75 protein-coding genes and 7 tRNA genes (2 of these 82 only partly in view) are annotated in these 115343 nt (G+C 44.9%); 55 read left to right on the forward strand and 27 right to left on the reverse strand.

Features of this window, described 5'->3' with window-relative positions; genetic code table 11:
* On the forward strand, positions 1 to 607 hold the 3' portion of the coding sequence (locus tag ACZ5QV_RS01040; RefSeq protein ID WP_464602136.1) for an RNA-guided endonuclease InsQ/TnpB family protein. Its footprint begins 260 nt before the window's first position; 607 of the gene's 867 nt are visible here — the last part of the coding sequence; its start codon lies off the left edge, out of view; the stop codon is at positions 605 to 607.
* A 49-nt stretch (positions 608 to 656) separates the two neighbouring features.
* On the opposite strand, the gene ACZ5QV_RS01045 is transcribed toward ACZ5QV_RS01040, so the two are convergent.
* Entirely contained in the window at positions 657 to 1631 is a 975-nt protein-coding gene (locus tag ACZ5QV_RS01045) for a hypothetical protein (RefSeq protein ID WP_464600829.1), read from the reverse strand.
* A 535-nt stretch (positions 1632 to 2166) separates the two neighbouring features.
* Positions 2167 to 2460 (reverse strand): hypothetical protein, encoded by a 294-nt coding sequence (locus ACZ5QV_RS01050; protein WP_464600830.1) that lies wholly within the window; start codon positions 2458 to 2460, stop codon positions 2167 to 2169.
* Between the two features lie 1364 nt (positions 2461 to 3824).
* Between ACZ5QV_RS01050 and ACZ5QV_RS01055 the strand changes: the two genes are divergently transcribed.
* The 10 genes from ACZ5QV_RS01055 (at position 3825) to ACZ5QV_RS01100 (ending at position 18057) form a co-directional block, all read left to right on the forward strand.
* Positions 3825 to 4220 carry an ArsR/SmtB family transcription factor gene (locus ACZ5QV_RS01055; RefSeq protein ID WP_464600831.1) on the forward strand — a complete coding sequence of 132 codons (396 nt, stop codon included), beginning with the start codon at positions 3825 to 3827 and terminating at the stop codon, positions 4218 to 4220.
* Positions 4221 to 4783: 563 nt separating this feature from the next.
* The gene (locus ACZ5QV_RS01060; protein ID WP_464600832.1) at positions 4784 to 5923 is read left to right on the forward strand and encodes a hypothetical protein; all 1140 of its coding nucleotides are present in this window, start codon (positions 4784 to 4786) and stop codon (positions 5921 to 5923) included.
* A gap of 15 nt (positions 5924 to 5938) precedes the next feature.
* On the forward strand, positions 5939 to 6940 hold the full coding sequence (locus ACZ5QV_RS01065) for a helix-turn-helix transcriptional regulator (protein ID WP_464600833.1): 1002 nt from the start codon (positions 5939 to 5941) through the stop codon (positions 6938 to 6940).
* 1161 nt (positions 6941 to 8101) lie between these two features.
* Positions 8102 to 8818: an ABC transporter ATP-binding protein gene (locus ACZ5QV_RS01070; protein WP_464600834.1), complete on the forward strand. Its 717-nt coding sequence runs from the start codon at positions 8102 to 8104 to the stop codon at positions 8816 to 8818.
* Between the two features lie 720 nt (positions 8819 to 9538).
* Positions 9539 to 11029, forward strand: a complete 1491-nt coding sequence (locus ACZ5QV_RS01075; RefSeq protein ID WP_464600835.1) for a COG1361 S-layer family protein — start codon at positions 9539 to 9541, stop codon at positions 11027 to 11029.
* A gap of 26 nt (positions 11030 to 11055) precedes the next feature.
* Entirely contained in the window at positions 11056 to 12318 is a 1263-nt protein-coding gene (locus tag ACZ5QV_RS01080) for an ABC transporter permease (protein ID WP_464600836.1), read from the forward strand.
* Between the two features lie 905 nt (positions 12319 to 13223).
* Complete coding sequence (locus tag ACZ5QV_RS01085) at positions 13224 to 14168, forward strand: ABC transporter ATP-binding protein (RefSeq protein WP_464600837.1); 945 nt, start codon at positions 13224 to 13226, stop codon at positions 14166 to 14168.
* A gap of 87 nt (positions 14169 to 14255) precedes the next feature.
* Positions 14256 to 15608, forward strand: a complete 1353-nt coding sequence (locus ACZ5QV_RS01090; RefSeq protein WP_464600838.1) for a COG1361 S-layer family protein — start codon at positions 14256 to 14258, stop codon at positions 15606 to 15608.
* 114 nt (positions 15609 to 15722) lie between these two features.
* Positions 15723 to 16970: an ABC transporter permease gene (locus ACZ5QV_RS01095; RefSeq protein ID WP_464600839.1), complete on the forward strand. Its 1248-nt coding sequence runs from the start codon at positions 15723 to 15725 to the stop codon at positions 16968 to 16970.
* A 25-nt stretch (positions 16971 to 16995) separates the two neighbouring features.
* Complete coding sequence (locus ACZ5QV_RS01100) at positions 16996 to 18057, forward strand: transglutaminase-like domain-containing protein (protein WP_464600840.1); 1062 nt, start codon at positions 16996 to 16998, stop codon at positions 18055 to 18057.
* A gap of 229 nt (positions 18058 to 18286) precedes the next feature.
* On the opposite strand, the gene ACZ5QV_RS01105 is transcribed toward ACZ5QV_RS01100, so the two are convergent.
* Positions 18287 to 19951 carry an IS1634 family transposase gene (locus ACZ5QV_RS01105; RefSeq protein WP_464599431.1) on the reverse strand — a complete coding sequence of 555 codons (1665 nt, stop codon included), beginning with the start codon at positions 19949 to 19951 and terminating at the stop codon, positions 18287 to 18289.
* A gap of 375 nt (positions 19952 to 20326) precedes the next feature.
* Positions 20327 to 20536 carry a hypothetical protein gene (locus tag ACZ5QV_RS01110; protein WP_464600841.1) on the reverse strand — a complete coding sequence of 70 codons (210 nt, stop codon included), beginning with the start codon at positions 20534 to 20536 and terminating at the stop codon, positions 20327 to 20329.
* 26 nt (positions 20537 to 20562) lie between these two features.
* On the opposite strand from ACZ5QV_RS01110, the gene ACZ5QV_RS01115 reads away from it, so the two are divergent.
* From ACZ5QV_RS01115 to pspAA, 7 genes are all read left to right on the forward strand, one after another.
* Positions 20563 to 22524: a sensor histidine kinase gene (locus ACZ5QV_RS01115; protein ID WP_464600842.1), complete on the forward strand. Its 1962-nt coding sequence runs from the start codon at positions 20563 to 20565 to the stop codon at positions 22522 to 22524.
* A gap of 1609 nt (positions 22525 to 24133) precedes the next feature.
* The gene (locus ACZ5QV_RS01120; RefSeq protein ID WP_464600843.1) at positions 24134 to 24361 is read left to right on the forward strand and encodes a hypothetical protein; all 228 of its coding nucleotides are present in this window, start codon (positions 24134 to 24136) and stop codon (positions 24359 to 24361) included.
* Positions 24362 to 24545: 184 nt separating this feature from the next.
* Positions 24546 to 24722, forward strand: a complete 177-nt coding sequence (locus ACZ5QV_RS01125; protein WP_464600844.1) for a hypothetical protein — start codon at positions 24546 to 24548, stop codon at positions 24720 to 24722.
* Positions 24723 to 24908: 186 nt separating this feature from the next.
* Entirely contained in the window at positions 24909 to 26777 is a 1869-nt protein-coding gene (locus tag ACZ5QV_RS01130) for a DNA topoisomerase VI subunit B (RefSeq protein WP_464600845.1), read from the forward strand.
* A gap of 44 nt (positions 26778 to 26821) precedes the next feature.
* Positions 26822 to 27937: a DNA topoisomerase IV subunit A gene (locus tag ACZ5QV_RS01135; protein WP_464602137.1), complete on the forward strand. Its 1116-nt coding sequence runs from the start codon at positions 26822 to 26824 to the stop codon at positions 27935 to 27937.
* A gap of 740 nt (positions 27938 to 28677) precedes the next feature.
* Positions 28678 to 29391: a PspA/IM30 family protein gene (locus ACZ5QV_RS01140; RefSeq protein ID WP_464600846.1), complete on the forward strand. Its 714-nt coding sequence runs from the start codon at positions 28678 to 28680 to the stop codon at positions 29389 to 29391.
* Positions 29388 to 29666, forward strand: a complete 279-nt coding sequence (gene pspAA / locus ACZ5QV_RS01145; RefSeq protein WP_464600847.1) for a PspA-associated protein PspAA — start codon at positions 29388 to 29390, stop codon at positions 29664 to 29666. Before ACZ5QV_RS01140 ends, pspAA begins: the two co-directional genes overlap by 4 nt.
* 34 nt (positions 29667 to 29700) lie before the next feature.
* Here the strand turns inward: pspAA and ACZ5QV_RS01150 are convergent, their stop codons facing one another.
* Entirely contained in the window at positions 29701 to 29871 is a 171-nt protein-coding gene (locus ACZ5QV_RS01150) for a hypothetical protein (RefSeq protein WP_464600848.1), read from the reverse strand.
* Between the two features lie 132 nt (positions 29872 to 30003).
* Here ACZ5QV_RS01150 and ACZ5QV_RS01155 point away from each other — a divergent pair, with 132 nt between their 5' ends.
* Positions 30004 to 31668: an IS1634 family transposase gene (locus ACZ5QV_RS01155; protein WP_464599431.1), complete on the forward strand. Its 1665-nt coding sequence runs from the start codon at positions 30004 to 30006 to the stop codon at positions 31666 to 31668.
* Between the two features lie 335 nt (positions 31669 to 32003).
* Here the strand turns inward: ACZ5QV_RS01155 and ACZ5QV_RS01160 are convergent, their stop codons facing one another.
* Both ACZ5QV_RS01160 and ACZ5QV_RS01165 read right to left on the reverse strand, forming a co-directional pair.
* Positions 32004 to 33461 carry a cobyric acid synthase gene (locus ACZ5QV_RS01160; protein ID WP_464600849.1) on the reverse strand — a complete coding sequence of 486 codons (1458 nt, stop codon included), beginning with the start codon at positions 33459 to 33461 and terminating at the stop codon, positions 32004 to 32006.
* A gap of 798 nt (positions 33462 to 34259) precedes the next feature.
* Positions 34260 to 36620: a DNA topoisomerase I gene (locus ACZ5QV_RS01165; protein WP_464600850.1), complete on the reverse strand. Its 2361-nt coding sequence runs from the start codon at positions 36618 to 36620 to the stop codon at positions 34260 to 34262.
* A 334-nt stretch (positions 36621 to 36954) separates the two neighbouring features.
* On the opposite strand from ACZ5QV_RS01165, the gene thiC reads away from it, so the two are divergent.
* Positions 36955 to 38238, forward strand: coding sequence for a phosphomethylpyrimidine synthase (thiC, locus tag ACZ5QV_RS01170; RefSeq protein WP_464600851.1), 1284 nt, complete (start codon positions 36955 to 36957; stop codon positions 38236 to 38238).
* A gap of 22 nt (positions 38239 to 38260) precedes the next feature.
* On the opposite strand, the gene ACZ5QV_RS01175 is transcribed toward thiC, so the two are convergent.
* Positions 38261 to 38470, reverse strand: coding sequence for a hypothetical protein (locus ACZ5QV_RS01175; RefSeq protein ID WP_464600852.1), 210 nt, complete (start codon positions 38468 to 38470; stop codon positions 38261 to 38263).
* A 179-nt stretch (positions 38471 to 38649) separates the two neighbouring features.
* On the opposite strand from ACZ5QV_RS01175, the gene ACZ5QV_RS01180 reads away from it, so the two are divergent.
* Positions 38650 to 43293, forward strand: coding sequence for an S-layer protein domain-containing protein (locus tag ACZ5QV_RS01180; RefSeq protein WP_464600853.1), 4644 nt, complete (start codon positions 38650 to 38652; stop codon positions 43291 to 43293).
* 121 nt (positions 43294 to 43414) lie between these two features.
* Here ACZ5QV_RS01180 and pyrG read toward each other — a convergent pair whose 3' ends face one another.
* From pyrG to ACZ5QV_RS01195, 3 genes are all read right to left on the reverse strand, one after another.
* Entirely contained in the window at positions 43415 to 45031 is a 1617-nt protein-coding gene (gene pyrG, locus ACZ5QV_RS01185; RefSeq protein WP_464600854.1) for a glutamine hydrolyzing CTP synthase, read from the reverse strand.
* Between the two features lie 347 nt (positions 45032 to 45378).
* Complete coding sequence (locus ACZ5QV_RS01190) at positions 45379 to 46212, reverse strand: DUF7524 family protein (RefSeq protein ID WP_464600855.1); 834 nt, start codon at positions 46210 to 46212, stop codon at positions 45379 to 45381.
* Between the two features lie 18 nt (positions 46213 to 46230).
* A complete protein-coding gene (locus tag ACZ5QV_RS01195; RefSeq protein ID WP_464600856.1) occupies positions 46231 to 46413 on the reverse strand; it encodes a methytransferase partner Trm112 in 183 nt (60 codons plus the stop codon).
* A 349-nt stretch (positions 46414 to 46762) separates the two neighbouring features.
* Between ACZ5QV_RS01195 and cooS the strand changes: the two genes are divergently transcribed.
* The 12 genes from cooS to ACZ5QV_RS01255 all read left to right on the forward strand — a co-directional run bounded on the left by cooS (position 46763) and on the right by ACZ5QV_RS01255 (position 63426).
* Positions 46763 to 48637: an anaerobic carbon-monoxide dehydrogenase catalytic subunit gene (gene cooS / locus ACZ5QV_RS01200; RefSeq protein WP_464600857.1), complete on the forward strand. Its 1875-nt coding sequence runs from the start codon at positions 46763 to 46765 to the stop codon at positions 48635 to 48637.
* An 18-nt stretch (positions 48638 to 48655) separates the two neighbouring features.
* The gene (locus tag ACZ5QV_RS01205) at positions 48656 to 49177 is read left to right on the forward strand and encodes a 4Fe-4S dicluster domain-containing protein (protein WP_464600858.1); all 522 of its coding nucleotides are present in this window, start codon (positions 48656 to 48658) and stop codon (positions 49175 to 49177) included.
* A gap of 234 nt (positions 49178 to 49411) precedes the next feature.
* Positions 49412 to 51478 carry a formate dehydrogenase subunit alpha gene (gene fdhF, locus ACZ5QV_RS01210; protein ID WP_464600859.1) on the forward strand — a complete coding sequence of 689 codons (2067 nt, stop codon included), beginning with the start codon at positions 49412 to 49414 and terminating at the stop codon, positions 51476 to 51478.
* Between the two features lie 2 nt (positions 51479 to 51480).
* Complete coding sequence (locus tag ACZ5QV_RS01215; RefSeq protein WP_464600860.1) at positions 51481 to 52026, forward strand: 4Fe-4S dicluster domain-containing protein; 546 nt, start codon at positions 51481 to 51483, stop codon at positions 52024 to 52026.
* Positions 52023 to 52502: a 4Fe-4S dicluster domain-containing protein gene (locus ACZ5QV_RS01220; protein ID WP_464600861.1), complete on the forward strand. Its 480-nt coding sequence runs from the start codon at positions 52023 to 52025 to the stop codon at positions 52500 to 52502. Before ACZ5QV_RS01215 ends, ACZ5QV_RS01220 begins: the two co-directional genes overlap by 4 nt.
* 975 nt (positions 52503 to 53477) lie before the next feature.
* Positions 53478 to 58253, forward strand: coding sequence for a cobaltochelatase subunit CobN (locus ACZ5QV_RS01225; protein ID WP_464600862.1), 4776 nt, complete (start codon positions 53478 to 53480; stop codon positions 58251 to 58253).
* 151 nt (positions 58254 to 58404) lie between these two features.
* Positions 58405 to 59082 (forward strand): DUF2162 domain-containing protein, encoded by a 678-nt coding sequence (locus tag ACZ5QV_RS01230; RefSeq protein ID WP_464600863.1) that lies wholly within the window; start codon positions 58405 to 58407, stop codon positions 59080 to 59082.
* Positions 59079 to 59723: a MotA/TolQ/ExbB proton channel family protein gene (locus tag ACZ5QV_RS01235; protein ID WP_464600864.1), complete on the forward strand. Its 645-nt coding sequence runs from the start codon at positions 59079 to 59081 to the stop codon at positions 59721 to 59723. Before ACZ5QV_RS01230 ends, ACZ5QV_RS01235 begins: the two co-directional genes overlap by 4 nt.
* A gap of 70 nt (positions 59724 to 59793) precedes the next feature.
* The gene (locus tag ACZ5QV_RS01240; protein ID WP_464602138.1) at positions 59794 to 60174 is read left to right on the forward strand and encodes a DUF2149 domain-containing protein; all 381 of its coding nucleotides are present in this window, start codon (positions 59794 to 59796) and stop codon (positions 60172 to 60174) included.
* A 400-nt stretch (positions 60175 to 60574) separates the two neighbouring features.
* Positions 60575 to 61051 carry a universal stress protein gene (locus ACZ5QV_RS01245; RefSeq protein WP_464600865.1) on the forward strand — a complete coding sequence of 159 codons (477 nt, stop codon included), beginning with the start codon at positions 60575 to 60577 and terminating at the stop codon, positions 61049 to 61051.
* A 184-nt stretch (positions 61052 to 61235) separates the two neighbouring features.
* Positions 61236 to 62177 carry a nucleoside recognition domain-containing protein gene (locus tag ACZ5QV_RS01250; protein ID WP_464600866.1) on the forward strand — a complete coding sequence of 314 codons (942 nt, stop codon included), beginning with the start codon at positions 61236 to 61238 and terminating at the stop codon, positions 62175 to 62177.
* Positions 62178 to 62976: 799 nt separating this feature from the next.
* The gene (locus ACZ5QV_RS01255) at positions 62977 to 63426 is read left to right on the forward strand and encodes a universal stress protein (RefSeq protein ID WP_464600867.1); all 450 of its coding nucleotides are present in this window, start codon (positions 62977 to 62979) and stop codon (positions 63424 to 63426) included.
* Between the two features lie 319 nt (positions 63427 to 63745).
* On the opposite strand, the gene ACZ5QV_RS01260 is transcribed toward ACZ5QV_RS01255, so the two are convergent.
* From ACZ5QV_RS01260 to lonB, 3 genes are all read right to left on the reverse strand, one after another.
* Entirely contained in the window at positions 63746 to 65056 is a 1311-nt protein-coding gene (locus ACZ5QV_RS01260) for a TldD/PmbA family protein (protein WP_464600868.1), read from the reverse strand.
* Between the two features lie 2 nt (positions 65057 to 65058).
* Positions 65059 to 66399 (reverse strand): TldD/PmbA family protein, encoded by a 1341-nt coding sequence (locus ACZ5QV_RS01265; RefSeq protein ID WP_464600869.1) that lies wholly within the window; start codon positions 66397 to 66399, stop codon positions 65059 to 65061.
* 391 nt (positions 66400 to 66790) lie between these two features.
* Complete coding sequence (lonB, locus tag ACZ5QV_RS01270) at positions 66791 to 68743, reverse strand: ATP-dependent protease LonB (RefSeq protein WP_464600870.1); 1953 nt, start codon at positions 68741 to 68743, stop codon at positions 66791 to 66793.
* Positions 68744 to 69288: 545 nt separating this feature from the next.
* Here lonB and ACZ5QV_RS01275 point away from each other — a divergent pair.
* Positions 69289 to 70053, forward strand: a complete 765-nt coding sequence (locus ACZ5QV_RS01275) for a tetratricopeptide repeat protein (protein ID WP_464600871.1) — start codon at positions 69289 to 69291, stop codon at positions 70051 to 70053.
* A gap of 742 nt (positions 70054 to 70795) precedes the next feature.
* Here the strand turns inward: ACZ5QV_RS01275 and ACZ5QV_RS01280 are convergent.
* Entirely contained in the window at positions 70796 to 71245 is a 450-nt protein-coding gene (locus ACZ5QV_RS01280; protein ID WP_464600872.1) for a hypothetical protein, read from the reverse strand.
* A gap of 248 nt (positions 71246 to 71493) precedes the next feature.
* Between ACZ5QV_RS01280 and ACZ5QV_RS01285 the strand changes: the two genes are divergently transcribed.
* The 3 genes from ACZ5QV_RS01285 (at position 71494) to ACZ5QV_RS01295 (ending at position 78954) form a co-directional block, all read left to right on the forward strand.
* Complete coding sequence (locus ACZ5QV_RS01285) at positions 71494 to 75078, forward strand: tetratricopeptide repeat protein (RefSeq protein WP_464600873.1); 3585 nt, start codon at positions 71494 to 71496, stop codon at positions 75076 to 75078.
* Between the two features lie 298 nt (positions 75079 to 75376).
* Positions 75377 to 77632, forward strand: coding sequence for a tetratricopeptide repeat protein (locus tag ACZ5QV_RS01290; RefSeq protein ID WP_464600874.1), 2256 nt, complete (start codon positions 75377 to 75379; stop codon positions 77630 to 77632).
* A complete protein-coding gene (locus ACZ5QV_RS01295; RefSeq protein WP_464600875.1) occupies positions 77629 to 78954 on the forward strand; it encodes a nitrilase-related carbon-nitrogen hydrolase in 1326 nt (441 codons plus the stop codon). Before ACZ5QV_RS01290 ends, ACZ5QV_RS01295 begins: the two co-directional genes overlap by 4 nt.
* An 89-nt stretch (positions 78955 to 79043) precedes the next feature.
* Here the strand turns inward: ACZ5QV_RS01295 and ACZ5QV_RS01300 are convergent, their stop codons facing one another.
* Positions 79044 to 79250 carry a zinc ribbon domain-containing protein gene (locus tag ACZ5QV_RS01300; protein WP_464600876.1) on the reverse strand — a complete coding sequence of 69 codons (207 nt, stop codon included), beginning with the start codon at positions 79248 to 79250 and terminating at the stop codon, positions 79044 to 79046.
* Between the two features lie 159 nt (positions 79251 to 79409).
* On the opposite strand from ACZ5QV_RS01300, the gene ACZ5QV_RS01305 reads away from it, so the two are divergent.
* The 4 genes from ACZ5QV_RS01305 (at position 79410) to comE (ending at position 85116) form a co-directional block, all read left to right on the forward strand.
* A complete protein-coding gene (locus ACZ5QV_RS01305; protein WP_464600877.1) occupies positions 79410 to 80219 on the forward strand; it encodes a tetratricopeptide repeat protein in 810 nt (269 codons plus the stop codon).
* A 1661-nt stretch (positions 80220 to 81880) separates the two neighbouring features.
* A complete protein-coding gene (locus ACZ5QV_RS01310) occupies positions 81881 to 82345 on the forward strand; it encodes a hypothetical protein (protein WP_464600878.1) in 465 nt (154 codons plus the stop codon).
* Positions 82346 to 82542: 197 nt separating this feature from the next.
* Positions 82543 to 83796, forward strand: coding sequence for a cysteate synthase (locus tag ACZ5QV_RS01315; protein WP_464600879.1), 1254 nt, complete (start codon positions 82543 to 82545; stop codon positions 83794 to 83796).
* A 177-nt stretch (positions 83797 to 83973) separates the two neighbouring features.
* On the forward strand, positions 83974 to 85116 hold the full coding sequence (comE, locus tag ACZ5QV_RS01320; protein WP_464600880.1) for a sulfopyruvate decarboxylase subunit beta: 1143 nt from the start codon (positions 83974 to 83976) through the stop codon (positions 85114 to 85116).
* A 759-nt stretch (positions 85117 to 85875) separates the two neighbouring features.
* On the opposite strand, the gene ACZ5QV_RS01325 is transcribed toward comE, so the two are convergent.
* A complete protein-coding gene (locus tag ACZ5QV_RS01325; protein WP_464600881.1) occupies positions 85876 to 87204 on the reverse strand; it encodes a methanogenesis marker 16 metalloprotein in 1329 nt (442 codons plus the stop codon).
* A gap of 227 nt (positions 87205 to 87431) precedes the next feature.
* On the opposite strand from ACZ5QV_RS01325, the gene ACZ5QV_RS01330 reads away from it, so the two are divergent.
* The 8 genes from ACZ5QV_RS01330 (at position 87432) to ACZ5QV_RS01365 (ending at position 92242) form a co-directional block, all read left to right on the forward strand.
* A tRNA-Val gene (locus tag ACZ5QV_RS01330) sits at positions 87432 to 87505 on the forward strand.
* 142 nt (positions 87506 to 87647) lie between these two features.
* A tRNA-Phe gene (locus ACZ5QV_RS01335) sits at positions 87648 to 87722 on the forward strand.
* Between the two features lie 37 nt (positions 87723 to 87759).
* Positions 87760 to 87831 (forward strand) — tRNA-Gly (locus ACZ5QV_RS01340).
* A gap of 43 nt (positions 87832 to 87874) precedes the next feature.
* A tRNA-Val gene (locus ACZ5QV_RS01345) sits at positions 87875 to 87951 on the forward strand.
* A gap of 52 nt (positions 87952 to 88003) precedes the next feature.
* Positions 88004 to 88078: transfer RNA gene (locus tag ACZ5QV_RS01350), tRNA-Phe, on the forward strand.
* A 38-nt stretch (positions 88079 to 88116) separates the two neighbouring features.
* Positions 88117 to 88188 (forward strand) — tRNA-Gly (locus tag ACZ5QV_RS01355).
* Between the two features lie 49 nt (positions 88189 to 88237).
* Positions 88238 to 88311: transfer RNA gene (locus ACZ5QV_RS01360), tRNA-Val, on the forward strand.
* A 307-nt stretch (positions 88312 to 88618) separates the two neighbouring features.
* Positions 88619 to 92242, forward strand: a complete 3624-nt coding sequence (locus ACZ5QV_RS01365) for a PAS domain S-box protein (RefSeq protein ID WP_464600882.1) — start codon at positions 88619 to 88621, stop codon at positions 92240 to 92242.
* 381 nt (positions 92243 to 92623) lie between these two features.
* Here the strand turns inward: ACZ5QV_RS01365 and ACZ5QV_RS01370 are convergent, their stop codons facing one another.
* From ACZ5QV_RS01370 to ACZ5QV_RS01380, 3 genes are all read right to left on the reverse strand, one after another.
* Complete coding sequence (locus ACZ5QV_RS01370) at positions 92624 to 94288, reverse strand: IS1634 family transposase (RefSeq protein ID WP_464599431.1); 1665 nt, start codon at positions 94286 to 94288, stop codon at positions 92624 to 92626.
* Positions 94289 to 94539: 251 nt separating this feature from the next.
* A complete protein-coding gene (locus ACZ5QV_RS01375) occupies positions 94540 to 94698 on the reverse strand; it encodes a hypothetical protein (protein ID WP_464600883.1) in 159 nt (52 codons plus the stop codon).
* A gap of 278 nt (positions 94699 to 94976) precedes the next feature.
* Positions 94977 to 99209 carry a PKD domain-containing protein gene (locus tag ACZ5QV_RS01380; protein ID WP_464600884.1) on the reverse strand — a complete coding sequence of 1411 codons (4233 nt, stop codon included), beginning with the start codon at positions 99207 to 99209 and terminating at the stop codon, positions 94977 to 94979.
* A gap of 481 nt (positions 99210 to 99690) precedes the next feature.
* Here ACZ5QV_RS01380 and ACZ5QV_RS01385 point away from each other — a divergent pair, with 481 nt between their 5' ends.
* Positions 99691 to 101379: an NB-ARC domain-containing protein gene (locus tag ACZ5QV_RS01385; protein ID WP_464600885.1), complete on the forward strand. Its 1689-nt coding sequence runs from the start codon at positions 99691 to 99693 to the stop codon at positions 101377 to 101379.
* Entirely contained in the window at positions 101340 to 102761 is a 1422-nt protein-coding gene (locus tag ACZ5QV_RS01390) for a tetratricopeptide repeat protein (RefSeq protein ID WP_464600886.1), read from the forward strand. Before ACZ5QV_RS01385 ends, ACZ5QV_RS01390 begins: the two co-directional genes overlap by 40 nt.
* Positions 102762 to 103027: 266 nt before the next feature.
* On the opposite strand, the gene tcmP is transcribed toward ACZ5QV_RS01390, so the two are convergent.
* From tcmP to glmU (ACZ5QV_RS01420), 6 genes are all read right to left on the reverse strand, one after another.
* On the reverse strand, positions 103028 to 103954 hold the full coding sequence (gene tcmP / locus ACZ5QV_RS01395; protein ID WP_464600887.1) for a three-Cys-motif partner protein TcmP: 927 nt from the start codon (positions 103952 to 103954) through the stop codon (positions 103028 to 103030).
* A gap of 68 nt (positions 103955 to 104022) precedes the next feature.
* Positions 104023 to 104763: an SPL family radical SAM protein gene (locus ACZ5QV_RS01400; protein ID WP_464600888.1), complete on the reverse strand. Its 741-nt coding sequence runs from the start codon at positions 104761 to 104763 to the stop codon at positions 104023 to 104025.
* Positions 104764 to 105384: 621 nt separating this feature from the next.
* The gene (glmU, locus tag ACZ5QV_RS01405) at positions 105385 to 106578 is read right to left on the reverse strand and encodes a bifunctional sugar-1-phosphate nucleotidylyltransferase/acetyltransferase (RefSeq protein ID WP_464600889.1); all 1194 of its coding nucleotides are present in this window, start codon (positions 106576 to 106578) and stop codon (positions 105385 to 105387) included.
* Positions 106575 to 107885, reverse strand: a complete 1311-nt coding sequence (glmM, locus tag ACZ5QV_RS01410) for a phosphoglucosamine mutase (protein ID WP_464600890.1) — start codon at positions 107883 to 107885, stop codon at positions 106575 to 106577. The genes glmU (ACZ5QV_RS01405) and glmM overlap by 4 nt, the downstream gene beginning before the upstream one ends.
* Positions 107886 to 108530: 645 nt before the next feature.
* The gene (gene glmS / locus ACZ5QV_RS01415) at positions 108531 to 110387 is read right to left on the reverse strand and encodes a glutamine--fructose-6-phosphate transaminase (isomerizing) (protein WP_464600891.1); all 1857 of its coding nucleotides are present in this window, start codon (positions 110385 to 110387) and stop codon (positions 108531 to 108533) included.
* A gap of 34 nt (positions 110388 to 110421) precedes the next feature.
* A complete protein-coding gene (glmU, locus tag ACZ5QV_RS01420) occupies positions 110422 to 111639 on the reverse strand; it encodes a bifunctional sugar-1-phosphate nucleotidylyltransferase/acetyltransferase (RefSeq protein WP_464600892.1) in 1218 nt (405 codons plus the stop codon).
* Between the two features lie 288 nt (positions 111640 to 111927).
* Here glmU (ACZ5QV_RS01420) and ACZ5QV_RS01425 point away from each other — a divergent pair, with 288 nt between their 5' ends.
* From ACZ5QV_RS01425 to ACZ5QV_RS01440, 4 genes are all read left to right on the forward strand, one after another.
* Entirely contained in the window at positions 111928 to 112089 is a 162-nt protein-coding gene (locus ACZ5QV_RS01425; protein WP_464600893.1) for a hypothetical protein, read from the forward strand.
* Between the two features lie 9 nt (positions 112090 to 112098).
* The gene (locus tag ACZ5QV_RS01430) at positions 112099 to 112515 is read left to right on the forward strand and encodes a hypothetical protein (RefSeq protein ID WP_464600894.1); all 417 of its coding nucleotides are present in this window, start codon (positions 112099 to 112101) and stop codon (positions 112513 to 112515) included.
* A gap of 63 nt (positions 112516 to 112578) precedes the next feature.
* Positions 112579 to 114162: an IS66 family transposase gene (gene tnpC / locus ACZ5QV_RS01435; RefSeq protein ID WP_464600643.1), complete on the forward strand. Its 1584-nt coding sequence runs from the start codon at positions 112579 to 112581 to the stop codon at positions 114160 to 114162.
* 63 nt (positions 114163 to 114225) lie between these two features.
* Positions 114226 to 115110, forward strand: a complete 885-nt coding sequence (locus ACZ5QV_RS01440; RefSeq protein ID WP_464602139.1) for an RNA-guided endonuclease InsQ/TnpB family protein — start codon at positions 114226 to 114228, stop codon at positions 115108 to 115110.
* Between the two features lie 83 nt (positions 115111 to 115193).
* Here ACZ5QV_RS01440 and ACZ5QV_RS01445 read toward each other — a convergent pair whose 3' ends face one another.
* Positions 115194 to 115343, reverse strand: partial view of a calcium/sodium antiporter gene (locus tag ACZ5QV_RS01445; RefSeq protein WP_464600895.1) — the 3' portion only. 756 nt of this gene lie beyond the right edge of the window; only the last 150 of its 906 coding nucleotides appear in the window; the start codon falls outside the window, past its right edge; its stop codon occupies positions 115194 to 115196.

A 115343-nucleotide genomic window follows, 5' to 3' on the forward strand; every position in this document is an offset into this window, starting at 1 on the left:
TGCCAAGTCCGTAAACCAGTTTTACAACAAAGAAAGAGCAAAGCTCCAGAGCATTTATGAGTCCCACGGGCTCAAAACCGGTAAGAAAATAGAAGTCCTTACCCACAAACGAAACTCAAGGATTAAAGACACACTTCACAAACTTAGCAGGGCAATAATAGACTATGCTCAGGAGATGAAAGTGGAGAAAATTGTCATAGGAAGTAACCCGTTCTGGAAACAAAAATCCAACATGGGCAAAAAAAATAACCAGAAGTTTGCTCAGATTCCCCACAGTACTCTTATTTCAATGGTCGAGTACAAGGCCGAGGAAGTTGGAATTTCAGTTGAAAGGATCGAAGAGTCCTATACAAGCAAATGCTCTTTCCTTGATAATGAACCAATGGAGCACCGGGACAAATATATTGGAAAACGGGTAAAAAGAGGACTTTTCCGGAGTGCTGCCGGAGTTCTCCTTAATGCTGATGTAAATGCAGCATACAACATGATTAGAAAAGCAGTCCCTAATGCCTTTGCAGAGGGGATAGAGGGTGTTGTGCTTCACCCTGTTAGTGTTAACCCCCTATACAAAGAACAGTTTATATCACAAATTCATGATTGTTTGTGATACTAATTAGAACTTTTCATAGCATTAATGCTGGTTAACGGGTTTGCGGTTATTCATCCTCTACAGGAATGTCCTTCTGTCCTCTGCATTCCATCTGGTCTCTGCCTTCCTGTCCTCTGCCTTCCATTGAGCCTCTACCTTCCATCTGGCTGTTCCCGCCAAGGGAAAAGGTTTCCCTGATTTCCCTGAGGTCTTCCTGGCTTTCGGCACTGTTTACTGTTTCCTTCAGTTCTTCGAGTTCAGTGATCCTTGCCTCAATTTTCTCTTCACTGAGGAAGCAGTTATCGTCTTCATCGAAGTTTTCCAGCTTTTCCTCAAGCCTGGAAATCTGCCCGTTAAGCTTGTTGAGCGTTTCTTCCTTTGCGAAAGAGAATTTTACTTCATTGAGGGCATCCAGGTCTTCAGCTCCGTTAATAGCTTCATACCGGACCTGAAGTTCGGAAGTCTGTTCTCCGAGTTTTGCGATTTTGTTTGCGTCCCCGGACTCTTCGAGTTCAGCTGTTATTTCCCCGAGTTTTTCAATCTGTCCTTCAAGGGACCAAAGGCTGTTTTCTTTTACGTGGTCAAAGATAATTACCTTAAGATCTTCAGCGTTGCTGGCTCCATCGACCTCTGCCTGGAAGGCCACAATTTCGACGACCCTGGCTTCAAATTCTTCAGATTTCTCCTCGTTCTCGTTTTCGAGACAGCGGGCTTTCATTTCAGTGAGCCTTTCAGTCTGGTTTACGAGCCTTTCAAGGATGCTTGCCTGGACTTCGGCGAAATTTTCATCGTTAAGATCCTCAAGCAGAGCGAGGCCCTGTCCTTCTGACATCTGTGAGTTTCCGGGCATCTTCTGCATTTTGTCCATTCCATCAATGTCTTTTGCAGCTCCCATATTACCCATCATTTTTCCGTTCCTTACTGTGTCAGTATCTTCTGCCACAGTTGTATCTTCTGTCGCAAAAGCTCCGGAAGGGACAATGCCCAATACCATCAGCACCAGAGCGAAACCGGCAAATGCCTTCAATGTGTTTGTTTTCATAATATATCTCCGTCAATTATATTCAGTCGATTGTTGCTCCGGCCGGGCTGCCATTCTCTGAACTTCTTTTAAATTTACTCTGAATCCTTTCCCGGCAGCCTGCCAGTTCACAACCCCAAGAGGGACAGGGAATAATATAAGCTTACTTTCAGGATTAAAGCAAAAAAAGAGATTAGAATCAAAAAAGAAGCTTTATTACGGCTTTAATTACTTGATTGATCTTTACAAATTATTCTAATACTTCATTAATCCATATAATTCCTTTTCCGAGTTCTGCTTCCTGAGTTCTGCTTCCTGAGTTCCGCATCGGGATCACAGGAAATCATCCTGCCAATATCCAAAAGAAAAAAATGAGACAGAGGTACAATTTTTTCGTGTCTTGCCTTTTATGCAAAATTGTTCATTCAGGTTCACAATTTTCCTCTACAGGAATGTCCCTTAGCCCTCTGCCTTCCATCCGGGCTCCAAAATGTCCCTTTGAGCCTTCCGAACTTATTTCCTGCGGTTTCTCCGAAAGGAGAAGGTTTCCCTCATTTCATTGAGGTTCTTCCTGGTTTTCGGCACTGTTTACTGTTTCCTTCAGTTCTCCAGGTTCGGTGATCCCGGACTCAAGGTTTTCTTCGCTGAGGAAACTGAATTCATTTTTATTGACGTTTTCCAGCTTTTCCTCAAATCTGGAGATCTGCCCGTCAAACATTTCGAGCGTTTCTTCCTTTGAGAAAGAGAATTTGGCTTCGTTGAGGACTTCCAGGTCTTCAGCTCCGTCGATAGTTAATACCATCAGCACCAGAACGAAACCGGCAAATGCCTTCAAGGTGTTTGTTTTCATAATATCCCCCATCAACTATTTTCAGTCTATTGTTTCACCCGACCGGACTGCCATTCTCTGAAGGTTACTCAAAATCCTTTCCCGGCAGCCTGTCGGTTCACAACCCCAAAAGGGACAGGGGATAATATAAGATTACTTTCAGCATTCAGGGAGTAAAAAGGTTTATAATTGAAAAATAAACTATATTAAGGCTTTAAATACTTGATAAATCGTTAAAAAATCTAACAATTATTAATAATATTAGAAATCAGGTTTTTCAGGAGAGCAGATACTTTTTGCTGAATCGATTTTCGATACAGGCACTCTCAACGGCCGACGAAGGAGGCCGGGCTTTTCAAATAAAGATGAAGACAAATTACAGGCTAAAAACCGTGGGTCTAAAAGAACAAAAAATCATCATCAAACTGCATTTTTTAACCTGCCATCACTCAATTAAAAAACCGGTTTGTGCTTTTGATCTATTTTTTCCATTTCAGTCACGAAAAGCCCGGGTTATCAGATTCGAAACCCGGCCTGAATTCCTGAAACCAGACTTAGAAAGAAGCGGCCATTTTTGTTGAATCGAGTATAGATACCGGCTCTCTCAACGGCCGACGCAGGAGGCCGGGCTTCCCAAGATGAAACTGAAAATTGAATACAGGCTAAAAACCGCGGGTTCGAAAGAACAAAAACGAATCATTGGACCACATTCCCTTTTGCCAGGACTGATCTTACATTTTTCAAAAGCCTGTTTGTGTCTTTGATTTCAAACTGTTTCCATTTCAATCAAGAAAAGACCGGCCTGTGGCCGGTGAGTACGCCGGGCCTTTATGTAATCGACTTTTTTGTTGACCTGGGCCTGAAAAAAACATAGAAAACCCTCGTTCAAAAAACGAATTTCAGGACAAGGACAGATACTGGGAGCTTAAAAACAACTTATTAAAAAGAAAGAAGTCTTTAAAATATTATTTAGGAATTAAAATTATTAAAATCCAGTAATAAGTAGAAATAACTAATATTTAAGGACTATATTTAATTTAAATCTAAAAAAACACTTAAAAACAGAATATTAAGCTTAATAAAGGATTAAATAAGCATAAAATACATTTTAAAGCTTTAATTATCTACATAATTACCCCGGTTAATCGGAAAAAGTAAGTATACTTTTATCATTAAACCCGAATACCATCCATGACACAGGAATGCCTGAAAAGATCATTTTTCAGACCAGTATAATAACACTGTCACCTCGCATAACACCAACCATTAGACCTGCAACACACCAAGGGGCATTCCTGAGTCATTTTAAAATAAACAGAACAGACACAGATCAAGACCAAATCAAGATCAGATACAGCAATCAAATGTCAATAAAGAGGATGAGGATGACCGAACGCCAGAAAAAACAACTGCTGATTTTGCCTTTAGCCGAAGAGGCCAGAAAAATCAACCGAATTCTCTCAAACGAGACATCTTTAAGAATTCTGGAATCCCTCGGAAAAAATAGTATGTCTGCGGGAGATCTTGCAGTTGAACTCGACGTTCGCCTTAACACCCTTAAATACAATCTGGACAGCTTGCTTGAAACCGACCTGATAAGGGTCAAGCACCTAAAGTGGAGCCGGAAGGGAAGGGAAATTAAGGTCTACGAAGGTGTGGAAAAAATAATCGTCCTCCTCCCCGGAAAAAAGAATGCTGACCTGACATCTATTTTTAACCTGCTCCGGAATTCCGGGGCCGAAAGTCCTGGCTTCTTGGAAATCTCCGGGAAGTGTATATAAGGGATTAAAGGGTATCATAGAAGAAGCAGAAGGAAAAAACTGCTTCTCGGCAACTGTACCTTCCAAAAAGCTAAAATATATTCTGAATAATAAATTAATCAGGATATTCAGGTTGATCCAGAGCAAATTGTCAACTACCCCTCCCTAAAATCTTAGCCCTCAGACTAAGATTTTAGAGTAAGGGGCTTGCTTCGGTAAGCCCTAGTTGAATAGCCTTTCGTTATACTGGTCATGATATTCGAGGATACTCCACACGTTCTCGGAGATTTCGATTTGGATTAAACATCCCTGAGAGGTAGGGGAAGTGTTCAGGTCATTAACAAGCCAGTATAACAGTGGCGATGTGGACCCACTCCTGCAAAGGAGGACAGAACATAAGGTCACTGTCAAACAACATTAAGGTCCCCTGTTAAACAAAAAATGGGGGCCTTAGTCTCGACGCATTCATCTCCCACCTGCCAGTTCCTCCAAAGTCGGAACTGTCGAGGAAGGAGTCTTCTGCTGTCTGAGAATAAATATGATATCCTGGCTGCCGGAATTTTTCCTTAAAGGATGTAAATGATATGAAACTTAAATACATAGCCCTGATGCTCATCCTATCTACAATCATCATAAGCACAGGCTCCGCGGAGATGTCACCTGCCGTCCACAGGATACCCGGAAACCTGCATGAGATGATCTATTTACAGTACCGGGATGCTCCTTACTACGAGGAACTTCATGAAGGGAGCACTGACCCACAAAACCCATTCCAGGGAAATCCCAATCCACATAATCCCTATTTTGATGACCCTGAACGTTCACCTTATACCGGTATGCCGGAGATGGACCTGGAAAGAGCAACCCTCATGCTTGATGAGAATATCAAAAAAGCAGAGATGATCTCCACCCGCCTTGAAGGGGGAATCCGGCAACTGCGTGAAGATGGGAAAGACGTAAGCAAACTTGAAGCCCTGCTTGAGGAATACAACGGCCTCATGGGAGAGGCGAAGCAGTACAGAAAACTCGCGGATGAAGCTTACGATAGTGTGGACAACGGCACAGCTCTCTCTGAAAACCTCCAGAACCCCGTCAATGCGGAAAAAACCGGAAGAGACTACCTGATCGGCTCACAGAAAAAAATGATGGCTGCCAACAGGGTTCTGGAAAATATGTTCCGGGAATTCCACCATGTGACCCCCGGGACTGAAGAACTCGACGAGACAGAGAAGCTCACAGCCCAGGGAAGTGGGGTTGCTGTCCTTTCTGGCAGTTTCAGGCTTGAAATGCACCTTGAAAACACAGGGCTCATCATCAAAGAAATGACCCCGGATTCTGCAATTTACATAAAAGGCGATTATGAAATAGAAGAAATTTCTGAAATGGGACGCAAAGTTCCAGCTTACATAATAAGTTCCGCAGATGTGGAAATCACCGGGACTCACAAAACGGTCATGCTCAAATCTGAAAATATTTCTCTTACGGTAAGGGAAGGTTGGGGCTACACATCCCTTTTCGGAAACGGGACATACAGCATAGAAAATGAAGAAGGTCTTAAACAGGAAAAGAACTGGGGTGGTTTCTTCCCTGAAGCCCCACCGGACATCGGCCAGGGGCCGGAGATGATCAAACCGGGGACTATGGGACATATTGGGCTCAGACCGGATACCTCGGAGCCTGAAAAGAATCCGGAAAAAAAACCCGAGAATAATCCAAAACAGTAATCCAGGTTTTAGAACATGAATGCGAGGTCTTACATAATATCTATTGCCGTGTTACTCTTGCTTGCAGGCCCTGCAGTAGCAAACGGCACTTCTACTATTCACGGTGTGGTTTACGGCTGGGATACCTTCGAGCCTCTTGACAATACCGTAATAGAGGTGAATTCCACTCCATCCCAGTCCATAGTGGCAAAATACGGTTTATATTCCTTTGAACTGGCCCCGGGCACCTACTCAATCACGGCCAGGTATTACGAGAACAACAGTCTTGTCTACTCAACGGAAGAACCGATTACTATCGATAGTGAAGGAAGCTATGTACTGGATCTGCTTTTGCTTCCCGTCTATTCCGAAGAACTCATGGACATTTATGAGCTGGAAGAACCTGCCGAAAACCAGGGAACTTCCGGGGAAAGCTCCGAAAATACGAACGGTAGCGAAAAAAGCGAAAAGAGCTCCCCGACTGGCCAGCAAATATTCACTGTCCTGCTTGTTTTCCTTCTGCTTGCCGGGACTTACCAATACACTCAAAGAAGTAAAAAAGGAACGGAAAAACCCAGGCCCGGAATAAATGCTGTTAATACAGTTAAAAGAAAGGAACCTGAAAAGCCCCTGAAACCTGAACCTGAGATTCCTGAAAGCGGAACAAAAACCGTAGAAGAAAGTCCTGTATCGGTTTCTGAAAAAATAGAACCTGTTGAAGAAACTGAAAGGCCTGAAAAAACTGAAAGGGCCGAAGAAACTGAAGAATCTAAGAAATCTGAAGAATCTAAGAAATCTGAAGAATCTGAAGAATTCAAAAAGAAACAGAGGAAATATCTCCCTCCCGACCTCCAGGAAATAATGGACATTATAAGGGGACAGGGCGGCCGGATAACCCAGAAAGATCTCCGGGGCCGGATTAAATATTCCGAAGGAAAGGTCAGCCTGATGCTTGCGGACCTTGAAAGGAGAGGGCTGATCGAGAAGTTTAAACGGGGCCGGGGAAACGTCATCATCCTGAAGGACGAAGAAGCCTGAGAGGTTCGGCATGTGGCGATTTTGTATAAAATACCACACTTTTTCAAAAAATTAAGCTTTAAAATCATTTTAATTTAAATATAAAGTACTAATAAAGGATTATTGGGGGAAAATACCCCTAATAAAGCTTAATTTAATAATTAAAATCCCTTTTTTACGGTTTGGAGTTAAGTATAGTTATATTTTAAAACGATAATTAGGGAAGTGACTGCCTTGATGTATCCCCAGAGGCAGTCGCGCCACCCATTCCACATGAGGCACCCCTTACCTCGGCAGGTGTCTCATCTAAGATAAATTTAAAAAAGGTGAATAAAACATCACCCTCAAAAAACCCAAACCCAAAAAACAATGAGGCACCAAAGTACATTCTCTATGGTGTCTCATCTTACTATCATAATCTAAATTAAAAACATTTCGAATTTTTCATATACTGGATGGTCGAATTTTTCATTGATGGGACCTTTTACTCATTGATAAACTTTATTTTTATTTGATTCTGCGGCCTTTGAGAGAAAATGCCGATCAAAATACAATCCGGATGCTACAGAACAGAATATAGTGCGGGGGAAAAACAGCAGACCGGCATAGGAATGATTCAAATATAATATCAAGAATTTTTGTAACAGGAATAATTATTTAGGAAAATGGAACCATACTCATTCAACTTTATCGTTTGAAGTTCTCTATCAAAAATCACTATCATGAGGACTTTCAACCACGGAACACACGGAAGGACACGGAAACCGGCCTTCGGCCGGTGAGTAAGTTGGATCTATACATAATCGGATTCAAAAACACTCCTGGACTCTTGAAAGAGGACGACAAAAATGCCAGCACAACCGTAATTATGTCTTCCCCGAGTTTCGCTTCGGGATCACAGGAAATCATAGATTTCCTGGGAGTTGCGATGAAATCGCAACAGCAAGAGGTCCTTTTCGGGAGCTACGCTCCCTCAAGAGGACTAAAAAACGCCAGAACAACCTTAAATATCGTCTTCCTGCATTCTTTTTCCGTGTGTTCCGTGTGTTCCGTGGTTTGAGTGCATACACCAAACGTCTCTACCAACAAAAACACAACCTGTATGAGTATAGAACAATTCCTAAACTGAAAATTAGGAATTATATTTTACCATTCCATAGTACAGAGCAGAGGGGAAAAATCATGGAAGCGGAACCCGGGGATAATGCCCTGATTAAACTCGTCGATGTCTGGAAAATCTACATGATGGGGGAGATTGAGTTTGCGGCCCTGAAGGGGATTGACCTTGAAATTTACGAAGGGGAATTCGTTGTAATCCTGGGGCCCAGCGGGAGCGGGAAAAGTACGCTTATGAACCTCATTGGCTGCCTGGACATACCTTCAAAAGGCACGGTTTTTTTGAATTCAGAAGACATTTCCGAAATGGACGAGTCCGAACTTGCCCGGATTCGGGGCCAGATGATAGGCTTTATTTTTCAAAGTTTTAACCTCATCCCCACCCTGGACACTCTGGACAACGTCCTCCTGCCCCTCGAATTTCAGGAAGAAGAGCCCTCAAAGGCCCGGGAAAGGGGAGAATACCTGCTCGATATAATGGGGCTCTCGGAAAAAACCCGGAACCTCCCCTCCCAGCTCTCAGGCGGGCAAAGGCAGAGAGTGGCAATAGCCCGGTCCTTGGCCGTAAACCCTCCCATCCTCCTGGCGGACGAGCCCACAGGGAACCTGGACAGCAAAACCGGGGAATACATCCTGAAATTCCTGGCAGAACTGCACGAGAAAGAGGGCAAAACGGTCATCATTGTAACTCATGACCTTACCCCGGTCAGGTACGCAACAAGGGTAGTGTACATCAGGGACGGGGAAATTGAGAAAATTGAATCTTTTGATAAAAAGAAATGAGCGTTAACAATCATAAATACTTAGGAATGAGTCAAATATAATATCAAGTATTTTTGATTACCTTTCCTTATCGGCACCCGAGTTCCACTACCCGAGTTTCGCTTCGGGAGCACGAGGTCCGTTTCGCTCGCTATGCTCGCTCAAGCAGACTGAAAAACGCCAGAGTAACCGTACTTGTTGTCTTCCCCGAGTTTCGCTTCGGGAACACGAGGTCCGTTTCGCTCGCTATGCTCGCTCAAGCAGACTGAAAAACGCCAGAGTAACCGTACTTGTTGTCTTCCCCGAGTTTCGCTTCGGGAACACGAGGTCCGTTTCGCTCGCTATGCTCGCTCAAGCAGACTGAAAAACGCCAGAGTAACCGTACTTGTTGTCTTCCCCGAGTTTCGCTTCGGGAACACGAGGTCCGTTTCGCTCGCTATGCTCGCTCAAGCAGACTGAAAAACGCCAGAGTAACCGTACTTGTTGTCTTCCTGCCGTCCTTTTCCGTGTGTTCCGTGTGTTCCGTGGTTTGAATGCACACACACCAAACACCCCCTCACACAAAAACACAACATGTATGAGTATGAAGCAACTCCATAAATAAAACCTGAAGTTTTATTTTCATCATTCTTTAACAATTATTATAATTAATAATAATTATAATTAATCAGTAATAATTATAAATACTTGCTGGTGTTAATAAATAGAGGTTAATAAATATAAATTAGGTTGGGGAAATTTATGAGAAAAGTCTTTTTGCTTCCGGTTTTATTGCTTTTATTGCTTTCATTGCTTTTACCTCTGAATGTGGGAACGGGCCTGGCCGCCGGAAAAACAGGCACCTATATCGCTTCTGACAGTGCGGATGTCGAAATCAATCTTATTAACCAGAACCCTGACCCGGCCAGGCCGGGGGAGACTATGGAGCTCACGCTCAGCGTGCAGAATACCGGAAACGAGGACCTGAAAAATATTGTTGTTGAGATTGTGCCTGAGGGGACGGGGGCAAGCCTTTATCCTTTTAGAGAGGTTGCCGGAGAAGACCTTTCAAAAAATATAGCTTACCTGAACTCCCGACAGGACGAGGACGACTCAGCCATTCTTAAGTTCAAACTCAAAACTGACCCTGACGCCCCCGAAGGGACCTACAAAGTGGACATAAAGACCACGGTCGAATACGTGGACAGGTCCTCTACAAAAAGCCACTCCACCACGCAGACAATTGAACTCGATGTCCGGGGCATGGAATACGCCCAGATCCTGACCATAAACAGAGCAAGCATCGACATTGCAAAGGAAGAGCCCCTGGAGTTCATTATCACGAACACCGGAAATTCCCCTCTTAAAAACCTGGTCCTTTCCTGGGAAGACCCAAAAAGGGTAATCCTGCCTGTCCGTTCGGATAATACCAAGTACGTAAAGTACCTTGGTGTCGGGGACTCCGTAACCGTGACCTATTCGATCATGGCCGACGTAAACGCAGTACCGGGGCTCTACACCCTTCAGATTAACCTGAGCTTTGAAGACTATGAATCCGAAACCACTTCAATGGAGACTACCGCAGGACTTTTCGTGGGTGGGGAAACCGATTTTGATGTATCTTTTTCAGAAAGTGACGCGGGCGAAATATCTCTTTCCGTTGCGAACGTGGGCAATAACGAGGCCTACTCCGTAAAAGTGGCCCTGCCCGAACAGGAAGGGTACAGGGTAAGCGGGAGTTCCTCCGAAATCGTGGGCAACCTTGAGAAGGGAGACTACACAATCACGTCTTTTAAGGTGACGAGCACACGGACCACAGGGACCACCGGAACTGGTTCTGAAGATACAGGGTCCGTCGGAGCTGCCAGGGCCTCAGCCGAAACCGGAGCCAAAGCCGGAGGGAGCGCGGCCGGAGGCAGACAGCCCCTGATAGTGCAGATCGAATATACGGACGCAAGGGGGGAACGGATATCTGTTGAAAAATCCGTATCAGTCCAGTTTACCTCCTCCACCGGGACTGAGGGGACAACAGGCAGACCTGGAGCAAACAATGGCTACGGCAGCAGTTCTCCCTCTTACCTGACCTACGCCGGAGTCCTTGTGCTCGCGGGGGCCGGGGTCCTGCTTTACCGCAGGAAAAAACAGGGGAAGAAAATCCCTGGAATGACAACGATTTCCGGGATGACGAAAATCCCCGGAATAAAAAATAATGAAAAAAAGGATAATAAGGATAATAAGGATAAGAAAAATTAAAACGAAGTAAAGTCCGGGAATCCCTCATGAGAACCTCAAGTTGCCTGAAAATGGCCCTGAACATCCTTTTGCACAGCAAACTCCGGAGCTGGCTTACCATCATCGGAATCGTTATCGGGGTCGGTGCGGTGGTCAGTATACTCTCCCTCGGCAATGCCATGGAAGCCCAGGTCGAAAGCCGGCTTGCCGATCTGGACCTGACGCTTATAACCATAAGCCCGGGATACACAAGAGCATCTTCCGGTATGCACGGGCCGCCCGGAGGATCCGGTGGGCCTGGAGGAGGAGGCAGCTCGGGTACCGATACCGAACTGGAAGATGATGACATTGACGCCCTGCAGGGGGTAGATGGCATAATGTACATCGCGGGCCAGATCTCGGGCAGTGAAGAGGTGGATTACACCGGGGAGACTGCAACCCTTTCAATCACGGGCGTTGATCCCCAGGTCTGGCAGTACATGACCGGCCTTGAAGTGGAGTCCGGAAGGTTGCTCGAGCCTGCGGACAAGTACGTCGCGGTTATAGGAAGCAAAGTTGCAACAGAAATTTATGACCGGGAAATCGGGGTTAACCAGGTGATAACGGTTAACGGGAAATCCGTCCGGGTTGTCGGGATCCTGGAGGAAGAAGAAGGAGGAGACGACCGGAAAGTCTTCATACCCATTGACGCTGCGGTGGACCTGATTGAGGACGCAGAAGATGATGTCTTCGACTCCATCATTGTAAAAGCCGAAAGTGAAGATGTCGTGGAAGCCCTTGCCGGGGAAATCGAAGATAAACTCATGATCTCCCGCCAGATACACCGGGAAGACGACCGGGACTTTTCCGTTAGCGCCTCAATAACCATGGCCGAATCCGTTACCGCGATGGTGGCTTCCATGACCCTCTTCCTCGGAGCGATTGCGGCTGTTTCCCTGCTTGTGGGAGCCGTGGGCATCGCAAACACGATGTTTACCTCGGTCCTGGAAAAGACAAAGGAAATCGGGACCATGAAAGCCATCGGAGCGAAAAACCGGGACATCCTGATGATTTTTATATTCAATTCCGCAATGGTGGGCTTCGTGGGAGGCATCCTCGGAGTGATACTCGGGGGCCTCAGTTCGGCCCTTTTCCCCTACCTGGGCGTGGCCATTATGAGAGGGGGAGGAGGGACGGCCAGCATTTATCTTTCCCCCAACCTGATGTTTTTCGGGCTCGGGCTCGCCGTCTTTATAGGGGTGGTCTCGGGTGCTATTCCAGCTTACAGGGCTTCGAAACTGAAACCTGTGGATGCACTGAGATATGAATGAAGCTCTCTGTATCCAATTCTCTCTTTTTTTTGGACGGGGCCGGGGGGCCCCTCCCCCGGACCTCTTTTAAGGAATGGCCCTGAAAAAAGCTGAACAGGCGGGAAAACTCCAGGCCGCATCACATTACGAGCAAGGACAACGGGACGTGGAATTGGGTACAAAAACCATCAAACCCGGCAGTTTAAATATTCTATATGAGATCGGGATATGAGGGCTAATGATCTCGAATCGTGTAATTTTTGCAAAACAAAATACTTTAGATGAGATTTAATTGAGTATTAAAGATCTTTTAAAGGCTTATTAAGCTATATTAAGCTTAAAAAAGCTTTAATTTGAAATTAAAATCGATATTTACGTTTTTTCACCTAAGTATGTTTATATTTATATGTTGACTATTTGGTTTTAGCTGCCTTTGGAACAGCAGGGAAACAGCTCTCCGGAAGTAACTCGCCGGGAAGTAAATAATATTCCTCTAAAACCTGAAGGCAGTCTTACACAAAAGGGTCCAAAACAGAAAACTCCCGGACACCACACGGGAAAAATTCTGAAGGACAAAAGACCGGAACTGTAGCACATTCCCCTCGGATGTGTCTCATTTCCGGCAAAGTAAGGCAGAAGACACCAGCAAACACCAGCAAAATACATCAACAAACACCATCAGAAGACACCAAAGATACAGGAAATTACCCACACATCCCGGAATGAGGCATCTTCCACCTCGCAGGTGCCTCATTTACGGGGGAACTGGATAAGGTATCAAAGATATCAAGGATTTCAAAATTGATTGGATTCAGATTTCAGAATTACACAAAAACTATCACAATTATCATGTTTTTAACCGGGTTCCTGCGGCACACCCGCCTGGATTGAAACCTGATCACGGGCCCTGTTTGAGGTTGAATAAAATGCAGACAAATTTTGTAAACAAGTTAAAAATGATGCTGAACCCGGCAAGCGGGGCCGAAATATCCTCTGTCGGTACACCTGGTTCATTTCCAGGCTCTGATGCAGTTTACGGGCCCGCTTTTCCTTCAGGGCGCAGTGAACCCGATGGTCCGGAAGATGAGACCGAAAACGAAGCCGAAAACAGGGAACTGCCCAAAACAGGAGTTACCGGGGCCGGGAACAATGCCCTGATCAAACTGACAGACGTCTGGAAAATCTACCGGATGGGAGAGCTCGAGTTTTCGGCCCTTAAGGGAATTGACCTTGAAATCTATGAAGGAGAATTCATGGTCATCCTCGGGCCCAGTGGGAGCGGGAAAAGTACACTCATGAACCTGCTCGGTTGCCTGGACATACCTTCTAAAGGCACGGTTTTCCTGAATTCGGAAGACATTTCCGAACTGGAAGAATCCGAACTTTCCCGAATCCGAGGACAGACGATAGGCTTCATTTTCCAGAGCTTTAACCTCATTCCTACCCTGAACACCCTCGAAAACGTCCTTTTACCTCTGGAGTTTCAGGAAGAAACTCCCTCAAAAGCCCGGGAAAGAGGAGAGTACCTGCTTGATATTGTGGGACTCTCGGACAAAGCCCGGAACCTCCCCTCCCAGCTTTCCGGCGGACAGCGGCAAAGGGTGGCAATAGCCAGATCTCTGGCCGTAAATCCTCCTATCCTCCTTGCGGACGAGCCCACCGGTAACCTGGACAGCAAGACCGGGGATTATATCCTGGGATTTTTAGATGAACTGAACCGCAAGGAAGGAAAGACGATCATCATTGTAACCCATGACCTTACCCCGATCAAGTACGCGACAAGGGTCGTGTACATACGGGACGGGGAAATCGAGAAAATCGAACACAGAGAAAAAAACAGTGAGACTGGTGAGACTTTTAAGACCAGATAATTTGAATAGAATACTTTAAAAAGATATCATCAATAAAATAATTTGAATAAAATATTTTAAAAATACTTAAAAAAATGGAGGATGTTCATGAAGAAACTTTGCATATTGATGCTTCTACTGATTTTGCCTTTGAATTCATTTACCGCTCTTGCAGCCACCACCGGGCCTGATGTATCCATCAGCCTGATCAATCAGAACCCCGACCCTGCCAGACCCGGAGAGACCATGGAGCTTACGGTCAGCGTGCAGAATACCGGAAACGAGGACCTGAAAAATATTGTTGTTGAGATTGTGCCTGAAGGGACGAGCTCAAGCCTTTATCCCTTCAGTGAAGTTTCAGGAGAGAGCCTTGAAAAAGATGTATCTTACCTGAATTCCAGAAACGATGACGACGACTCGGCCATCCTGAAATTCAAACTCAAAACCGATGCTGACGTGCCTGAAGGGACCTATAAGGTGGACATAAAGACAAGCGCTGAATACGAAGACGGCTCCAGCACAAAAACCTTCAGCAGCACCGAAACCATTGAACTCGATGTCCGGGGAATGGAATACGCCCAGATCCTGACCATCAACACAGCAAACATTGATATTGCAAAGGAAGAACCTCTGGAATTCATCATCACAAACACCGGAAACTCCCCCCTGAAAAACCTGGTCCTCTCCTGGAGTGACCATGATGGAGTAATCCTTCCGGTCCGCTCGGACAATACAAAGTACATCAAGTACCTCGAAGTCGATGAATCCGTTACCGTGGCCTACTCAATCATGGCCGACGTAAACGCGGTGCCTGGGCTTTACACTCTTGACATAAACCTGACCTTTGAGGACTACGATTCCGAATCCACCTCAATGGAGACCACCGCGGGACTTTTCGTGGGTGGAGAAACCGACTTTGACGTATCTTTCTCAGAAAGTGACATGGGCGAAATCTCCCTTTCCATAGCAAACGTGGGCAACAACGAGGCCTACTCCGTGAAAGTGTCCATCCCGGAACAGGACGGGTACAGGACAACCGGGAGTTCCTCGGAAATTGTGGGAAACCTTGAGAAAGGAGACTACACAATCACATCTTTTGATGTAATGAGCACAGGAAACACCGGAGAAGATTCAGGAGCAGACTCCGACGAAGCTTCCGAAGGAACTGCCAGAGCCGCAAGCTCCGAAAGCAGCCAGGCCCTGAAGGTCCAGATTGAATACACGGATGCTAAAGGAGAAAGGCTCTCGGTTGAAAAGGAAGTGCCGGTCCAGATGACGGCCTCAACCGGAACGGATGGAAGCACAGGCAGGTCGGGAGCAAACAATTCCGGCAGCAGTGGTACTTCATACATCAGCTACGCTCTGATAGTTGTAGTCGCGGGAGCAGGCGTGTTCCTTTACCGCAGGCAGAAACAGGGAAAAAACTCCGAAAAGAAAAACTCCGGAAACAAGGGCATCTGAAGTCCCAATCGGCTGCTCTGGAGTGCAAAAAATGAAGATAAAAAGCAGTAAATGCGGAAAAAATATCTGCGGAAAAAAGAGCGGAAAAAAGGCTGAAAACTGGAGGGACGCGCAATGAGGAGCGCAACTTACCTGAAAATGGGTCTGAACATCCTCCTGCACAGCAAACTCCGGAGCTGGCTGACCATTATAGGAATTGTTATCGGGGTGGGTTCGGTGGTCAGTATCATCGCCCTCGGTAACGCCATGGAAGATGAGGTCCAGAACCAGCTTGCCGATATGGATCTGACAAGCATATCCATTTCCCCGGGAGCGTCAAAAGCCTCTTCCGGAATGGGTGGGGGAGGACCCGGAGGAGGAGGTGGTAGCAGCTCGAGCACGGATTCCAACCTGACCGATGATGATATTGATGCAATCCAGGGCATAGATGGCATAATGTACATAGACGGCCAGATCTCGGGTAGTGAGGAAGTGGACTACACTGGAGAAACAGCAACCCTCTCAATTACAGGCGTGGATCCTCAGGTCTGGCAGTACATGACCAGCCTCGAAGCCGAGTCCGGAAGGCTGCTTGAACCTTCGGATAATTATGTCGCGGTTATAGGGAGCAAGGTCGCAACAGAAATTTACGACCAGGATATCGGGGTCAACCAGGTGATAACCGTTAACGGCAAGTCCGTCAGGGTCGTTGGAATCCTTGAGGAAGAAGGCGGAGGAGACGACAAAAAAATAATCATGCCTATTGACGCCGCGGTGAACCTGATTGAAGACGCGGAAGAAGACGTCTTTGATTCAGTTGAGGTGAAGGCCGAAAGTGAGGACATTGTAGAAACCGTTGCTGATGAAATCGAAGAAAAACTCATGGTCTCCCGTCAGATACACCAGGAAGAGGACCAGGACTTTTCCGTTACCGCCTCGATAACCATGGCCGAATCGATGACCGAGATGACGGATTCCATAACCCTTTTCCTGGGGGCAATCGCGGGCGTATCCCTTCTGGTAGGAGCCGTGGGAATCGCAAATACGATGTTTACGTCGGTCCTGGAAAAGACAAAAGAAATCGGAACCATGAAAGCCATAGGTGCAAAAAACCGGGACATCCTGATGATCTTCATCTGCAACTCCGCCATGGTTGGCCTGGTGGGGGGCATCCTTGGAGTAGCGCTTGGAGCGTGCGGTTCAACTTTGCTTCCTTTGCTGGGAGTAAGCATGACAAGAGGGGAGGCAACGAGTACAGGCCTTTCGTTTGAACTGATGGCTTCCGGGCTTGCACTCGCCGTTTTGATAGGAGTGCTTTCAGGAGCTATTCCGGCTTACAGGGCCTCGAAACTGAAGCCTGTGGATGCACTCAGGTATGAGTGAGGAAAAAACGAGTGCGGGATAAAGTATGAAAAAAATGGCAATTTTTCTCCTGGCCGTCCTCGTCCTCACAGCCTCCGGGCCTGTCTGTGGCCTGGCTGAAACTGCGGATTCTCTTACAGGACAGGCCTCCTCGGAAATCGAAGGATCTCAGAACAGCCCGGAATACTGGATAAATCCGGTTCTGTTTGGCCAGTTCTCTATCGAAGGCCGGCAGCCGGAAATGCAACGGTTCAAACTGGCGAATGTTACCGCCAACGGAAGGGAAACGGGTCAATTCCAGAACAGTGGCCAGTCCCAGAGCAACCGCTTCAACATGCCGGGGCCGGGAAGAAACGGAAACGTCGTCCGGAATACCCGACCTGCTTCGGGAAGTGAAAGAAACGAGCACGTAAACCCCTTTACACAGAGCGAAAATCCTTCCGGAAGAGAAGTTATGGACAGGGAAGATTTGAGAGAGTTCCTGGAAGAACAGACCCTCTGGACGGATGGAGAATCTCTCCAACAGTATGTCACCCCTGATGCTGAAGCTGTAGAGTCCTATCTGGAAGAAAATGGGCTTGATGATAAGTACGAGATCTATGAAGCTGCCCTTTCCTGGGTCTGGGTCTCGGACGAGACCCTCCACGACACGGATGAAAAATGGCTCACTCCGACCGAATTTCTGGAAGATACTCCGGCTTATGACACAAATCCTGCCTCCGGCCGGATAGCAGGCGATTGTGAGGAACAGGCAAACGCTCTTGCGTCCCTCCTGATCGCCTCCGGGGAATACGATGAGAGCACGGTCCGGGTGGCCGTAGGAGATGTCAATTTTGGAAGCGGAACAGGTGGGCACGCCTGGGTCGAGGTTTATGAAGCCGGGGAATGGATTTCCTTAGACGCTACAGGTGGGCCTTATTACGACGACGAAAGTTCCGAACTGTTGGCAGTGGACGCTTCCGGGGAAGAATACGGTTATTACAGTTCCGGGGAGTATCCGGCTCTTGAGGTCTGGTACTATTATAACAACCTCTACTTCACAGAGGTCGGAGAAGGGACCGGGGATGTGCCTGACTTCTGGGCTGAAAGTCCGGAAAGTTACCTCTAAAGCTCTTCTGAAAACTTCCAGAAGAATTGGATGAGGCCGCAATTCTAAGAAAGCCTTCTCTATCTCTTCCCTTTTTTCGGGCCGGGACAGGATAACGGACCTTACTCCCCCTCATATTTCTTTTTTGTATGAAACTTTAGACTTTACTTTCAAAGATGCATGTTTTTCCGTTATCAAGCGGCTTTGTTTGTGTGGGCCTAAGGAATGAATAATCCTACTGATGACGTTTTTATTGGGGTGGCAGGTAATTACCCAAGTTCAAGAAAGAAAATAATGATGCTTGCTTTGTACTCATCTCTTCCAGAATAATATTACACTTATTTGATTCTTTATCCTGGATAACTGCCAGCCTAATTTCGGACAAATTTTCAATTAGTCTTCTCATAGAAAGACCATATCTCTTTGTCTCCCAGGCTAAATATCTGTAGAAAAGTAAGCCAATTATAGACAGAAATACGTGAACTTTGATATTTTCATCTTTGTGGTGGTACACCGGTCCCACAGGGACAAGCAGGTGATCATTCAATAGCTTAAAATCATCCTCTATAGCGCCTTTATTGTTGTATGTTTGCACAATTTTTTTAGTGTGCCAACGGTGCTTATCTGTAAATAGTATATTTTTTCCTAATGAATTTTCGCGCTTATTTTTATTCTCTTCGTCAATCCAGAACTTTAACTGAGGTTTTTTCTTACCTTCAGGAGCATCAGTAATTTCATATTTCACCATACTTCTGTATTTTTTGATAATAATGTCTGCAACCTCTTTTTCTACACTGCTCCTGTTTCTTGCTTTTCCTCTGTTGCTTTCCAGTCTCCTCTGTAGGTCTTCCAGATTCTCAGTTATTTTTGACATATTTGACTCACAAGTTCTTTTTTGAAGTTTGTGAGTTCCTTCATTGAAAGTAATTACTGTTGTAAATTCTGTCCCGTAAAACTGATGCTTTGTCCGATAGCCATAAATTTTGTGGCCTTCTGAGCTTTCATATAAAAATTGATATTTAGATAATGGCACTTCAAGAAGATCATCTGCCTGATTTGCTTTTACAGCCCCTACAAAATTCATCTTTGAAGTTGCTTTTTCAATGTTGTCCTTTGAATTGTTTCCCTTATCAAAAACAAGAACAAGGTCTTCCGAACAAATATTCAATTCGGTTAGACGGTTTACTATTTTGTCAACCAGACCTGAAAATTCCTCTGAATCATGCACATTTCCTGGATATGTCTCGTGAATAAAAGGTAAGTTGTAATCATTAGCAGCCAGCGCTACAGATACCTGATTTTTGTCTTTACGATGCTTTTTGTTATACCCTTTATGAAGCAATTCACTTTTTTCATCATAATTGGTAGCATAAGTGAACCAGTTTGATTCATCCACAAACAGTACTGAAGGGGTTAGTCCTTTTTCGATGAGAACTCGGCACAAATCGTCTTCAATATTTTTCATTGTGTCGGAATCAATGTAATTCATATGATTCAAAAAATTCTGACAATTTAATTTATGAGGGAATTTCCACTTAAAAGATAAGGCCGATTTTTTGAACCATTCCCCAATACCGTTTTCACTTAAAACTCCATGAGATTTCCCCACTATATCAAGTAAAAGATACTCTCCGACACTTAAACCATCGATTGATTTTTTCATAGTGTGCTTGTTCACTATGTCAACGAATCCAAGCTCTTCATTCACATGAAGAAGTGCGGCAAGTTTGCCGTACTCAAAAGATTTCAGTTTCATGTAGGGCAATGATTCACTCTGTTTTTTCATTTCAAATATTTTTTCGGCATTGCCTAAATATATCTGAAATATAGTTTTCACTTTTCCATCAATTCTGCCAGTTTTAATAATATACCAGTATTTTTTACCGTTGATTATTTTCTGTTTTAAAAAAACCATGATATAAATTTAGGTTCTACGTATATAAAGATATTTCTTCAAAAAACAGATACAATAGGCTTTTTAAATGTAATTTAGAACTTAGGCCTTACAAATATTTTTTTTAACGGATCTTCCTTGCCACTGATTTTTGTGGCAAATCAAGGCAAAAATAGCTCTTCTTTGAAAGCTGAGTTAGAATGAAGATAGGTTTCCTTTTTTGAATAAAAACAGGGATTACGATGGATATTGGCAAAAAAGTACAGATTATCATTATTTCTATGTTCAGCCTTCTGGTCCTGGTCCTGGCAGTCGGGTCCCATGGCATCCTACTCTCGAGTTTTTCCGAATTTGAAGAGGAAAAAACAGTACAGGATACGCAGGCAATCCGGAATGTTATTGCACAGGAAAGTTTTTTCCTTGATTCAATAGCTCAGGAATGGGCCTCTCAAGAACAGTATATTCAGGAATTATCATCTCAGGAACAATATATTCAGGATTTAGCACCTCAGGAATTAGTATCTCAGGATTTAGCACCTCAGGAATTAGAACCTCAGGAACGTTTTCCTCAAGGATTTGCGTCCGGTTCTGCTGATCAGCTTTCACCTGGCGATTTTCAGCCACGGCCCGGAATGAATAAACTGGAACAATTTGGCATAAATATGATACTCTTCGTTAATAATTCCGGGGAAACTGTCTATTCAAAAACCGTGGGCCTTAACAGTGGAGAAACGGGACCTGTTCCAGAGGAAATCCTTGAAAAAATAGCCTGGGAAAAACTCCCTGTCCTGGATCCCGAGGCCAGTATGGAAGGAGTCGTGCTCCTTGAAGAAGGCCCCATGCTTATATCGGCCCAACCTGTACTGAGCAGTTCGGACAGTTCGGACAGCCTGGACAGCTCGGAAAACATTACGGTAGAAGGAACACTAATCCTTGGAAAATACCTGGACAGCATTTTTCTCGAAACTGCTGGAAACAAAACCGATCTGCCGACATACTCGTCTCTTTCTATTTGCAGGCTTGACGGGGAGATACCTCCCGATTTTGCGGAAGGGGTATCGGAAGTTCTGAGCGGAGACGGGAACGAGAACGGGAACGAGAACGGAAATGTGAATGGAAACGAGACCGACAACGAGATTGTAGTTCTTCCTCTTGGAGAAGAGAGGATAGCAGGTTACTTCGTACTGGAAGACCCTGAAGGAAACCCTGCGGTGGTGCTCAGGACAGATTATCCGAGGGATTTCTATGCTCTGGGAAATAAAGTCTTTGCTTTCATACTTGTCTTGCTCTTGTTAACAGTAACCGTTACGGGGATTGCGATTAGACATGGGCTCAATAAATTCATAGTTTCAAGGCTGGTCACCATTGACAATTTCTTAGAGGGTACACAGGGGGAAAGTGACTCCTCGAAGAAACTTGAAATTGAAGGGGAAGATGAGCTTTCCAGATTATCTTCAGGAGTTAACGAAATGCTGAAAAACGTCAACCTTTCAAAGCAGGAATTGAAAGAAAAGGAGCATGAGAAAAGGGTCATTCTCGACTCGCTTAAAGAAATAGTTGTATATCTGGACCCCGAGCTCCGGGTGGCCTGGGCCAACAGGGCCGCGCTTGAATACCTGAAAACGGAACTTGAAGACATTGTAGGAAAGGGACATGAAGATTTTTCCTGGCTTCAAAGCTATGAGGTATTGAAGGCCTGTCTCACGGAAGCCGGAGAGACAGGAGAAAACGGGGTTTCTGAGTGTATGGGTCTGGAGGAAAGTACCTGGGCAATTGAAGCAGCTCCTGTGCGGGACGAAGCAGGAGTACTTGCGGGAATGCTGCTTACAGGCATCGAGATCACGGAGGTAAGGAAACGGGAGAGGGAACTTATCAAGGCAAAACTGGAGGCTGAGCAGGCTTCCCGGGCCAAGAGCGAGTTTCTGGCCAATATGAGCCATGAACTCCGGACCCCTCTTAATTCGGTCATCGGTTTTTCAGAGGTCCTTTCCGAACAGATTTTCGGGGAGCTGAACGAAAAACAGCTCAGGTACATGGGAAACGTTTCCAGGAGTGGGAAACACCTCCTGGGCCTGATTAACGAAATCCTGGACATCTCAAAGGTCGAGACCGGAAAGCTGAAACTGGAGTGTGAGGATTTCCCTCTTCCGGCTGTATTTGAAGAAATAAAAGCCCAGATGGCCCCTCTGGTTTCAGAAAAAAATATTATTATTGAGTTCAGGATTTCCGGGGAAATTTCCCGGCTCCATGTCGATAGAAGGCGTTTTTTGCAGGTCCTCTATAACCTCCTGAGTAACGCCGTCAAATTCTCTCCCGAAAACGGGCTTATCGAGGTCGAGGTGGGCCGGAGGGGAAAGATGCTCAGGGTCGAGGTAAAGGACAGGGGAATCGGCATTTCGAAGGAAAATATGGAGAAGCTTTTCAAACCGTTCTGCCAGCTTGATTCTTTTTACTCCAAAAAGTACTCGGGAACGGGGCTTGGCCTGGCTCTGGTAAAAAAGATCGTACAGCTTCATGGAGGCTACGTCTGGGTAAAAAGTGAGGACGGGAAGGGAAGCACATTCGGTTTTTCCCTTCCCTTTTCTGAATTTTAAACATTTTCATTTTTTAAACTTTTTTAAGGGCCCTGCGGGCCATATGCAGGTAGACGGGACCTCAGAACAGCCCGGAATACTGGTTAGAAAAGTAATTCCCTTATGCTTTTGCAGATGGGACAGAGGGTGCAGTGCTACACCCTGTTAGTGTTAATCCATCAAGCAAAGAACAGTTTATATAACAAATTTACAATAGTTTGTGATTGTAATCAGGACTTTTTATCTTTCGTAGCAGAAGACCCCTTACTCTAAAACCGAAGGTTTCAGGCGGGGTAATTGACAGCATTCACGCTGGAACCAGCGTGGGTACTATAAATACATAGACAAAGTAGAAGATTGCTATAAACATCACATGCATGAAGACAAGGTCTACAAACCATGATTCGATCTTTATCCTGAATCCCTTCAAAATCCCCCTCCTTTTAATACTTTTTATATCTATCAGCAGAATACCCCTTACTCTAAAACCGAAGGTTTCAGGCAGGGGTAGTTGACCTGCCCTTCAGGTTATTGTCGGCACGATAAACACGCAGAGGAAGTACAGGAGCAACAAAAGTACAACCTGTATAAAAATCACGTCCAAATAATATGACTTGGATTTTACCTTTTGCAAATAATCCCCGTCTGTTGATTCGGATTTTATCTTTTGCAAATAATTCCCCCCATTTAAAACATTTAGTTCTTTTGAATTTCAAACATCTGAATTTCAGGTTTAGTGTTGGCAGGATAAACACGCAGAGAAAGTACAGGGATAATAAAAGAATCACCTGTCTAAAATTACATCCAAATAATAAGGTTTGGATTTTATTTTTTCAACACTTAATCCTCTTTAATGTTGAATTCTGTTTTCTCTTCAGTTTTTAATTTTATAGTTTATATCACATCAACACTTTAATTTATTTATAAAATATAGAAACCGTCTTTTTAAAATAATTTACCCCACATTATAATTTAATTTAATCTTATATCAATTTACCTATATAGTTTAGTGTCGTATTAATATAAACTTATTTTAAATGATTATATAGTTCACATGTATATGTTATTTTTTTTATATGTTATTTGCAATTTTTTTTAATAAGATATTTGCATAGTAGCAGCAAGCAAAAAACATGTGTTTACGACTTTGAAGAAGTAAATATATTCCGTCTTTAAACTGAAAAAAAGGGTAGTGTATACTGTTTTAGTGTGATGCTTATAATTCGTGATCTATCAACACTTTTAAAGATTAATGATTATAAATTTGTTTAATGTGTAGAGGGGTTTACTTCCCCAAAAGTTATAAATAATTGACTGTATCATCTAATATTAAAGAATTTTTCAAACCAGATGCATTTTCTGAAATTGCAAAATGCAGTAATTAAAGTAGTTACACAATTGAAATATAAAACCAGGTGTATGGGGCCATATCAACAAAATGGTGCTTTATACAATCCCATACTACTGTTTTTTTGTTCAACGGCGTAATTTTGACTTGTTTCAAAAACAGACTGGAGATATTCAAACGTGGAACGGAATGCCTGAAAGTTGACGGCATTCCTCCCATGACTAAAGTCACAGGCATTCTGCCTGAAAGATTGGGAAACCTGATCGAGTGGGGTCGATATATATGGGTAAAGATATGGGTACTGAGACTGAAAAGGTGTATGGGGGGGGAGCAATTTTTTTGCTGGCTGTCGGAATACTGCTAAGCACTCTCCTGTTTTATTTTATGTTTAAATATGCCGACGAAGGGAATTTATTGATGGTTATTTTACTTCCACTCCTGGCTTCAATCATTGCAATCATAATCGGCAAATCTCTTGTTGCCGGAAGCAGCGACCCGTCTAATGAATAAATGGCTAACCGAAAGATATTTTCAAAACGTTTCTTCTTTTTTTAATTCTTTAAATCCAGACTTTTTTTGAATTAATAGTGTTACAGCACTCTGTTTCTGGAGTAACGCTTATATAGATTCATGGAATGTACATCTAAAAATCCTGTATTTTTAAAGTCGAACTCATAACTATTTTTCAGGAATTGTGAATTCAGATATTTTTGGAAAGGACAGGACGAACAGGCTTCGAAAAACAGGGAAAGGAAGACACAACATCCGGAAAAGACCTTATCCTGTTCAAGCTATGGATCCTATAGAATACGAAGGAAGTTTGTATTATGTAGTGGGAACTACAAGCTACGAAAAATATGTGAGTCTTTGATATCCTGAAAAAAATCAGGCAAATCGGCAAACAGTAAGAAAGTCAAAACTGTAAAGTACGGCAAAGGGTTCTGTTGGGTCAACTCCAAAGTGCCCTGTTAAACAAAACAAAGAAAACCGGGAACCCCCCGCAGTGTTGACGCATTCCTTCTTCCACTAAAGTTAGGGGGACCCTGCTGAGGTTATCATGGAAATTCCCATTGCAGAAGAACTTGCCAAAAAACAGAAATCAATAAGTGTAGCGGAATTCTTTGAAAAGAACAGGCATATCCTGGGCTTTGATTCGGCCCCTCGCAGCCTTATAACTACAGTCAAGGAGGCCGTGGACAACGCCCTTGACGCCTGTGAGGAAGCCGGCATCCTGCCCGACCTCCTGGTCCAGATCGAAAGGACGGGCCCGGAATACCTCACGATTATAGTGGAGGACAACGGCCCCGGAGTCGTGAAAGAGCAGATCCCGAAGGTTTTTGCAAAACTTCTCTACGGCTCTCGTTTCCACGCCCTGAAACAGAGCCGGGGGCAGCAGGGGATTGGGATTTCGGCGGCCGTCCTCTACGCCCAGATGACCGCAGGCAGGCACACGAAGATCCTTTCCAGAACCGGCCCTGAGAACCCGGCCCACTACTATGAACTCATGATCAACACCGGGACCAACGAACCCGATATCCTCAAAGACGAAATAGCGGAATGGTTCAGGCCTCACGGGACCCAGATAGAACTTGAGATGAAAGCCTCTTACGTTAAGGGCAGACGCCAGTCCGTTTACGAGTACCTGAAGGCAACAGCCATCGTAAACCCCCACGCGAGGATCACCCTGATCGAACCTGACGGAAACGAGGAAATCTTTGAACGGGCGACGGATAAAATGCCCAAGCCTGCCGAGGAAATCCTGCCCCATCCTGAGGGGATCGAACTGGGCACCCTTCTGAAAATGCTGCACAATACCGAACGGCAGAGACTTGCCCCTTTTTTACGCTACTCCTTTTGCAAAATCGGGCTCTACACGGCCGATGAGCTCTGCAAGGCCGCAGGTCTTGACCCCGAAACCGACCCTCATGCCCTCTCCCGGCACGATGCCAGAAAACTCATCGAGGCCTTCCACAAGGTAAAGATCATGGCTCCTCCGACCGATTGCCTTTCCCCCATAGGAGAAGAGCTGATTCTTCGGGGACTTGAAAAGGAGGTCAGCGTTGATTTTATCGCAACGACCACCCGGAAACCGGCTGTTTATTCGGGAAGCCCTTTTGTCGTGGAGGTGGGGCTCGCCTATGGCGGAAAGCTTGCCAGGGATGATAAAATCAGCATCATGCGTTTTGCCAACCGGGTCCCTCTCCTCTACCAGCAGGGGGCCTGCGTGACAACGCATGCGGTTGAAAACATCAAATGGAAACAGTATGACCTGAACCAGCCGGGAGGGGGGCTTCCGACCGGGCCCGGAATTCTCCTGATACATGTGGCATCCACCAATGTGCCCTTTACCTCGGAGTCAAAGGACGCAATTGCGGATATCCCGATAATAAAGGACGAGGTTGAACTTGCCGTAAAAGAGGTCGCAAGGAAACTCAAGCATTACCTGAGCAAGCAGAAAAACCTCAAGAAGAGAAAGGAAAAGGAGATTATCATAAACAAAGTACTCCCGAAGATGGCCTTAAAGGTGGCCAGAATCCTTGAACGGGAAGTTCCGGACATAAACCCGGTTGTCGCAAAAATCATGGGCAACGTGCTGGTGAGCCGGAATGTGAAACTTATGGAAGACGGGAGCGGCGAGGTCGCGGTGAAGGTGAAGAATTTCGGAACTTCGGCTCAAACTTTCAAGGTCCACGACATGCACCCTTACAGGATACTGGATGCAAAGCCGGAGCCGAAGGTTGTCAGTATGGGAAAAGACTACGATTATATCTGGGAGCTTACAGCTGCCGTGGGTTCTTCAAAAGTACTTTCCTACCGGCTGGAAGCCATTTCCGCGGAGGAAATCGCAACGTTTCCGGAACTGATTGTGGAAGGCCTTGAGGAAGAAATGGTAACCGGAGCAAAGGCAATAAAGAGGGTCTTTTAATGACGGGAGATAAAAATACGGGGACAGGAGACAGAATTACGAGAATGGGAGACAGAAATACGAGAGATGAAAAAAAGGAAGCGGGAGACAGGCTTGCGAGGGAGCGTCTGCTGGAGCTTGCGGAAAAGATTTATTCCCAGTTCGAAAACGAGACCGTGCCAAACGTCAGCCTCCCGAGCCGGACTAAGGCCAACATCGAGTACTGTGACAAAAGCGATGTCTGGGTCTACGGGAACCGGGAAAGCGAACGGAGTGCAAAGACCGTAAAGGGAGCCTTTCAGCTCCTCAAAACCACCTATGCCACGGATTTCATCATAAACGAGCACCTGGCCCAGAACCGGGGCTCGACCCTCCGAGAACTTTACTATATTTCGGAAGGCTGGGACGTTGCCAAATTCAAGGAACAGGCCGAAAGCGACCGGCTTATCGAGGACCTGGAACTCCTGACCAGCCTCCAGAGGGAGTTTTTCCACATGCGGCCCGAGGAAGACGGGGCCACCATGTTCGGGCCCATTGAGATCTGCGAGCAGACCAAGCGCGGGGAGAGGACAATCCACTGCCAGAAGGACATCGGGGAAGGGGGCTACCAGATCCCCTTCAATGTGGAAAACATCGAGTTCAAAGAGCACGATGCGAGCATGATCCTGGCCATAGAAACCGGTGGGATGTACGCAAGGTTGATAGAAAACGGCTTTGATGAGGCCCATAACGCAATCCTGGTCCACCTCAAGGGCCAGCCTGCCCGGTCAACCAGAAGGATCATGAAACGCATGAACGAGGAACTCGGAATCCCGGTCGCGGTCTTTACGGACGGAGATCCCTGGTCCTACAGGATCTTTGCATCAGTTGCCTACGGGGCCATAAAAAGCGCCCACCTCTCAGAGTACATGGCAACCCCGAAGGCAAAGTTCCTGGGGCTCCAGCCCTCGGATATCGTGGAATACGAACTTTCCACGGACAAACTGACCGAACAGGACATAAGCGCTCTCAGGAGCGAACTTTCCGATCCCCGGTTCAAGTCCGCGTACTGGAAAGAGCAGATCGAACTCCAGCTCAGTATAGGGAAAAAGGCCGAACAGCAGGCCTTTGCAGGCAAAGGCCTTGATTTTGTGACCGAGGTGTATCTGCCTGATAGGCTGAGGGATGTGGGACTGATTTAATTCCCGGATTTTGTGAATCGAGTTCAGCATTCCGGATCCCGGACTCTGGAAAATCGAGTTCAATTACCGGGTACGGAATTATGGAATGTCGAAAAACGTTGCGGACTCCAGACTGGCAGGCCCCCCTTCCTTTTTCCTCTTTACAAAAATCGGCCGGGTTTGAAGTTCTGAATTTTTGTTTTCTCAGGCTCGGAGTGGAAAGTTTGGTCGTCCGGGACTACATGGTTGATGTTTTGATGTTTCAATTTACAATATGCCTTTTGCCCGTGTTTTTATGGTAGAGACGTTTGGTGTGTGTATTCAAACCACGGAAAAGCACGGAGAACGAAAAGTACGGTTGTTCTGGCGTTTTGTCCCCAATGGGTTTTGAATCGATTATATAAAGTCCCGGAATACTCACCTGTCGTCAGGCCGGTTTCCGTGTCCTTCCGTGTTTCCCGGGGTTGAAAGTCCTCTTGATAGTGATTTTGGATGAAAAACTTCAAAATTCCAAATTTTAAAGCTGAATGAGTATATTTGACTCGTTCCTAAAAATAATATAAACCGAATACAAATGAACCACCAAAATACTCTATTTTGAAGTATTTAGTAACAACTATTTTAAAATTTGCATGTTGCAAAAAATATCCACATTAAAAGTCCTGGATTTTCTCGGAATGAAACTTCTCCAATATTAATACAAAGAAGTGTATAAATTGGATGCCATCTATTGATTATTATAATATGGAGAGGAGGAGATCATGGGGTTACTGAAGCGAATGGAGACGGTTTTTAAGTCAAAGATGAACAAAATGCTCACAGGGATGGAAGACCCGCGAGAGACTCTGGATTATTCTTACGAAAAGCAACTCGAACTGCTCCAGAACGTGAAAAGAGGGGTTGTCGAGGTTACAAGTTCCAAAAGGCGCCTCCAGCTCCAGCGGGCAAAGCTTATGAAGAACATTGATAAGCTTGAAAAACAGGCAAAAGAAGCAATAGGGGCTAACCGGGAAGACCTTGCGAGGCTTGCCCTTGAGCGAAAGGCCGCCTACCAGCAGCAGGTCGAGGGAATTGACGCGGAAATCCTTGAACTTGAAAAGCAGGAAGAAAAACTCATTATTTCCGAAAAGCGCCTTTCGACCAAGGTAGAGGTATTCAGGACCCGGAAAGAGTCCATCAAGGCCCAGTACTCCGCAGCCGAGGCCCAGGTCCGGATCAATGAGTCCTTTTCCGGAATAAGTGAAGAAATGGCCGACGTGGGCCTGGCCCTTGAGAGGGCAGAGAATAAAACGGATGATATGAAAGCCCGCTCGCAGGCTCTCGACGAATTAATGGAGGCAGGCACCCTCGAGGACATCACAAGCCGGGGCCAGGACAAAGTCGAGAGGGAGTTATCCAAAATCAGCATGGAGAGCAATATCGAATCCGAACTCGCAAAACTCAGAGCTAAAGCAGGAAAGGGGGAAGGAGAATGATCATCAGGATAATGGGAGAAGGGCAGTTCCGTATACCCGGAAAGCTTTACGACGAACTGAACGGGATGGACAACCGGATCGTTAACTTTGTGGCAGAGGGTCGGGATGATGAGTTCAGGCAGGAACTTTCAAAATTGACTGCCACGATCAGGGCAAAAGGAAAACCCCTCATGCCGGAAGAACTCCTGGAGTCCGACATCATTGTCCCCCCCGAGGACCTGAGCTTTGAGGAAGCAAAGGACGTATTTACAGGGTCTGGAATTTTTGAAGATTGATGTAATAGACTGTACGTGTACTCTGTTATGGATTTTACATAATATTCTTTTTTAATTTATTTTTTAAAAGCCCTGCCTCCTCCGTTGGCCTTTGAGAGCCCGTTTTTTCTGAGAGCTTAAACTCAAAAACCCCACATCTGATGTAATTTTTATTGATTTTTAACTCAGCTTTCAAAGAAGAGCTATTTTTGCCTTGATTTGCCACAAAAATCAGTGGCAAGGAAGATCCGTTAAAAAAAATATTTGTAAGGCCTAAGTTCTAAATTACATTTAAAAAGCCTATTGTATCTGTTTTTTGAAGAAATATCTTTATATACGTAGAACCTAAATTTATATCATGGTTTTTTTAAAACAGAAAATAATCAACGGTAAAAAATACTGGTATATTATTAAAACTGGCAGAATTGATGGAAAAGTGAAAACTATATTTCAGATATATTTAGGCAATGCCGAAAAAATATTTGAAATGAAAAAACAGAGTGAATCATTGCCCTACATGAAACTGAAATCTTTTGAGTACGGCAAACTTGCCGCACTTCTTCATGTGAATGAAGAGCTTGGATTCGTTGACATAGTGAACAAGCACACTATGAAAAAATCAATCGATGGTTTAAGTGTCGGAGAGTATCTTTTACTTGATATAGTGGGGAAATCTCATGGAGTTTTAAGTGAAAACGGTATTGGGGAATGGTTCAAAAAATCGGCCTTATCTTTTAAGTGGAAATTCCCTCATAAATTAAATTGTCAGAATTTTTTGAATCATATGAATTACATTGATTCCGACACAATGAAAAATATTGAAGACGATTTGTGCCGAGTTCTCATCGAAAAAGGACTAACCCCTTCAGTACTGTTTGTGGATGAATCAAACTGGTTCACTTATGCTACCAATTATGATGAAAAAAGTGAATTGCTTCATAAAGGGTATAACAAAAAGCATCGTAAAGACAAAAATCAGGTATCTGTAGCGCTGGCTGCTAATGATTACAACTTACCTTTTATTCACGAGACATATCCAGGAAATGTGCATGATTCAGAGGAATTTTCAGGTCTGGTTGACAAAATAGTAAACCGTCTAACCGAATTGAATATTTGTTCGGAAGACCTTGTTCTTGTTTTTGATAAGGGAAACAATTCAAAGGACAACATTGAAAAAGCAACTTCAAAGATGAATTTTGTAGGGGCTGTAAAAGCAAATCAGGCAGATGATCTTCTTGAAGTGCCATTATCTAAATATCAATTTTTATATGAAAGCTCAGAAGGCCACAAAATTTATGGCTATCGGACAAAGCATCAGTTTTACGGGACAGAATTTACAACAGTAATTACTTTCAATGAAGGAACTCACAAACTTCAAAAAAGAACTTGTGAGTCAAATATGTCAAAAATAACTGAGAATCTGGAAGACCTACAGAGGAGACTGGAAAGCAACAGAGGAAAAGCAAGAAACAGGAGCAGTGTAGAAAAAGAGGTTGCAGACATTATTATCAAAAAATACAGAAGTATGGTGAAATATGAAATTACTGATGCTCCTGAAGGTAAGAAAAAACCTCAGTTAAAGTTCTGGATTGACGAAGAGAATAAAAATAAGCGCGAAAATTCATTAGGAAAAAATATACTATTTACAGATAAGCACCGTTGGCACACTAAAAAAATTGTGCAAACATACAACAATAAAGGCGCTATAGAGGATGATTTTAAGCTATTGAATGATCACCTGCTTGTCCCTGTGGGACCGGTGTACCACCACAAAGATGAAAATATCAAAGTTCACGTATTTCTGTCTATAATTGGCTTACTTTTCTACAGATATTTAGCCTGGGAGACAAAGAGATATGGTCTTTCTATGAGAAGACTAATTGAAAATTTGTCCGAAATTAGGCTGGCAGTTATCCAGGATAAAGAATCAAATAAGTGTAATATTATTCTGGAAGAGATGAGTACAAAGCAAGCATCATTATTTTCTTTCTTGAACTTGGGTAATTACCTGCCACCCCAATAAAAACGTCATCAGTAGGATTATTCATTCCTTAGGCCCACACAAACAAAGCCGCTTGATAACGGAAAAACATGCATCTTTGAAAGTAAAGTTTAAGCCAGGTCCGGAATACTCAGAGCAAATCAAATCAAATCATAAAAGTTTAAAAAAAAGATTAAATCAGAAACAATAATTCATAATGCATATATACTGAAGAATAAAAAGTAAAAGTGTTGAGCGGATAAAGGGAGTCACCCACCAATCCCCTCTTAAATAATTATATGTCCCCCGGAACCGGTTAATACTCGTTCCAGAATAACTCCCCGGAAAACCACTCAACACCTCTTCTTTTTTTTCGTTCAAAGGTCCATTATACGATAAATTTTTTCCATGTCAAGATGTTGCTTTACAATTTCCGCCAGTTCCTCATAGGCCTCGTCCTCAGATACACTTTCTTCAGCTTCGTATTCGAGGCCCTTTTTCTCATAGAGGTATTTCATCAGAGCGTTTCTTATATTCGCGTTTTCGAAAAGCCCGTGCAGGTAGGTCCCGATAACGAGCCCTTCTTCGTCAATGGCCCCGTCGTCTCCGAAGACCGGAAGCTTCGAGTCCGTTTCTCCCATGTGGATTTCATAGCCTTTGATCTCTTCGCCGTCGATTGGGGCAAGGATCGGGCCGTGGGCGTTGACGGTCTTTGTGACCTGCACCGTTTTCTTTTCGTACTCCCCGAACCTGGTCCTGATGTCCAGGAGCCCGAGACCCTCAAACTCGGCTTCCACTCCGCCTTCTATGCCGGAATCGTAGATGGTTTTTCCGAGCATCTGGTACCCGCCACAGATCCCGAAGATAGGGATTTTGTGCTTGAAAGAGGCGATTTTTTCAGCCATGCCGCTGGCTTTCAGGTCATTCAGGTCATCGATTGTGTTTTTCGTGCCCGGAATTATGATAACGTCCGGGTTTCCAAGCTCCTCGTCAAGGTCCACGTAGCGTACATAGGCCAGGTTTTCCAGGGGCTCGAAGTCCGTAAAGTTCGAAATCCTGGGGACTTTGATAACCACAATCTCGATTTCTTTACCTTCCCGGCTTGTGGGCTTGTCCCCAAGAGAGACCGAATCTTCGGAGGGGATATTTATTTTGAAGTAAGGGACCACCCCGAGCACGGGAATTCCGGTCCTTTCCTCAAGTTCCCTGAGCCCTGGCTCCAGGATTTTCTCATCTCCCCTGAACTTGTTGATGATAAAACCTTTCACATTTTTACGGACATCTGCGGGCAGGAGCTCAACGGTCCCGTAAAGGCTTGCAAAGACCCCTCCTCTCTCAATGTCCCCGACAATGATGATGGGGGCCCCGGTAAGCCTCGCGGTCCCTATATTAACGATATCCCTCTCATAGAGGTTGATCTCGGCAGCTCCCCCGGCTCCCTCCATGACAACGACTTCATATTCTTCTTCTAATTTCTGGAAAGCTTTCAGAACAATCCCGTGCATCTCCTCAATGGAGTCGTAGTACTGCCCTGCACTTTTGTCCGCATAAGGCTCTCCAAGTACGATTACCTGGGAAACACGGTCTCCTTTGGGTTTAAGGAGAACGGGGTTCATCTCAACCGTAGGCTCAACCCCCGCGGCCTTTGCCTGGATTGCCTGAGCAATTCCGATTTCCTTCCCGTCTTTTGTAATCCAGGAATTCAGGCTCATGTTCTGAGCCTTGAAAGGAGCGACCCGGTACTTTTTAGAGAGAAGTCGGCAAAGGGCGGTTACTATTGAACTCTTTCCGGCATGTGACGATGTTCCCAGAATCAAGATACGTTTTGTGTCCATTTTATCACGATTCCTCAGGCAGGATGCCTGCGACTTTAGTCGTGGGAGGAATACCGTATACTTTCAGGCATTCCGTTCCACGTTTGGATTTCTCCACTCTGCTCTGGAAAAGAATTTCCGTAGCAGGTAACGCAATTTTTGAAACTGTCTCCCTTCACCAATGTTGGTTATGCTTGTCATGTGTAGCACACCGCCCCTACCTCTCAGGACTTTTAATACTACACGATAAAGCTACAAACTGAGGAATCATTTGTAGGTATCATGACAGATCCAACGTAGTCAATTAAGACTCAGGCTGGTCAACCAGGGCACATTACATGCCCGTCACTTTAGTGGCGGGTAGTTGACCCTTTGATGAAAGTTAACCTGAATTTGATTGTAACTTATTGATCAAAACTGAATTGAAAGTACAGCTCAAATAATCGGAATCATATATGAGTTAAATCAATAAAACTTGTTTTAATTTAATAATTACAACCTTATAGTTCAACTAAGGGATAAATACTTTATCTCAGACAGCAGGTTTCTTTGCTTTTTCCCTTCCCGAGTTTCGCTTCCCGAGTTTCGCTTCGGGATCACAGGAAATCGAAGATTTCCTGGGAGTTGCGATGCAATCGCAACAGCACGAGGTCCTTTTCGGGAGCTACGCTCCCTCAAGAGGACTAAACAACACCAGAGTAACCTTAAATATCGTCTTCCTGCATTCATTTTCCGTGTTCTTCTGTGTTTTTCCGTGGTTAAAAAGAGTCCTGACAGAAAATCCGGCAGGTCAACGAAACCACCGGAAACCCGACCAGATCATTTTTTCAGGTTCATCCTGTACTCCTTCCAGAACTTTCTCCCCTCTTCACAGCGCCGGTTCACACAGGACTCCACAGCGTCCATTTCCTGCTCCTTCACTCTGAACAGTTTCCAGCCGCAGCTCTTGCAGGTCCGGTCGAGAAGGGTCAGCCTCCCGGTCTTCGGGACGGAATGTGTGTACCCGCAACGCTTCGTGCAGCCCAGGAAACGTTTGTCTTTGAGGTTGATCAGAAACATGCTTCCTTCACAGCGTGGACAGGGGCCCACGATTTCCGGGGGGTAGCATTCCTTTTCAAGCTCGCAGGCAAAACAGGGCCCAACCCCAACCGCCCAGTGGTACTTATTTCCCACCTTCAAAACCGCGACCCCGGCTTTCTTGCAGGTCTTCGAACGCAGGACGGAAAGGGCCCCGGTTTTGGGGAGGGGATAGGAATTTGTGCAGTCCGGGTACCAGGTGCAGCCCACGAATCTGCCTTTTTCGGTCTGGAAGATCCTGAGCACATGTCCGCATTCGGGACAAGTCCCGATGTAGTTTTTCTTATCTTCCATTGCGGCCTCGTCCCGAATCGTGCCTGCAATGCTTGAGACAAGCTCTTTTTTACCCGCTTCAAGCTGGGCATACATCTCCCGGATGAGGGTCGTTCCCTCTTCAATGGCTGCCTCAAACTCCTTTTTACCGTCCTCCACCTGCTGGACCAGGGCTTCGACCTTTGCCCGGATATCGGGCCTGACCAGGATGGGAACGGACCGGGAAAGCCCGTCCATCAGGGTAAAGCCCGTATCAAGGATGGAAACGGACTTGCCCTTTGTCTCGAAATAGCCGCGTTTTTTGTTCGTCTCGATGTGAGCGGGAGCAGTTGCTTTGGTCCCTATCCCGTGTTTGTCCATGAGGGTCAAAAGCTCGGCTTCGGTAAGCTTCTTCGGGGGGCTTGTCTTTGATTTCGTGTTCTTGATTTTCTTCACGTCAATTTCCTGCCCCTCTTCCACATAGGGCAGGAGTTTTTCCTTTTTGTTTTCGAAGGGGTATACCTCAAGCCAGCCCTCTTCTTTTTGGACCGAACCCGCACTGTTGAAAGGCTCTTCCTTTATGAGGAGTAACAGGTGGGTTTTTTCAAAAATAGCATCAGGCATCAGGTTTGCCAAAAAGTGCCGGGCGATCAGGTCGTAGACCTCAGAGGCGTGCTGGATTCCTACGGCGGAGCTTATCTCGGCCCTTGACGCGGCCCGGATAGGATGAATCGGGGGGTGGTCATGCCCATCTTTGGTCCCGTTTTTCGGTTTGATCGGTTTTGCAAGGATCTTTTCGGCAAAGGGTCTGTACTCCTTTTGCCCGAAAAACCCCTTCAAAATTGTTTTGAAATCAAAATCGTCCTCGTATTTGTTCGTCTCGGTCCTGGGATAGCTCGTAAACCCCGCAAGGTAAAGCTGTTCCGCAACTTCCAGGGCCGCCTCCGGACTGACCCCCAGGAATTTAGAGGCCCGCTTCAGAAACTCGGTTGTGTTTAAGGGGTTTGAGGGGCTGGTTTTTGCGGCCTTTACCGACTTTTTGGAAACGAGGGCCTTCTTTGCCCCTTTCACCTTCTTGAAGATTTCCTCGGCTTTTTCCTTTTCCCGGATGTTTCCTGCCCGGTGCGTGCCCTCAAAATTCGCGGCTTCGGCGGTTCCGGGAGCAAAGAGGGCTGTAATCTTCCAGAAGTCCTTTTCCTGGAAGTTCCGGATAATCTTTTCCCGCTCGTAAACGAAACCGCAGGTGGGGGTCTGGCAGGGCCCGATGGAAAGCACCCCCTTCGTCTGGGCCCGTTCCTGAACGGCCAGGGTCACAAAACGGGTAAAAGAAGCCCCCATCTTCAGGTCCAGAATCTGCCGGGCTTCCGCGGCCATGGCCATATTATAGTCAGGGTCCAGCAGGTTTTCAAAGGCCTTTTTGACTTCCGAGGGAGATAGAGAGGAAAAACGGGCTCTGTAGACCGGGACATTCACAACCTCTTCGGCCAGGGTCTTTGCCTCAAAACCGATGTTTTCCCCTTCCCGGTCGTAGTCGCAGGCAAGGATAATGCGGTCCGCTCGCTTTGCAAGCGCCTTTATAGCGCTTGCGTATTCCTCTCTTGTCACCAGTTTTTCGGGGTAGACCTCAAGGAGTGCGCCGGGGTTGACTTCCCGCCATTTGTTGTACTCGGCAGGAAAATCGTAGTTCATAATGTGCCCGGAAAGCCCCATAATGACCCACTCGTCCCCTTTCCACCGAAACTCGTACGCAGGCAACCCGTGGATTGAAAGCTTTTCGACCTGTCCCTCCCCCAGGATCTTCGAGATCTGGGCTGCTGCCTTGTTTTTTTCTGCGAATGCGACAGTTGTCATAATGAATACCCCGAAATTTTCGATTGTAGATAAAGACCTGCACTGTTTATAAAAGAGTTCCCTGATTCGGCTGACTCCGGATTGGGAAAAACGTTCTAATATTCCTGCTCATTAATACACCAGCCGATTTAGAGCAGGACGTTATTTATATATTAATATATTTATAATTATGAAATGAGGGACGGAATCAACATAAAAACCTATATATCTAGATACTGTTCTACTTTGCAAGCCAGAGATAGCATAACTAATAATTAATTCTTAATCATTAAGTTCATCCCTTATCATTATCTCAATTTAATAACCTTTATCAACCTACTTTTATGGAGTTACAATGACACTGATGGAAGACGCAAAAAAGGGAATTATCACTCCTGTAATCCAGGCCGTAGCAGAAGCTGAGGGAATCGCCCCCAATACTCTCCGTTCCTGTGTGGCAAAGGGCTTGGTTGCCATCCCCAAAAATATCAGGCGAGAGACCAGGCCTGTCGGGATCGGGAAGTACATGAGTACCAAGATCAACACCAACATAGGGACCTCCAGGGATTACATTAACATCGAGGAAGAGGTTGAAAAGGCGGTTATTGCCCAGAAATACGGGGCCAGTGCGGTCATGGACCTCTCGACCGGGGGGGACCTGGACACCATCCGCAAAAAGATACTTGAAGCCATCGAAATCCCGGTCGGCACGGTTCCCATCTATCAGGCCGCAGCCTCCCAGAAGGCTGTTGTGGAAATGACCTCGGATGACATGTTCAACGCTGTTCGGAAACACGCCGAGCAGGGCGTGGACTTCGTAACCATCCACGCGGGAGTGAACTGGAACAGTATCGAACGCCTCAGGCAGAGTGACCGCATCATGCATGTGGTAAGCCGGGGCGGGTCCTTTACCCTGGCCTGGATGCTCCACAACGGAGAAGAGAATCCCTTCTATGCCGAGTTCGATTATCTCCTGGAAATCGCAAAGGAATACGATATGACCATCAGCCTCGGGGACAGTATGCGTCCGGGTTGTCTGCACGACGCCTCGGACCGCCCAAAGTTCATGGAATTCATCACCCTGGGCGAACTCGTAAAACGCTGTCGAGCAGCCAATATCCAGAGCTTCGTGGAAGGCCCCGGCCATGTCCCCTTAGACGAGATCGAACTGAGCGTCCGGGGCATGAAAGAGCTCTGCGATGGAGCCCCCCTCTACCTCCTCGGCCCGCTTGTCACGGACATCGCCCCCGGCTTTGACCACATAACAGGAGCCATAGGAGGTGCGGTTGCCGGGATGTACGGGACGGACTTCCTCTGCATGGTGACCCCCTCGGAACACCTGGCTCTTCCCACGAAGGAAGACATAAAGGAAGGACTTCTGGTTACGAAAATCGCGGCTCACACAATAGACCTGGTAAAAGAAGGCCAGCGCGAAAAGGCCCGGGGACAGGACAGGGAAATGGCCTATGCCCGCAGGGATCTGGACTGGGAAAAACAGTTCGACCTCGCCATCGACGGGGACCGGGCCCGGAAAATCCGGGACGCCCGAAAGACCGAAAGTGAGGCCTGTTCCATGTGCGGAGAACTCTGCGCCGTGAAGATCGTGAAAGAAGCTTTTGCGAAAGAGAATGAAGATTGAAGTGGGTCTTTCATTTTATTCCTTATGAGAGGCCCCTTCCCCCTCCAATCTCTTCCTTTTTTGTTCCTTGCTGTTTTTGTTCCTTGCTGTTTTTGTTCCTTGCTGTTTTTGTTCCTTGCTGTTTTTGTTCTTTGCTGTTTTTGTTCTTTGCTGTTTTTTCTTCTTTAGCTTTTTTTTTGTAGCTTTTCCGAATTATGTTTAAATTTTTTCCACAAGCATTGATATAGATCATTGGAAATTATTTATGTAGACTTGTATCCGGAAGGCTGAAATCCCTCTAATTTTTCATATAAAGTATATCTGATTTTTCTGACCTCCCTGACATCGATATTCAGGAGTTTTTGGTGGGTTTTGAAGGTGATAAAAATGAGTGTAAATAAACTATGTTGGGTCGTTCTGTTATTCTTGCTTATGACTACAGTACCTGTAATTGCAACCTCTGTGGGCCCTGAACCTTTGATTGAGGAAAACACATATGTAGAATTCCCGGATCTGGCAGGTTCATATCTGGAATTTTCACCCTTAAAAAACTCAATCGATCTTTGCTATCCCGGCGAGGAGGAAACAATATCTAAAAATGATGCAAATGAATTGTACAAAGTTAAGCAGGTGGTGCAGTCCGAAGTTGAGGAAGAAACCTCTCTTAATGAAAATTTTGAAAAGCAAACCCTCCAATCAGGACAGACCTTACAATTTGAAAATGGTTGTAAACTCACGGTTTCCGATTTCAACAAAAATGGGGATAAAGCCCTTGTTAAACTCAGCAAAGCCGGAACTTTGCTCGGGGAGCAAATACTGGTAGCCGGGGAAAAATACTCATGTGAATCTTCCTTTTATGAACAGAGTTCTTTAAGCACTAAATACACAATACGTGGTGGGGAGACATGGCAATTAAATGATAGCTATAACCTGACACTTGTAGATGTTGACTTAATGGGAGAAAAAGCCCTTATCAACCTTAGCAGAAACGGAATTCCTGTGGACGAACGAATTGTATTCATGGGAGATCACTACTATTATAACAGGTCTGAGACTGGAAATGAAAAGGTCATCATAGACCTCCTTCTTGACCAGACATTCAGGGGGTATATTGATTCAATTGCCCAGTTCAAATATATAGGGCAGTATTCTGATGAAGGCACGGTGGATACGAATCCAAACATAATTTTGAGAGAAGGGGAGGAATGGAAACTTGAAAATGCTTATTCTCTCCTTCTGGGCGACTTTGGGCTCGATTGCTCAAACTGTCTTTTAATTCTTAAAAAAGACAGTGTTCCCGTATGCAGGAGCATTGCCGAAGAGGGGGCAGATTACGAGTACCTGAGAAAAGAGATGGATGGAAATGGCGTAAGAAGCATCCTAAATATTCATTTATCCGCTGTTTTTTATTCGAGATCTATAGCATGTGTGGAATTTCCCAGGGACTATTCCATAAATTCTGATTCGGGCACTGTTGCTTTCAATCGAAGCGTGTTAATCCGTGCAGGAGAGGCATGGGCTCTCGGAAAAGGATATGCTCTGCAGGTAGATGAAATTTCCTTCAATAAACATGTCCTGTTCTCGCTTTTGAAAAACGGGGTACTGATGGACCGGGCCTTTGTCGAGGCAGGTGAACCCTACCGCTACAACAGGGTTTTACTGAGTGACGGAAGTCTCCGTAGGGTCCTGGAAGTAAATGTAAGTAAAGTCTTTTCAGGTGCAGTCAACAACTGCGTTGAGTTTTATCCTGATTATTCCCTGAATTCGGATTCCGACACCAGGGCTCTGGATGATAAAATAATACTGGAGGCATCGAAACCTTTAAAATTAAACGAGAGCTATGAGCTGGTCCTCCAGGGAGTCGGCTGCGAGGAAAAAAAGGCTTTTTTCCGTCTGAAAAAAAATGATTCCGTTCTGGACGAAAGGATTGTTACTTCCAACAGTCGTTACTATTTCAACCTTTCTTTCGAGGGTTCAAACCGGGAAATTCTCAGTTTTTATCTTGAGGATGTGTACAAGGGACCAGTAACTCAACTTGTTATCATAAAAGCCCTGGAACAGAATTCCGATTCAGGAACTTTCGATGAATCCGCTGTTTTACCTCTAGGGGAAAGTTCCGTGGAAATCAGGAGTCCTGTTTACAGAGGAGCAGACCTCCTGGAAATTCTCAATAAAAGCGGGGGCTCCCTTATAATTGATGCCGAGGATTTTTCCGGTTTTTACTATGATCTGGATGAAGAAGTCTCAGTCGAAGCGATAGAGCTTTGGAAAGCCAGGGACGAGAGAACCATCGAGGAAAATGGGCTTGTTTACACAACTGTCGTCCGGAAAGCTGACTATGCATACAAAAGGCACGGCTGGGACAGTAAACAGTATCCCGTCCTGGGCTTCCTCGGAGGAATGTATGTGCCCGTAAGCTCTTTTCCCACGTCATTTTCTGATAATCCCCTGAAACTTGCCAGGCTGGTCCTTGATACTGATAAGAGATATGTGCTCAGGACAGGGGAAATGCTTGAGCTTGGAGGGGACTATGCCCTTGAAGCCAAACAGGTAGATGTTGACGGGGAAAAAGTCTGGCTTGAGTTTACAAAGGACGGAGAATTTATTGATGACGAAATTCTTGACATTTCAAATGGGGAAGAGGGAAGGACCTGGGAAGTTGATGTTGATATTGATGGGGAAGATGACATCGTTGTTTTCAGGGTATGTGTGGACCAGCTTTTCCAGGGTGCAGTTGACAGCATTGCACAGCTCGAAGGCATCTGGCTGCTTGATTATGAAAATCCTTTATCAATAGGCTTATATGATAGCTTTGGGAGCCTTGAGGTCAAAGAAATCGGCCCCGATGACCTGAATCTCAGTAATTTTGAATGCATCTCACTTAATAAAAGTTCAATTCCTCTTGCAGGGAATCTGAATTTCAGAGTCGCTGAAGACAACGATTCCTTCCGTTTCTATCTGATAGACGAAGGACTTTCCGGCTTGAAAGAAGTTAGGGGAGAGGCATGTAACGGGACTGCGCCTTTTGAGTGGGCGGCTCAAAATTTCGGGGCTTTCCTCTATGACCTTGAAAAGGACGGGGGCTCTGAAAAACTGCAAGTTGAAGCCCTCAGTGGGAGGGAAATCCCGGCCAGCCAGTTGAAGTACTCCACGGCTGTATGCACTGTTCCCTCTGGTCGAGATACGTGGGGTTCCTATCAGGCCCTCTGGCTAATGGGGGAAAAATACTTTGCAGGCTGCCCTGCAGGAAATTCCATGTTCGGGGAAAATGCAACTGACCTGCTTTCGGAAGGGAAGCTCTTTAAGGTCCTCCAGGACGAAAAAATGAATGAAATACTGTATCCCGGTTTTTGCCTGCCCCTTGAGGATGGTTATTCCCTTGAAATCCTGGAGCTTAACACCAATGAGAATCAGCTTGACGTTCAGCTCGAAAAAGACGGGCTTGTAAAAGACAGGCAGGTCCTTGAAATAGAGGGGGATTACATCTATAAAGGTATTTATGCCATGGGTTCCGAACCGGCTCAGTTTCCCATAATAGCAGTCCATTTTGGCGAAGGATTTGAAGGATTCGAAGGATTTGATGAAGGGAAAGAAGACGGGATAGTTGTTGAAGGGGTATTCCAGCTTTCGGATAAATGCCTTGAAGTTGAAAAGGGAAACTCATTCGGAAAACTTGAAATTACTCTCTGTACCGCAACAGGGCTCGAAATGGAAAACCCCGAACCTGTACCTTTGCCGGAAGGCTCGGAAATTTTTATTACGGGTAATTTGAGGTTCAGAACTGCTGATTCCGAGACCCTCCGCTTTTACCCCTTCCTTGAGTTCTTTGCCGGAAACACTTTTGGGGGTATCATAGAGGAGGAGGTCGATTACTGGACAATTTCCCCCCGTGATCCGGTTGTAGGGGATACGGTCATACTCGAAGGTGCCACTTCTCCTGACAAAACTGTGAGAGTAAAGACTTCCCTGAATATGGAAGTGCCGGTAGATAAAGGGATCTATAATTACGAGATTGCGGACCTGGAGATTCCGGAAGGGACTGAGCTTTTCGGTGTGAGGGCAAAAAGCGTAAAGGACCTGAACCTCAGGGTAAAAAAAGAATCATGGATCACCTTTAGCTCGGAAGCTTCAACCGGGGCTGCCGACATATCCGTATTCTCAGTTCCTCCCGGAATATATGATACCATAATTTACGGGCAGGCTGAAAGTTATACGGGAACTGTCACCCTTGAGTTGAATACGGTCAAATCTTTGAAGGCCGATTCAGAAGGAAACTTCACTTTCAATTACAATACCAGCTCTCTTCCCGCTGGGGACTACCTGATAAAACTTGGAGACTCCGAAAAAACAGTCACGTTAAAGGAAAATGATGGCAACAGTGAAAGCCCGGTAAATTACTGGACAATTTCCCCTACAAATCCGGTTGTCGGAGATACGGTTGTTCTCAGAGGTTCATGTGCCCTCCCAGGTACGGTAAAAGCCTGTGTTTCACTAGCAAAGATAGTACCTGTAGAAGCCGAAAGATACGAATATGAATTCGCAGAATTAAAAATTCCAGACACTCCCAATAGCTTTAGTGTACGGGCTGAAGGTGTGAATGACCTCTATGTCAGGGTAAAAAAATTAATATGTTTTACCCTCAGTGCTGAGAGTTCAGGAGGGGTTGCAACCATTTCCCAGAGTCATGTGCCTTCCTGGACATATAGGATCAATATAGATGGATCGGCTGAGAGAGGTAAGGATAATGTAACCCTCATTTTTAACGCAGAACAGGCCCAGGAGACCAATTCGGAAGGAAACTTCAACTTCAGCTACAATACTGCCTCTCTTCCCGCAGGGGACTACCGGATAAAACTAGGAGATTCCGTAAAAACAGTCACGTTAAAGGAAAAAAGCAGTCCATCGGAGTGGAATCCCTGGAGTACCCAGGAATCCGATGCCGGAATAAAAATTACGACACCAGAACTTCAGGAAGCAACTTACTGCTGCTTAAATAATGTGCCTGCACCGAAAACAGGGGCCGAGGTCACGACAGAAAGGCTTCAGGGCCTGATTTCTGAGTGGCTCAAAGCTTAATTGGTAAAAATGGAAAAAAGAAAGTAAGTAAGAAAGAAAGAGTGTAGAAGTAAAAAAGTACGAAAAAAGAAAGAGAAAAGGCCAACCGGCCCTTTACTTTTTTTTACTTTTACTGTAATTTTTACTTTTTTATGCACTGTTCTTCTTTTGCTTTTTTGTACTCGCACATGGCCGCTACAAGAGCCCTGAAAGGAGGAGACGGCCTGCCGGGTCTTGACCTGAACTCAGGGTGGAACTGGGACGAGAAGAAGTAGCGCTTGTCCGGGATTTCGGCTATTTCCATCCGGTTTTTGTTCTTGCCGGAAAAGACTATTCCGAAGGATTCAAGCTTTTCCACGAACTCGGGGTTGACCTCGTACCTGTGCCTGTGGCGCTCCACTATATTGTTGCTACCGTAGACTTTTTCGGCAACGGAGCCTTCCTTGAGGATGGCTTCATAGTCTCCGAGACGCATGGTCCCGCCCAGGTCGTCAACTCCGGCCTGTTCGGGGAGGATGTCGATTACCGGGTAAGGGGTGTCCTCGTCAAACTCGGTGGAGTTTGCGCCTTCCAGACCGGCGACGTTTCTTGCAAACTCGATTACCGCAAGCTGCATACCCATGCAGACCCCAAGGAAGGGGATGTTCTTTTCCCGGGCGCACCTGATGGCGAGCATCTTGCCTTCGGTTCCGCGTTCTCCGAAACCCCCGGGGATCAGTATGCCATCGTATTTGCAGAGCTTATCGAGTTCTTCCGGGTCGTTTTCCAGGGCTTCGGCTTCGACCATTTTGATGTTTGCCTTACAGCCGCATTCAATAGCCCCGTGCTTGACTGCTTCAAAGATGCTCAGGTAAGAGTCTTCAAGGTGGGTATATTTCCCGACGATTGCCAGGTTGACCTCGTTCTTCATACCGTTCATCTTTTCAACCATCTGCCTCCAGCCCCCGTCCTCGACATCGGACTCGAGCTGTAGCCTCTTCATAAGTCTGGCTGTAAGGCCCTGCTTTTCAAGTTCAAGGGGGACCTCGTAGATATCATTGGCGTCATGGGCGCTGATGACCAGTTCCGGAGGCACGTCACAGAAAAGTGAGATCTTTTCCTTTGCCTCCTCATGCAGAGGAGTGTGGGACCTGGTAACGATCACGTCCGGCCTCAGGCCAAGAGTCCTCAGGTCTTTTACCGAATGCTGGGAGGGCTTTGTTTTCTGCTCGCCCTGCAGGTCTTCCACAACCAGGGTCACATGGATGAAAACGATGTTCTCAGGCAGCTCTTCCCTGTGCATCTGGCGGACAGCTTCCAGGAAGGGCATACTCTCGATGTCTCCCACAGTCCCTCCGATTTCCACCAGACAGATGTCGGCCCCGCTCCGGGCTGAGACCTTGCGGATCCTGTTCTTAATCTCGTCTGTGATGTGGGGGATGATCTGGACGGTCTTTCCCAGGTAATCGCCTTTTCTCTCCTTGTTGATTACAGCCTGGTAGACCTTGCCCGTGGTCAGGTTGTGGTCCCCGGTAAGTTCCGTGTCCAGGAAACGCTCGTAGTTCCCCAGGTCCAGGTCTGCCTCTCCCCCGTCCTTGAGCACGAAGACCTCCCCATGCTGGAAGGGGCTCATGGTGCCTGCATCAATGTTGATGTAAGGGTCGATCTTGATGGCCGTAACCTTATAGCCTCTGTTTTTAAAGTTCCTGCCAATAGAAGCGATGGTGATGCCTTTCCCAAGCCCGCTCATCACTCCCCCGGTTACTATAATATATTTCATGGGTCAGCTTCCTCAATTGTCTTTTTGTAAATAGCGATTTTCGGATGAATAGCGATTTTCAAATAAATAGGGTTTTTTAATATCTGGCGCGTAATGAGTGATAGTAAGGATATTAATATTACTGAATTTCCGGATTAATGTAACTGAATCTCCAGATTAATATCACTGAATCTCTGGAAGTTAAGTTCTCTATTTTTTTAACGTAAGAACGCAATACCAACTACATGATACTATAAAAAAATAATACCCCGGCCGGTAGAAAATAAATACAGATTGATCTATTTATGACCAGCCTCACGTACCTGCTTTACATTCGGGAACCGGCATCTTCCAGCTCCTTTGGGAGCTCAGTCCCCCTCTTCCAGAATTGCTATCAGAAGATAGGCCGTGCAGGTAACAAACAGGATTGAAAAGGCAAGGGCCAGAGGAAAGCTTACCGTATATTGAAAACGTGGCGGCAGGTAAAAGTAAAGGGCAAACAGGAAAATAAGACCAATGAAGCCTCCTGAGGTCAGAAGTATCCCTTTTTCCCCAGCTATTTCCTGAGAATTCTTCCAGGAATTCTGGATGTTTTTGGGGGTGTTAGGAGGATTTTTCCGGGAGTTCGGGATGTTTTTGGAAGTATTCTGAGAACTTTCCCGGGAGTTCTGACCTGAAATCCCAAAAGATAACTTTTTTAGAAACGAAGCTGAAAGTCCGGAAAAGCCCCCGGTTCCGGAACTGCCTGATTTGTCGTATGAGCCCTGAACCGGAGGGTCGTAAGGCCTGACAGCCTCCAGCTCTTCCGGGTCCGGAGACTGCTTTTTTTCAGAGAATAATTCCTTTTTCTTCTTTTCGGCTTTACCGAGGTAGAGGGGGAAGTCCTTTTTGCTTGACCCGTAGCCTGCGGTAATATAGACCTTTCCTTCGGTAAACACCCGGCCTCCGGGAGAAATGTGAGCGACAGCCGAGATGTATTCCTCCTGCAGGACATAGGGGTTGTCTCGCAAAAAGGTAACACTACCCTTAAGCTCCTTGCTCACGGAAAGATGAATATGGCTGGGGGAACCGTAGTTTGTGATCAGGACCTCAAAAGAGAGATCTTCTCCCGGAGCTATTGGAAGTTCAACCTGCCCCTCTTCAAATTCTATTGAATTGATTCCCTGCCGGTTGATAAACACATTTTGTAATGTCTGCTGCAAGGTTGAAACTCCTTGAACTCATTTCATGAAGTCAGGGGGGAGCAGGTTCGGAATCCCCTCGTCTATCGGGTAGCTTTCCTTGCAGGCAGAGCAATAGAGGGTCCCGGATATGACCTCTTCTTCATTTTCTTCAACCACGTTCAGCACCAGTTCCCCTTTGCAGATCGGGCAGGCCAGAATTTCCATCAGGTCTTTTTTCACTTTTGAATCACCGTCTTATAATTATTAGGTAGATGTTTGCCGGAAGCAGGGCCTCTTCCCTTTAATTGGAAAAGGACATTTCTCTTCTACCTTAATTGTCAGCATATTTTAAACCATCTATTCTTCAGATTTTCGGGCCAGTATTCATGAAAAAACATGTTATTCTGTGCAGGCCGTGTTAACAGAGAATATATATTAACAACCGTTTTTTTTTCAAAAAGTTTATCTGTAATAAAGGGCTCCATTATTATAAGTTATTATAGATACTTTAAAAATTTCGTCTTGTCGGACTTTTTTTTGTCTAACCTTAAAATTAAATCGAAAATTAAAACTCAAGGAAATATCGGAAATGAACCAGGATCCATTAGACAGAAGTATTGACAGAGCTTCCCAAACCATGCTCCGGGAAGCCAAAAGCGCAGGCATTGAAACTGCCTGGGACCGCTATGAGAAACAGCTCCCCCAGTGTAGTTTCGGACAGCTCGGGATCTGTTGTCGTAACTGTAACATGGGCCCATGCAGAATAGACCCCTTCGGAGAAGGAGCCCAAAAAGGAGTCTGCGGGGCCACGGCCGACATTATCGTTGCCCGGAACCTCCTCAGGATGATCGCTGCGGGAGCTGCCGCCCACTCCGACCATGCCAGGGACGCTGTCCTGACTTTCAAGCGCATGTGCGAAGGAAAAACCGGGAGCTACAGCATAAAAGACGAAGTTAAAATGAACGCTCTTGCCGCAGAATACGGCATCCCTACGGAAGGCCGGGAAAAAGGAGAAGTGGCCTCCGAACTTGCGGATGCCCTTATAGCTGAATTCGGAAAGCAGGACGGACCGATCTGCTTTACCCGAAGGGCCCCCGAAGCCCGGGTGAAACTCTGGCAGAAAGTCGGGATTGATCCCAGAGGCGTTGACCGGGAAATCGTGGAATGCATGCACAGGACCCACATAGGGGTTGACAACGACGCTACCCACATCCTCCTTCACGGGCTCCGTACAAGCCTTTCGGACGGCTGGGGCGGGTCCATGATCGCAACGGACGTCCAGGACGTGCTTTTCGGAACTCCTAAACCGATTACAGCCAGCGTGAACCTCGGTGTCCTTTCGGAAGATAAGGTAAACCTCGTTATCCACGGGCACGAATCAATCCTTTCGGAAATGATTGTCGAGGCTGCTGAGGACCCAGAAATTCTGAAACTCACGAAAGAAGTGGGAGCAAAGGGCATCAATATCGCAGGCATGTGCTGTACCGGAAACGAAACTCTCATGCGCCACGGAATTCCCACCGCAGGAAACTTCCTCCAGCAGGAACTTGTCGTAATCACGGGGGCAGTCGAGGCCATGGTTGTTGACGTGCAGTGCATCATGCCGGCCCTTGGCCAGCTTACGAGCTGCTTCCACACGAAATTCATATCCACCTCCCCGAAGGCAGAGTTCCCCGGAACCATCAGAATGGAGTTCCATGAAGAAGAAGCCTACGAGATCGCAAAGAAAATTGTGCGGACAGCCGTTGAAAACTATCCGAACCGGAACCCCGCAAAAGTAATCATCCCAGCCGAGAAACAGAAATGTATGGTGGGTTTCAGTGCGGAAGCCATCCTTGGAGCCCTTGGCGGGACCCCGGAACCTCTGCTTGACGCCATCAAAAGCGGAGCTGTCAAAGGTATAGGGGCTGTTGTGGGCTGTAACAACGTCAAGGTCAAGCACAACTACGGCCACGTCAGGCTTGTTGAAGAACTTATTAAAAACGATGTGCTTGTGGTCACCACAGGCTGCAACGCCATAGCCTGCGCGGAAGCCGGGCTCCTTACCCGGGAAGCTGCCGAACTTGCGGGCCCCGGACTTAAAGGAGTTTGCGAAGCCCTGGGAATTCCCCCGGTCCTGCACATGGGCTCCTGCGTGGACATCAGTCGTATCCTGGTGCTTGCGGCGGCCCTTGCAAAGGCGCTTGGTGTGGACATCAGTGATCTGCCAGCAGCGGGAGCCGCTCCGGAATGGATGAGTGAAAAAGCGGTAAGTATCGGGACTTACGTGGTCTCCTCAGGGGTTTACACCGTACTGGGCACAGTTCCTCCCGTCCTCGGAAGTGCGGCTGTGACCAGTCTGTTGACAGCAGGCCTGGAAGGGGTTGTGGGAGCTACTTTCGCAGTTGAGCCCGATCCCTTTAAAGCCGCGGAGCTCATGCTTTCGCATATCGAAGCCAAAAGGAAAGCCCTGGGGCTTGAGTGATCCGGGAGTTGAGTCTTTATGAAAGAAGTAATGATCCGGTCGGAACTTTGCATGGGCTGCCGTTCCTGTGAAATTGCCTGCGCGGTTGAGCATTCGAAAAGCAAAGAACTTTTTTCGGCAATCGGGGAAAAACCGGTTCCCAGAAAGAGGATCTACGTCGAGTACATCCCCGAATTTGGGGTTCCGGTCCCTATTACCTGCCGCCACTGCGAAGATGCGCCCTGTACGACCGTCTGCCCGACAGGCGCAATCAGCCGGGACGAACTTACCCGGAAGGTTACCCATAACCCTGATATCTGCATAGGCTGCTGGGCCTGTTCCATGGTCTGCAACTACGGGGTTATAGGAAAAGAAAAGGAAGCAAGAGTGGCTATAAAATGCGACCTCTGCCCTGACCGGGAAGTCCCTGCCTGTGTGGAGGCCTGCCCGACAAAGGCCCTGGTCTTTGCCGAGGTGGAAGAGTTCTCAGGAATCAAGCGGGCCGAAGTTGCCCTGAAAATGGCGAGAGGGATGCAGACGGGGGCCGGAAAAGCCCGCTAAATTGCGGTAATTTCGGTACTCAGGTACAGTGCATAGATTTCAAAGTCTAAGAATAAACCACGGATGGACACAGATAAACACGGATGACATGAATCCGTGTCCATTCATGTCCATTTATGATCATTGGTGTCCATCTGTGCTTCTTTGCGTTTACCTTTATGTCGATTTCAAAGTCCGGATTTATTTCAATAATTTGGAATCGCAGTACTGGAAATAGTACCCCGGAGGAAAGATATGGAAGAAAGATCCCTGCACCCGAGCATCTGCCCCTACTGCAGCGTTGGCTGTGGGTTTTACATTGAGCTTGAAAAAGGAAAACCCGTGGGTATTCGCTATATGCCCGAACATCCGGTAAACGAGGGAGCCCTTTGCTCGAAAGGAAACTCGGCCCTTGAAGTCCTGACGCACCCGGACCGGCTAACCCATCCCCTCAGGAAAAGCGAAAACGGCTGGGAAAAACTGAGCTGGGACGAGGCCCTCGACCTTCTGGCCGATAAAATCAGAGAGGTATGGAGCCAGGCCGGGCCTGAGGCCCTGGCTTTTCTCGGCTCTGCCAAATGCAGCAACGAGGAAAACTACCTCCTCCAGAAAATCGCCCGTATGCTGGGGACCAATAACGTGGACAACTGCGCAAGGTTCTGCCACGCCTCGACCATTACGGGCCTTGGAAAAACCCTGGGTGCGGGGGCCATGACAAACCCGCTTTCGGACCTGGCCCATTCGGAATGTATCTTTGTTATTGGGTCTAATTTTGCGGAAAACCATCCTCCTGTCACCCGTAGGGTCCTCCAGGCCAAAGACCGGGGGGGTTCGCTAATCGTGGCCGACCCCCGCCTGACGCCTTCGGCCTGGCTTTCGGACCTGACTCTTCGGCTCAGACCGGGGACTGACGTTACCCTCTTAAACGGGCTTATGCAGGTAATCCTGGCTGAGGGGCTTGAGGACAGAAAGTTTATCCGGGAACGGACGACCGGAATCGAGGCCCTTGAAAAATCCCTGAAAAAATACACCCCGGAAACCGTTTCCCGGATAACGGGAGTGCCGGCAGGAGACATTATAAAAGCCGCCAGGGTCTTTGCAAAGGCCAAAACGGCCACCGTCGTCTATTCCATGGGAATTACCCAGCACGTTTCAGGTACGGACAACGTGGTCGCCTGTGCCGACCTGGCTCTCCTCTGCGGGCACATGGGGAAAAAGGGCTGCGGAATCCTTCCCCTGCGGGGCCAGAACAACGTGCAGGGGGCCTGCGACATGGGGGCCCTTTCCGAATTTTTCCCCGGGTACGTGCAAACTCACGGGGCCGGAGCCACGGAATGGCTGAAAAAGGCCTGGGGGCTGGAAAAGCTGCCTGAAAAAAAAGGCCTTGCTGCAAGCGAAATGGTGGACGCGAGTTTTGCAGGCTCTCTGAAATTTGCCTATATTATAGGAAGGGACCCTGTCAACTCCACTCCTAACTCCTCAAGGTTGAAGGAGGCCTTTGGGACCCTGGACTTTCTGGTGGTGCAGGATATATTCCTGACAGATTCCGCAAAACACGCGGACCTTGTCCTCCCTGCCGCGGCCTGGGCTGAAAAGGCCGGAAGTTTCACCTCGACAGAACGGCGGGTCCAGTGGATTGACAGGGTACTTGCTCCGCCAGGGGAAGCAAAGCCTGACCTTGAGATTCTCATTGAGCTTGCAAACCGGCTCGGGCTGGACTTTGTCTATGGAGGGGCAGAGGACGTGCTTGCCGAAATAGCTTGCACGGTCCCGGCTTACGGGGGCCTGAGTAAAGAGAGGTTAAAAGAGGGACACGGGCTTACCTGGCCCTGTCCTGACGTCCTGCACCCCGGGACTCTGGTCCTCCACACGGAAACTTTCCCGACCCCGGACGGGCTTGCAGCTTTCGTTCCTGTGGAATTCAGGGAGTCTGCCGGAGGGGGCCCGCTGGGGTCTCCGAACCCGGCTCCGGATCCGGACTATCCCCTCCTCCTGAGTACAGGCAGGACAGGGCTCCACTACAATGCGGGTTCCATGAGCAGGCGGAGCAAGGCGCTGCTTGAGAGGGAGCCTGAACTCTACGTGGAACTTAACCCTGAAGATGCGGAGGAGCTTGATATCGTGGACGGGACTAATGTTGTGGTTGAGACCCCGAGGGGCCGGACGGAAGCAAAGGCCAGGCTGACCCGGAGGGTAAACCGGGGCATGATTTTCATGCCTTTCCATTTCCCGGGCACGAACCTGCTGACTGCGGATACTCTGGACAGGGAATCGAAGATTCCCGGCTTCAAGGTCTCAGCCTGCCGGATAAGGAGGGGATGAAAATGACAAAAGCCGTATATGTAGACCTTTTCCGCTGTATTGCCTGTAAGGCCTGTGAGCTGGCCTGTGAGCGGGAGTATGGAGCCGCCCGGGTCAGGGTGGAGACTGTTTTGGACAGGACAGGGGCCGGGGTAGGAGTTCCCGTTTCCTGCCGCCAGTGCGAGACTCCCTTATGTGCGCTGGTCTGTCCTGAAAAAGCCCTGTTAAGCGTTGACGGGGAGCTGGACTTTGATTCCGGACTCTGTACCGGCTGCGGGCTGTGTACGCTGGCCTGTCCCTTCGGGGCAATCGAGCTGAAGAAAACGGGAGGAGGGCCGGAGATAACCCCCACTATAACCAATAGCTCCCCCTTCTTCTCAGGGCCTGTGGTGCGTTGTGAGCTCTGTCCCGGAAAAGAAACGCCGGTCTGTGTGGCGACCTGTCCTTCCGGGGCCCTGGTTTATACCGACTGTGAGAGCTTCGGAGAGAATATCAGGCAGGAGAAAGGGAAAAAACTGCTTGAGGCCCTCTTAAGTCCTTTCCTTACAGGGCAGGGGGCCAGAAGATGAACGAAAAAATGGTTGAAAACCCCTGGTACCTGAAAATCGATTCCGAAAAGTGTATTGGTTGTAGGGCCTGTGCTTCAAGCTGTCCGGACGGGTTTATTCGCCTTTCGGACGACGGAGGACAGAGGACCATCGTTTTTCCGGTAAGTTGTTGCATGGATTGTGAGTTCTGCGTTTCAGTCTGTCCTGAGGACGCAATCAGGCTTATCCGGGCTCAGGAAGATTCAGATAAACAGGTAGATGGGACCATATCCGGGAGTATCGAATTAAGTTTTGAACTTGCTGCCTGTGGAAAATGCGGGAGGCCTTTTGCGACTGAAAAAGAATTGGCAAGGGTCCTGAGAGCAATAGAAACTGAAATTTCCACCCAGGAATATGCCTGCTCGGAATCTGCCTGGAAAGAGCTCTGTCCTTCTTGCAGGCGGGCCCTTTTGCGGGAACGGGAAGCAAGTACGGTTTTTCGGACCCGTAAATTTTGATATTTTGAAAAACAATAAACGGGGTGAGCAGCCTGCCCCCCACTTTTTTACAGGCGAGGTGTGAACTCCCTGAAACTTCAGATTATAGCATACATTTCGACCCCCCTTCAAAATAAAACATAATTTATTTTTTTATAATGTTGTTCATGTCATCAAACATATCTTTTTTGTCAAAGTTCTTCTTTAAATAACATCTTTCTAACAATATACTATATTTTGCATTTCGCCCCCCTCCCCAAAAAAATGACTTATTCTTTTTATTTTCACAGTTAAGTCCTCATTTTGCCCTATCTTCTGAATTAATTATTCGACCTTCCATGAGATCTCGCTGAAAAATATGCCAACTTAGCGGAATTTTTTATGGATCTCACCCGGAGTTTTTGGAGAATTGTAGGATTCTGCCAAAAATCATTGATTTTTTTGAGCTTGTGTCCACTACAGATTAAATAAGTGTGTCCAGTTATTGCAAAAATTACCTTATTTTTGAAAGGGGGTCGAAATGTAAACCGTAACTAACATTGCAAATAAAAAAATCATGTTCTATTTTGAAGAGAGGGTCGAAATGTATGTTAAAACCAGGTTTTAAATAATAAGATACTTTTTTTATAATTGTTCTTATTATATATTACTTTTATATTAAATAATATAACAAAATCATACTTTTTTAGAAATATTTAATACTAATTAGAATATACGTCTGTTAATGTGTGATATAATAATTTTAAATAGGGGTTTTTTATTATGAACCATGAAAATTATATAAAAAAGATATTACCACAAAAAAACAATAAAGGACTCCCTAGACTCCTCCAAAAACCAGAACCTTCTGAAGGACTGTCACAGAAAAGTTCAAAAATACTGAGTAAGATTCATCAAAGTGACCGAACCCTTTCAGCACTCCTGATTTTCCTGCTTATTATCAATACTGCTGCTACGGCATTTGCAGCAGATAACGGAGCAGATGACCTAAAAAGCATGGGCAGCGAAAACCCTGACACCAGCCATTTTGCCTACCTTACAGACTCGGAAACCCCTTATTCTCTGGTAAATAACTCAACTCACCTGATAAATGTCAGCACATATCGCTTTCCTCTGGAAGTAAAGTCAATTGATGCGGAAATCCTTTTGATCGACATCCATGGTGACGAAAACCTGACATATCTTAAAAATGCAATTGACAGTGACAATATCACAGGCCAGCGAATCACCCTGACCAATGAATCCTCCGGGCTCTCAAATGTGCCAGAACCCGTACAGGAAAACACAAGCCTGTACTGGACCCGGACGGCTAAAAACCTCAAAAACCTTTTGGTCTATGCCGCAGTGGAACTTGACGGCAGGACAGACCTTATCCCGATGGTACGGGAACCTGAAAGGACTTCTATTTTACTGGTTGTACTCCCGAACTCAAATACTATTGAAAACGTCAGGGAGGAACTTACGGAATACGGGATAGACTGCCGGTTTGCAAACCTTACAGCAATAGGAAAGGTTGCAAGAGATCCTTCCCAAGCAAAGTTTGTGAATGCGGAAATCGAGGCCTGGGATGGAGATATTATCTTTGAATATGTGGCTGATGCCCAGTACGAATTGTACCGGGAGCAGATTGAAACTGCCGGAGACAGAGACATAAAGCTCCTGGGAGTAGGAGGTTTTTCTTCTCAAAACTGGTACTCCCAGAATATCGATGACGGGGGAAACGTAACTGCAAAACTCTTCAGCAAAAGTTCAAAAACTCCCGGGTACTGGAGAACAGTACTTCCGGAAAACCTGGTCCGGATGTTTATTTATATTGCACATGAAACCGGTTCCCGGGAAGACCTCGAGCCGTTCGTAAAATTCACAATGACAGTCCCTCCGGCCGCCATATATCACCCGGACGCCCCGGCCTACACCTACAACAACGACAGTTTCGAGCACATTTTCTTAAGCCGGGAGGAATACAACGAATGGTACAGAGCAAGCGGACACAATTCCTCCTCGAATAAGTGGATCGGGATTGCCATGTACTATCGGGACTACCAAGAAGGAAAACTTCATACAGAAGACGCCATGATTCGGCAGCTTGAAGCCGACGGTTACAACGTTGTGGCAAGTTACGTGCCTTGGGACGACCCTATCAACCGTTTCTACGATAACTCCAACGAGAGCAGACAGGTTGACTCAATTATCAGTTTCCTTTTCTTTGGGGCCACGGATAAGCAGAAGGTGCTGAACCAGAGTGACGTTCCGGTCCTCAAAGCAGTGAGCCTTTCCTACCAGACCTATGAGGTATGGGAGAAAAACCCCTATGGAATAAACGGGGCTGCAATCACCTGGAAACTTGACCAGCCCGAAATTGATGGGGTGATCTGTCCGATTCCGGTTGAAGCCCAGTTTACCGAAGAAGATTACTTCCGCTATCCCATCCCGGACAGGGTGGACCGTCTGCTCGGACAGGCAAAAGCCTATGCGGACCTGCGACACACTCCGGAAGATGACAAAAAAATAGCCATCATTTACTTTAACCACCCTCCAGGAAAACAGGATGTGGGAGCAAGCTACCTGAACCTTTTTGATTCCTTGGAGCTCATGCTGGACTCGCTCAAGGATGCAGGATACAGTGTGCAGAACATGACTTCTAAGGAACTACAGGAAGTGATCCTAAAGGAAGGCAGAAACATCGGGGGTTGGGCTCCTGGAGAACTGGACGCTCTTGTGGAAGCAGGACTTGAAGACGACTCTATAGTCCTGCTGGATGCTGACGTGTACGAAGCCTGGTTCAATGAACTTCCTGAAAGTATCCGGACCGAGGTTATGAACACCTGGGGCCCCTCTCCTGGAGACCTGATGGTTATAAACCGGGAAGGAAAAGACTGGATAGTCATCCCCATAATTAAAAACGGCAACATAATCCTGACCCCTGAACCTGCAAGGGGCTGGGAAGAAGATACCGAGAGGCTTTACCACGACCTGAACATTGCCCCTCCTCACCAGTACATGGCCTTTTATCTCTGGCTCCAGCACCCGCCGGAAGCCGGAGGGTTCGGGGCTGACGCCGTTGTGCATGTAGGCAGGCATGGGACTCAGGAATGGCTACCCGGTAAAATGGTCTGCCTGAACGCCACGAACTATCCGGACCTGCTGCTTGGAGACATCCCCAATATTTATCCATATATCGTGGATGGGGGTGGAGAAGGCATCCAGGCAAAACGCCGGGGCTACGCGACTTTGATCAGCCACCTGACCCCCCCGATTGCAAAGAGCGGGGTTTACGGGGATCTGACCGAGCTGAAAAATCACCTTATGAATTATCAGGAATACAAACAGAGCGGGTATATAGCCGGCATGAACGAGACAAAAGACGCGGTCATCGAGCATCTCAATAACAGTACCGTTGATGAGGACCTCGGGCTTACGGTAAATGATGAAAACTTCGAAGAGACCCTTGACGAGATTGTCGAATACCTGGAAGAAATAAGTGCCGAGACGATTCCTTACGGGACCCATACCTTCGGCCAGAGTCCTGAGGGGGAAAAAGCCTCGATGTTCCTTGAGACCATGCATGGAGATCTGCTCCTGAACACTTCCTGCACTCTGCTGGAGTATGATAGGGATACCGTGCTTGCAGGGGGAATTGAGTCCCTTGAAATTCATTCCGATGCCGAAAACCTAAGCCATTGGCTTGCTCTCTCCATTGAAAACTGCAGCTCCGAAAACCGGCCTTTTGCAGATGCTGTCGAAGCACACTTAAACCGCAGCATGAGTTCGGAAGAACTCGATGCCCTTAACGAAACTTTTGAGACTGCAAACCGGACTCTTTTCCTGCTAAACGCCTCCGGAGAACTTACGTCCTTAGTACACGCCCTTGACGGTGGGTATATCCTCCCGAGTGAACAGGGAGATCCTGTAAATAATCCGAACGTGCTGCCCACAGGCAGGAACTATTACGGAATTGAGTCAAAGAAAGTTCCGAACCCTGAAACCTGGGAAATTGGAAAAGAAATGGCAGACGAGATGCTGCTGCAGCACTATTCCGAGTACGGGAAATTTCCGGAAAAAGTCGCTGTGAGCCTGTGGTCAGTTGAGACGCTTCGTCATAATGGGGTAATGGAAGCAATGGTCCTGCGGCTGATGGGTGCGGAGCCTGAGTTTTACTATTCCTATGGGGCTTTTAGCAAGGTGTACAATGACAGGATAGGTGTAACCTCCCTGGAAAACCTGACCTTAACCCTTCCTAACGGCACGGTAATTTCCCGCCCCCGAGTGGATGTCGTAATCACCACTTCAGGGCTTTACAGGGATACCCTTCAATACCAGCTAAGGCTGCTTGATACTGCCACGCATACAATTTCCGGGCTTGAAGAGAACCCTGCGGATAATTACGTTCAAAAACACACCCTGGCTATCAGAGATGCTCTCCTTACCCTGACCCCTGAAGAACAACAGGAAATTCTCGATACCTACATGGCAGCAAATCCCAAATTTGAAGGAAGTTTCGACGAGCTTGCGGAAGAACTCGCCTCACTCAGGATCTTTGCCCCACCTCCTGGAGGCTACGGGGTGGGCATAGAGAAAGAAATCGGGGCTGGAGGAACCGAATGGGATTCTGAAAACGCTACCGGGGCTATAGGGGGCCTTTACATTTTCAGGATGGCAAACCTGTACACAACCGACAGTGAAGGCTCTGTGCAGTACCTTGGAAACTACGAGTCCCTTTTCAGGGAAAACCTCGACGGCACGGAAATCGTTTTTAACAGCCGCTCTTCCAGCCTCTACGGAGTGCTTGATAATGATGACTTCTTCCAGTACGTTGGGGGACTTTCGGCCGCAGTTCAGACAGTTTCAGGAGACATTCCAGATATCAAGGTAATAAACCTGCGGGGAGAGCCAAAGGTGGAAGGCCTGGATGTCTTCCTAGCCAGGGAACTGAAAAGCAGGGCTGAAAACTCCCTTTATCTGCAGGGGATGATAGACTCCGGGTACTCAGGCATGAAAGAGATCGCTGAGATTGCGGAGAACCTCTGCGGCTGGCAGGTCACTAACCAGGAGCTTGTAAGCGATTATATGTGGAACGACCTGTACGAAACCCTTGTCCTCGATAAACAGAAGGTGGGCATAAAGGATGCCTTTAACGCAAACAACCCGTACGCCTACCAGGCAACTACTGCCCGTATGCTTGAATGCATCAGAAAAGGCTATTGGGATGCCTCGGATGAGGTTGTTCAGAACCTTGTCAGGGAATACGCCGAATCCGTGGAAGAATATGGGGTAACCTGTTGCCACCACACCTGCGGAAATCCTGGGCTTGATGGATATGTGAAGGGCATGATGTCAATTCCTGGGGTTGTAAGCAAGAAAACTGAAACCAAGTATGGAGAGTTGATGAATAAGGCTACCGGAAAGAAATCTGAAACAAATCCTGATACGGACAGTCCATCGAAAAGCCAGAGCAGTCACAGCACAGGCAGCGTTCGGGTTGTGCCCGTAGAGGAGATACAAAACCCAGTAAACAGCAAGTCCAACCAGAGTACATTTGCAGAAGGGGGCTACGGCACGGATCTCGAAAAGGACCCTCAGCCAGAGATGCAGCCAGAGTCTGTTCCCGAGGCAAACTATGTGGAAGGTTATGAGCTTTCAAAGGAGGCAAGTGATAAATCCGAGGATGAAGCTGGAAGCGTTTCATTTTCTTCCTCTGACGTTACAGGACTGGCCTTCATACTATTGCTTGTAGGAGCAATTTTTGTAGGCTATAAAAAGAAAAAGATTTGAATGATTTGAAAGAAATGTAAAAATGATCTAAAAAAAGCGTGATGGAGAAGAAACTTTGCCGGTTCATGTGAATAATTCACACCCACTCCTTCACACCCACCATTAAATATAAATTTCAGAATTATAAATTATTATAAATAGTTGGTATATTATGAATCAAACTTCACTAACCGTAATAGGAATCCTAATGGCAATTTTGGTCTTTGGGATTAAAACAGGAGTCGGATGCGGCTTTTCCAATGTGAAAAAGTGGGAAATTCTTGCAATTGCAAGCAGTTATTTTATCCTTTCCGTGCTGATCGGAAGCTTTGTAGGCCGCTTCAGCATGGAGAGTTTTGAACAAATTTCCGGCATGGGGATGAGCATCCATGTGCTTTTATCTCTGTTTTTAATTGGGGCTGGAATTTATACTCAAAAGAAATGGCACAGCGGGCATGATGTTTCCAGAAAAACCTTTCTGGTGATATCCATGCCCTGTCCGGTCTGTTTGGCAGCCCTTACTTTTTGCTGCATGTTGCTTGCAACAAGCCTTGAGTGGAGTGGTCTGAAGATCGGGCTGCTGGTCGGAACCGTATTTTTCATCTCTGTTCTGGGCTCTTCCTTTGCTTTCAGGAAACTTGGCAAGACCCCCGAAACCCTAGGAAGCGCCATGCTGCTTCTTGGGATTTACTATTTGCTTGGAGCTCTACTCATCCCTGCGTATATGAAAACAAAGCAGTTGAACCTGGTACCTCTCACGGGAGGCGGAACAGAGATTATTCCTCTTTTACTCACTGCGATGATAATCCTCGGTGGGTTTTTGATAGGACAAGTGAGGTTTAAACAATGAGTCTGGCAGGCCCCCTTTTTGAGATTATGTATACCTTTTCTTCCGCTTTGCTTTATCCGGTGATAATAGCCCTCCTCCTGCTGGTGCTTCTCTCTTTAATTCATATCGGGGAATTCCTCTCCGAATACTCAAAACGGCATAGAGATAAAAACAACCTGGAAGAAAACTGTAAAAAAATTGAGCATTCTCTCAAAAATTCCGATTTTTCGGAAGCTTCCGGAGCTCTCAGGGGAATAAAGCAAAACTACCTGGTCACCTCCTTTGCCGAGGAAGCCGCAAAGCAGCTCAAGGACCGGCGTTTCCCTGCAATCAAAAAACTTGCCGAGGAATACGAGATCAGAATGGCCAAGCGCCTTGAGCAGACAAAGATCGTCTCTACCATTTCCCCCATGCTCGGGCTCATGGGAACGCTTATTCCTCTTGGGCCTGCCCTGATCGGACTTTCTCAGGGAGACATTGCAACCCTTGCAAACAACCTGATGATCGCCTTTGCCACAACGGTTGTAGGGCTCTTTGCGGGTACTATTAGTTACGTCCTGACCCAGGTCCGGAGGAGATGGTACTGGGAAGATATGTCGGATATCGATTATATCATGGACTCCCTCGATGACAAAAACCTGGCTGCAGGCGGAGCTGAATAAAATGAGTGAGGTGAGTAAAGGAAATGAAGTAAGTAAAGGAAATGAAGTAAGTGAACAAGGGGTGAAAAAAATGAAACGAACCCGACACTACCACCGAACCGGCCTTCTAGCCGACCAGGATGACCAGAGTCCCCTTACTGGGGTTGCCAACCTTTTCGATGTGGCGATGGTCTTTTCTGTGGCTTTGATGGTTGCCCTCGTCATGTCCTACAACCTTCCCGAACTCCTGAACCCGAACGAAGACATCACCATTGTGAAAAATCCGGGACAGCCGAACATGAAGATTATTATCAAGGAAGAAGGAAGGCCAATCGAGGTTCTGAATATGACTGATAACATCGGAGGGGGGACGGGAGAAGCCCTTGGGACCGCATATAAACTGGCCAACGGCCAAGTTATCTACGTGCCTGAAGAGGATAAAACTACAGAATCTAATGAAAACTCCACGTAATTTTTTTATTCTCTTATCTCCACTTTCATCCATTTTTAGCCTGTATTCCGTATTTTTAGGCGCATAAATGTCTCTTGATGCCGAATTATGCGCTTAAAATTTGGGAACTAAAAACAGGATAGAGGGGATATGCGGAAAAGGTTTTGCAACTTCCATGGATCTATCCGCTTTGGGATTATATAACATCTTTTAAAATTTCTTGTACAGTTATGTATAAAAGTTTAAGAAATATATATTATATAAACTAATAATGATATTCTAATAATGATGTTCTTTCGTTTTCCGGATTGCACGAGGTGTACTGGCAAAAAAGGGGTTCGGAATTTCAGGCCAAGTGCCGGAAACAAAAAGTCTGCACCGGAAGATTGGTGCAGGGGCGTAAGAAAAGGGGGAATCAGGTATGGATAACACAAATTATAAGAAAATAATGATTGCAACCGACGGATCGGTACTCGGTAAAAAAGCAATAGAATATGGGGTTGAAATTGCCAGACTGAGCGGCGCGAAACTCTATGCCGTTTATGTGATTTCCGCAGGAGGGTATCACATCATCCCGCCACGGGACGCAGGCTGGGAAAAGGCGATGAAGGAGCACCTCAAAACCGAGGGTGGTGAGGCAGCGAACTATGTTGAAAGGGCCGGAATGAACGCAGGAGTGGAAACGGAGTCCATAATTCTTGAAGGACACCCTGCAGAGGAAATCGTGAAGTTTGCTGAGGAAAACGATATCGATGTGGTGGTTATGGGGACGCTTGGAAAGACCGGGATACAAAAGTTTCTCCTGGGAAGCGTTGCGGAAAAGGTCGTCAGAAATTCTAAAAGGGCCGTACTTGTTGTAAAAGGGGAGAAAGAAGAAGAAGAAGAAGAAGAAGCCTGAGCTTCGGACATTTATTCCGGGAAAAGGAAAAGGAAAAAATCCGGCCTACAGAAAATAGGCCGGGATATTTCCAGCAGGAGTTCCCAGGAATTCCTTTTCAATTCTCCTTCAAATTAATTTAAATTATTCAAGACCTTTCAACAGCCACAGCTTTCAAATACCACGCCAGTAGAGTTAAGATTTGATGATTGACCTTTTCAGCAGAGTTCTGGATTTCGCCCTCCCTGTCCTATTTATGATCTTTCTGGGGCTTGTTGGTACAGGCATACTTGTGGAACTCGGGCTTATGCAGAAGTTTTCCAGGTTTGCGAGTCCGATCTTTGCCCACACGAACCTGCCGGAGACCTGCGCCTCGGCTTTTGTGGTCTCGATAGGTTCCACTGTGGCTGCAAACAGTATGCTGGTCAAATCCCAGAAGGAGGGCTGCCTGAACGATAGGGAGATCCTGCTCTGTGCCATCCTAAACAGCACCCCCGTCTATGTGAGAGAACTTCTTACATACCAGTTTCCCATAGTCTTTCCGGCTCTCGGGCCGGTTGTTGGGGGCTTTTACGCCCTGGTCTTCATAGCTACGGCCGTCTTCAAGGTCTCTGCCGTGGTGCTTGCAAGCAAAATTTTCCTGAAAGGAGAATCCTGCAAGGAGGCTCCTAAAAGTCAGCCTAAAAAAAAAGTTTCTTTCCGGAAAGCGGTTGAAAAGGCTCTCAGAAAAGAGTTCCGGATCTTTTTAAAAATTGCGGGAATCTATCTGATCGCAACTACCATTGTTTTTTTCCTCAGGGATCAGGGAGCTTTTGAAATCTTCGGCGTGCTCCCCCTGGTCAGAATCTTTAAAATTCCCCCAGAGTCCATCGTCCCCCTGACAAGTTACGTCGCAAGTCCTATCCTCGGAATTTCCCTCCTTGGCCCCATGATCCACACCGGGGAAATCTCTTACCTGCAAGCAATGATAGTTCTCATGCTCGGCAGCATGTTCATGCTCCCCATTTTTGCTCTCAGAAGCCAGCTCCCCAGAAAAGTGGCCCTTTTCGGACCCCGTATGGGCTTCCGGATTGTTGCCTGCTCTACCGGGATGAGCATCTTCATAAGGTTCATTATCCTGCTTTTGCTGATGGGCATCTCGGGGTGAAAATATGAGGTCGATATTGAAAAAAAAGGGAAGATATGAAAACTGTAAAGAGAAATTCGGACTGATTTGGTAATTATTGAATGTTGGTCAGTAACAAAAAAACTTGCATTAACCGGGGGCTGAAATTAGAATACAGAAAAAAAGTATACTGATGAATGGGTATTTGGAGGAGGTTTAAATATGTTGGATTGTGGCGTTGGAAAGTATGCTTGATCAGGATGTACCCATTCACCGGATTCTCAAATTGAAAAACATATATATATATTTTGTGGGTGCTCTGAATAAATCTCCTTTTTGTATCAGGATGCCTGAAAGCCGGGCCCAAAAATTAGAAAATTTTGTCCGCTTATGTCTATTGTAAAAATAATAATAATAATAATAATAATAATAATAATAATATGCTGTAATGCCGGTAAGAGGATACGAAAATCAAAAAACCCTTTCTTGCTAAGGTTTCTGATCTATGTTAACCATGAATACAGATGTTATTTTTAAAACGAGTTTTGAAATACGTTATCCTGAAAATAATTATTAAATTTTAATGTTAAGCTTGCGAAAACAGGCTTAAATCTTTACAGCCCCTCAATTTCAGTACCACCTCCTCTTTAAATACCTTATAGTTATCTGTTTGTATTTTATTAATAAATCATATATATAATAATTAATATAGTACTATATGGGGAAGGCATGTACCATATGCGAAAATATACACTTGTTTACATGTCCGCACCCATAAGAAAGGGTTGGCTTATGCCAGAAAACGTTTCAGAAAATAAAAAAATAGAATTGAGGGATCAATATGAGAGAGACAACTTTTAAAAAAATAATGGTGGCAACCGACGGTTCGGAACTCTGCAAGAAAGCGGTTGAAAAAGGAATCGAACTTTCCATAATGAGTGGGGCAAAAATCTATGCCGTATATGTAATCGTCCCCACGACCCGTTCCGCAAGGGACTTTGGCTGGGAAAAGGCTTCCATGGAGCACTTCCAATCCGAAGCTGAGAACGCCACGGGTTTCGTGGAAGATGCTGCTAAAGCTGCCGGGGTTGAGGTGGAAGCCGTAATCCTTAAAGGAAACCCCACGGAAAAAATAGTAGAATTTGCAGAAAAGGATGGTGTTGATATGATCGTGATGGGGTCACTCGGGAAAACCGGACTCGATAGGTTCCTGCTCGGAAGCGTTGCTGAAAACGTGGTCAGGCATTCGAAAACCCCGGTGCTTGTGGTTAGGGGAGAAATCCCCGAATAAAGCTATAGTCAGGAACGAAACATCTGAAAACATTCTGAAAATAAAAAAGAAAAGCTGGAATGAGTCAAAAAATCATCACAGTAATGGCTCTATAAAAATCATCTAAAAAATGGCAACTTTATATTGAATCGGAACCTGGATACCTGAACACAGACATCCTGCCCAGCCCAAATAAAGTTTGAATTCGCAGAATTTTTATCCCTGAGATAAAACTCAGGGGCTTTCTGCTACTTTTTTACACTGATTTATTTTTGTTAAACTTTGCTGGGCCTGAACAGAATCAAAATTCCGATTTTCAATTCAGCCTCAGCCTTCAGCCTCAGCCTATTACACTCATGTCCGAGACCCGGATTGAAGGCGTTATGAATCCTCCGACTTTCCGGACGTCCCGGCCTGCTCCTGTTATATTATTCAGAAGCTCAAAGACGTTGCCCGAGATCATGAGAGACTTGATGGGTCTGTCAAGGGCCCCGTCCTTAATGGTAAAGGCGTTTCTGGCTTCCACCGAAAAGTCCCCGGAAATCGAGTTTGCGGTATGGGCCCCTATAACGGTGTTTACGAAGAAGCCGGATACGGTTTCTTCGAGGAGGTCTGACTGCGGGAAATCAATTATAAAGTTCCGGAGCCCGACTGCCGGAGGAGCTGTATAGGACCCTCTTGAAGCGTTTCCTGTGCTTTTAACCCCGGCTTTTCCGGCGGTGTAGCTGTCGTAGAGGTAGGTCTTCAAAACCCCGTTTTCAAGTACGGTGTTTCTCTGAGAGGGAACACCCTCGTCATCCGAGGCCGAGGTCTCGATTCCGCCTTCAATCAGGCCGTCGTCGTAAATCGAAAGTTCGGGGACCGCGAGTTCTTCCCCGATTTTCCCTATCAGGCCGGACCGGCCTTTCTGGACGTTATCGGCGTCAAGGGAAGGAGCAAAGGCGGACTCTATGATGTCCGAAAAAGCAAAGGGGTGCAGGATAACGTCAGCTTTTCCGGGTTCCACACTGATACCATTTCGGGATTTAAGGGCCAGTTCCGAGGCGTTTTTCCCGATGGTCCTGAAATCGATGTCGAGCTTCCTGGAAACGTCATAATCGTAGGCTGTGGAAGTCTCCCCTTCTACCGTGATCACGTCCACGAATCCGGAAATTGTGGTTGACTCTTCCTCGACTTCTATTCCGTTCGTGTTCAGTATAAGGTGCCTGCCTTTTGCGCGGGAAAAGCCGCCTGAGGTCGGGAGGACACCGGTGTATTCTTTTGTGCCTTCGACAAGTTCGAGGGCATAGCCGATGCATTCCTCAAGTTCCATGGCCTCGATTCTTTTATCGAAAACTCCTGAGACCTCGGGGTATTTCCCGTTTGAGGGAAGGCCCACCCAGTCGGGGTCGCTTTCCCGGATTTTTGCGGAGGAGATCGCAATTTTTATAGTGTTTTCAAGGTCTTTGCCTGAGTTCGTGCTGGCAAAACCCACGGCCCCGTTTACGATGGCCCGGATGCCGATTCCTTCCGATCTGCGGTCCTTTGCGCTTTCCAGAGCGTCCTTTTTGAAATCTACACTTGTTGAATGGTTTGAAACGTAATAGACTTCGGCTTCTTCAGCCCCGGCTTTTTCGGCAAGTTCCAGGGCTTTTTTTGCAAGTTCGTACATCTTCAGGCACCTCCCACAAGGGCTTTTGAAATTGCGATGTGCGGTGATCCATCCGAGACCGGGACACCCTGCCCGCCTTTTCCGCAAGTTCCAGCAGTCATTTTCAGGTCGTTTCCTACAAGGCAGACATGGTTCAGGATCTCAAGGGTCTTTCCGGAAAGCGAAACGTCCCTGATAAGCTCAGTCAGTTCCCCGTTTTCAATGAGGTAGCCCTTTTCGGCGTTGAACTGGAATATTCCTTCCCCGGTGTTTACCTGTCCGCCTCTGGAACCTATAAGATACATTCCGTTTTTGACTTCTGCGAGCATTTCTTCAAAAACAGCGTCTCCGTTATCGATGAAGGTGTTGCTCATCCGGACAATGGGCATGGAATAACCCTGGGCTCTTGCGTTTCCAGGGGTCCCTCCGAGCTTTGCTGCGGTTTCCCGGGAATGGAGATAGGACTCAAATACCCCGTCTCTGATAATCTCGGTCCTGCTAGACTCGACCCCTTCGGCATCGAAAGGATAGTAGCCGAACTCGTGCAGGGTCGGGTCGTCAATGATTGTGACAAGGGGAGAGGCAATCTGTTCTCCTATCCTGTTTGCGAGGATTGAGTCTCCTTCAAGCACCAGGTCCCCTTCCGAGGCATGTCCGACCGCTTCGTGGGCAAAGACCCCGGCCAGTTCCTGGTCAAGCACTATAGGCATTGTACCCCCTTTTGGGCTTTTTGCCTTCAGGAGTTCGATTGCGGTATTTCCTGCGTGTTTTGCAAGTTCCAGGACATTTTCCTTTTCAAAAAGCTCGTAGCCGTAACCAAAACGGCTTTCTCGGCCTGCCTGGTATACGCCTCCTTCCGAGGCCACGGCGGAGACCGCAAACCCGCAGTTCAAAAGTTCGTACGCGCATTCCACGCCTTCGGAACTACTGTACTCGATTTTGAACTCGGACTCCGTGTACATTACTTTCGTGCTGTGTACTCCGTCTATTTTCGCGTGAACTTCAAGGTCTTTCAGGAGCAGGACTTTTTCCTCAATGGGAACGTCCCTCGGGTCAAGCTTAACCTCCGGCAGGTTTTTCATTGAGGGAGGGACCACGGCCACAAGTTCTACATTTTCTTTGGGAGTGTTCGCATTCATGGAAGAAGCAAGTTTTGAAGCGGCCTGCACCCCTTTTTCAAGGTCAATTTCCCCTTCCACGGTCGTGTAACCCCAGGAACCCCCGCAAAGGGCCCTTATGCCTGCGCCTCTACCGTAGTTTCTGGAAATCTCTTCTATCTTTCCGTTATCGAGGATTATCGAAGTGGAACTCCCCTCGATTACCCTGCTGTCATAAAAATCGATATTTTCTTTAATTCCTTTCATATATACCTCAGTGGGAAATCCTTGAAACTTAAAACCTTGAATCTTTGAAACTTAAAACCTTGAATCTTTGAAACTTAAAACCTTGAAACCTTGAAACTTAAAACCTTGAAACCTTGAAACTTAAAACCTTGAAACTTAAAACCATTATTTCACGAGAAAAAAGTGTTGATTTCCCGGAATCCCTTTTTTTAAATTATGATTTTATAAGTTTTATTTTAAGGAGGGGTCCCCAACCCCTTTTGCAGATAGGGGGCCTTCCGGCTCTTTTGCAGAAACCGATGATTCTCCAATCCTGTTGAAATTAATCTAAATACCCCCGGCATGTAATAATAAAAAAAAACCCTGAGCACTTGCTCAGGGGTAGCTGACAGTCAGTCAGCAGTCAGTCATATCAGTTCCCAAGCCCGAGGAGATTCCTGGCCTGGACGGATGCCGATGTCGAAGATACGTCCGGGATTTCGATATTCACCCTGGTTAGGCTTTTGAGCTTTTCTACGATTCCGTTTTTCCTGGGCCCGACAAGGCTGTGTTCCAGAACTTCAGCAATCGTAGAGACGGGGATGATCTGGATTTTCGTCCTGTATGCCTCTTCGATCAGGACATCAGCCTCGTTGGCTTTGGGGATGATGACCTTTTTTATGCCGGCCCGGGCCGCAGCCTCGATCTTGTAAGTAACCCCGCCAACAGGCAGCACGTCGCCTCTGACCGAGAGGGACCCGGTCATTGCCACGGTCTGGTCAATGGGGATATTCTCAATGGCCGAGATTACGCAGGTCGCAATGGAAACCGATGCACTGTCTCCTTCCACACCTTCGTAGGTCCCTACGAACTGGATATGGACATCGTGGTTTACGATGTCCGCGCCGGTCATCTTCTTGATTACGGCAGAGACGTTCAGGACCGCTTCCCTTGCGATGGACTTGAGCTTTCCGGTTGCGATTATGCGTCCTTCGGACCCTGAGATTGCGGGGGTCACTTCCGCGACAATGGGCAACACGATCCCGGAATCTCCACCCATGACAGCAAGCCCGTTGACCCGGCCTACTGCGGACCCTTCTCTGATGAAGGACTGGTAGTCCTTGCGCCTTTCCAGATAGTTGTCAGCAAGCTGCTGTTCTATGGACCTTGCTATCAGCTTTGCGTCAAGCACATGCTTGGCCGTGACCACGGTGGCTCCTTCGGCGTGGGCAATGTCTCCCGCAACCCGGACGAGTCCGCCCAGATCACGTAGTTTGAGGGTGAGGTGGCCTTTTCTGCCTGCTCTTCTCCTGGCTTCCCGGATAATTTCCTTGACAGCACCCTCCTTAAAGTGAGGGATGTGCCCGTCTCTGGCAACTTCCTGGGCCACGAAACGGATCAGTTTCTGACGGTTTTCAACGGAATCTTCCATGGAGTCCCGCATGTAAACCTCGTATCCGTACCCTTTTATTCTGGAACGGAGGGCGGGGTGCATCTTCTGGACCGCGTCGAGGTTTCCGGCCGAGATCATAATAAAGTCACAGGGAACAGGCTCGGTTTTCACGAGAGCCCCGGAACTTCTTTCAGACTGGCCTGTAATCGGATATTCTTTTTCCTGAAGAGCGGTCAGGAGGCTCTGCTGAGATTCCAGCCTGAGGGTGTTGATTTCATCAATGAAAAGCACACCTTTGTGGCCTTTGTGGATGTCTCCGGCTTCCACCCGGTCGTGGGCCGGGGTTTCGAGCCCTCCGGACTGGAAGGGGTCGTGTCTTACATCCCCGAGCAGGGCTCCGGCGTGGGCTCCGGTTGCGTCGATGTAAGGGGCTTGCTCCTTTTCAAAGTTGGAGACTGCCAGTTTGGGAATTATCATTTCCTCTTTTGGCATAAACTGACGGGTGAGCATCAGGATCATGATGGCCGCAATAATTCCCCAGAGGAGCTGGGCTACAAAGTAAGAATAGATAATGATACCCACGACAAAGAGCATCATAAGCATGTTCCGGGCCTGGGCTTTCTTCCTTGCTTCCATTTTGTGAGCCATTACGATTTCTCTGCCCTTCCCGGCCGGAACCTCTCTGATCTTGGGGTTGTTCAGATCCTCTAAATTGGGATATACCAGAATATCTTTAAGTTCCTCCTTAGGAAGAAGTTCTGCCATTGCTTTTGCCAGCAGGGACTTACCCGTTCCCGGGGTCCCAATCATCATAATATGCCGCCTCTGGCTTGCTGCCTTTCTAACGACTTCCACCGCATGCTCCTGCCCCAGCACCAGGTCGATCAGAAGCTTCGGAACCTCTATACTTGAGGTATCCTCAAATTGGAAGTCGAGGTCAACATCCTCTTCCAGAACTGCGGTATCGTCTATAGGTTTTATATTACTCTCCATGGCTAGCTCACATATTATTACGTTATTAAATTAAAATTTAAGTGAATTAGAAATAATTCAGATAATTTTGAGATTTGTTAAATCAGAGTTATTGAATCAGAGTTACTAAATTAGAGACTTATTAAATTAGAGATTGATATATACCTGACGCTTTCTGAAAAATGTGAATGCAATAATAAAACGTCTCAAAAACACGGATATACTGTAATCTTCAACGAATGTAGTATATACAGTAACCCCAAACAGGACTCCTGTCAATTATATAAATTGGTTCTATATATAATTAACCAGTCTTTGTATATATACTATATATTGTGTATTGTGATATAAGTACTATTTGATTTTTAATTTTTTAATAAGAAAGCCTGCTCGTTTCCACTAACCCGGAGACTGCTCGAAGATCACCCGGAGATTGCCCGGAGATTAGATCTTAAGTTTTACACTCTAAAAAATCCCCTCTCAATCTTATATTTTTCGCTCCCCTCCTCCCTCATTTTCCGACAAACATCGACAGTTATTTAAAAAAATAGAGAGGACTCATCATTATGTCCAGAAGCAAGGTAAAAAATTTCCTCCTGCTAAAGCAGATCCACAAAGCCGTGGCCCAGATTAAAAATGGAAAGCTTGAAAAAGCCCTGCAAACCCTTGAAAAAGCCGAAAAGGCCGCAAAAGAAGCAGAATCAACAGAAGCCCTCTACTACACCCTCTTTACAAAAGGAGGCATCTACTACTCCGTCGCCCGCTACGACGAAGCCCTCAAGGTTTACGAAAGCGCCCTGGAAGTCGGGAACGACCTTATTGCAAAAAACCCCGAAAACGTTGACTACCAGCACTACGCAGGAACAACCCTGAGCAACCTCGGAAACCTGCTCCGGAAAAAGGAAAACTTCGAAGCCGCAGCCGAAAAGTACACCCTCTCAAAGGATATTTACGCCAACCTCCTTTCCAAAGACCCCGAAAATCCCGTCTTCCGCACCTACGCCGGGGACAACCTGAACAACTACGGAGCCCTCCTGCTGGAGACAAATTCCTTCGAGGAAGCAAAAACCATCCTCAGCCAGGCCGCCGAAATCTACGAGGCCCTCCTGAAAAACAAACCTGACAACCTCAGCTACCAGTCCGAACTCGCCAGCACCCTGAGCAAACTCGGGAGCACTTTGAAAAAGATGGACAGCGAAAACCCGGATGAGGCAAAAGAGATGCTTGAAAGGGCCCTGGAAATGCAGGAAAGCCTGCTTAAAAAGCAGTCCGAAAACAAACAGGTGCAGGAAGAACTGGCTCTCACAAAGGAGCGGCTGGAATCTCGCTGATTATCACTTTTCAGTATCCCCCTACTTTTTTTTCAGATTTTTTCCAGAAACCGACACAACCTTATTAGTCGTATTTGGTTCGCTCTTCCACGCTCGTCGAAGCGAGCGGCCTTTTCTTGAAACCCACCAAGAAATGGTAAAAATAGAACTCCAGATTTTACTTTGGGAACTGCTCTATTACGCATACAGGTTGTGTTTTTGTTGGTAGAGACGTTTGGTGTGTGCACTCAAACCACGGAAGGTCACGGAAAAGCACGGAAAAAGAATGCAGGAAGACGGCAAGTAAGGTTGTTATGGCGTTTTTTCGTCCTTTTTCAAGAATCCAGGAGTGTTTTTTGTTGGTAGAGACATTTGGTGTGTGTACTCAAACCACGGAACACACGGAACACACGGAAAAAATAATGCAGGAAGACGATATTTAAGGTTGATCTGGCGTTTTTTAGACTCATTCCTAAGCAAAATGCGCTTTTTCGCAACTCCATCCCAGTAATTAAGTGAGAGCTTTCCTTCGAACTCCGGCCCCGGCAGAAATGGACCTTCGAACCCTGCCTGCGACAAGCCTGCATCCACGCCCTTTTTACGCAGCAACCAATTTAAAAACGAATTCTGCAAACCGGCCAGCCGAGGTATATCTTAATTATTATATTTACACCCGCCCCCGGAATTCCAAAAAGAAAGCTAATCAATTGCAGCTTCCGCACCTTTTACCGCAAAAACGAACCCAAAACCCCGCCCCCCGGTTTCAAAAACGCTCCCCTGAGAAAAGCAGCATGTGCAGGTAGAGCAGTATCATAAGCCCCGCAATGATGCCCCAGCGGAACTGAAATGTAAAATACGAAAACAGGACCACCGCAAGCGCGAAAAAGGTTATTACGATGTTTGCCAGGCGCCTCTTCCGTTTGAGCCCCGGATCGAGAGAAGTTCCGGCCTTTACCTCGTCTTTCTCTCTCTCCTGAAAATAAAATGATTCCTGCTTCGTAAGATAAAGCAGCCTCAGGATAAAAACCGCCGCCACAATTCCCCAGAGGAGCTGGCCCATGTAGAAGGAATAAAGGAGAACTGCGGCAATGAAGAGAGCTACAAGTATCCTGTACGCTTTTTCGTGTTTGCTTTTTGCGGGGGGTTTTATTTTTCCTTTTTCAGGAATCCCTCTTTCCTTTGCTCCTTTTTCTTCTTCTGCTTCCCTGTCCACGTTTTCTCCCCTTCGTTTGAGTATCGATTTTTCCGGCGGCCTGCTGAAGTTGCGAGAGCCAGAAAAAAGCTTGTTAAAGAACGATATGGGCCTTTGAGCATCTATAATTAATCTTTAATTAATATATATAGAAGTTGAGCTGGGAGCAAAAAAATACACAAACCTATAAAGCATTACAATCCTATTTTTTTAGTATGTCCAGACGTTTGAGAGATTCGGCTGAAAGATATTTTCAAAAAACTTTACACTTGATACAAAAGGGACAGTACAAAGAAGCCCACGAAACTCTACAAAAAGCCGAAGAAGCCGCACAGCAGGCTGAAGCAGATGATATTCTCCGCTCCATTATGAGCATAAAGGGAGGGTTGATGCTGAATCTTGGCTTCCTCGATGAAGCCGTAAGTATCTGCAGCCAAGCCTCAAACATTTTTGCAGAGCTTTTAACAAAAGACCCCGAAGACGACTTTTTCCGACAATGCCTTCAGATGAACCTTGATAACATAGGAAACGCTGGAAATCTGTTCTCAAACATGGGGCGCTTCCTCCAGGCCAAAAATGCCTATGAAACAGGGCTGGCAATCTCTCAAAAATATCTAGAATCCCATAGTGAAGAGGTATTTTATCAATCATACCTAGGATGGATACTCAGTAGTCTTGGGGAATTATTAAGAATCATGGGACGTTTCGAAGAGGCAAACGAAAAACATGAAACAGCATTCGAATTTTATGAAAAACTGCTCAAAGCAGATCCAGAAAACTTGAGATATCAGTCAGATTTTGGAATGACACTCAACAATCTTGGAACTTTACTTGCTGACATGGGAAAAATTGAAGAATCAAAGAAAAAATACGAAAAAGCGCTCAATATCTATGGAAAACTTCATGAAATGGACCCAGAATACGAAGAATACCAATTAGATCTTGGAGCTACATTCAATAACTTAGGAATTTTGTTTTATGAAATGGGGGAAGTTGAAGAGGCAAAAGAGAAGTACAAAAAAGCAATTGAAATACGTGAAAAACTGTTCAAAGCAGATCCAGAAAACTTGAGATACCAGTTAGATATTGGAACCACGTTCAACAATCTCGGAAATTTACTCAGACGTACGGGAAATATCAAAGAGGCAAAGGAAAAGTACGAAAAAGCACTTGAAATTCGTGAAAAATTGCTCAAAGCAGATCCAGAAAACTTGAGGTATTGGTCAGATTTTGGAATGACACTCAACAATCTTGGAACTTTACTTGTTGACATGGGAAGAGTCGAAGAAGGTAAGAAAAGGTATGAAAAGGCACTTGAAATTCGCGAAAAATTGCTCAAAGCAGATCCAGAAAATGTGAGATATCAATCAGATTTTGGAATGACACTCAACAATCTTGGAACTGTGTTTTTTGATGATGGACACATAGAAACGGCGAGGGAGGAATACGAACAAGCAATTGAAATACGTGAAAAACTACTCAACGTAAATCCAGAAAACTTGAGATATCAGTCAGGTCTTGGAATGACACTCAACAATCTTGGAATCTTACTTAAAAATATGGGCCGCATAGAAGAAGCAAAACAAAGCTACGAAAAATCACTCGAAATCTACACAGAACCCATGCAGTACCTGACCATAGGCAGGAAGTCAGAATCAATAATCAGGCTTATTGAAATTAACTCAGAGCAGGCGAAAAAGGAAACTAACCCCTTTAATCAGATGGGGTGCCTGAAAGAAGCATTTCAACTATGTACAGAACATCGGGAATTTTTTATTAAATATGAGCAAAGGCACGAAAGAAAGCTGGTTACGGAAGCCGGGCTGAGTGCATATATCGATTTTTTGATGAAGAATGTGAGCCTTGAAGATAATTTTGTGAAGAGGACAAAAGAATATGAAAAAGCCCTTCAGGCGGTTGAAAAGCTGGGGGAAATGGAAGATGAAGAAACGGTTTCAAAATTGTGTTCTTCTGCCGCCTGCTATCTTCGGGGGAGAAATCTTGTAAACGAGGCGCTTGCTTCCAGACAGCCTGAACTGGATCTTCTCAGGCAGGCTGTGGACCAGTTTAAAATTGCGAAGGAGACGTATGATAAAGCAAATGTGTGCTTCTGCGTATATATCGGGCTGCTAAAGATTCTGGAAGGTGTCAAGGAATTAGAAGAAGTGGATGTTCCGAAACTGAAAGAATTGGTTCAGAAGGTTGTTGAATCTCTCCCTGAGGATGTTAACCCCAGCATAAGGGTTTCTTTTGAGAATATCCCGCAGATTTTTGAAGAAAAAGACAAAATGACTCGCAAAGAGCTCCTGAAGGAACTTGATGATAGGGTCAGCGCAATCGAGTATAAGGCGCTGGAAAATTTCTTCGGACACGTACATCAAAAAATTAAGGATTATTTTGAGGAGCCTTTCAGCCCAAACGTATTTTATGAAAACTGGAAACTGAATGTCAAATTTGACGACCCTGAGAAAGTGAAAAGGAAACTTACTATCAAAGCCGGAAATAAAACTCTCCTGAATAGAACTTTGACCCCTGAAGAAGTGAAAAACAACTTGCTCGAAATCGACTATCTCAAGATTGGATACTTCCCGCAGGGTGAGGATGAAATCACATTCACAACTCCGGGCCAGAAAAAGCCGGTCATAAGGCAAATTGACTATTTTGAAAGTGTCGGAAGAGACAACAAAACCAGAATCTTCCGGTGTGACTGCTGCAATGGGGTTTGCGTTAATCGGGATTTGAAAATTGCGGCTGTCCAGTTGAAGTATCATGTTTACGATGAAAATTCGGTTGTGAAACTCACGGTTGATGATGCCTATCATCGGAAAGTTATGGCAGTTCTGGATGCTGTGAAGGATGAAGCGGATATTGTGGTTTTCCCGGAGTTTTCCATTCCTTTTGATTACCTGGAAGAAATTCAGGAATATGTGGATGAAAACGGGATTATTGTGGTTGCAGGCAGCCATTATGTGACGGACGGAAAGCTTGGAGAGTACGGGAAACTGTTCTGCCGGGAGTTTGAGGAGAGAGATTTAAGGAAGAATATCTCTCCAGTTGTTATTCCTTCTTCAAGGATTGTGCATAATGAGAAACTGCTGGGAGCCAGGGAAGAAAGGGAACTCTTTTTCAATGAAGGCATGAAAGCCGGTAAGGTGAACCACATTTTCAAGCTTCGGGACAACCTCAATGTCGGGGTTGTGATCTGCTACGAGTATCTGAATTCCGATCTGAGGCAGCGCCTGATTCCGGCCTGCGATATAATACTTGTACCGCAGACAAACCCGAAGCCGGAAAGGTTCTATGACACGGCAAAAAGCGACCTCAACAACCCTCTGTGTGCCGGAAACAGGGCGTTTGTTATGGCAAATGGGGTCTTTACCGTGGGAGAGAACAGTAAAATACTCGGGGGTTTCACGGGGATTGTTTCAACCCTTGACAAACACATGCTTACAGAACAGAATAAAGGCATAATAAGTCCGGTTGGCGAAGTAATTGAACAATTCGTCCTGATTGCTTCAATCAATAAGGACTTCAATGCTGCAATGGATACCCAGGCGGGACAGGGTCCGATTAAGACAAAGCTCATTCACATATTTGAGGAAATGGAAATTCTCAACGGTTCAGAGGATGAGATGAAAAAATTCATTCCGGGGGATAAATTCATTCAACTTCTTGGTGAAATAGACCGATTTGAGGAGAGGGATGAACTGAAAGAAGCCCTCCTGAAAAAAGAAAACAGTGATTTGATAAAGGCGTTTTCACCACTCATGCACGAACATATTCAGGATTTGAAAGAACGCGACTTTGATGAAATAAGAAAAAAGTGCTGTTCAATCCTGATCCCGGCTGAATAAATCGATTTCATCACCCAGGATAAGCGAATCAAAAACCAATTTTCATGCCCCCTTTTTTATTCATTCCAGCCGCAAACAATCCCAAGCCCCTTTTTTTTCACAATTTCCAGCGATAAAAGCGAAGAATTAGAATTCACACGATTCACGACATCCAGCTCAAATCAAAGAGAGTTGAAATGAGAGCAAAAACTGCAAATAAAAACACAAACCTATAAAAACTTACAAGTCTACTTTTTTAACCATGTCCAGACGTTTGAGAGATTCGGCCGAAAGATCTTTTAAAAAAACTTTACACTTAATGCAAAAGGGACAATCCAAAAAAGCCCATGAAACTCTACAAAAAGCCGAAGAAGCCTCACATCAGGCTGAAGCAGATGATATTCTCCTCTCCATTATGAGCATAAAGGGAGGGTTGATGCTGGATCTCGGCGCCCTCGATGAAGCCGTGAAGATCTGTGGTCAGGCCTCAAACCTTTTTGCAGATCTCTCAACAAAAGACCCCGAAAACGATTTTTTCCAACAATGCCTTCAAACGAACCTTAATAACGTAGGAACTGCCGGAAACCACTTTAAAAGTATGGGGCGTTACCCCCAGGCCAAAAATGCCTATGAAACAGGGCTGTCAATCTCTCAAAAACTGCTGGATTTACTTCCTCAAGATGATTTTTGTATCAATTATACTGCAACCATCCTCAATAATTTAGGGAACTTGCTTAGTAATCTTGGTCGCCTCGAAGATGCGAAGGGCCGATTCGAAAAGGCCCTCGAAATTTATGAAGCCCTTCTGAAAAACGACCCGGAAAATGTGGGCTACCAATCAGATGTAGCAATGACACTCAACAATTTAGGGAACTTGCTTTCTAATATTGGTCGGCTCGAAGATGCGAAGGCCCGATACGAAAAGGCCCTCGAAATTTATGAAGCCCTTCTGAAAAACGACCCGGAAAATGTGGGCTACCAATCATACGTTGGAACCACACTCAACAATTTAGGTGCCTTGTTTTCTTCTCTTGGTCGCCTCGAAGATACGAAGGACCGATTCGAAAAGGCCCTCGAAATGAGACAAACCCTTCTGAAAAACGACCCGGAAAATGTGGGCTACCAATCATACGTTGGAACCACACTCAACAATTTAGGGAACTTGCTTAGAAATATTGGTTGCCTCGAAGAGGCTAAGGGCCGATACGAAAAGGCCCTCGAAATGAGACAAGCCCTTCTGAAAAACGACCAGGAAAATGTGGGCTACCAATCAGATGTAGCAATGACACTCAACAATTTAGGGAACTTGCTTTCTGATATTGGTCGCCTCGAAGAGGCTAAGGGCCGATACGAAAAGGCCCTCGAAATTTATGAAGCCCTTCTGAAAAACGACCCGGAAAATGTGGGCTACCAATCATACGTTGGAACCACACTCAACAATTTAGGGAACTTGCTTTCTGATATTGGTCGGCTCGAAGATGCGAAGGGACGATACGAAAAGGCCCTCGAAATGAGACAAGCCCTTCTGAAAAACGACCAGGAAAATGTAGGCTACCAATCAGATGTAGCAATGACACTCAACAATTTAGGAAACTTGTTTTCTGATATTGGTCGGCTCGAAGAGGCGAAGATATGTTACAAAAAAACTCTTGGGATATTTACAGAACCGATGCAGTACCTGACTATTGGTAAAAAATCAGAGGCAATAATCAGGCTTATCGGGCTGCATATGGAACTTGCGGAAAAAGAAACTCAGCCTTTTAACCAAGGGAACTACCTGAGAGAGGCATTTCAGTTATGTAAGGAGCATCAGGAATTTTTCATAAAACACGGGCTAATGCATGAAAGAAAACTGGTTACTGGGGTAGGGTTGAATGCTTATGTTGATTTTTTGATGAAGAGTGTCAGGCTTGAAAAGAATTCGGGGAAACGTGCGGAGGAATATGAGAAGGCTCTTCGGGCGGTTGAAAAACTTGGAGTTGTGGGGGAGGATGAAACCGTTTCAAAGTTATGTGCTTCTGCTTCCTGCTACCTGAGGGGGAGAAAACTTGTAAACGAGGCGCTTGCTTCCAGACAGCCTGAACTGGAACTTCTCAGGCAGGCCGTGGACCAGTTCAAGATTGCGAAGGAGACTTACGATAAGGCAAATGTTTGTTATTGCGTTTACACAGGTTTGCTTAAAGTACTGGAGGATGTTGAGGAATTTGAGGAAATAGATGTTCCGAAAATGAAGGAACTGGTTTATAAAATCGTTGAAACCCTTCCGGAAGACGTTAACCCGGAAATCAGAGCTTCATTTGAGAGTATTCCGCTGATATTTGAAGAGAAAGGGAAACCTGGACATAAGGAACTTTTAGTGGAATTTGATGAAAAAATTAGTGAAATTGAATACAAAGCACTTGAAAAACTCTTCGGGCACGTAAATCAGAAAATTAAGGATTATTTTGAGGAGCCTTTCAGCCCAAACTTAACTTATGAAAACTGGAGACTGAAGGTCATATTTAATGACCCTGAGAAAGTGAAGGGGAAATTGACGATTAAAGCGGGAAAAGGGTTCTTTTTAAGGGGGGTTTGAGTAAGGAGGAAATTGAATCCAACCTGCTCGAAATAGATTTCCTTGAGAAAAGGTATTTCCCACAGGGTATAGACGAACTCAACTTCAGCATTCCGGGGCAGAAAAAGCCTGTGGTGAGGAAAATTGATTACTCGGAAAACATAGACGGGAATAAAAAATCTCGACTTGTACAGTTTGATTGCAGTGAGGGGTCTTTCTGCGGGAAAAAGCTTCGGATAGCTGCTGTGCAGTTGAAGTATAACGGGTACGGGGAAAATTCGGTTGTAAAAATCACGGCTGATGAGGCCTATCACAGAAAGGTTATGGCGGTGCTTGAAGCTGTAAAAAAGGAAGATGCGGACATTTTGGTCTTCCCTGAGTTTTCCATACCTTTTGACTACCTGGAAGAAATCCGGAAATACGCTGATGAAAACGGGGTTGTTGTCGTTGCTGGCAGCCATTATGTGATAGAGGAAAACCTCGGGAAGTATGGAAAATTGTTCAGCAGGGAGTTTGGTGAGAGCGACCTGCGGAAGAATATATCTCCGGTTATGATTCCTGATTCAAAGATAGTTCATAATGAAAAGATGTTCGGGGCCAGGGAAGAACGCAAACTCTTTTCCACAGAAGGCATGAAGGCCGGAAAAATGAACCACATTTTCAAATTCCATGACAAACTCAATGTCGGGGTCATGATCTGCTACGAGTTTATGAACTCCGAATTAAGACAGCGTCTTGTAAGGGCCTGTGATGTTATTATTGTACCTCAAACCAACCCGAAGCCGGAGAAGTTTTACAAGATTGCGAATTACGAAATCGACATACCTATTTCCGGAGGCAACAGGGCATTTATCATGGCAAACGGAATTTTCACAATTGAAGATGGAAAGAAAATTCTTGGTGGACATACGGGGATAGTTTTGACTCTCGACAAGCACTCGAATGAAATGCAAAATGAGGGAATCATGGCCCCGGTTGATGATAATAAGACTATGGAACAGTTTGTCCTGCTAATGTCAATAAACACTGACTATTTTGTAAGCTGGGATACCCAAAACGCCCAGGAACCGATAACAACGGAATGTATTCACATATTTGAGGAAAATGAAATCCTTAACAACCCGAAAGGTGACGGTAAAGAGTTCTTAAAGCTCCTTGATGAAATAGAGAGGGCTGAGGAACGGGATGAACTGAAAGAAGCCCTCCGGAAAGAAGAAAATGGTGAACTGATAAAGGCATTCTCACCACTCATGCACAAACACACGCAGGACTTGAATGAGCTTACCGTTGAGGAAATGAAGAAAAAGTGCTGCTCAATCCTGATCCCGGCACAGCAAAACTGATTTTAGAAAAATTTCCTTCACTCAAAAAAACAGGCCGGGTATCTCCCCTTCCCCCTCAAGAAAATCCCGGCCTGTAAATAAAAAACACATCAAGTAAACAAATCGAAAATGTTTCCCAACATACTGCTGCTGGCCTTGTAAAACTCGGTGTACTTGCAGCGGGTGCAGGTTACGTGGGTAAATTTCTTGTTCTGGACATCGAGGAGTTTGCTCAGGCCTCCGCTTGTGGCGTGGATTTCTCCGGTTTCGCATTCTGTGTTTCCGCACTTGGGACAGACGAAGTTTATTTTTGACATTTTTTTACCTCATGAAGATTGACTTATGGAAAAGTGGGACTTGCTCTATTTAGTTTTTTTGCGGACAGGCCCCCGGCCTGGCTCCTTCTGGAATGCTGTCCGGGAAAAAAGGGATTAAAAGCAAAACATATATAAAAATATACAACGGATTGGTATCTCATGTCCAGACAGAAAATTGACCGGGCCGCCCGGTTACTTGAGAAAGCTTCGGGCCTGATTAACACGTTCAAATATAACGAGGCACTGAAGGTCTATTCCGAAGCCGAAAAGGTTGCGGATAAATCGGGAGACCCCCGGACGGTGTACAATGTTTACTACACAAAAGGGAGTTTTACACAGGCCCTGAGGCTACATGCGGAAGCCTTCAAGCTTTATGGAAGAGCTTCGGAAGTCGCGGACGAAATGATTGCGGCGGAACCTGAAAGCCTGGGGGCCCTGACCTGTGTTGCGGCCGTAAACAATAACCTGGGGCTCCTTCAACAGGGAGAGAACAGGCTTGAAAAGGCCGGGGAGCACTTCGAAAAAGCAGTTAAAGCAACCAGGAAAATTCTTTCTAAGGAGCCGGAAGACATCCCTTACCTGGCCCACTTCGGCATGATCTCGAATAACCTGGGGAACCTCTGCTCAAAACTCGGGGAGTATGAAAAGGGAGAGGGGTATTTCAAAGAGGCCCTTGGAGTTTATGGGAAGGTCCTTAGGAAAGAGGGTAAAAACAACGCCTATGAGTCCTGCCTCGGGACGGCCTACGTTAACCTCGGGCTCCTGGAAGGGAAGGCCGGGAAAAAGGACGAAGCCGAAAGTCACCTGGAAAAGGGCCTTAAAATCCGCGCGAAGCTGCTTACCGAAAACCCTGAGAACAGGGAGTACAAAACTGACTATGAGATGACCCTCAAAAAGCTGGGAGAACTTCGGGAAAGAGGGACGCTGGAAGAGGAAAGTTGCAAAAAGGAAACCGGGGCTGAAAGCTAAGGAATGAATCAAATATAATATCAAGTATAAATCATTAGCAAGAGAACTTTCAACCACGGAAGACACGGAAGGACACGGAAACCGGCCTGCGACACCCGAGTTGCGCTACCCGAGTTCCGCTTCGGCACCCGAGTTTCGCTTCGGGAGCACGAGGTCCGTTTCGCTCGCTTCGCGAGCTCAAGCGGACTAAAAAACGCCAGATCAATCTTAAATATCGTCTTAAGGCATTCTTTTTCCGTGCTTTTCCGTGGTTTGAATACACCCACACCAAACACCCCCTCACACAAAAACACAATATGTATGAGTGTTAAGCAACTCCCGAAATAAAACCTGAAGTTATATTTTCACCATTCCTAAACAACGTCAGAGCAACCTTAAATATCGTCTTCCTGCATTCTTTTTTCCGTGTATTCCGTGTGTTCCGTGGTTTGAATGCACACACACCAAACACCCCCTCACACAAAAACACAACATGTATGAGTATGAAGCAACTCCCAATATAAAACCTGAAGTTATATTTCACCATTCCTAAAAAACGCCAGAGCAACCTTAAATATCGTCTTCCCCGAGTTTCGCTTCGGGAGCACGAGGTCCGTTTCGCTCGCTTCGCTCACTCAAGCAGACTAAAAAACGCCAGAGCAACCTTCAATGGCGTCTTCCTGCATTCTTTTTTCCGTGCTTTTCCGTGGTTTGAATACACACACCAAACACCCCCTCACACAAAAACACAACATGTATGAGTATTAAGCAACTCCCGAAATAAAACCTGAAGTTATATTTTCACCATTCCTAAACAACGTCAGAGCAACCTTAAATATCGTCTTCCTGCATTCTTTTTTCCGTGTATTCCGTGTGTTCCGTGGTTTGAATGCACACACACCAAACACCCCCTCACACAAAAACACAATATGTATGATTATGAAGCAACTCCCAAAATAAAACCTGAAGTTATATTTTCACCATTCATAAACAACACCAGAGCAACCTTAAATATCGTCTTCCCCGAGTTTCGCTTCGGGAGCACGAGGTCCGTTTCGCTCGCTTCGCTCACTCAAGCAGACTAAAAAACGCCAGAGCAACCTTCAATGGCGTCTTCCTGCATTCTTTTTTCCGTGCTTTTCCGTGCTTTTCCGTGGTTTGAATACACACACCAAACACCCCCTCACACAAAAACACAACATGTATGAGTATTAAGCAACTCCCGAAATAAAACCTGAAGTTATATTTTCACCATTCCTAAACAACACCAGAACAACCTTAAATATCGTCTTCCTGCATTCTTTTTCCGTGTATTCCGTGTGTTCCGTGGTTTGAATGCACACACACCAAACACCCCCTCACACAAAAACACAACATGTATGAGTATTAAGCAACTCCCGAAATAAAACCTGAAGTTATATTTTCACCATTCCTAAACAACACCAGAACAACCTTAAATATCGTCTTCCTGCATTCTTTTTCCGTGTATTCCGTGTGTTCCGTGGTTTGAATGCACACACACCAAACACCCCCTCACACAAAAACACAACATGTATGAAGCAACTCCCAAAATAAAACCTGAAGTTATATTTTCCCCATTCACAAACAGGAAAAGTGTTAAAAAAAATTAAAACGAAAGCAGGAAAGAAATATTAAAGAAGAAAACAATACTGCTCATAACTATGAAAGCCAGAGCGGTAATCACAATCGTAATCCTCATCTCGTCCATCCTTCTGGCAATTAACTTTTCTCCCGTAGTGAATACGGGGCAGTTCACGGAGGGGAACTACATCCACCTTGACCGGGTGGAGCTCACATTCGACGGGCTTGACGCCGATGTCAGTGTCCATTACCAGCTCAGCCCTTTTGCCCAGACCTACATATTCTTATTCGGGAGCAGGCACCTGGAACCGAAAATAGACGAAATCTTTTTTGACTTTGAAGACCCCAGAATTCTGGAGATAGGGCGAAAGGAGGCCGCAATCCGCATAACTAACATCTCAAGACAAAGCGATAATTACTTCCTGCACGACACCCACAAACTCGGGACGCGACCGGACATGCTGATCCTTATCTATCCAGACGGGACCCGCAAAAATACACCCAATGCTGCAGTTACTCCGGATACGTTCTATGGCCAGAGCTGAAGCTCTGACTCTTAAACTTTTTTAAGGGATCTTTTTTGAAGCACTCTTTTTTCAGTCGGTTTCACTTGAGCTCAAGCCGACCCGCAAAGTCCCTCTTGTGGAAAAAACTACATGAGATCTGGCCCGTCCCGGACATTTTAACGTTTTTTTTGGGAACATGTATATAATGAAAAAACCCCAATTTCCCGGTGATAGCAATGGGAAGATTCACCTTAAAATGTCTGAAATGCGGAAGCGAATACGGACAGACCTACAAACTAACCTGCGATAACGACAATGCTCTTTTGCGGGCGGACTACGAGGAAAAACAACTTGAACTCAGGCCCCGGCCCGGGGTCGGAAGGTTTCATTCCTGGCTTCCGGTTCAGGAAGAACTCACAACCGAAGCCGGCCCCATAACCTATAGGAGCAAGGCCCTTGCAAAAGAGCTCGGCCTCTCAAACCTCTACATAGGTTTCAGCGGGTACTGGCCTGAAAAAGAGGCCTTCATAAAGACCTGCTCCTTCAAGGAACTCGAAGCCCACCCCACGATGCAACTCTTAAAGGAAAGCGGGGGAAAGGCCATCGTGCTCGCCTCTGCCGGAAACACAGGCCGGGCTTTTGCTCACGTCTCGGCTCTCACCGGAAAAGACGTCTACGTCGTGGTCCCTGATTCCGGGATGTCCAAGATGTGGCTGCCCGAAGAGCCCACCGACTCCATTCACCTCATCAGTATGGCCCCCGGAAACGACTACACGGACGCAATCAACCTTGCGAGCCGGCTTGCAAAGCTCCCGGGCATGATCTCCGAAGGCGGGGCCAGAAACGTTGCCCGGCGGGACGGCATGGGGACCGTCATGCTTGATGCGGCCGTTACCATCGGGAAGATGCCGGACCACTACTTCCAGGCTGTTGGGAGCGGGACCGGCGGGGTTTCTGCCTGGGAGGCGTCTCTCCGACTCCGGGCAGATGGGCGCTTCGGCACAAAACTTCCGAAACTCCAGCTCACCCAGAACCTGCCCTTCGCCCCCATGTATAAAGCCTGGGAGGCCGGAAGACGGGAAATCATCCCTGATATTGACATGAAGGACGCAAAACAGCAGATAGAGGAGACCTACTCCTCCGTTCTCACCAACCGGGCCCCGCCTTACTCGGTCATCGGCGGGCTCTATGACGCACTTTCCGACACCGACGGCATCATGTACGGGATTACAAAAGAGGAAGCCCTGGAAGCCAAAAAACTCTTCGAGGACCTCGAAGGAATCGACATTTTGCCCCCCTCCGCAGTTGGCGTGGCCTCCCTCCTCAAGGCCATCGAAGCCGGAAATGTGGGCAAAGACGACTGTATCCTGCTCAATATCGCGGGCGGTGGGGTTGAAAGGTTGAAGGAAGACCTGACCCCAATCCTTATTCCCCCGGTCGCAACCGCAAAAGACCCCGAAGTTCCGCTTGAGGACCTTATTGAGGAATAAAAACGGGAACCAGAAAAGCGGAAACAGGAAACGGAAACAGAAAATACGGAAACAGGAAATACGGAAACAGAAAAAGGAAACAGGAAAAATAAATCAGGAAAATAAATCAGGAAAATAAATCAGGAAAATAAATCAGGAAAATAAATCAGGAAAAAAAGCAGGCAAGAAGGTAATCGCATGGAAAGTCCGGAAGAAGAAGTCATAAAAATCATGAAAAAGGCAGGCATAGACTTTACGGCAACGCTTCCCTGCGACCGTATCAAGAACCTGCTGCCTCTGGTATCGGAGAATTTCCCGGAAATCAAGCTGACGCGGGAAGAAAACGGGGTTGGGGTCTGTGCTGGGGCCTACCTTGCTGGGGCAAAGCCCATGATGCTGATACAGAGCACGGGGCTCGGGAACATGATAAACGCCCTTGAATCCCTGAACGTCGTCTGCAAAATCCCGCTGCCCATCCTTGCGAGCTGGAGGGGGGTCTATAAGGAAGGGATCGAGGCCCAGGTCCCTCTGGGAATCCACCTCCCCGAAATCCTCGAAGGGGCCGGGTTCAAGTACACTATAATAGACGCGCCTGAAAAATTACCCCTTCTTGAAGAGGTTATCAAAGATGCCTTTTCAAAGTGTCGTCCCCATGTGGCCCTTATCTCCCCGAAGGTCTGGGAGGTCTCGGGCTGCTGTGCCTGGGAAGCTCAAAAGGCTCCGGAAAGGGGACAGGAGCGGACGTGCAGGTACACTCTGACTCAGGACCTCCTTGAACCCCGGATGCTCCGGAATGATGCGATTTCCACCCTTGCGGCCGAACTGGACGGGGAAATTACCGTAACAAACCTCGGGGTTCCCTGCAAGGAACTCTACGCGGCCCGGGACCGGGACCTAAATTTTTACATGTTCGGCTCAATGGGCCTGCCCTCGGCAATCGGGCTCGGGCTTGCCCTCTGCTCGGAGCGGAAGGTCGTTGTCTTTGACGGGGACGGGAGCCTTCTCATGAACCCGAACGCCCTTCTGGAAATCGGCCGGGAAGCCCCAAAAAACCTCGTTATTATAGGCCTGGACAATGGAGCCTACGGCTCCACAGGTTCTCAGGAGACCTGTGCACTCCGCTACATCGACCTGGAAATCCTGGCCAGGGCCTGCGGGATCGGGAATACTTTCAAGGTAAATACCCCGGAGGGCCTGGTGGAGGCTTTCGGAAAATGCAGGGAGCGGGAAGAGCTTTCCTTTATTCATGTGATCCTTAAACCGGGGAATACGAAAGCTCCGAACATTCCCCTCAGTCCAGAGGAGATCACTAAGCGTTTTATGGATGCTTTAAGTTTCTGAAAAGCCGGGTCTGGGACCAGAACTTTCAGGGATATATAAAACCGGGCTCGGGAGTAAAACCGGGCTCTGCAAAATATTTTTTAGGGCTGAATTGAATATTTTTGGAAACTTTGTTCAGATGCGAAGGGTCGGTTAAGTGAAATGTTTTAACCGGGGTTTGGTTTGCGAGGGCGAGGTCCGAACAGGTAGATCCGTATTTTTAAAGGCCTGCTGTTTTTTCCCTCCGGCTGGCCGTAATTTTTTGGATTTGGGTCTGTGTCCGTTTTTTCCTGAAAAACCCGGCCTCCTGCGTCGGCCGTTGAGAGCGCCGGGATCTCAAATCGATTTCGCAAAAAGGGTCGTTTCATTGAGTATGTTTTAGAAATCCAGGGCTGTTTTTGAATTCGATTATTAAAGGACCGGCGTACTCAACGGCCGCAAGCTGGGCTTTTCGTGACTGATATGGAAAAAATAGATCAAAAGCACATGCTTATTTTTTTAAGAATGTACTATAAGGCCAAACAAAAAGGAATGCAGTTAAGTGGTATGTTTTCTTTCTTTCGGCCCAGCGGTTTTTAGCCAGTGTTTTGTCTTCATTTTCATTTCGAACAGGCCGGCCTCCTCCGTCGGCCGTTGAGAGGGCCGTTTTTCCAGATAAACTCCAGCTCGAAAAGGCCCGGTTTCTGCTCGAAACTCTTAATTATGGAGCTTGGGCCAGTAGCTCGGACTTTAGCCGGAGCCGAGGGCGGTAGAGGGGAGGGGTCCCCCCTTCCCTCTTCTTCAGTCAAACCGGATCTTTTCAACAGGTTCCTTTAACCTGAACTCTCCGGAAAGCACCTTCTCTTTAAGCTCCTCAGCAGCCTTTACGGCCCTCGCCCGGTCGGACTGCCGGAGGGTCACCTTAATATCCCTCATACAGCCCCCGGCCGTGCAGCTAACAGTCCCGAGTTCGGCCTTAAAAGCTCCTCCCCGGCACCTGGATACACAGAGCCCGCAGTTAAAGCAGAGCTTCGGGTTATGCTTGATTTTACCCTCGGGAGTCTTTATAATGGCCCCCATAGGGCAGACTCCTTCCACGTCGCAGCTTTCGCATTCCAGGCAGGCTTCCGGCTTATAGCGGACTTTCAGGTCGGTTCCGTCCCAGACGTCCCCGTAGGAAATTTCGCAGAGGGGAATCCTTCCGGCAAGGTCTACGAGCTGGAGAGGGATTTCCCGGTCCGGTTTTAGAATGGTTTTGAGCATTTCAGGGGTCAGGACCGGGACGGGAACAGCCCAGGTGTTGATTATTTCGGGGCCTCCGGAGGTTACGAAGCCTCCCATGTAGTCGGGGTCCATGTTGTGCAGGTCCGCAAAGCCCGAAAGGTTCGGGTTGGTCGCAGAACTCCGGGTGCCGGGGCCTGTTACAAAGCCTTCGGCCCCGTTTATAAGGACTCTTGTCCCTATGCCGATGCTTTCTAGTTTGGGATCATTTTCGAGGGGGTTTAAGGCCCCGCAGCCGCAGAAGGTCATTTCCTTAAATTCTCCCTCGAAGGGCAGGGCGTGGAAAATCGTATTCAAAGGCTCTTTTCCGGGGTTTACGAATGCCTTGTAGTTTTTGAAAGCGTGCCGGGTCGCGTAGAGCCTTGCAAAGGGCATTTCGTAAAGGGAGGTTTCAATTGAAAATGAGGGAGTGTCTCCGACAGGTTCGACGTCCACAGTTATTGTTTTTCCTTCCACAAGTTCCCTGAAAAGGTGCCCTCCCCCGTAGCGGGGGTCGGTCTTGCTGTGGGCGGTGCCAAGTACGATCAGATCAAGGACGCCAAGCCTTTCGTTCGGGCAGGGCCCGACCACTGCGGGCACTCCATTCAGGTAAACCTCTGAGGCTCTGACAAAGCTGTCGGGTTCCGAGACTTTGAAGGAAAAGACGGCGTAGGTCCCGCTCATGATGCCGCGTGTTGCGGTTGTGACGACGTCAACATCTTCAAAAGCCACTTTTTCGCCTGCCCTGACCCTGGCGGCGACTTCCTCGGCTGTCAGGACTACGGCGGCTCCTGCGTCAATCCTGGCCTGGATTTTCGAAAAAGTCCGGGTTTTTCCGGAACTGTCATAAGAATCATCTGGATTTTTCATAATTTCCTTTTTCCTAATCGTTGTCTTTATCCTGTTTTTATCTGTTTTTATCCTTTTTTATTCTATTTCAGGATAAGGTATAGAGTATTTTCGGAAATTGTTTTGATTTTTTTAAAAGTCATGTTTAATTTATGTATAAGTAGGCCTCCCCCACCCAAAATATTTATATACGATTATGCATTCTATGGTGTTGTACTGCGGTGCAAGAACAGGAATAAAACAGAAGTGGGCTCGTGGTCTAGCCGGTTATGACGTCGCCTTGACATGGCGGAGGTCCTGAGTTCGAATCTCAGCGGGCCCACTCAAAAATTTTCCGGAGTTTTTTTCGGAAAGTTAAAAAACAGAAAAACGTTTTACTGAAAAAAACGGAAAAACGACTACCTAAAAAACGGTTATTTGACTATTTTGTCAAAATAAGTTTTTCAGGTAGTAATTATCCCCCCGCCCAGGTAGCTCAGTGGGAGAGCGCTGCCCTGAAGAGGCAGTTGTCCCCGGTTCGAATCCGGGTCTGGGCACCATAAAGTATATCCAAATATATATTAAAATATACATCTTACATCAGTAGTGTAGTGGTTATCACCGGGCGTTGCCAACGCTCGAACTCGGGTTCAAATCCCGGCTGATGTATCGACGTTTTTCATACCTACTGCATAACTTCAGAAGCAAATGTGGGCTCGTGGTCTAGCCGGTTATGACGTCGCCTTGACATGGCGGAGGTCCTGAGTTCGAATCTCAGCGGGCCCACCAAGACTTTTCAATTAATCTGTAATAATCCGTAAAATAATCCGTAATTCCCGCTGCCCAGGTAGCTCAGTGGGAGAGCGCTGCCCTGAAGAGGCAGTTGTCCCCGGTTCGAATCCGGGTCTGGGCACCATGAAATATACATCCACATATCTATTAAATATACATCTCACATCAGTAGTGTAGTGGTTATCACCGGGCGTTGCCAACGCTCGAACTCGGGTTCAAATCCCGGCTGATGTATTTTCTTTTCTCAATCATACTGTATAAATTTAAATTCATAAGCAAATGTGGGCTCGTGGTCTAGTCGGTTATGACATCGCCTTTACACGGCGGGGGTCCTGAGTTCGAATCTCAGCGGGCCCACTGATTTTTTTTATTTTTTCAGGTTATTTCAGGTTATTTTTTGTTTTCAGGGTAGCGGAGCGGTTGATTTTTTAGATATTTTCCGGAGGTCCGAAATAGGTTTATTAAATCGTTCCTGTTCCACGCCAGGATGTGGCTTTCCGGGTGAAAAATCGAATAGTTTTTATTGTATATACCCATACAGTTTTTTTATCTTTTAAATCAATACAAATTATTTTTTAGTCATCAATTTAAAAAAATTTAAAAGCGATCCTGATAAATGATTGATAAAAGGACCGTCAGTCCTCGATAATCGGAGAAATGTGGAATGGAAAAAAACCTGAGAAAGTCTGGTATTGACATTATTGGAGATGTGCCATGGGGAACACATTTCTGCCAGTTCTACCAGACCAGGGAAGATTTGATGGACATACTTGTCCCCTACTTCAAAGCGGGGCTGGAAAATAACGAATTTTGTATGTGGGTCACATCACAGACTGTAGAAGTGGAAGAGGCAAAAGAATCCCTTAGAAGAGCTGTTCCTGATTTTGATGTTTATCTTGAGAAAGGGCAAATCGAGATTATTCCCTACACTCACTGGTATTTAAAAGAGGGTATTTTCGATTCGGAGAGAGTCTTAAACGGCTGGATTGAAAAACTAAATCATGCTCAAGTTAAAGGCTACGCTGGTTTGAGGTTGAGTGGGGATACCTTCTGGCTGGAAAAAAAAGATTGGAATGGTTTCGTTGAATATGAAGAAAAAATAGACAACATTATCGGCAACTATCCTATGATTGCGCTATGTACCTATTCTCTCGACAGGTGCAAGACAACTGAGGCCATCGATGTGGTCGTCAATCATCAATTCTCCCTGGTCAAAAAAGAAGAAAAATGGAAGCGGATAGAAAGTCCCAAATGCAGGAAGGCACAAGAAACAGCTCTTCAAGCAACAAAGAATTGGGAATATACCTTTGATGCTATTCCGGATCTTATAGCCATAATTGATACAAAACATCAGATCGTTCGTGCGAACAGGGCAATGGCGGCAAAATTGGGCATAAGCCCGGAAGAGTGTTCAGGTTTAACCTGTTATTGTCTTATCCATGGGACGGACAATCCTCCCTCTTTTTGCCTGCATAGGCAGTTACTTATGGATGGGCTTGAGCATACCAAAAAAGTTCACGAAGATTACCTGTGCGGAGATTTCATGGCAAGTGTCTCGCCACTGCATGATTCTGAAGGAAAGCTCATAGGATATATTCACGTTGCCCGTGACATTAGCAAACGTCAGCGGGCCGAAGAGTCATTGTGCGAGGGTGAAGAACTATTGCGCTTCGCGCTCGAAACCAGCCATACCGGCGTGTGGGCCCTCGACTTCGTGGATCATACCATTCATCGATCACTTGAGCACGACCGCATCTTCGGCTACGAGCAACTGCTCCCCCACTGGACCCATGAGATGTTCCTTGAGCACGTGCTGCCGGAGGACCGCACGATGGTGGACGCGAAGTTCCGTAAGGCCGAGGCCACGAACAGCGACTGGAATTACGAGTGCCGCATCCGACGCGTGGATGGTGTGATCCGGTGGATTTGGGCGGCAGGGGAGCACCGTGCGGATGCCACCGGAAACGTGCACCGGACAACGGGCATCGTTCAGGACATCACCGAGCGCAAGCAACTGGAAGAGCAAACTCGCCAGAGAGCCGAAGAAATAGAAGCAATTATGGAAGTTGCGCCTGTTGCTATCTGGATCGGGCACGACCCGCAGGGTCAAAATATCACTGGCAATCTGATGGCAAACGAGCTTTATGAGGCCGAAGTAGGAGAAAATGTCTCGGCGAACATCAACCCTGTACGGCGCTTCTTCCGGAATGGCCGTGAGTTGACCGCAGACGAACTGCCCATGCAAGAGGCTGCCTTAAAGGATATTGATATACATAACGTGGAATTGGATGCTTTGCTGCCCAGTGGGGAATGGAGGGGAATTCTGGGGTCAGCCAGCCCACTGCACGATGCCGAAGGGCGTGTGCGTGGGAGCGTCGGTGCATTTATAGACATCACTGAGCGCAAGAAAGTAGAAGAGGCGCTGCGCAAGAGTGAGGAAAAGTACCGCAATCTCATAGAAACAGCCAATGAAGGTATATGGATACTTGATGCTAAAGCCAGGACTACTTATGTTAATGAGAAAATGGCAAAGATGGTAAGATACAGTCGGGAAGCATTGGTTGAAAAAGCCGTACTGGATTTTGCCGATGAAGAGGGTGAAGCCATTTTCAAGAGGAAGATGAAAAGGAGACGGCAGGGTATCAATGAGATCCATGAATTCAAACTATTACGTAAAGATGGCTTACCTTTATGGGTTCTTATAAGTTCTAAAGCCCTTTTTGATAAGGATGGCAAGTTTACTGGCTCTATGGGCATGTTTACTGATATCACCAAGCGAAAAAAAGCAGAGATCAGGCTTAAAGAAACCCTCGATAATTTAGAAAATTTAGTTAAAGAACGTACAGCAGAGCTTGAGAAAGCTTATAATTCGTTGAAAGAAAGTGAAACAGGTCTAGCTGAAGCTCAACAAATGGCTCATATTGGGAATTGGTGTTGGGATATTGCAATTAATAAAATATACTGGTCTGATGAACTGTATAGAATTTTTAGACGTGACCCTCAAGAATTAGCCCCATCTTACAATGAATATTTAAATTACATACATCCTGATGATCGAGCCTACTTTGATAACGCCTCTAAGAATGCTTTAAATGGAATACCTTACAGCATTGATCACAGGATTATTTTAGCTAATGGGGAAAAACGCACAGTCCACATACAATCTGAAGTTATACTTAATGAGGAAAATATCCCTATCCTGATCAGGGGAATAGTTCAGGATATCACCGAGCAAAAAAAGGCAGAGGAAAAACTTCAGACCCTGGTGAATGCTGTGGAATCCTCAGATGATGCCATTATAACCAGATCTCTTGATGGTATTATTACAAGCTGGAATAAGGGAGCAGAGCAGATTTATGGTTATTTCACTGAAGAAATCCTGGGAAAAAACGTATCAATACTTGAACCGGATAATCTAAAAGGGGAATTAAATCAGTTAGATGAAAAGATTAAACAGGGAAAACGGGTCCGCCATTACGAAACATTACGCTTAAAAAAGGACGGCACAATAATAAATATTTCAATAACTCTTTCTCCGGTTTTTGATGCCTCCGGAAAGCTTGTAACTATCTCAACTGTTTCCAGAGATATTACTGAGAATAAAAAGGCAGAAGAAGCCCTGGAAAAAATACAGGAAATCCATATAAAAGAAATCCATCACAGAATCAAGAATAACCTGCAGGTAATCTCATCTCTGCTCAGCCTCGAAGCTGAAAGGTTCAGTGATGAAAAAATGCTTGAAGCCTTCCAAGAAAGTCAAAATCGTATAACTTCAATGGCTCTGATTCATGAGGAACTCCACAGAGGAAACGAACTGGACACCCTTGATTTTGCAGCTTATCTTCAGAATCTGACTGCGGATCTTTTTAGTTCATATAATCTTAATGATGCTATTAGCCTGAAACTGGATCTTGAGCAGACTCATCTTGGCATGGATACTGCAATACCTCTTGGCATTATTGTGAACGAGCTGGTTTCAAATTCCCTGAAACATGCCTTCCCCGCCGGAAGAGCAGGTGAAATCCATATAAGTCTTTGCAAAACCGAAACTTTTGTCGCCAGGCATGATCTTTCCGATATAATGCGAAATCGGCTGAATACGGATGATTTCCATTACATACTCACAGTAGCGGATAACGGAATAGGCTTTTCTGAAGGAAAAGAGTTCCCTGATACGGATTCTCTCGGACTCCAGCTTGTAAACATTCTCGTTGAACAGATTGACGGCTCTGTAGAACTTAAAAGAGATAAAGGAACGGAATTCATTATCCTGTTCAAGAATGAATAAGCAAACGTGGGCTCGTGGTCCGGTCGGGAATGACCTCTCCTTTACACGGCGGGGGACTGGAGTTCGAATCTCAAGGGGGGCCACTGATTCTCTTTTCTGTTTCTATGATATTGAATGCTCTAACTTTGGATGTTTTTGTTTCACTTTTTTTGTTTCAGCTTTTTCTCTTCATTGTTTAATGTGAACCGCTTGCTCTCCTATTTCAAGATCAGGTGCATAAAAATAGAAATGGGAAAGTCCAACGTCGTAATAATCGCCATAGGCACTTCCCCTAACCCCCTCACATTTTCAAACTTTACTTTCAAAGATGCATGTTTTTCCGTTATCAAGCGGCTTTGTTTGTGTGGGCCTAAGGAATGAATAATCCTACTGATGACGTTTTTATTGGGGTGGCAGGTAATTACCCAAGTTCAAGAAAGAAAATAATGATGCTTGCTTTGTACTCATCTCTTCCAGAATAATATTACACTTATTTGATTCTTTATCCTGGATAACTGCCAGCCTAATTTCGGACAAATTTTCAATTAGTCTTCTCATAGAAAGACCATATCTCTTTGTCTCCCAGGCTAAATATCTGTAGAAAAGTAAGCCAATTATAGACAGAAATACGTGAACTTTGATATTTTCATCTTTGTGGTGGTACACCGGTCCCACAGGGACAAGCAGGTGATCATTCAATAGCTTAAAATCATCCTCTATAGCGCCTTTATTGTTGTATGTTTGCACAATTTTTTTAGTGTGCCAACGGTGCTTATCTGTAAATAGTATATTTTTTCCTAATGAATTTTCGCGCTTATTTTTATTCTCTTCGTCAATCCAGAACTTTAACTGAGGTTTTTTCTTACCTTCAGGAGCATCAGTAATTTCATATTTCACCATACTTCTGTATTTTTTGATAATAATGTCTGCAACCTCTTTTTCTACACTGCTCCTGTTTCTTGCTTTTCCTCTGTTGCTTTCCAGTCTCCTCTGTAGGTCTTCCAGATTCTCAGTTATTTTTGACATATTTGACTCACAAGTTCTTTTTTGAAGTTTGTGAGTTCCTTCATTGAAAGTAATTACTGTTGTAAATTCTGTCCCGTAAAACTGATGCTTTGTCCGATAGCCATAAATTTTGTGGCCTTCTGAGCTTTCATATAAAAATTGATATTTAGATAATGGCACTTCAAGAAGATCATCTGCCTGATTTGCTTTTACAGCCCCTACAAAATTCATCTTTGAAGTTGCTTTTTCAATGTTGTCCTTTGAATTGTTTCCCTTATCAAAAACAAGAACAAGGTCTTCCGAACAAATATTCAATTCGGTTAGACGGTTTACTATTTTGTCAACCAGACCTGAAAATTCCTCTGAATCATGCACATTTCCTGGATATGTCTCGTGAATAAAAGGTAAGTTGTAATCATTAGCAGCCAGCGCTACAGATACCTGATTTTTGTCTTTACGATGCTTTTTGTTATACCCTTTATGAAGCAATTCACTTTTTTCATCATAATTGGTAGCATAAGTGAACCAGTTTGATTCATCCACAAACAGTACTGAAGGGGTTAGTCCTTTTTCGATGAGAACTCGGCACAAATCGTCTTCAATATTTTTCATTGTGTCGGAATCAATGTAATTCATATGATTCAAAAAATTCTGACAATTTAATTTATGAGGGAATTTCCACTTAAAAGATAAGGCCGATTTTTTGAACCATTCCCCAATACCGTTTTCACTTAAAACTCCATGAGATTTCCCCACTATATCAAGTAAAAGATACTCTCCGACACTTAAACCATCGATTGATTTTTTCATAGTGTGCTTGTTCACTATGTCAACGAATCCAAGCTCTTCATTCACATGAAGAAGTGCGGCAAGTTTGCCGTACTCAAAAGATTTCAGTTTCATGTAGGGCAATGATTCACTCTGTTTTTTCATTTCAAATATTTTTTCGGCATTGCCTAAATATATCTGAAATATAGTTTTCACTTTTCCATCAATTCTGCCAGTTTTAATAATATACCAGTATTTTTTACCGTTGATTATTTTCTGTTTTAAAAAAACCATGATATAAATTTAGGTTCTACGTATATAAAGATATTTCTTCAAAAAACAGATACAATAGGCTTTTTAAATGTAATTTAGAACTTAGGCCTTACAAATATTTTTTTTAACGGATCTTCCTTGCCACTGATTTTTGTGGCAAATCAAGGCAAAAATAGCTCTTCTTTGAAAGCTGAGTCAAAGGTTCCAAAGGCCCTGAACAAAACAGGTGGGACACAGTCATTTCCGAAACCGAAACTGAAACCGGCGCAAGCTCAAAGTCCGGCGTCTTTGCAGGCGGCGACGTCGTCAAAGGGGCCGCAACCGTCATCAGCGCCATGGGGGTCGGCAAGAAGGCTGCGACCTATATTCGGCATGTTGACATTTAATTTTTCATAATTTTTACTGATTGTGATTTTAGGATTTTTCTCCATAATTGTGTGTAGTTATTAGGTTAACATATGATCCATACATGGTATCTCATAATAAACTTGAATGAAAAAATGGTTCAGTATTTATATCGTTGAGGGAGTTGAGCCACACGTTAACCAGTCTTAAACATAATTATATTTACCAACTGTTCACAAAACGATATCAGGAAAATTATTTTAATTTCTAACGTCGACCTGCTGAAAGCAGGATAAAAGATAGTAATCATTTTTTTAATTACTATCTTATCAAAAAATTATTATGTCCTACAGATTTGACTTTTTTATATTATGTGCCAGCCTACATACTTAGCATTGCGATTTCCCTTTTGAATTTTGCTCAAAGATATATCTTCTCGATCGGTTGTGTGAGCTGATAGGTACAACTCTCCATTAGATATATTGGTAATAATCATTGAATGGTCCCATCTTCCATCTGGTTTATTTTTGCCAGTTCCATCCATCTGTATAATATCTCCAACCTCTAACATAACCTTAACTTCTAAAAGACCCTTGCTATTTTTTTCTATGGGAACTTTCTTTGCTCTGTCAGGGTGTGTGGAACAAAACTTATAAAAATAATCAGCTACAGTCCATGTATAACTGTATATTTCTATATTTCTGTTCCAAAAATGCTCCCCTGGTTCATACTTCTCAAAGTACCATGTTTCGGAGCTCCGCTTATCATCCTTTACTATCTGCTTCCAACCTCCTACATAAAGACATTGAGAAACGTAGTTTGTGCAGTCCGAATCAAATGGATAGTAATCTTTATTATATGCGTCCTTATTGTTTGGATCATCTCCTTTCAGTGGTTCTACATATTTATGGGCATATTCTACTGCTGCTTTTCTATCATAAGTTGATTTACTTTTAGAAGTTTCTTTATTTTTTTCGGTAATTACAGAGGTACCCACAGTAAATCCATACTTATTACCAAGTTTTGTCAGTTCGATCTCTCCTGGTATTCCGTCACAATACCTCTCCGCTGAACCAATGGACTTCTGCCATTTCTTATATGCTTTGATAGTAGCAGTTCCATAGATTCCGTCCCTTGCATAGGAGTTATCTGCGAGGAATCCAGCTTCAACCAGAGCGGCTTCAACAATCTTCACAGGATCAACAGCATCCGGTGTTGTTCCGCCTTGGATTCTTTGGGGGTCAGAAGTTGCAGCCAGTTGAAGATAATATAATGAAACAGTTTTGCTTCCGCTTGTTTCTGACTTGGCAACCAGTTTTTCCTCTGTATTCGTTTTGGATTCAGTATTCATTGTGGAACTTTCACGCGTTAAGCCCCGTTCGAATTTGTTTTTCAACCATTCCTTAGTAGCGCCGATAAGGTTAGATTTCGGGTGATAACGTCGATAAAGCTCCGCTCCAAACGCTTGCCCTCGATTGTTAGCTAACATGTCATTTGGGTCATAGCCATCAGTGTCTTTGAACAAACTCGGAATTTCGTCGCGGAATATTTCCTTTCCATACTGCTCAATATCAGTTACTATTTTGGTGTTTTCGAACTCCAAAACTGCAGATGCAGTAAAATGCTGAACCTTATCGAAGCCAGTGTTTTCGTCCCTTCTGGCTAGTGCTTCATACAAATGCAATGCTGCTAGTCCTTGTGAGAAATCCTTAGATCCAAAAGCCTTGCCAACTGCTTCAATACCCTCGTCAGCGCCATTTAGTCTAATACTTTCCCTGATGACGGCTCGACTGAAAGTTTCGTAATAGTAGGATGGAAATACACCTATCGTCACATCCTGTTGTAATTTGCGAATCGCAAATGCCATCAACGGAGTTGCCCTAGACGGATCGTTTATCTGGCCGATGGTTTCTTGAGCGGAAATGCTCAGTCTACCATTCCGAAGAATCAAAACCTCTCCCTTGCGCAGTTCACTGTTGAATTGTTGATCTGAAAGGTGCAACTGAGACTGTGCATCTTCGTGACTCACGCACTCAGCTCTTCCACTATTCGGATCGATTCGATATATCTGAGGCTGTTCTTGTGTTGTAGTTTGAGTTGGCTGTTTATAATCAGGAGTATTCAGATTTATATCTACGTTTGACTCAAAAACTGTAGAGGTATCCACTGTAAATCCATACTTGTTGCCAAGCTTGGTTATGTCTTTCTCTCCAGGTATTCCATCACAATATTTCTCCGCAGAACCAATAGACTTCTGCCATTTCTTATACGCTTTGATAGTAGCAATTCCATAACTTCCATCATATGCATACTTATCATTAAGCAATCCTTCTTCAACCAAAGCAGCTTCAACAATCTTCACAGAATCAGTAGCTTCAGGAGTTGTTTCTCCCTGAGGTCTTGCGGGATCAGAAGTTGCAGCTAGTTGAAGATAACTTAATGAAACACTTTTGCCTGTGCTTATTTCTGTATCCTTTGTAGACGCTTTTACCTTTATATAACCATTTTTTGTTACCTTGTCACTGCCTGCATCACTAGTTGCTGTCAACCTCACCGTATAAGAGCCAGCTTTAGAATAGGTGTGAGTTGGATTTTGGTGGGTTGAAGTAGCTCCATCTCCGAAAGTCCAATACCAAGAAGTTGGTGTTTCTGTGCTCTCATCAGTAAACTCTACTGTTAGAGGTGTGTTTCCTGATTTAGGAGTTGCAGAAAACTTGGCAACCGTTTTTTCTGCTTCATATGATAGTGTTTCTGTATCCTTTATAGGAACTGTTACTGTTATATAATCATACTTTGTTTTCTCGTCACTGCCTGCATCATTAGTTACCGTAAGTTTTATTGTATAGCTTCCTGGTTTTGAATAGATGTGCTCTGGATCTTGCTTTTTTGAATTTGCTGTTCCATCTCCGAAGTCCCAGTTCCATGAAGTTGGTGTTTCTGTGCTCTCATCAGTAAACTCTACTGTTAGAGGTGTGTTTCCTGATTTAGGAGTTGCAGAAAACTTGGCAACCGTTTTTTCTGCTTCATATAATAGTGATTCTGTATTCTTTGTAGGAGCTGTTACCGTTATATAATCATACTTTGTTTTCTCGTCACTGCCTGCATCATTAGTTACCGTAAGTTTTATTGTATAGCTTCTTGGTTTTGAATAGATGTGCTCTGGATCTTGCTTTTTTGAATTTTCAGTTCCATCTCCAAAGTCCCAGTTCCATGAAGTTGGTTTTCCTTTACTCTCATCTAGAAATACTACTTTAAATGGGGCGGTCCCAGAAAGAACATAGGCATCAAAATCAGCAGCCGGTTTTTGTCCTGTATTAGTTGTGAGTTCTGTATCAATTGCTGGCTCTTTTACTGTTATATAGTCATATTTTGTTTCTTCATCACTGCCTGCATCATTAGTTGCTGTCAACCTCACCGTATAAGTTCCAGCTTGAGAATATTCATGAATAGGATTCTCAGAATCAGAAGTACTGCTGTCTCCAAAGTCCCAATAACAGTCGGTAGGGCTTCCGGTACTTTTGTCCGTAAACTCAACAGTCAAAGGGCCGATTCCTGATTTAGGAGTTGCAGAAAACTTAGCAACAGGATTCTTTATTGGCTCTTTCACTGTTATATAATTGTATTCTATTACTGTGTTACTGCCTGCAGCATTGACTGATGTAAGTGATACTGTATAGGTTCCTGGTTCTGAATACGTGTGCTTTGGATTTTTCTTTTTTGAGATATCTCCATCTCCAAAAGTCCAATACCATCCAGTAGGAGTTTCTGTACTCTCATCAGTAAACTTTACTTTTAAAAGACTGTCTCCTGAGGTCACATCACTGCTGAAACTTGCAACAGGTTTCTCTGGTGTATTTTTTGTAAAATCCACTATAATATAATTGTATTTTGTTTCCTTGTCACTGCCTGCATCATTAGTTACTGTAAGTGTTACTGTATAGCTTCCAGACTCTGAATAGGTGTGCGCTGGGTCTTGCTTAGTGGAAGTAGCTCCATCTCCAAAATACCAATACCATGAAGTTGGTTTTTCTTTGCTGTTATCGAAGAATATTACGTTAAGTGGTACATTTCCAGAAGGGATATATGCACCAAAATCAGCAACCGGTTTTTGTCCTGTATCCGTTATGGATCCTTTCACTGTTATATAATTGGACTTTGTTACTTTATAACTGCCTGCAGCATTAGTTACTTTAAGCGTTACCGTATACCTTCCAGGTTTTGAATAAGTATGAGTTGGATCCTGCTTAGTCGAACTGGTTCCATCTCCGAAAGTCCAATACCATGAAGTTGGAGTTCCTTTGCTTGTATCGAAAAATGGTGCTTCAAATGGTGCATCTCCAGAGGTAGAAAATGCAAAAAAATTAGCAACTGGTAATTCTGCAATGTTACTCTGTTCAGCTTGAACTGGGGTAATTACTACGCAAAGAACCATGGAGAGCATGGTCAATGTAGTAACTGCTTTTTTAAGTCCTTTTTTCGTATTGTGAACATCAACGGAATAATCAGAATTGTTAATATCTGCACACGCAATTACAGATTTTAAAATTAAAGAAATCGTCATGATCACTACTGATCTTATCCATATCCCCAAATTCATTGGTTTAACCTCCTTTGTCCACTTACAATATAATATTCAAACTTGAAGGACTGCATCGTGAGCAAATTTATAGACATTTATTGAAGTATTTCCTGACTTATCAGTTAATGTAGCTACTTCTCTTGTAATCTGTGGAAGACCTACATAACTTAACTTGAAAATCAATAGCATTAAATATTTAAATGTCTAGAATTTAAGCTCAAACTGTAATATTTAGTACAGTTGATTTTGTGTCTCCAGTATGTAAGCTCTAATAGAGCACCCTCAATTATCGAGAGATGCATCAATTATACAATATTTGGGGTGTTGATAACTATAATGGGGTATAACAGGGTATGGGGATCGAATGCTCAAATTTTACATAACTGCTAGAGTTTCTCAAGTGCACAAGGCTTGTAAAAAATAAAACCCTATTATATATGCAGCATTTTATAAAACATATAGTAAAATAGTTATAAGTGGATGAGCATAAATGTTTTTTATGAAAGATAATTCAAAAGAAAAAAGTAAAATTTACTTAATTAGAAATATTTCGGAGCCCGTTCATGGTGATATAAAATATGAAAACAACACAATTCCTATAGAAAGTTTAATGGATATTATATATAACTTATTTTATGAGAACGAAGGATCTCCAATAAAGGCAGTAGAAATAGTAGAAAAATTAGTCGATCGAAAAATATTAGAAGAAGAAAAAGTTGGGAGGTTTTCAGATAGAGTTATGAAAAGACATGTATGTAAAAAATATAAAATTAGTGATACTACATATAAAAGAAAATGCTATTTCTATCCTACTGCCCTTATCCTAAGACTTGAAAAAGATAACACTAAAAAGGGTAATTCTCCCGAAGAGGCAAATGAAAATATTAGCAAAGATTCAGATATTTATATATATGATTCTACAGCAAATTCTGAATTTGATGCTAATTTAGAAAAGATTTATGAAAAGGTAAAAGTTAATATCTGCAAAAATTCGGTTACATTAAAAGATTTTCTAAATTTGTTTCATAATGAAGATCCCAAAATTGTACTAAAAAATTTAATAGACATAACTAAAATTGTAAATAATATAAATGAACCTGAATATGATACCTTAGAGAGCTTAAAAGAGGAGGTATCCAGTAAAAATGGACATTTTTGTAATTTAACTCATCCTAAAAATCAAATTTTTGTTGGTAGGGATTTTATATTAAATGATATTAAAAATTCTCTTTCATCCAGCAATGGAAAATCAGTGGAAATTGTGGTTCTTAGCGGGCTTGGGGGTGTTGGTAAGTCGGAACTTGCAATTGAATATGCACACGAACACAGTAATGATACTGAAAGTATATGGTGGTTAAGGGCGGAAAGCCGCCACAACCTTGAAATGGATTATTTAGACTTGAAAGAACACTTTAAGATCCACTTTCCCAAAGAGATGAAAAATGAAGAACGTATCAAAAGAATTAGACTTGAATTGGAAAAGCAAATAGATTGGCTGCTGATTTTTGACAATGCACTTAGAATAGAAGACATTAACGATTACTTGCCTAAAAGGAAGACAGGTCGCGTCCTTGTAACTTCCCGTAACCCGAATTGGCAAAACGTGACAAAAGTTATCGAAGTAGATGTATTTTATCGTAGCGAGTCAATAGACTATATAATAAAATTTTTACTTAGAGATGTGAGAGATAAACAAGTGGCTGATAAATTAGCAGTTGAAATGGTAGGTGATGCTGATAAACTGGCAGCTGAACTTGGCGACCTTCCATTAGCCCTCACACAAGCTTGTGCATATATTAAAAGTAAAAGTTGTAGTACAATATCCGAGTATTTAGAGTTGTTTAAGAAATATAAAGTAGATCTTTTTAAGGAAAAGGAAAGCAAAGTGGACAATTACCGTAATACTATTGAAACCACATGGCTGATCTCCATAAAAGCAGTTGAAGAATCGTGTCGTGATGGAGTATATCTATTAACTCTCTGTGCATTTATGGCTCCTGAGGGTATTCCAATAAAACTAATTGAAAAAGGCTCTGATCATCTCCCGTGGAACGGCGATATACTTTTTTCAGACGGATTAAAAATGAATAGGGCAATATCATCCCTGATAGGCTATTCACTCATACAACGCGAAAAAGATATGTATCAGTGCATAGGCTTGTACAACTCGTTACCAGGGATAACATAGGCAAGGATGAAGTGAATATATGGATTGGATCGCTTATCAAAACAATTAATGCAATATTGCCAGATGATATCAATATAAAAGAAAATAGGGATATATATTACCACTTACTGCCCCATTTATCAAATATTATAGGATTAACCAAGAAAACCAAGGAGATATCAATTCAAGATGAAAATATAGACAGAGATATAATATTCGCAATTAATAAAGTTGGAGACTTTTTATTTAATACAAGTGATTTCAAAAAACACATTGAATACCAAGAAAAAATATTGGAAATTTGTAAAAATCTTGATGACGGGGAAAAAGAAAAAGCAAAATGTTATACTAAACTCGGCACCGATTATAATAGGCTTGGTGATTATCAAAAGGATAAAGAATACCAAGAAAAAAGCTTAGAAATCTGCCAAAAGATTAACTACAAGGTAGGTAAAGCAAACTGTTATACTAACCTTGGCAAAGCCTTTCACAATCTCTGTGAATTTAAGAAGGCCATCGAATACCAAAATAAAAGCCTAAAAATATGGAAAGATATTAACGACTTAGAAGGAGAGGCAAACTGTAATATTAACCTTGGTGTTGCCTATTATAGGCTCGGAGATTTTATGGAGGATATCAAATACCAGAAAGAAAGCCTAAAAATATGGGAAGATATTGAAGACAGACAAGGAGAATCTAACTTACAAGGAAAATCAAAATGTTATACTAACCTTGGCAACGCCTATTTTAGTCTTGGTAATTTTAAGGATGCCATCAAATACCAAAAAGAAAGTCGGGATATCTGCTTAGAAATTAGCGACAGACAAGGGGAATCTACATGTTATAATAACCTTGGTGTTGCCTACCATAGTATTGGTGGTTACGAGAAGAACGACGAATGTCTAGAGAATGCCAAAAAATACCTGAATGAAAGCATAATAATCTGCAAAGAGATTGGTGATAGAGAGGGTGAAACAAAATGTTATGGTAACCTTGGCAACTTCCATCATAGCCTTGGTGATTATATAAATGCGATCAAATATCAGGAAAAAAGCCTAATACTCTGCTTAGAAATTAGCGACAGACAAGGGGAATCTACATGTTATAATAACCTTGGCAATATCTATCATAGTCTTGGTGAGTATAAGAAGAATATCGAATACCAAGAAAAAAGCCTAAAACTCTGCTTAGAAACTGGTGACAGACTAGGTGAATCAAAATGTTATGCCAGCCTTAGCAAAGCTTATGATAGTCTTGGTTCTTACGAGAAGAACATCGAATATTTAAAGAATGCCAAAGAATATGAAGAAAAAAGACGGAAAATCGCTATAGAGATTGTAAATCGACAAGATGAAACAAAAAGTTATACTATCCTTGGCGATATATATAACAGATTATCCTGAAACTTGTTTTTTGAGACTTTTTGATATTGAATTTGAATTTTGCATTTTTAGGTGATTAGTGTCTCTCCATATGAATCATGCGCTTAAGCTTAAGCACATATAGAATCGGTTCTAATATCAAAATCGCAATCATCTTACATAATATATTTGCGAAATTTGGCATATGCGCTTAAAATTAGTGAAACAAGTTTAAATCATCTGGATTTTGCTTGATCATTATCAGTGAATTCAGGAGACAAATGAAAATATTGAAAATATCAGAAAAATTAAAAAGAATCAAACAAAGACTTTTGACCCGGCTTAAGTTTTCTTTTAGCCTCAATTTCTTTTGCATTTCCATTCCATTCTATTTCTAACCATTTCTCCATTTCAGGAATTTTTTGTAACTTAGTCACATAGTTTCCTGCAGGAGAATCAGTGAACAAAAGTAATGTGTAAACGATAATTCCGGAAGTTCCACGAACCTTAAAAACGATTGGTGCTTTCTCATAAAATTTAGACATACAATCAATGTATGCTCCAACGAGGACTTCTCTTGTATTACCGTGTTTTGCAAGACTTTCAAGCTCTTGCCACTTAGTTTTATTAATACCTAATGATTTACAAATAAGTGACTCATTATTAATTTCTCTTTGAAGAGAAGAAGTCATTAGACTGATTAATACCTCTGGACGACGGCTTCTTTCACGATTTTTCTTATCAATATATTTCTTTTCTACAGAACATATTTTTTCTACTACCGTCCAAGGAAGTTGTTTTGGTCCATATGGATCTAAAAGCCAAAGAGTAGGATATTTCAAGTTGACAACTTCTAATGCTTTATCAACTGCTTCTTCTATTGGCAATGTACTAATTATATTTTGAACATTGCAACTTTTTAAACTTTCTATCAAATTTTGCTTTTGCAATTTTAAGATATTATTGTCTCCATGATAGGTATTTAGGAAAAGAAGTCTACCTTTTTCATATTCTTCTAAGCATTCTGCAGCTAAAAGTGCTGTGCCAGGCCAAGTTTTGTCATTTTCTTCACAGTGACACCAACCCCAAGATGCATATAAGTCTATGATATCAAGTGAAGGTATAAAACTAGCCTTGTTCCCAACTTGATTTTTCCAGATGCTCAAATAATTTTTTAAGAATTCGTGTTTTTGAATGCTGTGCCATTTAACTAACTCGCAAATATGCCCACTCACTTCCTTAAATTCCTGCACCATATATTCAAGAATGAAATGAATGGAATATAAATATTTCGAAGATGTATTTAGGTAATTTGTAAATCTCTTTTTATATAATAATCTTTCTTGTATGTATCAAGTTTTTGAATCACATCAAACTTGAATTTTTTCCAGTCTATCAATTTTTGCAATTTGTTATAATTGAGTTTCCCAACCTTATAGAAATCAACAAATTCTTGAGTGAGATCAATAAGTTCAAGCGTTTGATCTGGACTCCAGACGGGTTCAAGTGAAACAAAAGTAAATATACCTAAATCATGTGCCTTTTTAAGAGAATTAATTCTTTCATTTGTAGGAGCTGCAAAGGGTTCTATTTCTTTTCTCATTTCTTCATCCGTGAAAACTAAAGTCGCACCATACATACATAAATCCAGTTTATTGGCAAGTAAATCAAAATCTCTTTCTGATCTTTTACCCCCTTTCGTGAGAATTTGCACTTTCAAGTTATGTTCTAATAGTAATTTTATTGCTTTTCTTGTTAGCTGTTTTTCAACATCAAGATGATTGTATGGGTCGGTTGTGAAAGATAGAAGAACGGAACGTATCTCATTTTCATTAGATAAAACAACAACATCTTTTTCAAATTTTTCTAGAACATCTTTTCTAACAGTTACATTTAGAAAATCTTCTCTTTTTCTGAACGTTGCAGAAGGAGCATAACAGTAAGTACAACCATGATCACACCCGCGATAAAGGTTAGCTGCTAGCTCACAATACTCTTTCGCTCGTCCTCTCGTTTCATAAATGATTGAAGTTCTTTTTTTCACATCTGAAGACTCCGTATACCTTGAAAAACATTGAAATATTAAAAATCAGTATCCCAACTTTACTATAAATTTATACAACAACTTATAAATAAAGACCCATAAACTCAAACCTCATTTTAGGTATATTGATATGTTAAAAGTAATCAGTGTTTGCATTTTTATTGTATCTCCCTTCATTATATGAGCAACTAACTACATCAAACTAAGTGATCTTATGCTATTGCCTTTTTTTCCGGCTTCGAGATTTTTTCAAAAAGGCATTCCCTACAATTCGGCATCATAAACTACCTATCAAAGAGAAGAGTTTCAAAGTTTATACTTCGGGGTTAGGAAATTGAAGGAAAGGAGACAGAGAGAAAAGAGAATAAGGGCTGAAAGGTTCCAAACCTGTAATATTTACCGAATAAGTTGCGATTGAATAAACACCTTTGTAAGATTTATTTGGAGAAACGGCCGAGCCGATATTGCGTTTCTCTTTGTTTTGCCGCCATTTCCTGAAATATGTCGCCCACTCTGTACTACGGCGTTGAGATCCCCGTTTTTGAAAAACCAGCTTAATCCTAGAACTCGATCAAAAAAATAAAAGATATGAACAGAAGAAGCCCCCCAACCCCTTCCTTTTCACCTCAAAATAACTTCTCCCGGCCTAGTTCCTCTCCCCTTCTCCAGCATTACTCCAGTATTAATACTCGTATTAATCCCGGTATGCACGTCATCCCCCATAATAACTCCAAGTTTTCGACGGCCCGAGTCAACGATTTTCCCCTTTATCCGGACCTTGACGTTTTTCCCATCATGCTTCAGATTTGCGACCTTTGTTCCGGCCCCGAAGTTGCAGCGGTGGCCGAGGACGCTGTCGCCTACATAACTCAGGTGGCCCACTTTCGTATCGTCCATGAGAATCGTGTTCTTGAGCTCCACGGCGTTTCCTACGTGGACGTTGTTTCCGATTGCGGTTGAGGGGCGGATGAAACAGTTCGGGCCGATGTCGCAGTTTTCCCCGATAATCACAGGACCCAGGATATAGGCCCCGTTTCTTATAAGCGTGCCTTTCCCGATCACGACTTCTCCCTTAATGGTGGCGTTGGGCTCAACCGTCCCCTCGGAGTGGCCCTTCAGACTTTTCATGAGGTACTCGTTGGCCTTCAGGAGGTCCCAGGGATAACCAATATCGATCCATTCGGTTTCCAGGAGCCTGTACCCAACAGCTGCACCCTCGTCGATCAGGAGCTGGAGGGAATCCGTGATTTCAAGTTCTCCCCGGACCGAAAGGTTCGTCCTGTCGATGTAGTCGAAAATTGAGGCGTGGAAAAGGTAGATTCCGGCGTTTGCCAGGTTCGTGGGCGGGTTTTTGGGCTTTTCAATAATCCTTGTGACCTTTTCCCCAACGGTTTCCAGCACCCCGAAATCCTGGGGGTTTTCGACTTCCTTTACGCAGATAACCGCATCCTCTTTTCTTAAGACAAGGGCCTTCAGGTCCTCTGGACTTACGAGCATGTCCCCGTTGAGCACGAGGAAGGCCCCTTCCACATAGCCCCGGGCGCAGCCTATGGCGTCAGCCGTCCCGAGCTGCTTTTCCTGATGGACGTAGTCTATTTCCACGCCCCATTTGCTCCCGTCTCCGAAGTAGTCCCTTATCTGTTCTTCCAGGTAGCCGGTAATGAAGACGAAACCGTCAAGGCCGGCTTCCACGCCCGCATCCACGATGTGCTCCAGGATCGGTTTGTTTGCCACAGGGAGCATGACCTTCGGGCAGGCCGAGGTCAGGGGCTGCATCCTGGTGCCTTTGCCTGCTAAAAGGATTACGGCTTTCATTTGAGAGCTTCCCGGACAATTTTCTCAGCGATTGCGTAAATCCTTTCCACAGCTGCCTCGTCTCTCGCCTCGGCGGTAATCCGGACCTTGGCTTCCGTGCCCGAGGGGCGGACAAGTGCCCAGCCTTCCTCCGTCTCGACTCTGACCCCGTCGATTGTCAGGACCTCACCGAGGGCCTTTAGCCGCTTTCCGGCCTCTTCCATAAGGGCGGCTTTCTTATCGTTTGCACAGGGGATGGCTCCCCTTCGGGTGGCGTATTTCGGAAGTTCCGCCCGGAGTTCGCTGAGTTTTCTGTCCTTCACGATCTCGACAAGTTTGGCGGCCGCATAAATCCCGTCCGGGCAGTAGGAGAGGCGCGGGAAAATCCAGCTCCCCGAGGGTTCTCCCCCGTAGACGGCCCCGTGTTTTTTGATTCCTTCGGCGACATAGACGTCTCCAACCCTTGTCCTTAAAATTTTGGACTTCGGGAGGGAATCGGCCACCAGCATGGAGGTGTCCACAGGGACAACCACGATCCCCCCGGTCTCTCCGCACTCGTAACGGCCGAAAATAGCGAGCAGCTCGTCGCCTGAGACAAAGCTTCCTTTTTCGTCCACGGCCATCAGGCGGTCCGCGTCTCCGTCCTGGGCAAGCCCGAGGTCGGCCTCAAAGTCCACGACCGCCTTTTTCAGGAGGGACAGGTTCGCGTCGTTCGGTTCCGGGTTCCGGGCCGGGAAATGACCATCGGGCTGAGCGTTTAAGGTTATGAGCTCGCAGCCCAGTTCCTGCAAAAGGTAAGGGGTAATCGTCCCCCCGGCCCCGCAGCCGCAATCCAGGACAACCCTCAGGGAAGCCCCCCCGACTTCAGCCTTGATAAGCTCCATATGGTCCCTGATTACCTTTTCGTCTTCCGAAACCCTGCCCATTTCGTCCCAGGTGGCGCGGCCGAAGGCCTCGTTTTCAATCGCATCCTCGATTTCCTCCTGCTGGGCCGAGTCAAAGGCCATACCGTCCGGGTTCCAGAGCTTTATGCCCACATATTCCGAAGGGTTGTGGGAGGCCGTAACCATTACCCCGCATTCATAATCCCTGGCCGCACAGGCAAGAGTGGGCGTGCTCACAAGCCCGACCCTCGTAACGTCGCAGCCGGCCGAGGTCAGCCCCGCAATCAGGGCGTGCTCGATCATCGGGGCCGCAATCCGCGGGTCTCTTCCGATTACCGCACTTTTCTTTGTCTTTCCGAGCACCTGTCCGACCTTAAGCGCAAGTTCGGGAGTAACCTCTTCGTTTGCTATGCCTCTTATCCCTGAAGATCCGAATAATTTCATTTTTTTCCCACCACTGTTTAAAAATTAAAAATTAATGGAATTTAGGAATGGTTAAAATATAACTCCAGATTTGATTTCAGGAATTACTCTATACTCATACAGATTGTGTTTTTGTTGGTAGAGATGTTTGGTGTGGCACTCAAACCACGGAACACACGGAACACACGGAAAAAGAATGCGTGTGGACGACTATTATGGTTGCTCTGGCGTTTTTTAGTCTGCTTGAGTCAGCGAAGCGAGCGAAACGGACCTCGTGCTGTTGCGATTTCATCGCAACTCCCAGGAAATCTTCGATTTCCTGTGATCCCGAAGCGAAACTCGGGGAAGACGACAATTAAGGTTGCTTTGGCGTTTTTTCATCATCTTTCAAGAATCCAGGGTATTCTTTGAATCCGATTATATAAAGATCCAACTTACTCACCGGCCAAAGGCCGGTTTCCGTGTCCTTCCGTGGTTGGAAGTCCTCTTGCTTGTGATTTTTGATCGAGAACTTCAAAACGATAAAGCTGAGTAAGTATAGTTCCATTTCCCTAAATAATCATTCTTGTTACAAAAATCCTTGATATTATATTTGAATCATTCTTTGCTAATTGAATAAATTAAAATTCAAATAACTTAAAAAGTAAATAACTTAAAATTCTGAAATCACTCCACAGTCACACTTTTTGCGAGGTTGCGTGGTTTGTCTATGGAACGGCCGAGGGCAAGGGCGGTATAATACGCAAGCAACTGGAGTGCGACACAGCTCAGGATAGGGGAGAGCAGTTCATCTGCGGAAGGGACTCTCAGCACCATGTCCGCGTATTTCTCAATCTCGGTATCATCCGTGTCCGCAACGGCAATTACGGTTGCGTCCCTGGCTTTTACTTCCTTGATGTTGCTAAGGATCTTGTCATAGGTCTGCCCTTTCGTGGCAATTGCAACGACAGGCGTTCCCTCTTCAAGCAGGGCAATCGGGCCGTGTTTGAGTTCTCCTGCCGCAAATCCTTCCGCGTGGATATAGGAGATTTCCTTGAGTTTGAGGGCCCCTTCAAGGGCAATCGGGAAATTCAGGTGCCGGCCCAGGAAGAAGTAGCTTCCGGCCCCCTTAAAACTCTCGGCGCATTCCTTTATGGCCTCTTTCTGGCCCAGGACCTGCTGGATCTGTCCGGGGACCTTTTTAATTCCCTTGATAAAGTTCTTGACAGCATCAGGTTCGAGTTTGCCTCTTACAAGTGCGAACTTCACGGCGAGGAGGTAGAGCACAGTAAGCTGGGCTGTGAAGGCTTTTGTGGAGGCGACCCCGATTTCCGGGCCTGCTCTCGTATAGATCACGCCGTCGGTTTCCCGTGTGATGGTGCTTCCCACGACGTTCGTGATAGCCAGAGTCCGGCAGTTATAAGCTTTCAGGCCCCGCATCGCGGCGAGGGTGTCGGCGGTTTCTCCGGACTGGGTGATTGCGATTGCAAGGGTATTTCCTTCCACGACCGGGTTTCTGTAGCGGTACTCCGAGCAGATTTCCACATCGGCATGGATTCCGGCAAGCTGTTCAATGAGGTATTTTCCGAGTAGGCCAGCGTGCCAGGAAGTCCCGCAGGCCAGGATCTGCACCTTTGAAAGTTTTCTGATCTCCTCCTCACTCAGAGGAAGACCTTCAAGCTCGATGTCTCCTTCAAGCTCCAGGATCTTGCCCGCCAGCGTGTTGTTGATGGAATGGACCTGCTCGTGAATCTCCTTGAGCATGAAATGTTCATATCCGGCTTTTTCCGCGGCCTCAACGTCCCATTCAACCGTTTCCACGGTTTTTTCCAGAACTTCTCCGTCCTTTCCAAAGACCCGTATTTCCCCAGGGCTGAGAACAGCCGTTTCATAGTCATTTATGTAAATAACGTCCTTCGTATGCCCGAGAAATGCCGTCACGTCCGATGCCGCAAAGTTTTCCCCGTCCCCTATCCCGATTACCAGAGGGCTGTCTTTACGAGCAACAAAAAGTTTTCCCGGCTCCTCCGGGGAAACCACAGCAAGCGCATAGGAACCCTTTATTTTCCCCAGGGCCTGCCGCAGAGCTGTCAAAAACTCGTATTTACTTTCTCCGCAATAGAAAGGGTCTCCGTACAGTTCTCTGTGCAGGAGGTGAGCTATTACCTCGGTATCGGTTTCGGATTTGAAAACATAACCCTCTCCGGCCAGTTCCTCTTTTAACGCCATGTAATTTTCAATGATCCCGTTGTGCACCAGCGAGACCCGGGCCGGTTCCCCCGAGTTATGGGGGTGGGAGTTTTGCGTACTTGGCCGGCCGTGGGTAGCCCACCTGGTGTGTCCTATCCCGATAGAACCCTCCAGTTCCTCCGGAATTTCCGCTTCAAGATTTACGATCTTTCCCACCGCTTTAAAGGTCTCAAGTTTGCCATCAAGCACCGTGATGCCTGCGGAGTCGTATCCGCGGTACTCGAGTTTTTTAAGAGATTCAATAAGGATCGGTGCTGCAGGCCTGTTTCCCGCATATCCTATAATTCCACACATTTTATATTCACCCCGCGTTTTCCGTTTTTTAAATTCAAAGCACTATCGAGTCCCGGGAAAGGTTCCTGTGGACGGTGTTTCCGGACTCAACCTTGCAGTTAACAGCAATCATCATTCCGGCTTTTACAAGCACCCTGTCTCCTATCTCATTGCTGTCCCCGAGGATCGCCCCGAGTCTGGGAGCCGGGTGGAGCTCGTCGTTTATTATTATTTTCAGATCCTCTTTTTCCTCAGTGTCAAAATAAGCTCCAATGCTGTTGTTGCTGCCTATCAACGAGTTCGTGACCCGGGAATGTGTGGAAATCAGGGTATCGTCCATTATAATGCTGTTTCGGATTTCGGTAAAGGGCCTGACCGAGACATTGTCCCCGATCGTGGTTGAGGGCAGGACCACCACATTGGGCCCGATGTCGCAGTTTTCTCCTATTATTACAGGCCCCACGATATAGCACCCGGCCCGGATCTTCGTGTTTTTTCCGACCGAGACCTTTCCTTTAAGGACAACCCCGTCTTCGACCCGGCCTTCTATTTTCAATTCGGAAGCCGTATTCAGAAAACTGGCGTTGGCCTTCAAAAGATCCCAGGCAAAGGCCGCATCCATCCATTTTGCTTCGGTTGGAACGGCGGAGACTTTCTTTCCGTTATCGATCATAAGTTGAAGGGTGTCGGTTATTGCGTATTCCCCATATTCCGAAATGGGGGTGCTTTCAATGCATTCAAAAATAGAGGGCGTGAACACATAGATCCCGGTATTCACAATATTACTTTCCTTCCCGGGCTTCTTCTCCAGGATCTTCAAAACCTTTTTACCTTCTGTCAGGACCACGCCGTAGCCTTCGGGGTCTTCCATTTTAACCGTCAGAAGGGTGACATCTCCGTTCCTGTTTTCCAGGAGGTCGGTAATGGTCCGGGTTTCGATAAGGTTGTCCCCGTTTAAGACCAGGAATTCGGAATCTTCGGAACCTATAAGGGTTTCGGCCCGTTTCACGGCATGGGCCGTCCCGAGCTGAGCTTTCTGGTCCACATATGTTATGTTAACCCCGAAGGTCAGTCCATCCTCAAAATAATCCATTATGCGTTCTTTCTCATAACCGACTATCAGGACAATGTCCTTAATTCCATTTGCCGCAAGGGCTCTTACAACATGCTCCAGAATCGGTTTATTCGCGACCGGGAGCATCACCTTCGAGCGGGTGAGGGTGAGCGGCCTGCAGCGCAAACCTTCTCCGGCGGCAAGAATGATCGCTTTCATAGAGGTACATTATATCTTTTTTAAATTTATACATTGTCATCATAGCTACAGGAAGCCTTTTTCCGGCCACATCTGGTATATAGGAATATATGCCTGATTATTTATCAAAAAAAGGGAGGGGGTCGTAACTGAAATGGGATATATAAATAATTATATATAATATTATTAAATATATATGATATTGGTGATATAAAGGCTACTTTCTATAAAAGAAGCAGCTGAAATTATAAAGATAGATTACTGAGATTTGCTTTTGAAATATTTGAAGAATTGTGCAAATCGAATGGAGTGAAAATAGAAATAATTAACCAAACAGAAGAAACAACATACGAAGAAGAATTAGTCGAAGACGTTCTTACAATAATTACCGTTTTTTCAGCTAAATTATACGGAAGTCAGAGCCATAAAAATAAGCAAATAATTGAATTAAACGAAAGAATGTTTAAATGATGGGTTATTATGTCAAACCGAGCTAAAGATAAATATAAAGATACTGTCACATATTCTTTGAAACAAGAAGTTGTGTTTTCAGAAGAGGACACAAGGGTTCTTGATGGACAATCGAAGATCTGCAACTGGCTTTATAATTATCTTTTTGATGAAGTTGAAAACGATTACCAGAATAATAACGGAGCAAATAATTTAACAAATAAATATAACTTGAGAAATTTAGTCCCATCATTGAAAGAAAAATATCCTTTTTTGAGAACTGTGCATTCATCTGTACTAAAAAATGTGGCTTTAAGGTTAGCAGGTGCTTATAGATTTTACTTTGAAAGGGAAGATGTTGCACACCCCCATTATAGAAGTTGGAAAAAACATTGGTTTTCACGTATCTATTCAGCTACCTCTGTTTCTAACTTATATTTCGTATAAACTCAACAATTACTTTTTTCATATAGATTAATATAAAAATCATCGGATTTTGGAATGAGGTTTATGAAATGTGAAGAGATTCTTACTCAATGCCGTTCAGACCCTGAATCCATTGTTTCATATATTGAGGATCTTGAGTCTCGGTATGAAGATCTTGGATCTCGGTATGAAGATCTTGGATCTCGGTATGAAGATCTTGGATCTCGACACGAAGAGCTTGAATCTCGGTATGAAGATCTTGGATCTCGACACGAAGAGCTTGAATCTCGATATGAAAATCTTGAATCCGAAAACACCGAACTTCGAGAAAGACTTAATGAGTTAGAATCTCGCCTAAAAAAGAATAACCAAAACCAAAAAAGAAATCGACTTCCCTCTACTAACAATTCTACTGATAAAATACCTCAATCAAAAGGTTCACAAAAAGGAAGTTTTAGACGTCCTGGCGGCCAAAAAGGGCATCCTGGTTCTACATTAAGGATGATTAAAAATCCTGATAAAACAATCATTTATAAGCTACATAAATGTGAACATTGTGGTTGTAACATTGAGAAGATTGAAGTTATAAATTACGAGAAGAGACAAGAATTTGAAATAATTGTAAGGCGTAAAGTGACCGAACATCGTGCTGAGATCAAAAAATGTCCTTATTGTAACCGCAAAAACAAAGCTGCTTTTCCGAAATCAATTACAAAACCTGTCCAATATGGCAATATGGTTTTAACAATTGCAATTTACCTCCGAAACTACCAATTGATTCCCTATGACCGAATCAAGAAATTATTTAAAGATGCCTTTGGATTTGATATAAGCGTTGGTACAATAATTAGGGCAGAAAATAAGTTATTTCACAAGTTGAAAGGTGCTACAAACCACATCAAGAAGCAACTGATAAAAGAAAATGTCATCCATGGTGATGAAACTGGAATCGACGTTGGTGGTCAAGGGGAATACTGCCATTTAATCTCTACAAAAAAATATACATACTATTTCCATAATAGGAGTCGAGGATCAAAAGCAATGAATAAAATGGGAGTGTTGCCTAAATATAGAGGAATTATAGTCCACGATTTCTGGAAACCCTATTTTAAATACAAATGTGAACATGCGGCATGTAATGTCCACATTCAAAGAGAACTTAAAGACATTTATAACATATTCAAGCAAGTGTGGGCTGAGGAGATGTCTGATCTCCTATATGAAATTAAAAAATGCGCAGACTTTGCCAGAAAACAGGGCATACAAATAGATGAAGATACGCTCAAGACCTTTAAAGAAAAGTATCAGTCAATACTAATGAAAGGATTTGAGGACAATCCTCCACCTGAAATCTCGAAAGACAATGGGGTTAAAAGAGGAAGAAAAGCGCAGAGCGATGCAAAAAATCTCCTTGATAGACTTTCAAAGTATGAAAAAGAAATCTTGAGGTTTGCTACGGATCTAAGAGTTCCTTTCAGTAACAACCAAGCAGAAAGAGATCTCAGAATGATAACAGTTCAGCAAAAAATATCGGGAGATTTTAGGAAACCCCATGGAGCAGATGTTTTCTTTAGAATTAGGGGATACATATCTACACTAATAAAGAATAATATACCTACTATAAGTTCACTTCATGCGGCGATTGAAAATGTGCCACCCTTACCCTGAATAGATACGTTTTCACTTGAGTACGAAGAACCCAAAAAAGGTTGGAAAATTGATGAAAGAAATATAACTATCAGTTTAGGGAAAAACGAAGACAGAAAACAGATGAAAGTTATAGGGATTTTAAATAAGAAATTGAATAACAAAGGTGAAATAAAAACTTTCAGATTGATAAAAGAAAACAGGAAATTCTATGCAGTTTTCACAATAATTGAACCTAAAAAACAAACCAAACCGGGGGAAAAATGGATCTCTCTTGACCCAAATCATAAAAATTTGTTTGTTGGTTATGATTATAAAGGAGAAAGTATTGAATTTCAAAAGTTGAATGAAGTTAAATTTTGGGATGAAAAAATTGATGAATTGAAATCAAAACGAGATAATTGCAAAAGAAGATCAATTTTTGTCCCACTGGAAGGGAGAAAAGGGTACTGGCAGCCGAGTAGAAAATGGTCAAATTATAATAATGCTTTAAAAAGAGCAGAGCATACCAGACGAGAACAAATAAAGTTGGCAATGTTCACAATAGCAAATTATCTTTGTAAGTATTATGATAAAATTCTAATTGGAGATTATACGCCTTCCACTGAAGTAACCCCATTTAAAAACATGAGAAGAAGCATGTTAAACAACACACATATTGGAACTTTAAGGAGCGTTGTTAAATGGGTGGCTGAAAAAAGTGGTAAAACTTTTATAAAAGTCGATGAATACCATACCACTAAGGAATGTTGTATTTGTGGCGATTTGGAAGCGAAAGCTCCAGCCATAAGAACATTCACATGCAAGTCATGTGGTACAATGTTATATAGAGACATCAACAGTGCCATAAATATAGCTAAAAAAGAACTTAATTTGTCTTGCACGGACTATGAAGGTAATTTGGAAAAACCTTTGTATATAGCACAGTGGCGATTTAATAAATCCCAAATTAATGTGCTAAAAAATTAAACGAGAAAGATGATACTTTCTTACCTAAATATACAAATTTATATATAATTATATAAAATTGTATATATTTAGAAGTGCGGAGTTCACCCGTAAAGGGTAAAAAGTCCACCCACGTAGGCAAAATAAGCCGCGAGCATTACAAGCCCTTCCCACCTTTCCAGTTTTTTCCCGGTAAACCCGAAAAATACGAAAGCGATCATGATGAGGAGCATGAAGGGAAAATCGTAGCCGTT

This window comes from Methanosarcina baltica, from assembly GCF_055394095.1.

Bases quoted from the DNA above. Each gene is read 5' to 3' on its own strand.
- ACZ5QV_RS01370 (WP_464599431.1), bottom strand. From the start codon at position 94,288: ATGGTTTTTTTAAAACAGAAAATAATCAACGGTAAAAAATACTGGTAT.
- lonB (WP_464600870.1), bottom strand. From the start codon at position 68,743: ATGGAGAGTAATATAAAACCTATAGACGATACCGCAGTTCTGGAAGAG.
- ACZ5QV_RS01140 (WP_464600846.1), top strand. From the start codon at position 28,678: ATGGGGTTACTGAAGCGAATGGAGACGGTTTTTAAGTCAAAGATGAAC.
- ACZ5QV_RS01080 (WP_464600836.1), top strand. From the start codon at position 11,056: ATGAGAACCTCAAGTTGCCTGAAAATGGCCCTGAACATCCTTTTGCAC.
- fdhF (WP_464600859.1), top strand. From the start codon at position 49,412: ATGGAAGAAAGATCCCTGCACCCGAGCATCTGCCCCTACTGCAGCGTT.
- ACZ5QV_RS01085 (WP_464600837.1), top strand. From the start codon at position 13,224: ATGCAGACAAATTTTGTAAACAAGTTAAAAATGATGCTGAACCCGGCA.
- ACZ5QV_RS01105 (WP_464599431.1), bottom strand. From the start codon at position 19,951: ATGGTTTTTTTAAAACAGAAAATAATCAACGGTAAAAAATACTGGTAT.
- ACZ5QV_RS01365 (WP_464600882.1), top strand. From the start codon at position 88,619: ATGGAAAAAAACCTGAGAAAGTCTGGTATTGACATTATTGGAGATGTG.
- ACZ5QV_RS01180 (WP_464600853.1), top strand. From the start codon at position 38,650: ATGACTACAGTACCTGTAATTGCAACCTCTGTGGGCCCTGAACCTTTG.
- ACZ5QV_RS01160 (WP_464600849.1), bottom strand. From the start codon at position 33,461: ATGGACACAAAACGTATCTTGATTCTGGGAACATCGTCACATGCCGGA.
- thiC (WP_464600851.1), top strand. From the start codon at position 36,955: ATGACACTGATGGAAGACGCAAAAAAGGGAATTATCACTCCTGTAATC.
- ACZ5QV_RS01255 (WP_464600867.1), top strand. From the start codon at position 62,977: ATGAGAGAGACAACTTTTAAAAAAATAATGGTGGCAACCGACGGTTCG.
- ACZ5QV_RS01315 (WP_464600879.1), top strand. From the start codon at position 82,543: ATGGGAAGATTCACCTTAAAATGTCTGAAATGCGGAAGCGAATACGGA.
- ACZ5QV_RS01275 (WP_464600871.1), top strand. From the start codon at position 69,289: ATGTCCAGAAGCAAGGTAAAAAATTTCCTCCTGCTAAAGCAGATCCAC.
- ACZ5QV_RS01090 (WP_464600838.1), top strand. From the start codon at position 14,256: ATGAAGAAACTTTGCATATTGATGCTTCTACTGATTTTGCCTTTGAAT.
- ACZ5QV_RS01245 (WP_464600865.1), top strand. From the start codon at position 60,575: ATGGATAACACAAATTATAAGAAAATAATGATTGCAACCGACGGATCG.
- glmU (WP_464600889.1), bottom strand. From the start codon at position 106,578: ATGAAAGCCGTAATCCTTTTAGCAGGCAAAGGCACCAGGATGCAGCCC.
- ACZ5QV_RS01375 (WP_464600883.1), bottom strand. From the start codon at position 94,698: ATGGAGAAAAATCCTAAAATCACAATCAGTAAAAATTATGAAAAATTA.
- cooS (WP_464600857.1), top strand. From the start codon at position 46,763: ATGAACCAGGATCCATTAGACAGAAGTATTGACAGAGCTTCCCAAACC.
- ACZ5QV_RS01100 (WP_464600840.1), top strand. From the start codon at position 16,996: ATGAAAAAAATGGCAATTTTTCTCCTGGCCGTCCTCGTCCTCACAGCC.
- ACZ5QV_RS01305 (WP_464600877.1), top strand. From the start codon at position 79,410: ATGTCCAGACAGAAAATTGACCGGGCCGCCCGGTTACTTGAGAAAGCT.
- glmM (WP_464600890.1), bottom strand. From the start codon at position 107,885: ATGAAATTATTCGGATCTTCAGGGATAAGAGGCATAGCAAACGAAGAG.
- ACZ5QV_RS01045 (WP_464600829.1), bottom strand. From the start codon at position 1,631: ATGAAAACAAACACATTGAAGGCATTTGCCGGTTTCGCTCTGGTGCTG.
- ACZ5QV_RS01220 (WP_464600861.1), top strand. From the start codon at position 52,023: ATGAACGAAAAAATGGTTGAAAACCCCTGGTACCTGAAAATCGATTCC.
- ACZ5QV_RS01240 (WP_464602138.1), top strand. From the start codon at position 59,794: ATGAAACGAACCCGACACTACCACCGAACCGGCCTTCTAGCCGACCAG.
- ACZ5QV_RS01050 (WP_464600830.1), bottom strand. From the start codon at position 2,460: ATGAAAACAAACACCTTGAAGGCATTTGCCGGTTTCGTTCTGGTGCTG.
- comE (WP_464600880.1), top strand. From the start codon at position 83,974: ATGGAAAGTCCGGAAGAAGAAGTCATAAAAATCATGAAAAAGGCAGGC.
- ACZ5QV_RS01075 (WP_464600835.1), top strand. From the start codon at position 9,539: ATGAGAAAAGTCTTTTTGCTTCCGGTTTTATTGCTTTTATTGCTTTCA.
- ACZ5QV_RS01205 (WP_464600858.1), top strand. From the start codon at position 48,656: ATGAAAGAAGTAATGATCCGGTCGGAACTTTGCATGGGCTGCCGTTCC.
- ACZ5QV_RS01065 (WP_464600833.1), top strand. From the start codon at position 5,939: ATGAATGCGAGGTCTTACATAATATCTATTGCCGTGTTACTCTTGCTT.
- ACZ5QV_RS01235 (WP_464600864.1), top strand. From the start codon at position 59,079: ATGAGTCTGGCAGGCCCCCTTTTTGAGATTATGTATACCTTTTCTTCC.
- ACZ5QV_RS01175 (WP_464600852.1), bottom strand. From the start codon at position 38,470: ATGATCTATATCAATGCTTGTGGAAAAAATTTAAACATAATTCGGAAA.
- ACZ5QV_RS01325 (WP_464600881.1), bottom strand. From the start codon at position 87,204: ATGAAAAATCCAGATGATTCTTATGACAGTTCCGGAAAAACCCGGACT.
- ACZ5QV_RS01260 (WP_464600868.1), bottom strand. From the start codon at position 65,056: ATGTACGAACTTGCAAAAAAAGCCCTGGAACTTGCCGAAAAAGCCGGG.
- ACZ5QV_RS01310 (WP_464600878.1), top strand. From the start codon at position 81,881: ATGAAAGCCAGAGCGGTAATCACAATCGTAATCCTCATCTCGTCCATC.
- ACZ5QV_RS01155 (WP_464599431.1), top strand. From the start codon at position 30,004: ATGGTTTTTTTAAAACAGAAAATAATCAACGGTAAAAAATACTGGTAT.
- ACZ5QV_RS01070 (WP_464600834.1), top strand. From the start codon at position 8,102: ATGGAAGCGGAACCCGGGGATAATGCCCTGATTAAACTCGTCGATGTC.
- ACZ5QV_RS01265 (WP_464600869.1), bottom strand. From the start codon at position 66,399: ATGAAAGGAATTAAAGAAAATATCGATTTTTATGACAGCAGGGTAATC.
- ACZ5QV_RS01290 (WP_464600874.1), top strand. From the start codon at position 75,377: ATGCAAAAGGGACAATCCAAAAAAGCCCATGAAACTCTACAAAAAGCC.
- pyrG (WP_464600854.1), bottom strand. From the start codon at position 45,031: ATGAAATATATTATAGTAACCGGGGGAGTGATGAGCGGGCTTGGGAAA.
- ACZ5QV_RS01120 (WP_464600843.1), top strand. From the start codon at position 24,134: ATGGGTAAAGATATGGGTACTGAGACTGAAAAGGTGTATGGGGGGGGA.
- ACZ5QV_RS01130 (WP_464600845.1), top strand. From the start codon at position 24,909: ATGGAAATTCCCATTGCAGAAGAACTTGCCAAAAAACAGAAATCAATA.
- ACZ5QV_RS01225 (WP_464600862.1), top strand. From the start codon at position 53,478: ATGGGCAGCGAAAACCCTGACACCAGCCATTTTGCCTACCTTACAGAC.
- ACZ5QV_RS01380 (WP_464600884.1), bottom strand. From the start codon at position 99,209: ATGAATTTGGGGATATGGATAAGATCAGTAGTGATCATGACGATTTCT.
- ACZ5QV_RS01385 (WP_464600885.1), top strand. From the start codon at position 99,691: ATGAAAGATAATTCAAAAGAAAAAAGTAAAATTTACTTAATTAGAAAT.
- ACZ5QV_RS01215 (WP_464600860.1), top strand. From the start codon at position 51,481: ATGACAAAAGCCGTATATGTAGACCTTTTCCGCTGTATTGCCTGTAAG.
- ACZ5QV_RS01165 (WP_464600850.1), bottom strand. From the start codon at position 36,620: ATGACAACTGTCGCATTCGCAGAAAAAAACAAGGCAGCAGCCCAGATC.
- ACZ5QV_RS01230 (WP_464600863.1), top strand. From the start codon at position 58,405: ATGAATCAAACTTCACTAACCGTAATAGGAATCCTAATGGCAATTTTG.
- glmS (WP_464600891.1), bottom strand. From the start codon at position 110,387: ATGTGTGGAATTATAGGATATGCGGGAAACAGGCCTGCAGCACCGATC.
- glmU (WP_464600892.1), bottom strand. From the start codon at position 111,639: ATGAAAGCGATCATTCTTGCCGCCGGAGAAGGTTTGCGCTGCAGGCCG.
- ACZ5QV_RS01300 (WP_464600876.1), bottom strand. From the start codon at position 79,250: ATGTCAAAAATAAACTTCGTCTGTCCCAAGTGCGGAAACACAGAATGC.
- pspAA (WP_464600847.1), top strand. From the start codon at position 29,388: ATGATCATCAGGATAATGGGAGAAGGGCAGTTCCGTATACCCGGAAAG.
- ACZ5QV_RS01095 (WP_464600839.1), top strand. From the start codon at position 15,723: ATGAGGAGCGCAACTTACCTGAAAATGGGTCTGAACATCCTCCTGCAC.
- ACZ5QV_RS01250 (WP_464600866.1), top strand. From the start codon at position 61,236: ATGATTGACCTTTTCAGCAGAGTTCTGGATTTCGCCCTCCCTGTCCTA.
- ACZ5QV_RS01135 (WP_464602137.1), top strand. From the start codon at position 26,822: ATGGGAGACAGAAATACGAGAGATGAAAAAAAGGAAGCGGGAGACAGG.
- ACZ5QV_RS01430 (WP_464600894.1), top strand. From the start codon at position 112,099: ATGTCAAACCGAGCTAAAGATAAATATAAAGATACTGTCACATATTCT.
- tnpC (WP_464600643.1), top strand. From the start codon at position 112,579: ATGAAATGTGAAGAGATTCTTACTCAATGCCGTTCAGACCCTGAATCC.
- ACZ5QV_RS01060 (WP_464600832.1), top strand. From the start codon at position 4,784: ATGAAACTTAAATACATAGCCCTGATGCTCATCCTATCTACAATCATC.
- ACZ5QV_RS01115 (WP_464600842.1), top strand. From the start codon at position 20,563: ATGAATAAACTGGAACAATTTGGCATAAATATGATACTCTTCGTTAAT.
- ACZ5QV_RS01055 (WP_464600831.1), top strand. From the start codon at position 3,825: ATGACCGAACGCCAGAAAAAACAACTGCTGATTTTGCCTTTAGCCGAA.